The sequence below is a fragment of the Wolbachia endosymbiont (group B) of Dolichovespula media genome, from assembly GCF_947179505.1.
In the GTDB taxonomy this organism is placed as follows: Bacteria; Pseudomonadota; Alphaproteobacteria; order Rickettsiales; family Anaplasmataceae; genus Wolbachia.
Map to the genome: position 1 here is coordinate 288,357 of NZ_CAMXBR010000003.1, position 115,343 is coordinate 403,699.

General features: G+C 34.5%; 98 protein-coding genes, 1 other RNA gene and 7 pseudogenes (2 of these 106 cut by a window edge). 39 read left to right on the forward strand and 67 right to left on the reverse strand.

Going from position 1 to position 115,343, the window contains the following annotated elements; translation table 11 throughout:
- From OM967_RS03920 to OM967_RS04015, 20 genes are all read right to left on the reverse strand, one after another.
- Positions 1-1,100, reverse strand: the 5' portion of a protein-coding gene (locus OM967_RS03920; RefSeq protein ID WP_264337659.1) for a coiled-coil domain-containing protein. 376 nt of this gene lie to the left of the window's left edge; 1,100 of the gene's 1,476 nt are visible here — the first part of the coding sequence; its start codon is at positions 1,098-1,100; its stop codon lies off the left edge, out of view.
- On the reverse strand, positions 1,097-1,282 hold the full coding sequence (locus tag OM967_RS03925; protein WP_174517025.1) for a hypothetical protein: 186 nt from the start codon (positions 1,280-1,282) through the stop codon (positions 1,097-1,099). The genes OM967_RS03920 and OM967_RS03925 overlap by 4 nt, the downstream gene beginning before the upstream one ends.
- 7 nt (positions 1,283-1,289) lie before the next feature.
- On the reverse strand, positions 1,290-2,468 hold the full coding sequence (locus tag OM967_RS03930) for a hypothetical protein (protein WP_264337660.1): 1,179 nt from the start codon (positions 2,466-2,468) through the stop codon (positions 1,290-1,292).
- Positions 2,469-2,485: 17 nt separating this feature from the next.
- Positions 2,486-4,435: a DUF4815 domain-containing protein gene (locus OM967_RS03935; RefSeq protein WP_264337661.1), complete on the reverse strand. Its 1,950-nt coding sequence runs from the start codon at positions 4,433-4,435 to the stop codon at positions 2,486-2,488.
- Positions 4,436-4,441: 6 nt separating this feature from the next.
- Positions 4,442-5,128, reverse strand: coding sequence for a hypothetical protein (locus OM967_RS03940; protein WP_264337662.1), 687 nt, complete (start codon positions 5,126-5,128; stop codon positions 4,442-4,444).
- 20 nt (positions 5,129-5,148) lie between these two features.
- Entirely contained in the window at positions 5,149-6,366 is a 1,218-nt protein-coding gene (locus OM967_RS03945) for a phage tail protein (RefSeq protein WP_264337888.1), read from the reverse strand.
- A gap of 6 nt (positions 6,367-6,372) precedes the next feature.
- Entirely contained in the window at positions 6,373-7,170 is a 798-nt protein-coding gene (locus OM967_RS03950; RefSeq protein WP_012673241.1) for a baseplate assembly protein, read from the reverse strand.
- 9 nt (positions 7,171-7,179) lie between these two features.
- Positions 7,180-7,515, reverse strand: coding sequence for a GPW/gp25 family protein (locus tag OM967_RS03955; RefSeq protein ID WP_191110937.1), 336 nt, complete (start codon positions 7,513-7,515; stop codon positions 7,180-7,182).
- A 5-nt stretch (positions 7,516-7,520) separates the two neighbouring features.
- Complete coding sequence (locus OM967_RS08070) at positions 7,521-7,973, reverse strand: PAAR domain-containing protein (RefSeq protein WP_318010167.1); 453 nt, start codon at positions 7,971-7,973, stop codon at positions 7,521-7,523.
- A gap of 39 nt (positions 7,974-8,012) precedes the next feature.
- Entirely contained in the window at positions 8,013-8,582 is a 570-nt protein-coding gene (locus OM967_RS03965) for a phage baseplate assembly protein V (RefSeq protein WP_205517798.1), read from the reverse strand.
- The gene (locus OM967_RS03970; protein ID WP_224721422.1) at positions 8,572-9,099 is read right to left on the reverse strand and encodes a hypothetical protein; all 528 of its coding nucleotides are present in this window, start codon (positions 9,097-9,099) and stop codon (positions 8,572-8,574) included. The genes OM967_RS03965 and OM967_RS03970 overlap by 11 nt, the downstream gene beginning before the upstream one ends.
- Positions 9,080-9,568, reverse strand: a complete 489-nt coding sequence (locus OM967_RS03975; protein ID WP_164224822.1) for a phage tail protein — start codon at positions 9,566-9,568, stop codon at positions 9,080-9,082. The genes OM967_RS03970 and OM967_RS03975 overlap by 20 nt, the downstream gene beginning before the upstream one ends.
- Complete coding sequence (locus tag OM967_RS03980) at positions 9,561-9,881, reverse strand: head-tail joining protein (protein ID WP_174516711.1); 321 nt, start codon at positions 9,879-9,881, stop codon at positions 9,561-9,563. The genes OM967_RS03975 and OM967_RS03980 overlap by 8 nt, the downstream gene beginning before the upstream one ends.
- 83 nt (positions 9,882-9,964) lie before the next feature.
- Positions 9,965-10,969 carry a major capsid protein gene (locus OM967_RS03985; RefSeq protein ID WP_164224824.1) on the reverse strand — a complete coding sequence of 335 codons (1,005 nt, stop codon included), beginning with the start codon at positions 10,967-10,969 and terminating at the stop codon, positions 9,965-9,967.
- Between the two features lie 43 nt (positions 10,970-11,012).
- Positions 11,013-11,384 (reverse strand): head decoration protein, encoded by a 372-nt coding sequence (locus tag OM967_RS03990; RefSeq protein ID WP_264337663.1) that lies wholly within the window; start codon positions 11,382-11,384, stop codon positions 11,013-11,015.
- Positions 11,377-12,465 (reverse strand): S49 family peptidase, encoded by a 1,089-nt coding sequence (locus tag OM967_RS03995; protein WP_264337664.1) that lies wholly within the window; start codon positions 12,463-12,465, stop codon positions 11,377-11,379. The genes OM967_RS03990 and OM967_RS03995 overlap by 8 nt, the downstream gene beginning before the upstream one ends.
- Entirely contained in the window at positions 12,462-13,889 is a 1,428-nt protein-coding gene (locus OM967_RS04000) for a phage portal protein (protein ID WP_264337665.1), read from the reverse strand. The genes OM967_RS03995 and OM967_RS04000 overlap by 4 nt, the downstream gene beginning before the upstream one ends.
- Positions 13,889-14,113, reverse strand: a complete 225-nt coding sequence (locus tag OM967_RS04005; RefSeq protein WP_187297528.1) for a gpW family head-tail joining protein — start codon at positions 14,111-14,113, stop codon at positions 13,889-13,891. The genes OM967_RS04000 and OM967_RS04005 overlap by 1 nt, the downstream gene beginning before the upstream one ends.
- A gap of 13 nt (positions 14,114-14,126) precedes the next feature.
- On the reverse strand, positions 14,127-15,470 hold the full coding sequence (locus OM967_RS04010) for an IS110 family RNA-guided transposase (RefSeq protein WP_262986668.1): 1,344 nt from the start codon (positions 15,468-15,470) through the stop codon (positions 14,127-14,129).
- Positions 15,471-15,742: 272 nt separating this feature from the next.
- Entirely contained in the window at positions 15,743-17,086 is a 1,344-nt protein-coding gene (locus OM967_RS04015; RefSeq protein ID WP_262986668.1) for an IS110 family RNA-guided transposase, read from the reverse strand.
- Positions 17,087-17,718: 632 nt separating this feature from the next.
- Between OM967_RS04015 and OM967_RS04020 the strand changes: the two are divergent.
- Positions 17,719-17,950 (forward strand): annotated as a pseudogene (locus OM967_RS04020) (transposase); the annotation flags it as partial.
- 165 nt (positions 17,951-18,115) lie between these two features.
- Here OM967_RS04020 and OM967_RS04025 read toward each other — a convergent pair.
- Both OM967_RS04025 and OM967_RS04030 read right to left on the reverse strand, forming a co-directional pair.
- Positions 18,116-18,313: pseudogene (locus OM967_RS04025) on the reverse strand (ComF family protein); the annotation flags it as partial.
- The gene (locus OM967_RS04030; protein WP_262986668.1) at positions 18,300-19,643 is read right to left on the reverse strand and encodes an IS110 family RNA-guided transposase; all 1,344 of its coding nucleotides are present in this window, start codon (positions 19,641-19,643) and stop codon (positions 18,300-18,302) included. The gene OM967_RS04030 and the pseudogene OM967_RS04025, both read right to left, overlap by 14 nt.
- Positions 19,644-20,275: 632 nt before the next feature.
- Between OM967_RS04030 and OM967_RS04035 the strand changes: the two are divergent.
- Positions 20,276-20,507, forward strand: a pseudogene (locus OM967_RS04035) (transposase); the annotation flags it as partial.
- A 165-nt stretch (positions 20,508-20,672) separates the two neighbouring features.
- Here the strand turns inward: OM967_RS04035 and OM967_RS04040 are convergent.
- The 3 genes and pseudogenes from OM967_RS04040 to OM967_RS04050 all read right to left on the reverse strand — a co-directional run.
- Positions 20,673-20,870: pseudogene (locus OM967_RS04040) on the reverse strand (ComF family protein); the annotation flags it as partial.
- A complete protein-coding gene (locus OM967_RS04045; protein ID WP_262986668.1) occupies positions 20,857-22,200 on the reverse strand; it encodes an IS110 family RNA-guided transposase in 1,344 nt (447 codons plus the stop codon). The pseudogene OM967_RS04040 and the gene OM967_RS04045, both read right to left, overlap by 14 nt.
- Positions 22,201-22,472: 272 nt before the next feature.
- Complete coding sequence (locus OM967_RS04050) at positions 22,473-23,816, reverse strand: IS110 family RNA-guided transposase (protein ID WP_262986668.1); 1,344 nt, start codon at positions 23,814-23,816, stop codon at positions 22,473-22,475.
- 632 nt (positions 23,817-24,448) lie between these two features.
- On the opposite strand from OM967_RS04050, the pseudogene OM967_RS04055 reads away from it, so the two are divergent.
- Positions 24,449-24,680: pseudogene (locus OM967_RS04055) on the forward strand (transposase); the annotation flags it as partial.
- A 165-nt stretch (positions 24,681-24,845) separates the two neighbouring features.
- Here the strand turns inward: OM967_RS04055 and OM967_RS04060 are convergent.
- From OM967_RS04060 to OM967_RS04085, 6 genes and pseudogenes are all read right to left on the reverse strand, one after another.
- Positions 24,846-25,043 (reverse strand): annotated as a pseudogene (locus OM967_RS04060) (ComF family protein); the annotation flags it as partial.
- Complete coding sequence (locus OM967_RS04065; protein ID WP_262986668.1) at positions 25,030-26,373, reverse strand: IS110 family RNA-guided transposase; 1,344 nt, start codon at positions 26,371-26,373, stop codon at positions 25,030-25,032. The gene OM967_RS04065 and the pseudogene OM967_RS04060, both read right to left, overlap by 14 nt.
- A 244-nt stretch (positions 26,374-26,617) precedes the next feature.
- Positions 26,618-28,458 (reverse strand): annotated as a pseudogene (locus OM967_RS04070) (phage terminase large subunit family protein).
- Positions 28,455-29,933, reverse strand: a complete 1,479-nt coding sequence (locus OM967_RS04075) for an ankyrin repeat domain-containing protein (protein WP_264337667.1) — start codon at positions 29,931-29,933, stop codon at positions 28,455-28,457. Before OM967_RS04075 ends, OM967_RS04070 begins: the two are co-directional and overlap by 4 nt.
- A gap of 19 nt (positions 29,934-29,952) precedes the next feature.
- Complete coding sequence (locus OM967_RS04080) at positions 29,953-30,423, reverse strand: hypothetical protein (protein WP_264337668.1); 471 nt, start codon at positions 30,421-30,423, stop codon at positions 29,953-29,955.
- Positions 30,424-30,558: 135 nt separating this feature from the next.
- Positions 30,559-31,029 carry a Holliday junction resolvase gene (locus OM967_RS04085; RefSeq protein WP_264337669.1) on the reverse strand — a complete coding sequence of 157 codons (471 nt, stop codon included), beginning with the start codon at positions 31,027-31,029 and terminating at the stop codon, positions 30,559-30,561.
- A gap of 874 nt (positions 31,030-31,903) precedes the next feature.
- On the opposite strand from OM967_RS04085, the gene OM967_RS04090 reads away from it, so the two are divergent.
- The 5 genes from OM967_RS04090 to OM967_RS04110 are packed head-to-tail and all read left to right on the forward strand — an operon-like array spanning position 31,904 to position 37,023.
- Positions 31,904-32,395, forward strand: coding sequence for an RNA polymerase sigma factor (locus OM967_RS04090; RefSeq protein WP_077188249.1), 492 nt, complete (start codon positions 31,904-31,906; stop codon positions 32,393-32,395).
- Between the two features lie 51 nt (positions 32,396-32,446).
- Entirely contained in the window at positions 32,447-33,244 is a 798-nt protein-coding gene (locus OM967_RS04095; protein WP_264337670.1) for an ATP-binding protein, read from the forward strand.
- A gap of 23 nt (positions 33,245-33,267) precedes the next feature.
- A complete protein-coding gene (locus OM967_RS04100) occupies positions 33,268-33,756 on the forward strand; it encodes a hypothetical protein (protein WP_264337671.1) in 489 nt (162 codons plus the stop codon).
- Positions 33,753-34,979, forward strand: a complete 1,227-nt coding sequence (locus OM967_RS04105) for an AAA family ATPase (RefSeq protein ID WP_077188246.1) — start codon at positions 33,753-33,755, stop codon at positions 34,977-34,979. The genes OM967_RS04100 and OM967_RS04105 overlap by 4 nt, the downstream gene beginning before the upstream one ends.
- A 22-nt stretch (positions 34,980-35,001) precedes the next feature.
- Complete coding sequence (locus tag OM967_RS04110) at positions 35,002-37,023, forward strand: AAA family ATPase (RefSeq protein WP_264337672.1); 2,022 nt, start codon at positions 35,002-35,004, stop codon at positions 37,021-37,023.
- Between the two features lie 12 nt (positions 37,024-37,035).
- On the opposite strand, the gene OM967_RS04115 is transcribed toward OM967_RS04110, so the two are convergent.
- A complete protein-coding gene (locus tag OM967_RS04115) occupies positions 37,036-38,145 on the reverse strand; it encodes a hypothetical protein (protein WP_141457035.1) in 1,110 nt (369 codons plus the stop codon).
- Positions 38,111-39,307 carry a hypothetical protein gene (locus OM967_RS04120; protein WP_226079480.1) on the reverse strand — a complete coding sequence of 399 codons (1,197 nt, stop codon included), beginning with the start codon at positions 39,305-39,307 and terminating at the stop codon, positions 38,111-38,113. Before OM967_RS04120 ends, OM967_RS04115 begins: the two co-directional genes overlap by 35 nt.
- Before the next feature lie 200 nt (positions 39,308-39,507).
- Between OM967_RS04120 and OM967_RS04125 the strand changes: the two genes are divergently transcribed.
- The 8 genes from OM967_RS04125 (at position 39,508) to OM967_RS04165 (ending at position 46,607) form a co-directional block, all read left to right on the forward strand.
- Positions 39,508-39,726, forward strand: a complete 219-nt coding sequence (locus OM967_RS04125) for a hypothetical protein (protein ID WP_077188242.1) — start codon at positions 39,508-39,510, stop codon at positions 39,724-39,726.
- The gene (locus tag OM967_RS04130; protein WP_264337673.1) at positions 39,626-41,257 is read left to right on the forward strand and encodes a recombinase family protein; all 1,632 of its coding nucleotides are present in this window, start codon (positions 39,626-39,628) and stop codon (positions 41,255-41,257) included. Before OM967_RS04125 ends, OM967_RS04130 begins: the two co-directional genes overlap by 101 nt.
- The gene (locus tag OM967_RS04135; RefSeq protein WP_264337674.1) at positions 41,187-42,653 is read left to right on the forward strand and encodes a YifB family Mg chelatase-like AAA ATPase; all 1,467 of its coding nucleotides are present in this window, start codon (positions 41,187-41,189) and stop codon (positions 42,651-42,653) included. Before OM967_RS04130 ends, OM967_RS04135 begins: the two co-directional genes overlap by 71 nt.
- 77 nt (positions 42,654-42,730) lie before the next feature.
- Positions 42,731-43,177: a hypothetical protein gene (locus tag OM967_RS04140; protein WP_264337675.1), complete on the forward strand. Its 447-nt coding sequence runs from the start codon at positions 42,731-42,733 to the stop codon at positions 43,175-43,177.
- Between the two features lie 207 nt (positions 43,178-43,384).
- A complete protein-coding gene (gene ftsZ, locus OM967_RS04145; RefSeq protein ID WP_211908523.1) occupies positions 43,385-44,569 on the forward strand; it encodes a cell division protein FtsZ in 1,185 nt (394 codons plus the stop codon).
- Positions 44,569-44,967, forward strand: coding sequence for an EVE domain-containing protein (locus OM967_RS04150; RefSeq protein WP_211908525.1), 399 nt, complete (start codon positions 44,569-44,571; stop codon positions 44,965-44,967). Before ftsZ ends, OM967_RS04150 begins: the two co-directional genes overlap by 1 nt.
- A 339-nt stretch (positions 44,968-45,306) precedes the next feature.
- Positions 45,307-45,765 (forward strand): rRNA maturation RNase YbeY, encoded by a 459-nt coding sequence (gene ybeY / locus OM967_RS04160; RefSeq protein WP_015587883.1) that lies wholly within the window; start codon positions 45,307-45,309, stop codon positions 45,763-45,765.
- Between the two features lie 53 nt (positions 45,766-45,818).
- Positions 45,819-46,607 carry a succinate dehydrogenase iron-sulfur subunit gene (locus OM967_RS04165; RefSeq protein WP_211908529.1) on the forward strand — a complete coding sequence of 263 codons (789 nt, stop codon included), beginning with the start codon at positions 45,819-45,821 and terminating at the stop codon, positions 46,605-46,607.
- A 3-nt stretch (positions 46,608-46,610) separates the two neighbouring features.
- On the opposite strand, the gene OM967_RS04170 is transcribed toward OM967_RS04165, so the two are convergent.
- From OM967_RS04170 to OM967_RS04185, 4 genes are read right to left on the reverse strand one after another with little or no spacing between them, the layout of a single operon-like run.
- Positions 46,611-47,747 (reverse strand): hypothetical protein, encoded by a 1,137-nt coding sequence (locus OM967_RS04170; protein ID WP_052264787.1) that lies wholly within the window; start codon positions 47,745-47,747, stop codon positions 46,611-46,613.
- A gap of 35 nt (positions 47,748-47,782) precedes the next feature.
- Positions 47,783-48,574, reverse strand: coding sequence for a GNAT family N-acetyltransferase (locus OM967_RS04175; RefSeq protein WP_211908531.1), 792 nt, complete (start codon positions 48,572-48,574; stop codon positions 47,783-47,785).
- Entirely contained in the window at positions 48,564-49,046 is a 483-nt protein-coding gene (locus OM967_RS04180; RefSeq protein ID WP_012481861.1) for a phosphatidylglycerophosphatase A family protein, read from the reverse strand. Before OM967_RS04180 ends, OM967_RS04175 begins: the two co-directional genes overlap by 11 nt.
- Positions 49,047-49,065: 19 nt before the next feature.
- A complete protein-coding gene (locus tag OM967_RS04185) occupies positions 49,066-50,043 on the reverse strand; it encodes an NAD(P)H-dependent glycerol-3-phosphate dehydrogenase (RefSeq protein WP_211908535.1) in 978 nt (325 codons plus the stop codon).
- A gap of 323 nt (positions 50,044-50,366) precedes the next feature.
- Between OM967_RS04185 and OM967_RS04190 the strand changes: the two genes are divergently transcribed.
- A complete protein-coding gene (locus OM967_RS04190; protein WP_250119993.1) occupies positions 50,367-51,137 on the forward strand; it encodes a response regulator transcription factor in 771 nt (256 codons plus the stop codon).
- A gap of 225 nt (positions 51,138-51,362) precedes the next feature.
- Positions 51,363-51,503, forward strand: coding sequence for a hypothetical protein (locus tag OM967_RS04195; protein WP_250119994.1), 141 nt, complete (start codon positions 51,363-51,365; stop codon positions 51,501-51,503).
- Here OM967_RS04195 and rnpB read toward each other — a convergent pair.
- From rnpB to OM967_RS04210, 3 genes are all read right to left on the reverse strand, one after another.
- Positions 51,492-51,840, reverse strand: an RNA gene (gene rnpB, locus OM967_RS04200) — RNase P RNA component class A. The genes OM967_RS04195 and rnpB overlap by 12 nt on opposite strands.
- A 157-nt stretch (positions 51,841-51,997) precedes the next feature.
- Complete coding sequence (locus tag OM967_RS04205) at positions 51,998-53,395, reverse strand: hypothetical protein (RefSeq protein WP_246433242.1); 1,398 nt, start codon at positions 53,393-53,395, stop codon at positions 51,998-52,000.
- 60 nt (positions 53,396-53,455) lie between these two features.
- Entirely contained in the window at positions 53,456-54,136 is a 681-nt protein-coding gene (locus tag OM967_RS04210; protein ID WP_250119996.1) for a hypothetical protein, read from the reverse strand.
- A 257-nt stretch (positions 54,137-54,393) separates the two neighbouring features.
- Between OM967_RS04210 and nuoE the strand changes: the two genes are divergently transcribed.
- The 3 genes from nuoE (at position 54,394) to OM967_RS04225 (ending at position 56,419) form a co-directional block, all read left to right on the forward strand.
- The gene (gene nuoE, locus OM967_RS04215; RefSeq protein ID WP_211908538.1) at positions 54,394-54,894 is read left to right on the forward strand and encodes an NADH-quinone oxidoreductase subunit NuoE; all 501 of its coding nucleotides are present in this window, start codon (positions 54,394-54,396) and stop codon (positions 54,892-54,894) included.
- Complete coding sequence (tgt, locus tag OM967_RS04220; RefSeq protein WP_211908539.1) at positions 54,895-56,106, forward strand: tRNA guanosine(34) transglycosylase Tgt; 1,212 nt, start codon at positions 54,895-54,897, stop codon at positions 56,104-56,106.
- Between the two features lie 103 nt (positions 56,107-56,209).
- On the forward strand, positions 56,210-56,419 hold the full coding sequence (locus tag OM967_RS04225; RefSeq protein ID WP_211908540.1) for a hypothetical protein: 210 nt from the start codon (positions 56,210-56,212) through the stop codon (positions 56,417-56,419).
- Here the strand turns inward: OM967_RS04225 and OM967_RS04230 are convergent.
- Entirely contained in the window at positions 56,416-57,690 is a 1,275-nt protein-coding gene (locus OM967_RS04230; protein WP_211908541.1) for a M16 family metallopeptidase, read from the reverse strand. The genes OM967_RS04225 and OM967_RS04230 overlap by 4 nt on opposite strands.
- A 1-nt stretch (position 57,691) precedes the next feature.
- Positions 57,692-58,300 carry a superoxide dismutase gene (locus OM967_RS04235; RefSeq protein WP_211908542.1) on the reverse strand — a complete coding sequence of 203 codons (609 nt, stop codon included), beginning with the start codon at positions 58,298-58,300 and terminating at the stop codon, positions 57,692-57,694.
- A 135-nt stretch (positions 58,301-58,435) separates the two neighbouring features.
- On the opposite strand from OM967_RS04235, the gene OM967_RS04240 reads away from it, so the two are divergent.
- Positions 58,436-58,969 (forward strand): hypothetical protein, encoded by a 534-nt coding sequence (locus OM967_RS04240; protein ID WP_211908543.1) that lies wholly within the window; start codon positions 58,436-58,438, stop codon positions 58,967-58,969.
- Between the two features lie 302 nt (positions 58,970-59,271).
- On the opposite strand, the gene OM967_RS04245 is transcribed toward OM967_RS04240, so the two are convergent.
- The 9 genes from OM967_RS04245 to OM967_RS04285 form a co-directional block, all read right to left on the reverse strand.
- Positions 59,272-59,589, reverse strand: a complete 318-nt coding sequence (locus OM967_RS04245) for a hypothetical protein (protein ID WP_211908544.1) — start codon at positions 59,587-59,589, stop codon at positions 59,272-59,274.
- An 87-nt stretch (positions 59,590-59,676) separates the two neighbouring features.
- The gene (gene rsmD / locus OM967_RS04250; RefSeq protein ID WP_068652427.1) at positions 59,677-60,225 is read right to left on the reverse strand and encodes a 16S rRNA (guanine(966)-N(2))-methyltransferase RsmD; all 549 of its coding nucleotides are present in this window, start codon (positions 60,223-60,225) and stop codon (positions 59,677-59,679) included.
- 104 nt (positions 60,226-60,329) lie between these two features.
- A complete protein-coding gene (locus OM967_RS04255; RefSeq protein WP_250119998.1) occupies positions 60,330-60,959 on the reverse strand; it encodes a WD_0853 family protein in 630 nt (209 codons plus the stop codon).
- Positions 60,943-64,185 (reverse strand): TrbL/VirB6 family protein, encoded by a 3,243-nt coding sequence (locus OM967_RS04260; RefSeq protein WP_250119999.1) that lies wholly within the window; start codon positions 64,183-64,185, stop codon positions 60,943-60,945. The genes OM967_RS04255 and OM967_RS04260 overlap by 17 nt, the downstream gene beginning before the upstream one ends.
- Positions 64,186-64,266: 81 nt before the next feature.
- A complete protein-coding gene (locus OM967_RS04265; RefSeq protein ID WP_250120000.1) occupies positions 64,267-67,140 on the reverse strand; it encodes a TrbL/VirB6 family protein in 2,874 nt (957 codons plus the stop codon).
- The gene (locus tag OM967_RS04270; RefSeq protein WP_250120001.1) at positions 67,137-69,509 is read right to left on the reverse strand and encodes a TrbL/VirB6 family protein; all 2,373 of its coding nucleotides are present in this window, start codon (positions 69,507-69,509) and stop codon (positions 67,137-67,139) included. The genes OM967_RS04265 and OM967_RS04270 overlap by 4 nt, the downstream gene beginning before the upstream one ends.
- A 17-nt stretch (positions 69,510-69,526) precedes the next feature.
- On the reverse strand, positions 69,527-72,112 hold the full coding sequence (locus tag OM967_RS04275; protein WP_211908554.1) for a TrbL/VirB6 family protein: 2,586 nt from the start codon (positions 72,110-72,112) through the stop codon (positions 69,527-69,529).
- On the reverse strand, positions 72,105-74,510 hold the full coding sequence (locus OM967_RS04280; protein WP_264337676.1) for a VirB4 family type IV secretion/conjugal transfer ATPase: 2,406 nt from the start codon (positions 74,508-74,510) through the stop codon (positions 72,105-72,107). Before OM967_RS04280 ends, OM967_RS04275 begins: the two co-directional genes overlap by 8 nt.
- A 9-nt stretch (positions 74,511-74,519) precedes the next feature.
- Positions 74,520-74,816, reverse strand: coding sequence for a type IV secretion system protein VirB3 (locus tag OM967_RS04285; RefSeq protein WP_211908558.1), 297 nt, complete (start codon positions 74,814-74,816; stop codon positions 74,520-74,522).
- Between the two features lie 64 nt (positions 74,817-74,880).
- On the opposite strand from OM967_RS04285, the gene OM967_RS04290 reads away from it, so the two are divergent.
- Complete coding sequence (locus tag OM967_RS04290; protein WP_264337677.1) at positions 74,881-76,458, forward strand: lysine--tRNA ligase; 1,578 nt, start codon at positions 74,881-74,883, stop codon at positions 76,456-76,458.
- Positions 76,459-77,026: 568 nt separating this feature from the next.
- Here OM967_RS04290 and OM967_RS04295 read toward each other — a convergent pair.
- From OM967_RS04295 to OM967_RS04310, 4 genes are all read right to left on the reverse strand, one after another.
- Entirely contained in the window at positions 77,027-77,956 is a 930-nt protein-coding gene (locus OM967_RS04295) for an ankyrin repeat domain-containing protein (RefSeq protein WP_264337678.1), read from the reverse strand.
- A gap of 179 nt (positions 77,957-78,135) precedes the next feature.
- Complete coding sequence (locus OM967_RS04300) at positions 78,136-78,714, reverse strand: RlmE family RNA methyltransferase (RefSeq protein ID WP_007302033.1); 579 nt, start codon at positions 78,712-78,714, stop codon at positions 78,136-78,138.
- Positions 78,715-78,789: 75 nt separating this feature from the next.
- The gene (locus OM967_RS04305; protein WP_211908566.1) at positions 78,790-79,305 is read right to left on the reverse strand and encodes a PopZ family protein; all 516 of its coding nucleotides are present in this window, start codon (positions 79,303-79,305) and stop codon (positions 78,790-78,792) included.
- 10 nt (positions 79,306-79,315) lie between these two features.
- Positions 79,316-80,566, reverse strand: coding sequence for a TolC family protein (locus OM967_RS04310; protein ID WP_264337679.1), 1,251 nt, complete (start codon positions 80,564-80,566; stop codon positions 79,316-79,318).
- A gap of 104 nt (positions 80,567-80,670) precedes the next feature.
- Between OM967_RS04310 and rplM the strand changes: the two genes are divergently transcribed.
- The 3 genes from rplM (at position 80,671) to OM967_RS04325 (ending at position 82,035) form a co-directional block, all read left to right on the forward strand.
- The gene (rplM, locus tag OM967_RS04315; RefSeq protein ID WP_211908568.1) at positions 80,671-81,129 is read left to right on the forward strand and encodes a 50S ribosomal protein L13; all 459 of its coding nucleotides are present in this window, start codon (positions 80,671-80,673) and stop codon (positions 81,127-81,129) included.
- A 47-nt stretch (positions 81,130-81,176) separates the two neighbouring features.
- Complete coding sequence (gene rpsI, locus OM967_RS04320; RefSeq protein ID WP_172793449.1) at positions 81,177-81,578, forward strand: 30S ribosomal protein S9; 402 nt, start codon at positions 81,177-81,179, stop codon at positions 81,576-81,578.
- 145 nt (positions 81,579-81,723) lie between these two features.
- Positions 81,724-82,035, forward strand: coding sequence for an HU family DNA-binding protein (locus OM967_RS04325; RefSeq protein ID WP_250120057.1), 312 nt, complete (start codon positions 81,724-81,726; stop codon positions 82,033-82,035).
- Here OM967_RS04325 and OM967_RS04330 read toward each other — a convergent pair.
- Entirely contained in the window at positions 82,028-82,735 is a 708-nt protein-coding gene (locus tag OM967_RS04330; protein WP_211908572.1) for a pyridoxine 5'-phosphate synthase, read from the reverse strand. The genes OM967_RS04325 and OM967_RS04330 overlap by 8 nt on opposite strands.
- A 372-nt stretch (positions 82,736-83,107) precedes the next feature.
- On the opposite strand from OM967_RS04330, the gene OM967_RS04335 reads away from it, so the two are divergent.
- Positions 83,108-83,563: an Hsp20/alpha crystallin family protein gene (locus tag OM967_RS04335; RefSeq protein ID WP_211908576.1), complete on the forward strand. Its 456-nt coding sequence runs from the start codon at positions 83,108-83,110 to the stop codon at positions 83,561-83,563.
- A gap of 864 nt (positions 83,564-84,427) precedes the next feature.
- Here the strand turns inward: OM967_RS04335 and gltX are convergent.
- Positions 84,428-85,780, reverse strand: coding sequence for a glutamate--tRNA ligase (gene gltX, locus OM967_RS04340; RefSeq protein ID WP_250120055.1), 1,353 nt, complete (start codon positions 85,778-85,780; stop codon positions 84,428-84,430).
- A gap of 151 nt (positions 85,781-85,931) precedes the next feature.
- Between gltX and OM967_RS04345 the strand changes: the two genes are divergently transcribed.
- Both OM967_RS04345 and OM967_RS04350 read left to right on the forward strand, forming a co-directional pair.
- Positions 85,932-86,504, forward strand: coding sequence for an ankyrin repeat domain-containing protein (locus tag OM967_RS04345; protein WP_264337680.1), 573 nt, complete (start codon positions 85,932-85,934; stop codon positions 86,502-86,504).
- Between the two features lie 158 nt (positions 86,505-86,662).
- Positions 86,663-88,642: an ATP-binding protein gene (locus OM967_RS04350; RefSeq protein ID WP_250120054.1), complete on the forward strand. Its 1,980-nt coding sequence runs from the start codon at positions 86,663-86,665 to the stop codon at positions 88,640-88,642.
- Here the strand turns inward: OM967_RS04350 and OM967_RS04355 are convergent.
- From OM967_RS04355 to OM967_RS04380, 6 genes are read right to left on the reverse strand one after another with little or no spacing between them, the layout of a single operon-like run.
- The gene (locus OM967_RS04355; RefSeq protein ID WP_264337681.1) at positions 88,625-89,620 is read right to left on the reverse strand and encodes a COX15/CtaA family protein; all 996 of its coding nucleotides are present in this window, start codon (positions 89,618-89,620) and stop codon (positions 88,625-88,627) included. The two genes, OM967_RS04350 and OM967_RS04355, sit on opposite strands and share 18 nt — an antisense overlap.
- Positions 89,602-91,191, reverse strand: coding sequence for a glycosyltransferase family 2 protein (locus OM967_RS04360; protein ID WP_264337682.1), 1,590 nt, complete (start codon positions 91,189-91,191; stop codon positions 89,602-89,604). Before OM967_RS04360 ends, OM967_RS04355 begins: the two co-directional genes overlap by 19 nt.
- 5 nt (positions 91,192-91,196) lie before the next feature.
- Positions 91,197-91,673 (reverse strand): F0F1 ATP synthase subunit B family protein, encoded by a 477-nt coding sequence (locus tag OM967_RS04365; RefSeq protein ID WP_264337683.1) that lies wholly within the window; start codon positions 91,671-91,673, stop codon positions 91,197-91,199.
- Positions 91,674-91,680: 7 nt separating this feature from the next.
- A complete protein-coding gene (locus OM967_RS04370; RefSeq protein WP_250120051.1) occupies positions 91,681-92,160 on the reverse strand; it encodes a F0F1 ATP synthase subunit B family protein in 480 nt (159 codons plus the stop codon).
- Between the two features lie 10 nt (positions 92,161-92,170).
- Positions 92,171-92,392 carry a F0F1 ATP synthase subunit C gene (locus tag OM967_RS04375; protein ID WP_143689781.1) on the reverse strand — a complete coding sequence of 74 codons (222 nt, stop codon included), beginning with the start codon at positions 92,390-92,392 and terminating at the stop codon, positions 92,171-92,173.
- 60 nt (positions 92,393-92,452) lie between these two features.
- Entirely contained in the window at positions 92,453-93,178 is a 726-nt protein-coding gene (locus tag OM967_RS04380) for a F0F1 ATP synthase subunit A (protein ID WP_211908586.1), read from the reverse strand.
- A 239-nt stretch (positions 93,179-93,417) separates the two neighbouring features.
- Between OM967_RS04380 and OM967_RS04385 the strand changes: the two genes are divergently transcribed.
- The gene (locus OM967_RS04385) at positions 93,418-93,699 is read left to right on the forward strand and encodes a hypothetical protein (RefSeq protein WP_250120050.1); all 282 of its coding nucleotides are present in this window, start codon (positions 93,418-93,420) and stop codon (positions 93,697-93,699) included.
- Between the two features lie 111 nt (positions 93,700-93,810).
- Positions 93,811-96,150 carry a phenylalanine--tRNA ligase subunit beta gene (gene pheT, locus OM967_RS04390; protein WP_264337684.1) on the forward strand — a complete coding sequence of 780 codons (2,340 nt, stop codon included), beginning with the start codon at positions 93,811-93,813 and terminating at the stop codon, positions 96,148-96,150.
- On the opposite strand, the gene OM967_RS04395 is transcribed toward pheT, so the two are convergent.
- Both OM967_RS04395 and ileS read right to left on the reverse strand, forming a co-directional pair.
- The gene (locus OM967_RS04395; protein ID WP_264337685.1) at positions 96,147-98,912 is read right to left on the reverse strand and encodes a coiled-coil domain-containing protein; all 2,766 of its coding nucleotides are present in this window, start codon (positions 98,910-98,912) and stop codon (positions 96,147-96,149) included. The two genes, pheT and OM967_RS04395, sit on opposite strands and share 4 nt — an antisense overlap.
- Before the next feature lie 44 nt (positions 98,913-98,956).
- Complete coding sequence (ileS, locus tag OM967_RS04400) at positions 98,957-102,127, reverse strand: isoleucine--tRNA ligase (protein WP_264337686.1); 3,171 nt, start codon at positions 102,125-102,127, stop codon at positions 98,957-98,959.
- A gap of 138 nt (positions 102,128-102,265) precedes the next feature.
- Here ileS and OM967_RS04405 point away from each other — a divergent pair, with 138 nt between their 5' ends.
- On the forward strand, positions 102,266-102,499 hold the full coding sequence (locus OM967_RS04405; protein ID WP_246433244.1) for a hypothetical protein: 234 nt from the start codon (positions 102,266-102,268) through the stop codon (positions 102,497-102,499).
- A 63-nt stretch (positions 102,500-102,562) separates the two neighbouring features.
- Here OM967_RS04405 and miaB read toward each other — a convergent pair whose 3' ends face one another.
- The gene (gene miaB / locus OM967_RS04410; protein ID WP_264337687.1) at positions 102,563-103,879 is read right to left on the reverse strand and encodes a tRNA (N6-isopentenyl adenosine(37)-C2)-methylthiotransferase MiaB; all 1,317 of its coding nucleotides are present in this window, start codon (positions 103,877-103,879) and stop codon (positions 102,563-102,565) included.
- Between the two features lie 659 nt (positions 103,880-104,538).
- On the opposite strand from miaB, the gene recJ reads away from it, so the two are divergent.
- Complete coding sequence (recJ, locus tag OM967_RS04415) at positions 104,539-106,278, forward strand: single-stranded-DNA-specific exonuclease RecJ (RefSeq protein WP_264337688.1); 1,740 nt, start codon at positions 104,539-104,541, stop codon at positions 106,276-106,278.
- 18 nt (positions 106,279-106,296) lie between these two features.
- Here recJ and OM967_RS04420 read toward each other — a convergent pair whose 3' ends face one another.
- Positions 106,297-107,469 (reverse strand): NADH-quinone oxidoreductase subunit D, encoded by a 1,173-nt coding sequence (locus tag OM967_RS04420; protein WP_211908599.1) that lies wholly within the window; start codon positions 107,467-107,469, stop codon positions 106,297-106,299.
- A 264-nt stretch (positions 107,470-107,733) separates the two neighbouring features.
- On the opposite strand from OM967_RS04420, the gene OM967_RS04425 reads away from it, so the two are divergent.
- The 6 genes from OM967_RS04425 to OM967_RS04450 all read left to right on the forward strand — a co-directional run.
- On the forward strand, positions 107,734-108,255 hold the full coding sequence (locus OM967_RS04425) for a cytochrome b (RefSeq protein ID WP_211908601.1): 522 nt from the start codon (positions 107,734-107,736) through the stop codon (positions 108,253-108,255).
- A gap of 5 nt (positions 108,256-108,260) precedes the next feature.
- Positions 108,261-109,256, forward strand: coding sequence for an NAD(P)H-dependent flavin oxidoreductase (locus OM967_RS04430; protein ID WP_211908603.1), 996 nt, complete (start codon positions 108,261-108,263; stop codon positions 109,254-109,256).
- A 132-nt stretch (positions 109,257-109,388) separates the two neighbouring features.
- Positions 109,389-110,627 (forward strand): DUF350 domain-containing protein, encoded by a 1,239-nt coding sequence (locus OM967_RS04435; protein WP_264337689.1) that lies wholly within the window; start codon positions 109,389-109,391, stop codon positions 110,625-110,627.
- A 104-nt stretch (positions 110,628-110,731) separates the two neighbouring features.
- On the forward strand, positions 110,732-111,097 hold the full coding sequence (locus OM967_RS04440) for a hypothetical protein (protein WP_211908607.1): 366 nt from the start codon (positions 110,732-110,734) through the stop codon (positions 111,095-111,097).
- A gap of 51 nt (positions 111,098-111,148) precedes the next feature.
- A complete protein-coding gene (locus OM967_RS04445) occupies positions 111,149-113,503 on the forward strand; it encodes a VirB4 family type IV secretion/conjugal transfer ATPase (RefSeq protein WP_264337690.1) in 2,355 nt (784 codons plus the stop codon).
- Positions 113,484-115,343 carry the 5' portion of a glycine-rich domain-containing protein gene (locus tag OM967_RS04450; RefSeq protein ID WP_264337691.1) on the forward strand. It continues 960 nt past the right edge of the window, so the window shows 1,860 of its 2,820 coding nt (coding positions 1-1,860); it begins with the start codon at positions 113,484-113,486; the stop codon falls past the right edge of the window. Before OM967_RS04445 ends, OM967_RS04450 begins: the two co-directional genes overlap by 20 nt.

The window sequence follows — 115,343 nt, forward strand, 5'->3', positions numbered from 1 at the left end:
CCATACTCCGTACTCGAATACGATGATCCAACAAATTCCATTGTCTTATTTATGTTCACATTGGTTGTATTTTTTACAAATACTACTCCAAGTGCAGCATACGGGTAATAGTATATCTCATCATAACTACCCGAAAAACTTTTTGTGCATAACTCTCCGTAAATAAATGTTCCTTTACTTCCCTCTATAAAACTTAGTTGTCTTGGCCGATAAAAACTAACGTAATCTGTATTGTACGTATGGCTACCTGCTAGTAGTTGTAACATATAGTCAGTTTTTGTTATATCACTACTCCACTTTCCAAGCTCTGTCGTAAAAGTTCCGTGGCCAAAATAATTATTTTTTCTGCCAAGTACACCAAATAAGAAAGGTAATGACCCTGGTTCAACCATGTTGCGCTTTCTTATTTCATTTATAAGAGACACTTTTAACTGTTCATCCCGAGTTTTTACCTCATTTATCAGGGATGTTTTTAATTGGTTATCACGAGTTTCTATTTCCCTAATAATTGATGAGCCAGATGGTACATTATTAACAGCACGAAAATCTTCTACTAAACCTTTAAGACCATCTTTATGACTATTACTAATGCTATTTATTGCTGCAATATTGGCATTCTTTCTCGTATCAAGTAGCGATATATGCGAATCTGATGATGCTTTTAAAGTATTTAAGGAATTATCCCTAAGCTTGTTAATTTCATTGACAGAATCTGTTTTCGCTTCAGTTATTGCAGATATTGAATTTTCCTTATTGCTATTTATGTCACTTAAGTGCGTCCTTGCAGCGCTCAAGAGTTCTTTTAACTTACCATCTGTCATCTGTACAATTTCAGAAACCGCACTTTTGTCGATTATTGATTCCAGTGCTTTAGCAAGATATGCTAGTTGATCTGGTGTACTACTTCCTGCTAAATCTTTAAGCCTTCTCTGTAGTGCATCAATTATCTCTTTTACTTCAGTTATTTGTACAATGTCAGCAATAGCTTTTTTATCTGCTATCAATTCCAGCGATTTTGCAAGATATGCCAGTTGATCAGCCGTGCTATTTGCTGCTAAATCCTTTATCCTTTGCTGTAATGCTTCTATTGCTTCTTTCATTCCCAAAAATTCAAAAAAGTTTCAAATCTAAATCGTTCAAAATTATTTTTAAGTTCATCTTCTCTTTCACTCATATCTTCATCTATCTTTTCTATGGCTCTGCGAATACGTACTACATCTTCTACAGCTATGTTCTCTGGATGCGGCAAAGGATATCCTCGTTTGGTTTGATCAAAAGTCATTTAAATTTTATGTTACTATTACTCTGAGATTTTTGACTTTAGGACGATAAATAACCGTTCCACTTAAAACTAATTTTATCCTTGTCTCATTAGCATTAAAATTTGTCAGCACATGAGTTCTCTCTACCCAATTTTCTCCAATTGGTTTTCCTGATGTTAAATTTACTAATTGCCAATCACTGTTGCTTTTTTGTACATAAGCTTTAACATCTGCAGTGCCAGGTATCAGCGCATCGTACGTTATGGTGATTTTAGTATTAGCTCCTGCTGTAATACTTCTTATAACATAATCTCCTTTTTCCCCTATATTACCCATAACTAGCTGTAACCCAGGATATAGCACTGGACTTTTTTCTCGCCCTCCTTTTAGGCTTGCCTTTACTGTTAGCTCTCCAGATAGTCTTTCACGCAGTGCAAGTGGCAAATTATCAGACAAAAAGTTCTCTTTTCCCTCTTCATCTGTTAAGATAAATTCCACATTGGTATCAAATGCTACTTTTTCGACGTTCGTCAAAACAATTAAATCTGAAGTATTGGTTGCTGTAACTTTTCCCAGATCAATAACGTGAGAATTTTCGCTAAATTTTGCAGCCAAAAGCCGAAACGTTAAATCTAAATTTTGATGTGGAGTCCAGGTGCTTGCATTGCTTGATGAAAGTAATACTCCTACTTGATATGGCTGGCTTGTTACCCAACGGCTATTTACTGCATCATATTTGCCAAGTTCTGCTATTTTTACTGCAGTATCTGCATCATCAGTAAGTAGTACTATTGCATACTCCTCTCCTGCATGGCAAAACACTGGTGACCACTCTATACGTGTTGCTGTGCCATCTATCTTTATATCTTTTGGCTCAATATAGCTTTCAGCAATGACAGTTTGCGAGGGCACTCCCACTGCTGTTTCTCTAATCTGCACAACAACACGTTTTTTGCCTTTATTTACAAACCATAGTTCCACGCCTCCTATGTGCCTACTTTCATTTAGAGTAAATGTTTGCGCTAAAGGATCAACTCTTCTTGCTGCGATAACTCTTCTTCTTTCTTCTATGGTAATAGTTTTTTTACCAGTATAAGTTGCTTCTCCATAACTGCCTTTATCACCGAAGAACTGTACTAATTTAGTACCTGCTGGAATATTTGCTGGGATTTTTATTTTTCCACTTATTTGTCCTTGATTTTCCACTTTTTTTCTTTTTATTTTTACATAGGTTGGATAATGATGCCGTCAAATTTTACTTCTTTAAGCCTTTCACCTAGCTCAAAACCTTCAATTTCAAAATCTTGTACTGCTTCTCTCATAAATTCAGCTTCGTATGAAGTACTTGACAGCAATTCTGTTGTTTCTTTAACATTAAATACTCTAGTTACTGGACTTTTCCAATTAGTGATAACCTCTGTCCAGTGGTCAATGTTTTTATTTAGAGTAATTTGTGCCGGTACTGGATCAAAAGCTTGATATGGATTGATCTTTTCTCCTTTGGTCTGTAAAAGCTGCTCCAGTACCGGTTCAAGTTCATATGGCAACAAATAAGTTTTTTCTCCTCCATCAATATCAGCAATCGTTACATCTATTGGTAAAATTAGTTCCTTATTTACTATTGCTGCAGACTGCAAAATTCCTTGATCGCGCATATCATCATCAAAGAATGAATCAACAAATACTCCTTTTTTGGTGGTAGGTTCTCTTGAATTTGCATCATTGCGTAGACGTTCCTCTGCAACCAGCGCATAAAGATCATTTATTCCTTTTTTCATTGCTTCAAGCTCATTCATCGGTACAGCATGAATAGCATTATTCACTATTTTTACCCCTTCTTTTTCTCCGTTTTTCCACGTCTGATGAATGTAGCAGAGCAAAAGTTGTCCAGAGGGCGCTTTAGGCATCGGTGGTCGCCAAGAATGGGAAATTCCTTTTATTCTCCTTACCACCCCTTTGCTATCGATAGTAATTAAATCAAAGCGGGGCATTTTCCAGGTATAATCTATCAAAACCAAGCTGTTATCAACTGCTCCTTTTACTTTACACCCCTGCTCACTTATATCTTCAGGGCTTACATGAGTGCGACAGCGGTAAGTTATTTGATAACTACTTCCAGGAGCTGGTTCTTTACCTGGTAATGACCAATCAACGTTTCCTGCGTTTAATTTGTAATCTATACTATTTTCATAAATAACATTGCCTTGTTTAACTTGAATAATCTCAAGTACTGCAGAGTCAGGTATCGGATCAATAGCTCCAGAGTATGAACCATGAGTAACAGTAATGGTTTTCTGAACAGTTATATCTACTTTTTTAATTTCACTTATTGGAAAATCATTAACCTTCAGTTCCATTACTCTTTGGCTATTTGGCTGAAAAGTATGTGGTTCTGATTCAACTGATTTTATATCCGGATCTTCATCAAAAGAAACACGAATACTGTGAGGTAACTCAATCTCATAGCCATCAACATGAGCTTTGCCCTCATTAATCACAAATATTTCTTTTTTACCTTTTTTTACCCCTTCTTCTCCCTTTTCTTCTTTGTGGAGGAACATCACTTCAAGGCCATTTACAACGTAGGAACCATTTGCCTCTTTGTCATAACGAGCAAGAGCTGTAGTTACTATATTTGCTTGTGGTGGCGGTGAGTGTTCTATTAATACTCCATTTTCAATGTTGTAAATTGGGTAAAATTCGCCATTTGTAGAGTTAACAGTAACACTTTCTACTTGGTATCCCCAAATGATGGAAACTTTAAGCCTTGCAGCTCCTACTTCCTGATAGTTTCTTGTACCAACTGCAGGATCACGAAGATTTTCGTCCTCAAGTTCTGTAATCGTAGATTCTAGATAATAAACACCTATACGCACTGTGGTACTCAGTGGAATAACAAACTCTTTTGCTTCTACTTTTCTAACTGCTCCACGAAGATAGATTTTTCCTCCTTCAAGTGTAACTTTACCAGTTTCTCTATCTATAATACAATTGCTTCCTGTTATAACATCACCATCACGAAATATTGCATCGCCTATACCTTTAAGCTTAGAGAGAGCATACTCCTGAGTCTCGTTTAATTCTGCTGACTGTAGACCTCTTCCAGCAAGAAACAAACTTTTTTCGTATTCTTTGTCAGGATTAAAGCGGTTATAATAACTATTTAAGGTCATTTTATTTCAAAAAGTTACAACAAATGAAAAAGTTTCCCGAGTTGCAGATGTTCTGATAAGTGGCACGGTGTGTTCTAAAACTAACAAAATTCCAGGATTTTCCACGTCTTTTGGCTCAAAATATCTCTGCCCAGATGACACTTTTTCCTTTACCTTTGTACCAACCATAACCCCGAGCTCCCTTATTACTTGATTTGCTGCGTCCGTGAAATCGAAAGTAAATTTAAGATAGAGATTATTAGTTGGTACATTAGAGAGTTTAAACCTACCTGTGGGAGTTAGAAGCTCTCCATCATCATCACCAGTACAAAAGAGTATCTCATCAACAACACGACGTCCAACTTCCTTAATTAATGTTGCAGAAGTAATTAGTTCCGGTGGTGTGTCTTGAGTGTACTCTATAGTGATTACGCTATCTGCTATAATTGCACCATTTTCTACACGCTCAATAGTGCCTGAGCTACTATCAACTATATAATCTATGCTTGACTGATAAATTGTTTGCCCTGTATAAACTTTTACATCTTTAATAGTGTGGTGATCTAAACTTATCTTGCCGCCTGCTGCAAAAGTTTTTTCAACTTTGTAGCTGCTTTCCCAGGTAGAATCTCCAGATCCCCAAGCAAGATGTATCGGTTGCTCTTTTATGCTCGCAGCAATAGCTGCTCTGCCTGATTGTGTGAGTACTGACATAGTTGATTGTGCAGTTGATATTATGTATATACAAGATCCGTAGAGAAAACGTCCAATTTTTTTGCAATAATAGGATCAAAATCTTTCCAAGGGCGATTTAAGTGGCGATGTTCATGCCAAGTAACCATACCTGGATAGAATGCTGCTACGTAATTTTCTAGCTCATGAATGGGATCTTTCTGTTTTGAATCTGAATCATTTTTACAATCAACGTGATATTCCACTAAATTAGACTCTATTATTTTTTGATCAGTAAAATTCTTCGCTTCATAGTAATAAGTTATACTAAATCGCTCTAAAATTGGTGTACGTTGAAAATTCCAAATCTGCTCAGAAAGTTTATCTTCACTTAAGTGAAATGTATGCTCTATTTCTTCATAAGTAGTTGATGCAAAACAAGCATTGATATCCCCTAAATTCCAACTATCTGACAATACTATCAATGCTTTAGCAAACTTAATTTCTGGCAATAAACTCTGTGGTAGAGGATATAGTGCTTCTAAGTTGTACCACTCATGATTTCTTTCATATGTACCGTTGTAATTCTTCGTGTGAGGCTCTGTCTCTCCTAATGTTGCAACATCTAACCTATATAAATCATTACTGTAACTTCTATCATAATGTGATCTAAAAGTGCCAAATTTAAATCTTGGATTTCCTATTTTCAGCTCAAATGAGTTTTTTCTTCCAAACGATAATACTGGTCCTTCTTTTGCTATTTTTACACCTGAGTAGTCTGAAAGAAGATCTCCAAAAATACTTTCATCTAACATAAACCGCTGAGCATTGTAATAGTCATTGAATATTCGCATTAATCGAGATCTTGCCGGTGCAGAAAGTTTTGCCAGAGCAATTACACTATCGACAAAAAAGTCATTAGGAACATCAGAGATGCCAATTTGAAATTCAGCAAAATGCTCTCCTGGTGGTTCTTCTTGAATGGTAATATTATCAATGTTTGCCCATTTCAGCGCCATCTTCAGTGACTGTGGTGTACCGCGCAAACGTTGAAATCTTATTCCGTTTTGTTTAGCTAAGACCCATTCTTTTAATGCACTCTTAGTAGCTTTCTTACCCCAGGATAAAATTTCTCCCAAGCCGTATTCCGCTACTAGCCACGGCAACATTTCAGTCTGTGGGTTAAATTTAAATCCCCGTAGAGAATTTGCATCAAGAGAATAATTAATTATGTCTGTAAGTATTTGCTCTTGCTTTGAAGCATTTGGAGGAAGTATCACCAATTTTTACCTAACACTTAAATTATTTAAAGTAACGCATTCATTATCTTGCACGACGATGTCTTCTATCGGCTCTGTAAGCTCTATATTCTGCATACCTTCTATAAAGAGGTGGGCAATAATCCATGATCTGGTAACATTCCACCCTAAACCTTTAGCAGATTCAAGATCTTTGATAAATTGTTCCTTTACAGCTTCGATAACATCTTTTGATGCAGTAGGGTAAATATGCACTTTAGCATGAATAGTAATGGGAATAATACCACAGCCAATAACTGTAAGCGTATCTGTTAATACACGAATATCATCACGAATAACGTGATTTCTGACGATCTCTAGCAATTCTTCTGAAGGTACTCCATCATTTTCTGTGGAAAGTATTGAAATCTGTACACTTCCTGGTATAGGTGATACCACTTGCGCATCTTTTACTCTCGTGTCAGCAGATAATGCATGATAGCGATAATGCTCTTTACTCCCTGCTGTTGACCAACCAACAATTTTGGCTTTTACCCGCTTCCTTAAGGATTCATCATTCTCTGACTCCTTTCTCAGCACACCATAAAATTCAGCCAAGTGATCAAGGTCATTACCTCTTGCAAAAGCAAGTAAATTTGCCTGTGCTGCATCATTAATCCTTTGCCTAAGCAAAAGTTCACGCCAGGCTGCTACTTCCAGTATCTTTATTGCTGGATCACTCTCAGTTAGTGCAGAAAAACTTGCATTCCGACGCACTAACTCTTCTTTCATTCGCGAAAAGATTTCCTCAAATTTTAATGTTTCGACAATATTTGGTGTTTTCATCCTACTACCTTATACTATAATACCATCAAGGCGGATCAGCTTTCCATTTGGCAGATAGATTCCCTCTAAAATGAGAGTTACTTTACCTTCTTTTATTTCTGTTATTTGTACACGTTTAAGCTTAAATCGACGCTCCCACTTTTCTAATGCTTCTGCAACTGCTGCATAAAGTTCTTGTGCAAAACCAGGTACAATTGGATGATCTATCAGCTCAAATAACCTTGATCCGTAATCTCGGCGCATAACACGAGTGCCAATTGGCGTAGTTAAAATATCAACTATTGATTGTTTTAAATGCTCTATACCACTTATTGTTTTACCAGTTTCAGAATTCATACCACGCATATCACTTACCCTGCAAAGACATCATTGCTTCCTTGTTCTGCCACTGCTCCACAGGAAATTAGGTCACCAGTACGAGCAATGGCTTTGCCATTTACAAACACTGAATCTGACCCCTCAAGAAGGGATTGACTAGTATGTGGTGGTTTATAAGGGTCTGTTGATGCATGTTGTGACCATTCATCTCCTTGACGATGCACAGGCCTACCATTTACAAACACATTACTGCTTCCTCCTATGCCAGGGCTTTGTAAATAATCTCCATGTTGGTTACACATATCACCAAAACGAACAACTTTTCCCTGTTTTGCCAAACTTAAATCTTTGTCTGATTCTGAAAGTCGTTTTTGCCCTAACAATGAACCTCTTGTTTCCTCCTCTCTTCTTGACTCATCTTCACATCCTGATTCATATCCACTTAATTCTGATGTTTGAGAGGTATACTCAATATCACCAATCATAATACCCTTATCATTATTAGCTCTAACATTTTTCTCCGGCTAGTTTAAATCTATTTTTTTCGCATTTAACTTAATGCCACTCTCAGTAATCTCTAGACTTGAGTTCCCAACCTGTAAGACAATCTTTTCATCAGTTATATTTGAACTTGATTTTCCCGTTTTTAAAATAACTTCCTTACTAGTTACTTCCATTTGCGTTTCTTTCACTGCAAAAACAAGAGCTCCTTCTTCTTTGACAGAAATTGTAAACTTATGACCATTTCGGTCATAGTAAATAACTGTTCCATCTTTAAAAACAAAACCGCTTACTTCTTCCTTACTTCCTTCTGGAATAGGATATTTTTTATAATAAATTGCAGGTAAGACAATCCCTTTGGCAATTTCACCAGATGGCGAAAGTACTATCACCTGTTCTCCAATACTTGGTGCAGACCAACTTCTGTCTTCTCCAGCTCTTGCTGTTACCCATGGCAACCAGTCTGTTAATATATTACCTATCATTTTTACACGTACCTTAGCCGTTCCACAGCCTACTTCTTCGACTGTGCCAACTCTAATCAAGTTATTAAGTTTTATTAGTAAGTTCGCATCTTCAAAACTATTCATCATTTTTGCCAACCTTTACATATTTATGCTTATTAGCAACTCCAATATCAGGCGTAAACCCAATGTAAACAGTACTCGGCGGAATACTACTCTCTGCCCATACTGAATCACCAAGATGTACTTCATGCACCCACTCTACCATCCACACTAAATATGCATCGAGCTCTGGCCTAAAATCATCTCCTCCTCCTGAGATAAATTCTCCTGGTGAAATTTTCTCCACTTTCCAAGTGTTTTTATTTACCACTCTTGCTACTTCTGCCGCCAATGCTCTGACAATAATAGGTGCATTTTCTATTGTGCTATCAATCACAATTCGTGCTTCAAATTTTGCTCTCAGCGCTAATTCTTCTGTTCCTGGATCATGTCCTTTTTCAAAGCCACTAAGTTCTATAAATACTGCTGGTGCTATCAATTCTTTCCTGATTGCTGGATAAACCTCACAAGTTTGAATTGCTGGTATCTCTGCCTTTAGCGTATTACAAATTGCCTCATGTAAATTAGTCCAAAATGCCGTCATAAAATAACTCATGTGTAAAATATTTTTCAAATATCCTTTCAACTTCATAATTAACAAGATTTTCTATTATCCTTGAAGCCTCAGGTTCAAGTGGTAGTTTAACCTCCTGTATCGGTAGTGCTGTTCTTCCTACACGTTTAAAAATACCACGATAGCCTCTTGGCATTGTTGCCATAAATTCATCATTAAATGCTGTTCTTATTTTTGCTTGTTTTATATTTATATCATACAGATATGCTCTAATTAAAACTTTCAAAGTGCTTTTTCTTGACTTGATGATTCTTAGTCTTTTTCTAATTACTTTCAGCCTAATTTGCTTTTCTTCACTGATTTCTCGGACAGCCTGAGATTTTAACCATAGTGCCGTTTTGTTTAGCGCTCTTACCGCTGCCAACTCTACTTTAGCTTTGTTAGCATCAATGTCGTGAGTAATTCTCTCAATGTTTTCATTAACTTCAATTTTAAACATCTTTCTCTCCAAGTACTGTACAGTTTATATTCCAAACTATTCCTGAATTACCTCGCAGTGGCGGAGAATATACTTTATATTTACAACCATCAATAACAAAAATATCTCCCACCATTGGCCTGAGTACATCAAAAACGCTTACCTCAAGAAAAAGCATCTCTCCCACAAATTGTCCTTCACCAATCTCGTATAATTTATCTGGCTGTTGCTTTAGTACTTGTACCATATATGACTTATCCTTTGATTCATACAAAGCTACTTTTCCTAAATGAGCAAAACAATCTTTAAATAATCTCTTAATATTCTCTTGCACATTTCTCCGCTATATACTAACATTTATATGCTAAGAAGAGGTAAAGCATTCTTCTGCCTCACACCGCTTTATATTTGCTCTACCTATGTTGCAACGATCTTGACTAGTATTGCTGGACGGTGGCACATTGGCAGAGGGTTTGACTGCGTATGCAAATCAGTCCCTCTATCAAATCTTCTTGGCTCTTGTTTTGCATAGAGTGGCTGTCCAAGAGTATTCACTGTTTCATTAAAATCTGCTGGTGCAAAATATGTTGTAAATGTGCTTGCTGTTCCTACTGGAAAACAGTGCCCCGTATCCCTTTCTATAAATCTTCTCACGGTTCCTTCAGGATCAGTTGCTTGTCCTCTATATTCCTCAAACGTTATTCCACAGAACGTAAATCCTGACCTCATATCATTTCTTAGCGCTGCTCCTTCTTGCCATCTCTCATATGCTTCTTTCACTTTAGCATGAGAAGTAAGTGCATCAAAAAACTCAGGGCTTACTAAAGCATGAATTCCTGTCATATATTCACCACTTAGATTATCTTCTATGTGCCTCAATACTTCCAGACACTTACGTTTTACATCAGTTATCGCTGCTCCCAGTGCAAAATTTACTACTTTTGGTGTTATTTCAAATTCGTTGTACAGATTTAACAATTCACTGCCATCTGCGTCCAGAATTATTCCTTTCAGCGCTCCCATACGCAAATGCTCCAACGTTATTGCATGTTTATTTCTCATTAGCTGCAAATGGTCAGTTATTACATCTGCCAGCGCTTTAAGTTCACTTTCTGATCCAAATGCTCTTATTCCCTGTACTTCTTCTGGTAACACTACATCATCATGCGGAATATGTGGAATCGTAAATGTTCTTACCTTTCTTTTTCCTCTTTTTCCTACTGTTGCTGGTGCTCCGGGTACTTGCGTTGGTAGTAAACTTAATACTCCATTTTGCTCTTCTATGGTAATATGTCTAAATCTTACTGACCTACTTGGAAATAAATTTAAATTTTCAACCCGTCCATAATTTATCGGCAATATATTCATCGCATTAGTTAGTGCCGTCATACTAAATGCTGTATTTGTAAATGGATTTTGCATTTTTTCTTTTCCCCCTTTGTGTTTTTTATTGTTTAATATAGCTTTAGACTGCTTTACGGATAATGATCCCTTGTGTTTCAAGTTGCTTTATTGCTGCATTTTTCTGCTCTTCAGTGATATTTGCTGGCCATACAACTGCATGATCTGCTAGCATTGCACCGCGAGCAATAATTACTCCTTTAGCATTTTCCTTTGCGTTTACATCACTTGAAATTACTCCTATTGCCGTTTGTGTGCCATCGGTTGCTGTTAGATTTAAGACCCTAATAAAACCATCTTCAGTCTTTTTAGCAACTACTGCACCAAGCTTGAGATTCTGTCCTTTGGCAACAGTTATTTGATCTCGTGAATATAAATTTGATGCTTCATATTTTAGAAGATCACCAAGGTTATTTTGTTCTGTTATACTACTCATTTTGCTTTTCTCCTTTTGTTATATATTTTAAATGCCTACGACTTTTCGCTACCTGCATCATCAACTCTTCTCCTGAATTCTGTGGTATTGTACTTATTATCTCTGTCTTCTTTGTTCTTTCTGCAAGTAATTCCATTAAAACTTCCCTTGCTTGCTCAACACTTACACTCTGCTCAATAAATTCTCCTATTTTCTCTGGCATCTTTGATATATTACATAAACGTATTAATTCAAGAACTTCAATACAATACTTAGTTAAATTATTAGTTTCTTCTTTTAGGTCAGTTATAGTTTGTTCGTTCATAGTAATACTCCTGTTTTTATTAATATATTTAAACTCTGAAAGAATTGTAATTCCATCTGCAAGACCTATTTCTACTGCTTTCTCGCCAAAATATAGCCCTGCTTCTGTTGATTTGATTGCCTCTACAGAAAGGTTTCTATTGCGTGCTATTAGCTCAACCAGCATTCCATATAAACGATTCACTTCGCTTTTTAGGTTTTCTAAACTCTCAGAAGTTATTGGCTCATGTGGATTTAAATCATTTTTTCTACTTCCTGCAAATACTGTCGTATATTTTATTCCCTGTTTTTCATCAAACCCACTTTGATCTATATGACTTGCTATTACTCCTATGCTTCCTACTCCTGAAGTTCTACTCACAAATACCTTTTCAGCGCTAGAAGCTATAGCGTACGCTGCAGAATATGCATCATCATTTGCTATCGCTATTATCCTCTTTTTTCCCCTTGCACTGTAAATAAAATCAGCAAGGTCAAACACTCCATTGACCTCTCCTCCAGGACTGTCTATATCCAACAGGATTGTTTCTATATCACTATCTTCTATTGCTTGTGTAATTTGTGCTTCTATTTGATTATAGGAAGTCATTCCAAAAATATCATCAAAAGTTTCTGACTTTTTTGTCAAGATTCCATGTATCGGTATTATTCCTCTTTCACTATTTCTTACTGCATGTTTTATATTTTTAAAGATAGGCTGCTTTCCTGTTTGTAGTGACAGTAATTCAAAACTCCTTGGTTCTACCATTACACATCTGTTTAGCCATTGTTGTTTCATATCACCTCTTGATTGGCCGTAACGTCAGAATCAAAACTTAAGCCCAGTTCACTTGCACGTCTTTGATCTTCAGCAATTTCCTGCTCAATTTCTTCTACATCGTAACCCATTTCTGATACTACTTCTGATCGACTCTTAAATCCATTTCTTACTGCCATTTGCTGTGCTTGCTGATCTTTTAGCGGATCGACCCAATCAAATCCCTGTGGTATCCATTTTACTTCTTTTTTTGCTCCTTCTTTTCCCTTTGTCCATTCTTCACCTATGTCTAGTTCTCCAGAAAGTAGTGCTAACTCTAACCATCTATCCCATACAGGACGGCAAAACTGAAATACCATTATGTTATGCTGTAACATTGTACATCTCCTACGAAACTCTATTAATCCTGCTCTGATTGATGAATAATTAACGCCACTTAGATCCCCAGTTAGTTGCTCATATGTTATTCCTGTACCTATTGCTATTGCTCTCAGCTGCTGTCTCATGAATGCTTCATAACTTCCTCCAACATCCGATGGTTCTGAAAATTTTATATCTTCTCCTGGGTCTAAAAGCTGCATTGTTCCAGGCTCTAAACCAGATAGTGCTACTCCTTGCTCATTACTTTCACCTTCTCCTAAAATATTTGCTTCTGGATCGAGTCTCGTAATAAATCCTGCAAACATCGCCGCTGTCTTTTTTCTCACTAGCTCTGCATCATCGTATTGATCAAGCTCATAGAGCTTTAGCAGTATATTAGAAAGCCATGGCTCTCCCCTAATTTGCCCAGGTCTTAGTGGTCTATAGATATGTAAAACATCGTTTGCTGGTACTCTTACTGATTCTCCAAACGTACTTTCACCAGGGTGTTCTTTAAATAGGTAGTATGCTTCCCTTTGCCCAAGTCTATTGAACTCAATCCCGTTTCTTATTACATTACCATTTGCTAAAGTTTGATTTGTTTTATTATCTAAGTGTTCAGATTCAAGCACTTGTAATTGCAACGGTACACACAGACCATCTCCAGGTTTTCTTGTTCTTAACCGTATGAAACATTCCCCGCCTTCTATCATGCTCCTACAAACCAGTGCTTGCAGTCCATAAAAATCATTTACTCCACTACTGTCTGCTTCATCTGTCCATCTCAGCCATAACTCTTGCACTCTTTTCCGAAACTCTGGATCTTTAGCTTTTGATTGCGGTTTTATTCCTGTTCCAATCGAGTTACTTACTATTGTATCAATGATATTTGCTGCATATGGATTTTTTCTTACCATATCACGAGAGCGGCTACGCAAGTGCTCAAGGCTTTGAGAGAGTAAATTATTTATGCTTCCCGTTTCTCCTTGCCAATACATTACCCTTCTTCCTGAGCCAGATGCATCCCAGGCTGAGCTTTTGATTTTTGGCTTGCTAAATAGTTGTTTGAATGATTTTAGTAACATTACAAAACTCCCTTGTTAGTAGCAAAAATAATTTTCCTCTTCGGCTTCATTCCAACAATCTTTAGTTCAGCCTTAATACGTTGTCTTAAGCTTAGTAAATCATTTATATCTACTTCTGCATATCTCACCACATGGTCACCATATGCAATTGATACCACTCGCTCTCCGTTTTGCAGCTTCTTTATCGCTTCTTCAATTTGAACTAAATACTCTTCGTTATACATTTACTACTTGCTTCTAAGAAACTTCCCCTATCAGCTCATCTTTTTTTATCAGGATATAACCAAATTCATTGGCTTTTTTACCCAGATTCTTTACTACTCTTTCCTTATATAACTTTTCATAATAATCCATTCCTTTTTCTACATATTCTTGTCCACATTTCAGCATTTGATAAAAAATACATGCTAATTTTCTTGCTGTAGCAGTTATTGCTTTTGGTGCTCCCAATCGATTTTTCAATCTTCTACAGTACGCACCTAATGCACTTTTACTGTGCAACATAGAATAACCAGCAAGTCGAAAAGCATTTGCAGCACGGTTAATTACTTTACGAGTTCCACTTCTAATCACTCTTTCTCCTGTAATCCTATTAAATGGACATAATCCCAACCAAGAAGTAAAATGTTTTTCTGATGGCCATTTATTAGCATTAAGACCAACTTCTGAGAGGATGGTCTGTATATTTGATGTATTAAGCCCTGGAACTTTGGTGAAATCCATGCCAGTTATTCGATACAATTCTTCGTGTGCAGCAAAGTTTGGTTTGTTTCCTGCAGACCTCTTTACTTTACTGCATTGCTTATTTTCATTTGATCTTGTTTCAAGTGTTTTATAATAGTTTTCCATACTTTTATCACATTCTTTTATTTGCTCTTGAAAAAAAGTATATGCTTCGTATTCTTGCTTTAATGTAAACAAATGCTCTTCTCTATAGTCACCTGTTAGTGCTTTTGCTATGGTTGATCTGTCATTTTTTATTCGTCTATCACTCAATTCAGCCAATCTATTAGAGTTTCTTTCACCCGCAATTATTGCTTTAATGATTCGCATACCAGTTACACCTGTAATATCACTAATAACCTTGTGTAATTGAATGTTCATTTGAATTAATGCTTTTTGCATACGTTGAGTGTGTACAGCTGCACTTTTTATCAGGTTGTCATGTTGTCTATTATAACCACGTAGTACACAAATTTGGTTATCAGGCCTAAATGATCCTTGAAGTAACCCATAGCTATGTAATTGCTGTAACCACTGGCAATCTTGAACGTCTGATTTTCTTCCAGGTACATTTTTTACATGTCGTGCATTTACCAGTTTAACTTCGAATCCATATGATTCAAGTATTTGAAACAAAGGAATCCAATATACTCCTGTTGATTCCATGGCTATCGTTCTAACTTCACACTTTTTCAACCACTTTGCTAGGTTATGAAGATCTACTGTAAAGCACCCAAATTTTTGAACGCGTTGTTTATCTCTCCCTTCTGGTACGCATGCATAATGTACAGATGAACCAATATCAATCCCTGCTGCATTAGGATTCACTACTTCTAATTTACTTTTTGCTTTTGCCATATAAAATCCCTTATATATACCTTATAATGAAGAAGTGCTTTAGCTTGGGGCGGTTATATTACACAATCTTCTAAACGAGGTAGCTAAGAAGCTCCATCAATGGTTTGACCGTCCCTTCCAAAATCATACTGATCCACGGGCATTTATTGCACCATTGCGAACTCGATTATAACTGCAGAAGCACTTCTTCATAAAATTATATCCAAAAATTACTGCAATGTGCATTAGGACGTTTCTTTCTGGTTTAACAGATTTTGTCTGTTCCGGTGCTTCTAAGAAACTTCCCCTATCAGCTCATCTTTTTTTATCAGGATATAACCAAATTCATTGGCTTTTTTACCCAGATTCTTTACTACTCTTTCCTTATATAACTTTTCATAATAATCCATTCCTTTTTCTACATATTCTTGTCCACATTTCAGCATTTGATAAAAAATACATGCTAATTTTCTTGCTGTAGCAGTTATTGCTTTTGGTGCTCCCAATCGATTTTTCAATCTTCTACAGTACGCACCTAATGCACTTTTACTGTGCAACATAGAATAACCAGCAAGTCGAAAAGCATTTGCAGCACGGTTAATTACTTTACGAGTTCCACTTCTAATCACTCTTTCTCCTGTAATCCTATTAAATGGACATAATCCCAACCAAGAAGTAAAATGTTTTTCTGATGGCCATTTATTAGCATTAAGACCAACTTCTGAGAGGATGGTCTGTATATTTGATGTATTAAGCCCTGGAACTTTGGTGAAATCCATGCCAGTTATTCGATACAATTCTTCGTGTGCAGCAAAGTTTGGTTTGTTTCCTGCAGACCTCTTTACTTTACTGCATTGCTTATTTTCATTTGATCTTGTTTCAAGTGTTTTATAATAGTTTTCCATACTTTTATCACATTCTTTTATTTGCTCTTGAAAAAAAGTATATGCTTCGTATTCTTGCTTTAATGTAAACAAATGCTCTTCTCTATAGTCACCTGTTAGTGCTTTTGCTATGGTTGATCTGTCATTTTTTATTCGTCTATCACTCAATTCAGCCAATCTATTAGAGTTTCTTTCACCCGCAATTATTGCTTTAATGATTCGCATACCAGTTACACCTGTAATATCACTAATAACCTTGTGTAATTGAATGTTCATTTGAATTAATGCTTTTTGCATACGTTGAGTGTGTACAGCTGCACTTTTTATCAGGTTGTCATGTTGTCTATTATAACCACGTAGTACACAAATTTGGTTATCAGGCCTAAATGATCCTTGAAGTAACCCATAGCTATGTAATTGCTGTAACCACTGGCAATCTTGAACGTCTGATTTTCTTCCAGGTACATTTTTTACATGTCGTGCATTTACCAGTTTAACTTCGAATCCATATGATTCAAGTATTTGAAACAAAGGAATCCAATATACTCCTGTTGATTCCATGGCTATCGTTCTAACTTCACACTTTTTCAACCACTTTGCTAGGTTATGAAGATCTACTGTAAAGCACCCAAATTTTTGAACGCGTTGTTTATCTCTCCCTTCTGGTACGCATGCATAATGTACAGATGAACCAATATCAATCCCTGCTGCATTAGGATTCACTACTTCTAATTTACTTTTTGCTTTTGCCATATAAAATCCCTTATATATACCTTATAATGAAGAAGTGCTTTAGCTTGGGGCGGTTATATTACACAATCTTCTAAACGAGGTAGCTAAAAAGCTCCATCAATGGTTTGACCGTCCCTTCCAAAATCATACTGATCCACGGGCATTTATTGCACCATTGCGAACTCGATTATAACTGCAGAAGCACTTCTTCATAAAATTATATCCAAAAATTACTGCAATGTGCATTAGGACGTTTCTTTCTGGTTTAACAGATTTTGTCTGTTCCGGTGCTGATCCATTTAATTGAAAGAAATATGTGATGTAACTATAGTCATTATAAACAACAATAGAAAAAACACGGAAGTAAAAAATTTATATTGATCTTATCATGTTTATTATTAGCATAATTATAAACATGGGAAAGCAAATACAAGTCAACTTATCTAAAAAAAATAGTGAGAGGGTCTTATCTGGCGCAAAATGGATGGCCAACCTTAGTGAAAATTATTTTGCATCATTGAATAATAACAGCATTAAACCAGCCAGCTCTATAAGAAAACTAATAGAGGCTTTTTTACTTGTTCCAATTATTATATCCACTGCTATTACACTAGCATGTACCTATTTTTTTCTGAATGCAGTGAGTATTCAAAAATATGATTGCAGCTTTGAATAAGGGAAAAATTATGGCGCCTATGATTTTTGAAGGCTATTGCGATACAGACGTTTTTAATAGCTAGTTCAAGCTTTATTGCTGGGTGATTTTGGATAATGCAACTTTTTATAGAAAATAAGTGAATTTGTTAAAAGTATCGGTGCTGAAGTTATATATCTGCCTCCATATTCTCCTGATTTTAATCAAACCATTGGTTTGCTATAAAAAATTGAGCCAGAAAGAATATCCAGCTATTCGAACTATTAGAAAAAGGGCTATAATTATAGGCTCAGTATACACTATAACTAGAATTTTTTTAAGAGAAATGATACAGAAGTTAGTACTAAGAAACTAAACAGTTTTCAAAAATGAAAATTATACCTTAAAGCTGATTTTCATACAGTTCTTGCAAGCGATAGCACTCTCACTTCTCTTGCACCAGAGTTTAAAATTTCCTGAGAGCAAGACCTTGCAGTTGCACCAGTTGTTACTACATCATCAACCAATATCACAATTTTGTTTTTGATAATTTCGCTGTTGCTTATTTTAAAAGCCTTTCTCAAATTTTTTTCACGCCTTCTAAGAAACTTCCCCTATCAGCTCATCTTTTTTTATCAGGATATAACCAAATTCATTGGCTTTTTTACCCAGATTCTTTACTACTCTTTCCTTATATAACTTTTCATAATAATCCATTCCTTTTTCTACATATTCTTGTCCACATTTCAGCATTTGATAAAAAATACATGCTAATTTTCTTGCTGTAGCAGTTATTGCTTTTGGTGCTCCCAATCGATTTTTCAATCTTCTACAGTACGCACCTAATGCACTTTTACTGTGCAACATAGAATAACCAGCAAGTCGAAAAGCATTTGCAGCACGGTTAATTACTTTACGAGTTCCACTTCTAATCACTCTTTCTCCTGTAATCCTATTAAATGGACATAATCCCAACCAAGAAGTAAAATGTTTTTCTGATGGCCATTTATTAGCATTAAGACCAACTTCTGAGAGGATGGTCTGTATATTTGATGTATTAAGCCCTGGAACTTTGGTGAAATCCATGCCAGTTATTCGATACAATTCTTCGTGTGCAGCAAAGTTTGGTTTGTTTCCTGCAGACCTCTTTACTTTACTGCATTGCTTATTTTCATTTGATCTTGTTTCAAGTGTTTTATAATAGTTTTCCATACTTTTATCACATTCTTTTATTTGCTCTTGAAAAAAAGTATATGCTTCGTATTCTTGCTTTAATGTAAACAAATGCTCTTCTCTATAGTCACCTGTTAGTGCTTTTGCTATGGTTGATCTGTCATTTTTTATTCGTCTATCACTCAATTCAGCCAATCTATTAGAGTTTCTTTCACCCGCAATTATTGCTTTAATGATTCGCATACCAGTTACACCTGTAATATCACTAATAACCTTGTGTAATTGAATGTTCATTTGAATTAATGCTTTTTGCATACGTTGAGTGTGTACAGCTGCACTTTTTATCAGGTTGTCATGTTGTCTATTATAACCACGTAGTACACAAATTTGGTTATCAGGCCTAAATGATCCTTGAAGTAACCCATAGCTATGTAATTGCTGTAACCACTGGCAATCTTGAACGTCTGATTTTCTTCCAGGTACATTTTTTACATGTCGTGCATTTACCAGTTTAACTTCGAATCCATATGATTCAAGTATTTGAAACAAAGGAATCCAATATACTCCTGTTGATTCCATGGCTATCGTTCTAACTTCACACTTTTTCAACCACTTTGCTAGGTTATGAAGATCTACTGTAAAGCACCCAAATTTTTGAACGCGTTGTTTATCTCTCCCTTCTGGTACGCATGCATAATGTACAGATGAACCAATATCAATCCCTGCTGCATTAGGATTCACTACTTCTAATTTACTTTTTGCTTTTGCCATATAAAATCCCTTATATATACCTTATAATGAAGAAGTGCTTTAGCTTGGGGCGGTTATATTACACAATCTTCTAAACGAGGTAGCTAAAAAGCTCCATCAATGGTTTGACCGTCCCTTCCAAAATCATACTGATCCACGGGCATTTATTGCACCATTGCGAACTCGATTATAACTGCAGAAGCACTTCTTCATAAAATTATATCCAAAAATTACTGCAATGTGCATTAGGACGTTTCTTTCTGGTTTAACAGATTTTGTCTGTTCCGGTGCTGATCCATTTAATTGAAAGAAATATGTGATGTAACTATAGTCATTATAAACAACAATAGAAAAAACACGGAAGTAAAAAATTTATATTGATCTTATCATGTTTATTATTAGCATAATTATAAACATGGGAAAGCAAATACAAGTCAACTTATCTAAAAAAAATAGTGAGAGGGTCTTATCTGGCGCAAAATGGATGGCCAACCTTAGTGAAAATTATTTTGCATCATTGAATAATAACAGCATTAAACCAGCCAGCTCTATAAGAAAACTAATAGAGGCTTTTTTACTTGTTCCAATTATTATATCCACTGCTATTACACTAGCATGTACCTATTTTTTTCTGAATGCAGTGAGTATTCAAAAATATGATTGCAGCTTTGAATAAGGGAAAAATTATGGCGCCTATGATTTTTGAAGGCTATTGCGATACAGACGTTTTTAATAGCTAGTTCAAGCTTTATTGCTGGGTGATTTTGGATAATGCAACTTTTTATAGAAAATAAGTGAATTTGTTAAAAGTATCGGTGCTGAAGTTATATATCTGCCTCCATATTCTCCTGATTTTAATCAAACCATTGGTTTGCTATAAAAAATTGAGCCAGAAAGAATATCCAGCTATTCGAACTATTAGAAAAAGGGCTATAATTATAGGCTCAGTATACACTATAACTAGAATTTTTTTAAGAGAAATGATACAGAAGTTAGTACTAAGAAACTAAACAGTTTTCAAAAATGAAAATTATACCTTAAAGCTGATTTTCATACAGTTCTTGCAAGCGATAGCACTCTCACTTCTCTTGCACCAGAGTTTAAAATTTCCTGAGAGCAAGACCTTGCAGTTGCACCAGTTGTTACTACATCATCAACCAATATCACAATTTTGTTTTTGATAATTTCGCTGTTGCTTATTTTAAAAGCCTTTCTCAAATTTTTTTCACGCCTTCTAAGAAACTTCCCCTATCAGCTCATCTTTTTTTATCAGGATATAACCAAATTCATTGGCTTTTTTACCCAGATTCTTTACTACTCTTTCCTTATATAACTTTTCATAATAATCCATTCCTTTTTCTACATATTCTTGTCCACATTTCAGCATTTGATAAAAAATACATGCTAATTTTCTTGCTGTAGCAGTTATTGCTTTTGGTGCTCCCAATCGATTTTTCAATCTTCTACAGTACGCACCTAATGCACTTTTACTGTGCAACATAGAATAACCAGCAAGTCGAAAAGCATTTGCAGCACGGTTAATTACTTTACGAGTTCCACTTCTAATCACTCTTTCTCCTGTAATCCTATTAAATGGACATAATCCCAACCAAGAAGTAAAATGTTTTTCTGATGGCCATTTATTAGCATTAAGACCAACTTCTGAGAGGATGGTCTGTATATTTGATGTATTAAGCCCTGGAACTTTGGTGAAATCCATGCCAGTTATTCGATACAATTCTTCGTGTGCAGCAAAGTTTGGTTTGTTTCCTGCAGACCTCTTTACTTTACTGCATTGCTTATTTTCATTTGATCTTGTTTCAAGTGTTTTATAATAGTTTTCCATACTTTTATCACATTCTTTTATTTGCTCTTGAAAAAAAGTATATGCTTCGTATTCTTGCTTTAATGTAAACAAATGCTCTTCTCTATAGTCACCTGTTAGTGCTTTTGCTATGGTTGATCTGTCATTTTTTATTCGTCTATCACTCAATTCAGCCAATCTATTAGAGTTTCTTTCACCCGCAATTATTGCTTTAATGATTCGCATACCAGTTACACCTGTAATATCACTAATAACCTTGTGTAATTGAATGTTCATTTGAATTAATGCTTTTTGCATACGTTGAGTGTGTACAGCTGCACTTTTTATCAGGTTGTCATGTTGTCTATTATAACCACGTAGTACACAAATTTGGTTATCAGGCCTAAATGATCCTTGAAGTAACCCATAGCTATGTAATTGCTGTAACCACTGGCAATCTTGAACGTCTGATTTTCTTCCAGGTACATTTTTTACATGTCGTGCATTTACCAGTTTAACTTCGAATCCATATGATTCAAGTATTTGAAACAAAGGAATCCAATATACTCCTGTTGATTCCATGGCTATCGTTCTAACTTCACACTTTTTCAACCACTTTGCTAGGTTATGAAGATCTACTGTAAAGCACCCAAATTTTTGAACGCGTTGTTTATCTCTCCCTTCTGGTACGCATGCATAATGTACAGATGAACCAATATCAATCCCTGCTGCATTAGGATTCACTACTTCTAATTTACTTTTTGCTTTTGCCATATAAAATCCCTTATATATACCTTATAATGAAGAAGTGCTTTAGCTTGGGGCGGTTATATTACACAATCTTCTAAACGAGGTAGCTAAGAAGCTCCATCAATGGTTTGACCGTCCCTTCCAAAATCATACTGATCCACGGGCATTTATTGCACCATTGCGAACTCGATTATAACTGCAGAAGCACTTCTTCATAAAATTATATCCAAAAATTACTGCAATGTGCATTAGGACGTTTCTTTCTGGTTTAACAGATTTTGTCTGTTCCGGTGCTTCTAAGAAACTTCCCCTATCAGCTCATCTTTTTTTATCAGGATATAACCAAATTCATTGGCTTTTTTACCCAGATTCTTTACTACTCTTTCCTTATATAACTTTTCATAATAATCCATTCCTTTTTCTACATATTCTTGTCCACATTTCAGCATTTGATAAAAAATACATGCTAATTTTCTTGCTGTAGCAGTTATTGCTTTTGGTGCTCCCAATCGATTTTTCAATCTTCTACAGTACGCACCTAATGCACTTTTACTGTGCAACATAGAATAACCAGCAAGTCGAAAAGCATTTGCAGCACGGTTAATTACTTTACGAGTTCCACTTCTAATCACTCTTTCTCCTGTAATCCTATTAAATGGACATAATCCCAACCAAGAAGTAAAATGTTTTTCTGATGGCCATTTATTAGCATTAAGACCAACTTCTGAGAGGATGGTCTGTATATTTGATGTATTAAGCCCTGGAACTTTGGTGAAATCCATGCCAGTTATTCGATACAATTCTTCGTGTGCAGCAAAGTTTGGTTTGTTTCCTGCAGACCTCTTTACTTTACTGCATTGCTTATTTTCATTTGATCTTGTTTCAAGTGTTTTATAATAGTTTTCCATACTTTTATCACATTCTTTTATTTGCTCTTGAAAAAAAGTATATGCTTCGTATTCTTGCTTTAATGTAAACAAATGCTCTTCTCTATAGTCACCTGTTAGTGCTTTTGCTATGGTTGATCTGTCATTTTTTATTCGTCTATCACTCAATTCAGCCAATCTATTAGAGTTTCTTTCACCCGCAATTATTGCTTTAATGATTCGCATACCAGTTACACCTGTAATATCACTAATAACCTTGTGTAATTGAATGTTCATTTGAATTAATGCTTTTTGCATACGTTGAGTGTGTACAGCTGCACTTTTTATCAGGTTGTCATGTTGTCTATTATAACCACGTAGTACACAAATTTGGTTATCAGGCCTAAATGATCCTTGAAGTAACCCATAGCTATGTAATTGCTGTAACCACTGGCAATCTTGAACGTCTGATTTTCTTCCAGGTACATTTTTTACATGTCGTGCATTTACCAGTTTAACTTCGAATCCATATGATTCAAGTATTTGAAACAAAGGAATCCAATATACTCCTGTTGATTCCATGGCTATCGTTCTAACTTCACACTTTTTCAACCACTTTGCTAGGTTATGAAGATCTACTGTAAAGCACCCAAATTTTTGAACGCGTTGTTTATCTCTCCCTTCTGGTACGCATGCATAATGTACAGATGAACCAATATCAATCCCTGCTGCATTAGGATTCACTACTTCTAATTTACTTTTTGCTTTTGCCATATAAAATCCCTTATATATACCTTATAATGAAGAAGTGCTTTAGCTTGGGGCGGTTATATTACACAATCTTCTAAACGAGGTAGCTAAAAAGCTCCATCAATGGTTTGACCGTCCCTTCCAAAATCATACTGATCCACGGGCATTTATTGCACCATTGCGAACTCGATTATAACTGCAGAAGCACTTCTTCATAAAATTATATCCAAAAATTACTGCAATGTGCATTAGGACGTTTCTTTCTGGTTTAACAGATTTTGTCTGTTCCGGTGCTGATCCATTTAATTGAAAGAAATATGTGATGTAACTATAGTCATTATAAACAACAATAGAAAAAACACGGAAGTAAAAAATTTATATTGATCTTATCATGTTTATTATTAGCATAATTATAAACATGGGAAAGCAAATACAAGTCAACTTATCTAAAAAAAATAGTGAGAGGGTCTTATCTGGCGCAAAATGGATGGCCAACCTTAGTGAAAATTATTTTGCATCATTGAATAATAACAGCATTAAACCAGCCAGCTCTATAAGAAAACTAATAGAGGCTTTTTTACTTGTTCCAATTATTATATCCACTGCTATTACACTAGCATGTACCTATTTTTTTCTGAATGCAGTGAGTATTCAAAAATATGATTGCAGCTTTGAATAAGGGAAAAATTATGGCGCCTATGATTTTTGAAGGCTATTGCGATACAGACGTTTTTAATAGCTAGTTCAAGCTTTATTGCTGGGTGATTTTGGATAATGCAACTTTTTATAGAAAATAAGTGAATTTGTTAAAAGTATCGGTGCTGAAGTTATATATCTGCCTCCATATTCTCCTGATTTTAATCAAACCATTGGTTTGCTATAAAAAATTGAGCCAGAAAGAATATCCAGCTATTCGAACTATTAGAAAAAGGGCTATAATTATAGGCTCAGTATACACTATAACTAGAATTTTTTTAAGAGAAATGATACAGAAGTTAGTACTAAGAAACTAAACAGTTTTCAAAAATGAAAATTATACCTTAAAGCTGATTTTCATACAGTTCTTGCAAGCGATAGCACTCTCACTTCTCTTGCACCAGAGTTTAAAATTTCCTGAGAGCAAGACCTTGCAGTTGCACCAGTTGTTACTACATCATCAACCAATATCACAATTTTGTTTTTGATAATTTCGCTGTTGCTTATTTTAAAAGCCTTTCTCAAATTTTTTTCACGCCTTCTAAGAAACTTCCCCTATCAGCTCATCTTTTTTTATCAGGATATAACCAAATTCATTGGCTTTTTTACCCAGATTCTTTACTACTCTTTCCTTATATAACTTTTCATAATAATCCATTCCTTTTTCTACATATTCTTGTCCACATTTCAGCATTTGATAAAAAATACATGCTAATTTTCTTGCTGTAGCAGTTATTGCTTTTGGTGCTCCCAATCGATTTTTCAATCTTCTACAGTACGCACCTAATGCACTTTTACTGTGCAACATAGAATAACCAGCAAGTCGAAAAGCATTTGCAGCACGGTTAATTACTTTACGAGTTCCACTTCTAATCACTCTTTCTCCTGTAATCCTATTAAATGGACATAATCCCAACCAAGAAGTAAAATGTTTTTCTGATGGCCATTTATTAGCATTAAGACCAACTTCTGAGAGGATGGTCTGTATATTTGATGTATTAAGCCCTGGAACTTTGGTGAAATCCATGCCAGTTATTCGATACAATTCTTCGTGTGCAGCAAAGTTTGGTTTGTTTCCTGCAGACCTCTTTACTTTACTGCATTGCTTATTTTCATTTGATCTTGTTTCAAGTGTTTTATAATAGTTTTCCATACTTTTATCACATTCTTTTATTTGCTCTTGAAAAAAAGTATATGCTTCGTATTCTTGCTTTAATGTAAACAAATGCTCTTCTCTATAGTCACCTGTTAGTGCTTTTGCTATGGTTGATCTGTCATTTTTTATTCGTCTATCACTCAATTCAGCCAATCTATTAGAGTTTCTTTCACCCGCAATTATTGCTTTAATGATTCGCATACCAGTTACACCTGTAATATCACTAATAACCTTGTGTAATTGAATGTTCATTTGAATTAATGCTTTTTGCATACGTTGAGTGTGTACAGCTGCACTTTTTATCAGGTTGTCATGTTGTCTATTATAACCACGTAGTACACAAATTTGGTTATCAGGCCTAAATGATCCTTGAAGTAACCCATAGCTATGTAATTGCTGTAACCACTGGCAATCTTGAACGTCTGATTTTCTTCCAGGTACATTTTTTACATGTCGTGCATTTACCAGTTTAACTTCGAATCCATATGATTCAAGTATTTGAAACAAAGGAATCCAATATACTCCTGTTGATTCCATGGCTATCGTTCTAACTTCACACTTTTTCAACCACTTTGCTAGGTTATGAAGATCTACTGTAAAGCACCCAAATTTTTGAACGCGTTGTTTATCTCTCCCTTCTGGTACGCATGCATAATGTACAGATGAACCAATATCAATCCCTGCTGCATTAGGATTCACTACTTCTAATTTACTTTTTGCTTTTGCCATATAAAATCCCTTATATATACCTTATAATGAAGAAGTGCTTTAGCTTGGGGCGGTTATATTACACAATCTTCTAAACGAGGTAGCTAAGAAGCTCCATCAATGGTTTGACCGTCCCTTCCAAAATCATACTGATCCACGGGCATTTATTGCACCATTGCGAACTCGATTATAACTGCAGAAGCACTTCTTCATAAAATTATATCCAAAAATTACTGCAATGTGCATTAGGACGTTTCTTTCTGGTTTAACAGATTTTGTCTGTTCCGGTGCTGATCCACTTACTTTTCACTATTTTCTTTGATTTTTTACTTTCTGGTTTTTCACTTAAACTATTCCATTTATTTTCTTGCCACCTATCAATTCCAAGCGCAATAGATGCAGCTCTCGCATAAATTCGGCAATCTAGCACTTCATTTCTTTCTCTTACCTTTTGCCACTCCTGTTTGGTGTATCCCTTTACTACCTTGCTGACTAACTGCTCTGCCGTTAGCTGCTTAAAATACTCAGGTGCATACTCGGGAAAATGACAATACCCTGCTGGCACTTTCTCTTCTTCTTTTAAAACATTAAGTAATTGAAAAAGTTCTGACTTTAATATTGATACTCCTACTGGCCAGAGCTTTATTCCTCTTTTCAGCTTTTGCCCACCAACTGTTATATCTACTCTGCTTGGACTGCTAAGTGGTACTAGAGCTTTATTTACACCTTTGACTGCCATTACTCTTCCACAGCCTTGATGACCTCTTATCCAATTGTATACTTCTTGCGTTGCATATCCAGCATCTACTGCCATCATACTTATCATATATTCAAGCCCATTTTCACCGATAAAATGATGATTTAACAGCTCTGAAAGCTTTTTCCATACTTCTCCACTTCCTGTATCTCCTTCAAATACTCGGTAGTCTATTGACCAATTTTCTCTGCCTTTTCCCCAGGCTACAACTTCTACTTCCAAGCGATCTTTTTGAACATCTACTCCTGCTGTGAGAACTACTTCGCCTTTTGGTACTGTGCCAATCTGAAAAAATTCTCTCCTGTTAAATAATTGCTTCCAGTCCGGTACTTCTCCTTTATCTACCCAGGTTTCTCCAAGCGTGGTATTTATCCAAACTTTCAGTAATTGTTCACTTTCCTTTGCATGGAGAAAGTCCTCTACTGCTTGTTGCCAACTATACCAGCCAACTGGACTATAAAGACTTGAAAGATGAAATCCTTTTTTCTCACCTTCTTTTGCCTCTGTAGCTCTCCATTCTCCACGTTCTAGCATCTCTGTCTTTTGATGATTTTCTATTTTGCCGCTACATTCAGTGCAGACATAATGTGCTGTTCTTGAGTCGTTATTTTCCCATTTTATTTGTGACCATTTTAGAACTTGATAGTAATTACAATGCGGACATGGTACAAAAAATATCTCTTATCTGTTGCTTCAAACTCCTTCTCAATTCTGCTTATTCCATGAATCGTTGGTGTTGATACTAAAAAAATCTTTCGACGTGCAAATGTATTAGTTCGAGCAATACTGAGCAGTACTGGATCACCTTCTCCTCCTGAATCTCCTGGATAGGCATCTATTTCATCAAGAAAGAGATATTTTACTGGCATGGATCTAAGTCCTACACTGCTATTCGCTCCAGTTATTACTACTATTCCACCTGGAAACTCCTTACTTTGTACAGTATTGCCTGAGTCTCTTGATCTTGGGTCTTTTACTTTACTCTTTAAACATGGTGTACTCTCTATCAACGGTGCAAATCTTCCCTTCGACCAACGTTTTCCCATTTCGACTGTTGGCTGTACTACTAGCATTGGTCCTGGTGTTTGATCGATGATATAGCCAATCCAATTGTTGCCAGCTTCTGTTCCCCCAATCTGCGCTCCTTTCATGAATACTACTTTCTCCGCTGACGAAGATGGAGATAGTGAATCCATTATTTCTTTTAAATAAGGAGTTCTTTCTGTTCTCCATTTACCTGGCTCTGATGCTGCAGTTGGCGCTAAAACTCGATACTCATTCGCCCACTCTGATACTTTAAGCTCTGGATCTGGTCTTAAACCTTCAGAAAAAGCTCTAGCGTATATCATTGTCTGCATCTACTCATAATTGGTTCTATCTCAATATTGTTAACAGTAGAGTTTATTCCTCCACACTCCTCCAATTCCATAAACATCTTTTTCTGAAATTCGTTTTCTATATATCTTTTGCTCATCTCACTTATCATTAGTGCTATAATAAGCGCAAATATCCCTGTTATTGTTGCAAAAATGATTGCACTGCTTATTGTTGTTGCTGTTAACCCTATACATACCGCTATTGCTACTGCACTTACTGAGGTAAAAACACAGATCACATTGTTGTATTTTCTTACTTTTGCATCTCTATGTTCTATACACCTATAATAAACTGGTACAGACTTGCCTATCTCGTCTGGTAATTTGATGCTCTTTTCTTTAAATAAAGTTTTTAGCAACTCTAAATTATTTGACTTGATTGCTAAGTGCAGAACAGGTGTATAATTTGCTCCTTTTGTCAGCAATAACTTTACTACATGTAAATGCCTTTTTTCTGCAGCAAGGTAAATCGGTGATAGACCTTTATTATTTGAAATATCAATATCAATTTCTTCTTTTAAGATAGACTCTACAATCTCAATTTCTCCTCTTTGTGCAGCTAAATGGAGTAGACTATTCTTTTCAGAACCGTATTTATTACTCATCAAAGCCTTCTTTATCTCAGGTTTAGCGTAATCAAATGGTGTCTTGCCGCTATCGTCTTTTACCAGAGGGTCTATATCTTCTCGTGTTAGTAAAACCTCTATTGTTTTAAGTCTTTCAGCGTAATGTAGTGGCGTTTTATTTTCGTAATCTTGTAAATTGACTTGAGCATTAGGCTCCCTTATTAAGCATTTGAGAATATCAAGACATAAGTCTCTTTCATCGTAATTAGTATTACTTACAGCTATATGAACAGGCGACAATTTCATTGAGTTTTGTCCCATACGTGCACTATTTACATCTGCTCCAAGTTTCAGCAGTAACTTTACTATCTCTAACTTTTTATTATTAACTGCATAGTGCATTGGTGTCTGATTTCGCGCATCAAAGACATCTATTTCAGCTTTTCCTTCTCTTATCAAAATCTTTACAACTTCTGCATGTCCTATTCCTGCTGCTAGATGTAATGGCGTATGATGCAGAGCATTTCGTACATTAACGTCAATACCTTTTCCTATCAAATATCTGACTACATTAACTTCACCTATCATTGCAGCTAAATGAAGTAAACTATCTTGTTCTGACCCGTATTTGTTACTAATTAACGCTTTCAATATTTCTGCTTTTTTCTCTTCTTTGGCGTAATCAAGAGATGTTTTACCTTCATTATCTTCCACAAAAGGATTAATGTTCTTCTTCGTGAGTAACAAATCCACCATACTTAATTCATCAAACTCTATAGCGCAATGTAGTGGGGTTTTTCCGTTTAATCCTCTAACATTTACATCTAATCCAGGTTGATTAATGAGACACTTTATTAACTCTAAACTTAAGTTATCAGCCATTTTATATTCAAAATCTTTCTTATATTTGAAATTTAGTATTAGATAATTCTTGTAATGAGTTTGTAATCTCTTCAGTTAGCACCATATGAATCTTTTCAGTGTCACTCAGTGATGCAAGCAATGCTGAAACTCTATTTGAAATATTAAGCAAATTATTACGGACAACTCTTGCTACGTTAAATGCTTCAGTTTTTACCTCTTCAATTGACACAAATTTGCCTATTTCAGCTTTCACTTTAGCTTCCAAAAGTTTACCACGTTCGGTTTCATTTTTTATTCGCGTTTTTAGCAATATCGTTGAAAGTGTTTCTCCGCGCTCTTTTCTCCTAAGTGGTTGACTTGGATCTCTTATTGCTGCTACCGCTTCATTTGCTTGTTCTCGGTCAATAAGTCCATCTTCCAGCTCAACTATTCCTTTTTTTACTAAAGAACAGACATATTGCCTCGAAAACCCTTTTTCCCTTGCCCATTCTGCTTGCGTAATTCTCACCTTTTTTTTCTCCTTATTTTAGCACTGCTCAGCTATAATTTCGTAAGTAGTTAACATTTGAAATATGTCTAACGCTAAAGAAGGCACGAGGTCAGGACCACCAAACCCTCCAGCTTGGCCAAAAGGACTCACTTTTTATGATATTTCCAACGTATTAAAATCTTTACTAAAATTCATAACATAGAACATTAATGCTAAAGAATCTGCTTCATTATCATCTGTTGGACAAAAACCCTTTTCCTGCACTGCTTCAATTACATCAGCTTTACTTGCATTGCCCTTGCCAGTTATAAAACGTTTAATAGTCTTAACCGAAACACCTTGATAGGGAATATTACTTTCTTCACACCAAGCAGAAAGGTGTGCTAAAAACCCTCCATAGATATGTGCAGCATCAGTTCCCAAGTGTCTTCTCACTTCTTCAAAGTATACAACTTCAATGCCTGGAAATTTATACTTAAGTGAATTAAACCAATTACGAAAATTTAAAAACTGCATTCCACCACCACTAAACCTGCTAACATGAAAACTCTTACTTCCACTTTGCACTATTCCATCATTTAAAATAGTCCAGCCGGTTTGTTTGCCAAGATCTAGGGTGAGCATTTCCTTTCAATTGCCGAGTACATATATATACAAGATTTGAAAAAATTACGTCCAAAAAATCTTTAATTTTCGAAATTTAACAACTAACATAAAAACTCTTTTACAGCCAGTTTGTTTACCAAGCCTTTCAATTGTTGTGTACATATATATACAAGATTTGAAAAATTTTCGTCCAAAAAATCTTCAAATTTTTAGGAATTTTTTTTTATAATTCTTGAATTTGAAGACCTTTCAAACGGGTTTCTCTACTTTTAGAGGTTTTTATTATTCTACTCTTATATTTTATATGTTTTTATATATGTGTATATTTTTATATATGTATTATATATATATATTATATATAAGGGTTTCAGGAAGCTAGAATCCTCCATATTGGCGGACTTCAGATATGCCGTTCCTAGGAACGGTTTTAGGAACGCATGGTGAAAACCCGCCATACAGGCTAATTCTAGATTCCTGCTTCCTAATTCCTGATTTAGGAAGCCAGTAATTAGGAACGGAACTTAAGGTTATAGAGAGCATACTTTTCAACTATTTTCCTCTTAAAAATTTAAGCTATTCTTTTAATAGCGAAATCCACATTTTTAGCTCTTTAGGTGATATTGAATTTCAAAATATGAAATTCTTATATGTTTTTAATATAACTTTAGGAAGCCTGAGCTACCCATTCTTAAAAATATTGAAATCCATTCAAAATAGGTTCCAAAAACCTGAACTGTATTATTTTAAATTGCATCAGTATTATTCTCAAAAAAAAACAATAGAATATCAATAGATTAAAAATTGCATCAATATTATTTATTTTTGCTCCTGTCCTACATAAGGGCATTAATAACTTCCATCCTTAAAGCATTAATTTGTTTTAGGGAAAACCATGAAATTAAAAAATATAGCTATAATTGTTAAAAACGTAAAATACCAAGCCTATAGACTAAAACTTGCTAAGTGCTTTATTGATGAGAATAACGAAGACCTTGAGCAAGAACTCTTCTGTGAAATTTGGCCATGCCTTGATCAGTATGATGAAGATAAAAGTAGCTTTAACACCTTTGTAGCAAGATTAACTGAAAATAAAGCTATTAACCTGTTAAAGAAACAGCGATGTGCAAAACGCGATATCAATAACTATATTAGTATCGATGTAACAGAGCTACTTGAGGGTGAAATAACAAAACGCATTGATGTAGACTATATGATCTCGGTTTTACCAAAGGAATGGCAAAATATATGTGAGCAACTTAAATTTTTTAACTTACATGAAGTTGCCAAAATGAACAACGTTTCAAGAACCACTTTAAACAATATTATCAAGAAGATACGTGCCAAACTTTCTCCTATTTACTACGAAGGCAAAAAGAAAAATTGAACAAAATTTTTGCCTTTCTTGTATATATATACATCGTAGCATGGATAAATAATGGTTCTTAAAATTTTGAATAATAATGAAAGATTGCAAACAATATCAACTGTAAAAATGGTCATCTTTGGTCCTTATGGTATTGGTAAAACAAGTCTCCTAAAGACCGTAGATGAACCAACACTTTGCCTTGATTTTGAAGCAGGGCTTCTTGCTGTTCAAGATTGGCAAGGAGATTCAATTAGTCTTCGCACTTGGAATGAAGCTAGAGATATTGCTTGTCTTATAGGGGGGCCTAATCCTGCGCTGAAGTATGATCAAGCATATAGCCAAAGACACCATGAACATGTATCTGGTAAGTACAAAGATCTTTTCCCTGAGTTTTCTAAATACCGATGCATCTTTGTAGATAGTATAACCGTTGCTTCACGTTTATGTCTATTATGGGCAAAAATGCAACCTGAGGCTTTTTCTGAGAGATCGGGAAAACAGGACATGAGAGCTGCATATGGATTACTTGCTCAGGAAATGATGGCTTGGCTCAACCAGTTTCAGCATATTAGAGATAAGGACATCACTATAGTTGGCACTTTAGGTCAATATCTCGATGACTGCAATCGTCCAACTTGGCTACCTCAATGCGAAGGGGCTAAAACTGCTAGTGAAATTCCTGGAATAGTTGACGAAGTAATCAGTATGGTTGGAATCAAGAAAGATGATGGAACGGAGAAGCGCTCTTTTGTTTGCCACACTTTAAACCCTTGGGGATACCCAGCTAAGGATCGTAGTGGACGTCTGAGTATGGTTGAAGAACCACACTTAGGTAAGCTGCTTACAAAGATTAAAAGCAAGTTTTAAAATTTAAACATGGAGAGTGATATATGTTACAAAACCTATTAACTGATTTTAACACTGTAAAACCGCAAAGTAGACTAATACCTAAAGGTACAATAGTAAAGGTAAAAATGACAATCAAGCCTGGAGGTTATGAGCATTGGTTTACTAAAAGCCCCACTACCGGTAGCATTTATTTAAATACAGAATTTACCGTTATTGAAGGTCTATATGAAAAGCATAAGATTTACCAAATAATTGGTATTAAAAGTAGTAAAGCAGAAGATACTTGGGGAGAAATGGGTCGCTCTATGCTTCGCAGTATCTTGGAATCAGCACGTGACATTCATCCACATGATAACTCAGAAAGTGCAATCCTTGCTCGTAAGCTAAATTCAATTGCAGAATTAAATGGCTTAGAGTTTACAGTAAAGGTAGGTGTTATAACTGATGAATATGGAGAGAAGAACAAAATTGCCTCGGTAGTTACTCCAGAATACCGCAAAAATTATGAAATTGACAGAGTACCATTTTGAAGTACGACGAGGAAAAGCTTTGGTCTGCTGTCGTTACTAGAGGTATTCAGGACGCAGTAGGAAAAAACCCAAAGCTAAGAGAAGAAGCAATTAATTGGCTGAATTCAAAATCTTTTGAAACTGTTTGTGAGCTAGCTAATCTCAACTTTACACGTATGAAAAATATGTATGGGAATTTTATGTCTAAAAAGCAAAAAGAGTTAAAGATGTTATTGATTGATAATATCAAGGAGTGTGTTTCTTACCTACTTCCAAATGGTGAGTTTTACCGAGAAAAAACTTATATTGGAGACTTAAATGGAAATACAATTACAGTTAAAATAGTAGGTAAGGAAGCTGGTGATTGGCGTAATTTTACTGAAGGAACTGGTGGTGATATTATTGATCTTTGGATTTTAATTAAGGGTGATATATATTCTGCTAGAAAGTGGCTCAATAAAAAATCAAAGAGTGGAGAAAAAAAAGGGCGGAAAAGAGAAGAAAAAATATTTTCTGTAAAGCAGTACTTAAGTGATCAATCACCAATACCAGAAGATATAATAGCTCCACGAATTCTCACTCCAGGTGGTCTTTTAGTCATTGGTGGTACGCCAAAGGTTGGCAAAAGTTATTTTCTTCTCTCTTTGCTTGCACATCTTGCAGCAGGAGTGTCGTTTCTTAAGATGAAGTCAGCAAGGCCACTAAAAATAATCTATCTGCAAAATGAGATGGAGTACAATTACATCAGAGAACGCATACAACAAATCATAACTAATCAAAGGCTGCCAAATCTAGCAGAGGAAAACTTGATTGTTACTACAAAGATGAGATTAACTTTAAATGATGAAGGTATAGAGAGAATAAAAGATATAATAGGAGAAAAATTTAAAACGATAGATCTTATCGTTTTGGATTCTCTTGACTATGAAAATATGTTTTCTGGCCTGCAAAGCAGAGTAGAAAAACTACGTTCTGTAATTAATCCTATGGCTGGAATCATTATTACACGTCATACCAGAAAAGTATCCACAGCTACACTCGCAAAAAGTCCTTTTCAAGCTTTAATTGGTGCTAATGCTTTAAGAAGTTTTTATACATCTGGTATGGTAATGTTTCAACCAAATAAACGTGCAAATGTCTTGCAAGTAGTATATGAGCTAAGAAACGGTAAATCAATACCAGCAAAATTCATTAGCAGAGTAAATGGGCGTTGGCAGAACTCTAAAGTTATAGCTACGGCTTAATTTATCCACAAAAACCGACACTATGCTAGAGCTAAAAACTCAGCTTTTGCAAAACATCAGATCTTGTCTTTTTCATCTTTTACCAAGAGGGACATTTCGTGGTGATAAGTTTTATGTAGGTGATGTACAGGGTAACAAGGGCAAAAGTACTGTAATAGAGTTAACAGGCGAAAGAGCCGGATTATGGAAAGATTTTGCAACTGGAGAAGGTGGTGACATTATTGATCTTTGGGCAACGGTACACGGGAAGAATGCGAGAATAGAGTTTCCTGAAGTAATGCTCTCAATAAGTGAATGGCTTGGAAAAACCAACTTCAAAGAACAGAGAAATTTAGAACAATACTTAACTTGTAGTTGGAACTACTACGATGAAAATAACCAATTGATTGTAATAGTCTACCGTTATGATCCTCCTTTAGAGAAAAAACAGTTTAAACCATTTGATGTTAAAAAACAAAGATTCAAAGAGCCAGAAATAAGGCCACTCTACAACATTCCAGGTATTTTAAAATCTGATAAGGTTGTTCTGGTTGAAGGAGAAAAATGCGCAGAAGCACTTATAGAGAAAGGAATAACTGCAACAACAGCAATGTTTGGAGCAAATGCGCCTATTGATAAAACAGATTGGACTCCGCTTAAGGGCAAGCATATTATTATTTGGCCAGACAACGATGAAGCAGGTAATAAATATACCAAAAATGCTGAAAAGAGACTTTTAGAACTTGGTGTTGCATCACTTGCTACGCTTAAGATTCCACCGAATAAACCAAAGAGTTGGGATGCTGCTGATTGTGTGTTAGAGGGAATAAATATTGAAGAATTTATCGAAAAAAACTCAAGAAAAATAATTATTAAACCACCACTTGATATTTTTAGCTGGAGCGTAGAGCGTTTTGTAGGCCCAGTACCAAAGCAAAGATTCTTGGTTGAAGGATTATTTCCTTTGGGTGTAACCTCCATTTTGGCTGCAATGGGAGATACAGGCAAAGGTATGCTACTTCTTGACCTAGCCCTCAAGGTTGCAGGTAGCATAGATCAGGTATGCGGATTTGGTCCACTTGTTACTGAACATGGATCTGTGGTGGTATTTTCTGCGGAGGATGATACAAATGAAATACATCGTCTCTTAGAACGACTTGATCCAAAATGCGAGAGATTGAAATATAAAGGTAGGCTATTTATTGTACCATTACCAAACATCGGAGGATCTCTTACCATACTTAAGAACGTTCGCGGTAAAGTTGTAGAAATCTCTCCAGAATTTGAGTCGGTAATGAAGCAGCTGAGCAGGATAAAGGATTTAAAGCTCATTATATTTGATCCCCTTGCTTCTTTCATTCATGCAGATTTAAATGCTGATCCAGCAGTAGGGGATTATCTCATGTGTTTATTATCTGATTTAGCATGTAGCACTGGAGCTTCAATAATTACTGCACATCATATGAGAAAGCTGAAGGGAGAAAAGCCTATATCAACAGTAGAGCAAGCACGAGATGCTATTCGAGGCACTTCTGCTCTCGTAAATGGAGTCAGGTGTTCTTTTACTTTTTGGCCTGTTGAAGATATGACTAAACCAATGATTTTTAGGTCAATTGGAAAAATCCCAAGACAAAATGCACTATTTTATGGAGCTGTTGTTAAAGCAAATGGCCTGGCTGATCGTACCATACGCACTTACCTAAGAAATGAAGAAACAGGGCTATTGGAAGACATCACTGAACAATTAAAAGCTCAAAATATTAGCGATAAAGATCTTAAAATATATCTTATTGATTCAATTGCGCGAGCTGCTATTTCAGGACATCCATTTACTCACACAGGAAGTGCAGGAATACATAAACAACGACATAGACTGCCTGAAGTTTTTCATAGTATGGGAAGAGATAGATTAGAGCGTATAGTGCAAGAGCTTTTACAGGCAAAGCAAATAGTTAAAGGAATGGCTAATGGTTCAAAAGAGGATAAATGGCTCGATATTAAAACAGGACCATTTGCACGTGGAGTGGGAAAATTTATTCATGGAGCTGAAAAAAACTATTTTTGATAACAAAAAACTCTATTTTTTTATAGTCAAAGTAAAAGGGTTAATACGATAACCATGTGATGATCTTTGCCAACCAAGGGTTTGTATTACATCATCACGTTCAATACTTAATCCTAATTTCTCAGCCAATGTAGCTTTGATCGTTTTTTGCATCTTGTTTAATGGTTTTCTGATTTGATGTTCTAAATCTGCTTCTAAACTAAGTCCCAAGAGTTTTTCTAACTGATTAATATTGAGAAGTGTATGTTTTTCAGGTGGTAACTCTTTCTCACAGTCATGTAAAAATTGCTTGAACAATATTCGAAAAATATTAAGGCATGATGCAGCTTTTTTATTTATAACTTCAACGCTATTAACATATACCATACCTTTAACTACCTGTAACTCCAAAAGCTTTATTGGCACAATTGGTTCAACACGTTTAAGCGAAATATATGAAGCTGGTAAAACTTGCAAAGAAGTATTTTCTACTACCTCTGGTACTCCTTTTTTAGCTGCCTCTTGGAATATCTCAGTTACAGTCTTATACTGGCAAAACAGTTCTACCATTCGCACTACATATAGGCTCAATAATAGATTAGGTATATCTTTTTTTAGAGTAATGAGAACTGTCGGATGGACTCTCAGTTTATCTATGGTTAAAAATATCGCATCAGTACAAAAATCAAGGATTATTAGATTTACAATATGACCTTGATCACAAGTATAATAAACTCCTTTTTCCATTTTTCCCCACATAAGTCTTGAATCATTCAACTTTGTTTCAAACCAGTCTATGATTTTCTCTATATTTAAGTATATGGATAAGAGATGAAATCTCTGTTTTTTATAAGTATTAGGCAAAATATGACGAGAACAGTTTTCACAAATAGCGTCATCACATGCTTCATCAAAGTCTGGATCGATAAAAATCTCATTGCTACAACTTGGATCAATTACATTTGGCCAATCAAGATGATCTTCTTCACGAGAGCAAACAATATAGTACCTTTCTTGCATTTTTATCAATCCAAGATCAAATAAGTATCTTGCTGCTTTAATGTGATTTTGACTTGGATTAACCCAAGAACTATTTGAACTTAAAAGATCAGCAATTTGCTCGTGAAAGGATTTTAAGACCATAAGATTGTTCCATATGTTTCTTCAGGTCCTCTCTTTCTTTTTTATTGAGCGGATGCTCTGAATAATAAATTTCCCCACTTGATTTGAAAGAAAATGTTACCTTTTTGTTTTGGAACATTACTTTAGCTGATTGAATAGATTGTAGTATGTTGCCAATAGACGGCTTTAAAATATGTAACTCTGGTGCAATAGGATCGTACGGCTTTACACTCAAAGTAAGATATGTATTACTATTTTTAAAATAATCTGACTTAAAATTTAACTCAAATATACAAATATTAGGGTCAGAACCCTCTATACATGCTTGAAGGAATTTATGCACTTGTAGTAGAAAGTTCTTATCCTGTATATTTACAAAAGTACATTCGCAGTTAAAATAACCACTTACAATACTATTTGCTATTTCCACAGCTTTATTGGTATTTTTAGCACAGAGATTAACCTTTGTACCATCAATCGAAAAATCTAAAATCATCCACTCAGGTTTATGGCCATGAACAACTTTGTTTGAATTAAGCAGTAAATCCATGTCACTTCCTCGACGTACAAACATATATATCCGATCTTGATGATGGAAAAAACCCTGCAATTGGTTTTCAAACTTCAGTATCTGCTCTACAGCTTCTTGTGACATAAATTCCTTGAATGAAGTGTTTATTTGTCTTGGTGATTTCTGTAGAGCAAATGATACGAAACCTCTCTTTTGTACTTTATCAAAGTGATAGACAGATTTTAGAAGTTCACAATTTATGTGAAACAGTAAAAATAACAAGGATCTTTTATCATACTTAGTATTATTTTTTATCAGGTACGATCTCATTAACTCTTGAGTGAGGGCAAATCTTGCTACTTCACTGACTGTAGCTTCAAGTTTCGTACGATCAAAGTAGCTAATGAGATAATAGTTAAAAAGAGAGTCAGAGTAACTGGCAAGTATCTTACGTTTTTGTTGAGTGGATCTATCATCGTAGTCTCCGTCTTGAAAAAGTTGTCCATTTAAATGATTTTTAAAGCAATGCTGAAAAATAATGCTCAGTTGTTTACCAGAAAGGGAATCTAACCAAGACTGACGTATATTAGAATCCTGAAAACGATCTAATAAAAGGTTAACAGGAACTTCTAAGTCGCTCTCCCAGAATTTATGACTTGGATAAATCTCCATAACATATTAAATAAGCCATGTTATACATAATATGATGATTTAGGCAAAGATTTTTTGGACATAATTTCTTCAAATCTTGTATATTTATTAGGGAGAATTTGTGTGAACTAGATAGCTTTCTTAAACGAGACATAAGGTGTGCATTGGTTTAGTTTAATAGAAGTCTCCTAACCTATAAAAAAATTCACAGGAAGAAAAACATGCAAAAAGGAGAGTTGGCTATTTATTGGGGTTATAAGCCTAATCGATTGGCAGATACATATCTAGCAGATGCTTATGAACAATTATTGAAATGTAAAACAAAGGAGGTAGAAGAAAATGACAACCGTAAGCTTGTATGCAAGAGTTTCATCAAGACAACAGGCACAGGAGAATACGATAGAGAGTCAGATTGTAGAATTGGAGCGTCGCATTGGTAGTGATGGACATGAGTTATTAGATGAGCATAAGTTTGTCGATAATGGTTATAGTGGATCAAATTTAGAACGTCCTGGCTTAGAAAATTTACGTGATAGAGTAGCAGAAGGTAAGATTGATAAGATATATATTCATTCACCTGATCGGCTATCACGTAAATTTTCATATCAAATGATCTTACTCGAAGAGTTTAAAAAGGCTGGATCTGAAATAGTATTTTTGAATCATAAGTTTGATGATAATCCGGATTCCCATTTATTTCTACAGATTCAGGGAGCAATAGCAGAGTATGAACGTGCAAAGATTATGGAACGAAACCGTAGAGGTAAACTTCATGCGGCCAAAGCTGGGTGTATAAGTGTGATGGGTAGGGCGCCTTACGGTTATCGCTACATAGCAAAACATGTAGGTGAAGGAAGTGCTCAATTTGAGGTTGATGAAGAAGAGGCAAATATAGTGCGTAAAATATTTAGTCGGGTTGGCCAAGAAAGAGCAAGTATAGGAGAAGTTGTACATGAACTGAATAAGATACCGGTAATAACACGAACAGGAAAAAGGTATTGGAAAAGGAGCACTATTTGGAACATGTTAAAAAATCCTGCTTATATAGGACAAGCAGCTTATGGTAAAACTAGGACATGCTCAAAACCACAAGTAAAAAAATCAAAAAAAGGAACTTGTGGTAAACTTAAAAGTGGTCGCTTTAATAGTGATAAAGAGAATTGGACTTATATTCCAGTACCAAAAATAATCAATGAGCATTTATTTGATTCAGTGCAGGCACAACTAACTGAAAATAGGCAAAGAGCAAGAGTACGACAAAGAAGAGAAACATATTTATTGCAAGGTTTAATGGTATGTCAACGTTGTCAATATACTTATTGTGGTACAAACCACGTTCATAAAAAGTCGACATATTATTACTATCGTTGCTCTGGTACAAACTCTAGCAAATTCAATGGCAATAAAATCTGCGATAATAAATCAATACGCACTGATATATTAGATGGAGTTATATGGGAAGAAGTCAAGAGTATCTTGAAAGAGCCAGATAGGATTGCAAATGAATATCAACGTAGATTATCAGAGAACAAAAAACCTTTACATAATCAAACACGTGAAAAGCAAGAAAGTAAGTTAAGATTAAGTATCAAAAAATTTATTGATAGCTATGCTAAAGGGTTTATAAGCCAAGAAGAATTTGAACCAAGAATCACAACAATGAAACAGCATTTGAAAAAAATTGAAGAAGAGAAAGAAAGAACGCTTGATCAAAAAAAACTACAACAAGAATTGAGCCTTGTTACAGATAGCTTGAAAAACTTTTCCTCAAGTGTTGAATCAAAGCTTGATCAAGTGGATTGGCAGACTAAGCAAAATATTATTAGAATGTTAATTCATCAAATTGAAATCAATCACAATCACTTGTATATAGTATTTCGCATAAAAAGTCTTGCAAATTTTGATCAAAATAGCCATAATAGAATTATGCAATGTTGTACTAGCAGTCAATATTGTTGGCTTGCCGGATAAAACTGTTGCAGAATCCAGAGAGCGTATCAGAGCAGCGTTAAATTCAATCAATCTTCTGTTACCTCCAAAAAGGATTACGGTTAATCTTTCCCCTGCGGATTTGCTTAAAGAAGGTAGTCATTATGACTTAGCTATTGCTGTTGGATTACTTGTTGTAATGAATGTGATACCAGTTGAAAAAGTTCAGTCTTATATCATTATGGGTGAGCTTGCACTAGACAGCAGAGTCATACCAATCTCAGGAGTACTTCCAACAGCAATCAGTGCAAAACAGGTAAATAAAGGAGTAATTTGCCCAAGGGGAAATGGAGTAGAAGCTTTATGGGTAAAGAATGTTTCTATTCTGGCTATAGAGAAATTAACGGATATTATCAGACATTTTAAGGGTGAGCAGTTAATTCAGCCGGTAACTTTTAACTATAGCGCTGCACCCAAAGAAAAAAATTCAGTTCCAGATATAAAGGATATTAAAGGTCAAGTTGTTGCAAAAAGAGCAGCTGAAATTGCAGCAGCAGGTGGACACAATATGCTTCTTGTTGGACCTCCTGGTACTGGAAAGTCAATGCTTGCTAAGCGATTTATAGGGCTATTACCCGATTTGACTGAACAAGAGATGATTGATGTTAATATCATCTCTAGCATAACAAAAGCCGGTAACGAAACATTTAAAGTAACTCGTCCCTTTCGTGAACCTCATCACTCATGCTCGATGTCAGCGATGATAGGAGGAGGGAAAAATGCAAAGCCTGGGGAAATCACCATGGCTCACAATGGTGTGTTATTTCTTGATGAGCTACCTGAATTTCCAAGGCTTGTGCTTGATTCTCTATGCCAACCACTTGAAGATAGAAAAGTTACTATTGCACGTGCAAATGCTCACATTACTTATCCAGCTAATTTTCAACTTATAGCTGCAATGAATCCCTGCAGGTGCGGTTACTTAGGTGATGCAAGTAGATCGTGCAACAAAGCTCCAAAATGCGGCACAGATTATAGAAATAAAATATCAGGACCTTTGCTTGATAGAATAGACATATGCATTGAAATGCCAAACGTTAGAATACTTTCTCCTGAAATCTCTGTGGAGGGAGAAAGTACCGAGGTTATAAGAGGAAGGGTGATAGCAGCGAGAAAAATTCAAACTGAGCGTTATAGTAAATTTAATATTCGTTGCAATGCAGAAGTCAGTGGTGAAGCATTAAATAAATTCACTGAACCAGATCAGGAAGGGTTAGAATTGCTAAAATACGTACTGAAAGAAAATTACATTTCCAATCGAGGCTACACACGCGTATTAAGAGTCGCAAGAACCATTGCAGATCTTGTAAAAAGTGAAGAGGTAAAGAAAGCACACATTGCAGAAGCGCTGAATTACAGAATAAGAATGTATAAATAAATTAATCTGCTTGACAGAAAACTTTTTTTTGCCATATACTACCATTAGTGAAATTTTAATATTTTAGGAGTACAGTTATGCCGACAGTAAAAACAATCAAAGATAAAGTTAAAGAAGTTTATAATCAGGGTTATGGTTTTGTAACAAAACATCCGTATAAAACAGCTGCCACTTTTGTAGCAATTGCAACAGTAGCTTCGCTTACGGCTGCTTATTTCTTAAGTCCAGCTTATGCAACTTTTGTTGGTACAGTTGGAACAAAAGCTGCAACACTTGTTAGTCCTGCTATTACTACAATGTCTGCATTTGCAGTTGCTCATCCACTTGTTGCTAGTTTGGTAGTTTTTGCTGCAGTAGCAGCTTTAATAACTGCACCTGTGTATGCATATAAAAACAGTAATAAGGCAGCTCAAGCTGAAAAAGTAAGTGAATTAGTTGAGAATCAAGAACCAAGCAGCGAGATAAAAGTAGGTGAAATTCAAAAAATACTTGGGTCCAGCAATCAACATCTACTGTTTAATTAGTAGCAACTTCCAATAAAAAGGGATAGGCTTCTGTCCCTTTTTACAGTTTTTTTTTGCATCTTAATCATTATATCTACTGGTTAATAATGTTAAGAATAAGTAAATCTTGTTCACTATTTGCATATATCAAAATGAAAAATGTTTGCATATTGTTAAAAAAGCAGTAACTTGTTATCAAGTGAATTCACTAATATTTGAGTAATTTAAATGTCAATTGACCTTAGTTTACCAGAATTACCCATATTGCACCCAAGGATTACCGTTGTGGGAGTGGGTGGTGCTGGTGGAAATGCTGTGAACAACATGATTCAATCCAATTTACAAGGAGTAAATTTTGTTGTAGCAAATACCGATGCTCAAGCGTTAGAGAAGTCATTATGTGATAAAAAAATTCAGCTTGGTATTAACTTAACTAAGGGCCTTGGTGCTGGTGCTTTGCCTGATGTTGGTAAAGGTGCAGCAGAAGAATCAATTGACGAAATTATGGAGCATATAAAAGATAGCCATATGCTCTTTATCACAGCAGGGATGGGTGGTGGTACTGGAACAGGTGCTGCACCGGTAATTGCAAAAGCAGCCAGAGAAGCAAGAGCGGTAGTTAAAGATAAAGGAGCAAAAGAAAAAAAGATACTGACTGTTGGAGTCGTAACTAAGCCGTTCGGTTTTGAAGGTGTGCGGCGTATGCGCATTGCAGAGCTTGGACTTGAAGAGTTGCAAAAATACGTAGATACACTTATTGTCATTCCCAATCAAAATTTATTTAGAATTGCTAACGAGAAAACTACATTTGCTGACGCATTTCAACTCGCCGATAATGTTCTGCATATTGGCATAAGAGGAGTAACTGATTTGATGATCATGCCAGGACTGATTAATCTTGATTTTGCTGATATAGAAACAGTCATGAGTGAGATGGGTAAAGCAATGATTGGTACTGGAGAGGCAGAAGGAGAAGATAGGGCAATTAGTGCTGCAGAGGCTGCGATATCTAATCCATTACTTGATAATGTATCAATGAAAGGTGCACAAGGAATATTGATTAATATTACTGGTGGTGGAGATATGACTCTATTTGAAGTTGATGCTGCAGCCAATAGAGTGCGTGAAGAAGTGGATGAAAATGCAAATATAATATTTGGTGCCACTTTTGATCAGGCGATGGAGGGAAGAGTTAGAGTTTCTGTTCTTGCAACTGGCATTGATAGCTGTAACGACAATTCATCTGTTAATCAAAACAAGATCCCAGCAGAGGAAAAAAATTTTAAATGGCCTTATAATCAAATTCCAATATTAGAAACAAAAGAATATGCTTCAACTGAGCAAACAAACGAAAGAGTTAAGTGGGGCAGCAATGTTTATGATATACCAGCTTATTTAAGAAGAAAAAAATAATGCAATTTTGGCTACTCAAGTCAGAGCCAAGTGAATACTCGTGGCAAAAAATGAGAAAGGAGCAGGTGACGCAGTGGAATGGTGTATGCAATTATCAAGCTCAAAATTACATGAGAGCTATGAAATTAGGTGATCTTGCATTTTTTTATCATACAGGTAAAGAGAGAGTTATACTTGGAATAGTTGAAGTATTAAAGGAGTATTATCATGTTTATAATTCCAAATTTGGACTAGTGAATGTAAAACTTTTGAAACCTTTAAGTAACCAAGTGACGTTAAACAGTATAAAACAAAACCCACTTTTGAAAAATATGGTTATATTAAAACAATCACGTTTATCAGTTTCTCCAGTTTTAGAGACTGAGTGGAATGAAATAATAAGGATGAGTGATGTGTAATACCTGTTGCCAAACAATATTACCTCAGCACACAACATACAGCTGTATGAGTGTTTGTTTCGAAGTAGCCGATTTTTCATCAAACACAAAGCAGTGCTTGACACTGGAATCCAGCTGTAATGCAACCACATTAAAAATGTTGTGTTTTAATATAGCTTTTATATTCACTCACCTAATGTCTAATCAGAATTCCTGGATCCCAATGTTGGAGCACTGGGATGACATACTTCTAGTGTACAATATTCGTATAGTTGTGTGTATGATACGATGTTCTATAATTCTTCTTTTTTGGGTTCCAATGTCAAGTGATGGGATAATGTCCTTTCTGGTGCTTTATTCATGTTAGAAGTAAATATTCTTGATAAGAGGTGGCATAGTATTACGAAGGACCCACAGAGTTTTGTATTAAATATTATTAACGCTTCTCTAAAAGAATTAAAAATAGATCATTATAAACCAAATATATCAATAGCTCTCGCTGATGATAACTTGCTACATCAACTTAATCTCAAGTTTAGAGAAATAGATAAGCCAACTAATGTACTATCATTTCCATGCGAACAGTTATCTAGTGAATGTGATCTAGGAGACATAGCAATTGCAGTAGATACAATAGAAAGAGAGTCTCATGAGTACTGTATATCTATCCTCACTCACACTGCACACATGTTAGTTCATGGATTGCTGCATTTACTTGGCTATGATCATCAAAAAGAAGATGAAGAAATTATAATGAAAAGTTTAGAGAGCAAGATTTTAGCTTTGCTTGAATTTGAAAAGGAAAAGTATGGTAGATAATACCAAAATATGTTATTTACAAAAAAGGGGTTTTAGCTGTAAAGGTAAGCAATATGGTTCAGTTTTCTTTACCAAAAAATTCTAAAGTTAATAAAAAGGGCAAGGTTTATCCTACTCCTACTGGAGCAAAAAATATTAGAAGATTTCAAATTTATCGTTGGTCTGCTGATGATGATAAAAATCCAAGAATAGACACATTTTTTATCGATATGGATAATTGTGGCCCTATGGTACTTGATGTATTAATAAAAATAAAGGATGAAATAGATTCAACCTTAACTTTTAGACGCTCTTGCAGAGAAGGAATATGCGGATCTTGTGCAATGAATATTGATGGTACCAACACTCTTGCATGCACTAAATCTATACATGATATAAAAGGTGAAGTAAAAATATATCCACTACCTCATATGTATATAGTAAAGGATCTAGTTCCAGATCTAAGCCAATTTTATGAGCAATACAAATCGATTAAACCTTGGTTACAAACAGATAAATCTGCCTTACAAAATAAAGAATACTTTCAATCTCCTGAAGATAGAAAAAAATTGGATGGTCTGTCTGATTGTATACTATGTGCTTGCTGTTCGACTGGTTGCCCAAGCTATTGGTGGAATGGTGATAAATTTTTAGGGCCAGCGGTATTACTGCAAGCTTATAGATGGATTGCTGACAGTCGTGATAATAAGAAAGAAGAAAGACTTGCTTCTTTAAACGACCCATTTAAGTTGTATCGCTGTCATACAATAATGAATTGTACAAAAACCTGTCCGAAAGGTCTTAACCCAGCAAAAGCGATAGCAAAAGTAAAACAGCTCATGGTAGAGAGAGAAGGAATTTGAGTGTTATTTCTGGCACTCTTCGTAAGAAAATAGTAGACCCTCTGAAGCATAGGGTATTGTTAATACTCTAAACGTTCTTCCATTCATGAAATGTATTGTTTCACCATATGATTCCAGTAATCTTTTAAACAATTCATGTCTTTGATTATTAATAGTTTGAAAATCCTTTTTTCCTAAAAGCTTTTTAGATTCAAATAGGTGAAGCATAATCTCGTGATAAGTTGGATAAGACTCCAAAAATTTTGGATCAAACTGAAAAGTTTTTATAAAAGCATTATTATAAAATTTTAGCTTTTGATTCTTACTATATATCGCTACAGCAATCGATAGCTTCTCAAGCAAACTTTCTTGTGCAGCTAAACAATTGCTTAGCTCAGTATGTAATTTTTTTTCATCACTAATATCTTTTCCATACATTACTATGCTATTAGAATTTTGCATTGGAACTTCAACAAAATTAAAAACCTTAGGTTCATTCTTGTAAGTTATTACACACTCTCCTGGTTTTACGTTATAGGAGCCACTTGCAACAGTAAATTTTTTAGAGCTGCCTATATATTTATCATAAAATAAGTTATAAAACCTTACTTTTTTATTCTTATTGTACTTCAGTATTGGAAATGGTAAAGAGTCAAAAATTTTTTTATAGTTCTCCAATTCTCGCATAAGCTTACTATTTTCTAACTCAAGTTCATTAGCTTTTATCTTATAATCGGAGATATTCCTTATCCATAACAACACACCAATCACATTATTAGAATAATCTATTATGCTTTTACCATAACATGTGCAATAAACCTCACTGTCTTTTGACTTTAAATCTAGAGTAAAAGATTTATTTATTTCCTTTGCCTCAGCAAAACTTTTAATTAAGCTTTCTGATTGCTCAAAAAAATTTACAAACTCATTAAATGAATAAAAAACAGTATTAAGCAAAATTAGTAAATTGGGAGAAAATTTTTCTATACGTTTTTTTGCGTCCCAAATATAAAATCCATCATTCACAGTATCTATTAAATTATTTATGATAACATTTTGATGTTGTAAGTCCTTAATTTTATTACTAATTTTTAATTTAGAATATGAGAAAAAGAAGAATACTAGAATTAGTAGTAAAACTATTTCATACAAAAAAAACATAGTATTCTAAAACAAATATAAAAATTTGTAACCTCTCAGCAAAGAGATTGTACTGAAGAGGTATATAAGTGAAGATTGCCCAATACCCTAAAGCCTAATCTCTTATAAAGGTTTACAGAAGGTTTCATGCAATGTGCTACTATGTATTTGCATTCAAATTGCCTAGCTATCTTTATTCTTTCTAGAACCATTTGAGTTCCTATTCCACGACCTCTGTAAATTGGTAAAACTCCATCGCTATAAAAACCAGCTATGCTGTCTTGAATATAAAGACCGCATGTTCCAACAATTTCGTTATTTAGCATTACAAGAAAAAATCTTAACCTTGAGCTCTTATCATCATAATTCGATAATTGGCGAAAAAATGTGCTAACAATACTAATTCTGTGATAAAAAATTTTAGAAGTGTGTAAATCTAATTGCTCTAAGAGCTCACTACTATTTACAACATTGAACTTCAAATTTGGAACAGCATCATCAGGCAAAAAATAATCTTTTATATTGAGTAAAACTTTTTTTGGTGTGCTAACGTGTTTTATTTCGCATTTTTCTAAAATACCCCCTATTTTTATACGTGGACTTATTATCCATGTTGCTTCTATATTTCGTGCTTTGAGATAATCTAGAGTTCTGCATATGGAAAGCTCAGTACATTGATCTTCACAAAACACAAAATTAAATAACGATTCTCTGGTACCATTTACTGTAAATATAACATTATCAAATTCGTCATGTATTTCCCACTTGGACAAATTCGTTGCATAAAGTATATAATCCTTTAGGTTCTGAATAATTAAGCGTGAATAACAAATTTTTTTATTCTGCATAAATCAACAATAAACAATAAAAGGCTCCTATAAAAACAAAGGCTAAAATTGCAGCTACAACATCATCTAGCATAATACCTAAAGGACCTTTTGTATTTTTATCAATCAAATTTATAGGCCACACTTTTATTATATCAAAAAACCTAAAGGAGAAAAAGCACACCAACAATACAGAGCTATTCATTTCTTGTTCTAATAATATTGAAACTAGAAGTACTGTCAGCAATTGACCAACTACTTCATCAATTACTACCTCTTTTGGATCATGCGGAGCTTTGTAATGTTGTATATAATTGCCTGTAGACCATAATCCAACTAAGAATAAAAAAAAAATAATTGCTGTACCTAAAATTCTGTCATTGAGTAATATAGGAACAATTGGGTAAGCAGCCAAGCTGCCTATAGTACCTGGCATGTGTTTTACCGTGCCAGATAGCCACCATGTTGATATTAATTTATATAAAAATTTCACAATATACCGAAATATAAAACTAATTTACAAGAACAGAAATAGTATCTTCTATAGAAGTATTTTCATATAGCAATCTATAGATCGCTTCACATATGGGCATTTTTATCTTTAGCTTTTCTGCTAAATCAAATGCAGACTTAGCAGTGTTAAAACCTTCAATTACCGACTTACCTTCTGATAAAATCTGCTGAGCACTAGAACCATTACTATTAGCTACTTTAGATCCAAAAGATAGATTTCTTGAATTTAATGATGTGCATGTCACAACCAAATCGCCTAAGCATGCTGGTCCAAGTAGTGTATTTATATCTACATTGCCGTCACCAACTTTTGCTGAGTATAAAGCCTTAATTTCACTCATACTTTTCGTAATTAATGCTGCATGAGCATTAAACCCAAACCTACCTAGAACAACCCCACATGCTATAGCAAAAACATTCTTTAACGCTGCACAAACCTGTATTCCTATAACATCGCTACTAAGGTACAATTTAATATTTTCTTGCTGTAGCTCTGATATTAATTTTAAACCTAATACTTCATTTTGACATGCAAGAACCATCGAATATGGTAATTTTCTTGCAACTTCTATAGCAAAGCTAGGACCAGAAAAAACAGCAAGAGGATTATTAGGTAAAACTTCATTGACTACTTCACTAGGTAATTTTAATGTAGATTTTTCTATTCCCTTACAAGCCAAAATTATTGCTACATTTTTTTTTAGGTTACAATCATTCAATTGATGACATATCTCCCTTAGAGACTGAGTGGGAACAGCTAAAATTATTACTGAAGCATTCACTGCATCTTCAATAGCTAATTTTACTGATACATTATCAGAAATTGGACAATCAGGTAGCTTGTCACTTTCTCTTTTCTCTTTAATTGATTCAAACATGGCCTTATTGCGAGTCCACAAAATTACATTTTTCTTACTACTTAATGAAATCGCAATTGCTGTACCCCATGCGCCAGCACCTAAAACTGATATTACCACTCAATATTCCTGAAAGTATTACTTATAATTTAAAACTGTAGAATAAGTAAATTAAAAATATAACATAAAAGTATAAAATAGTTTAAATATCTATTAACCTAAGTATTCTTTTAATAAAAATAGCTTCTATTCAATATTTACTAAAAATAGTATTATTATAGTATATCTATTGTATTTTAGATCTATTTGTATAATTTTGGAACGACACATTAACTATTAATTAATAAGTGTAATTTCTATTATTCATTAATAAAAATTTGATTTGTTACTTTCCTTGGTTATATATATTACTAAAATTATAAATTATTTATGGGGTGTAAAATATGCGTATATTATTAATTGAAGATGATCAAGTAAGTGCAAGGACTGTAGTTAATGCCTTAACTTCTGATGGACATTTTTGCGACGTTGTTACTTCTGCACAAGATTATAACAATAATATGGTTTCCTCGGGTGGAGACTATTACGATCTAGTTATTCTAGATATACACCTGCCTGGTGATATTGATGGATATGATATACTGTTAAGATTAAGAAGTGCAAAAATCAAAGTTCCTGTTTTAATACTTTCGTGTATCTCCGCTGCCAACCATAAAGCTAAAGGACTCGGGTATGGTGCCGACGATTACTTAACCAAGCCATTTCACAAGAGCGAATTATTAGCTCGAATTAAGGCCATAGTCCGACGTACTAAAGGTCATCCCGAATCAGTGATAAAAATTGGTAATATGAATATCAATTTTGATCACAGGATTGTTGAGGTAAAAGGCAAAACAGTTCACCTTACTAACAAAGAGTATTCCATGATAGAATTGCTGGCATTGCGTAAAGGAGCAGTGTTGACAAAAGAAATGTTTTTAAACCATCTTTACAATGGCTTGGACGAACCTTCAGACAACAAAATAGTTGATGTTTTTATGTGTAAATTACGTAAAAAACTTGAAAGTGCAAATGATGGAATAAGCCACATAGAAACCGTTTGGGGTAGAGGATATGTTCTAAAAGAGTATGTTGACGATGAAGAATACTCTAGTGCTAATATAAGCGAAAGCAGTAGTGACTATCAAGCAGAACAAGTGAAGGACAGCGCATGAAATGCTTTATTTACTTGTTGATTGAAGAAGCAAAAAGGTAGATTTAGTAAGATAAAAACTAATCCTAAAAGTGAGGTAACGTGGTCAGTCTTTTAGAACTTTACAAAGATTTACAACAAAAGATAGAAAAGTTGGAAGCGGAGCTAAAAAGTTATAGGTAAGAAAGTAAGGCTTTAGAGATAGAGAATGACGAGTTAAAGGAAAAGCTCGGTTAAAATTCAAGCTTTGTTAAGTTCAAAAGGAAATAAGAAAAGAGATAAGCCAAGAAGTAAAATGAATATAGGTGGTCAAATTGAGCGTACAGGGTATGTGAAATGTTTGATACATTTACATAGTATGGCTGACATTCATGCATTGCCTAGGTGAAATATAAGCCGAGTTCTGTTTATGTAGCTATTTATCTGGAGTAAATGTTACCATTTACTTCATGCGATTTACCCGAGTAGATATGAGAAAAACATAAAATCTACTTCTATTTAATCTTGCTCCTAGTGTTGGTTACTTGACTACCAATGTTGCCATTGTTATGGTGTGCTCTTACCACACCTTTTCACCCTTGCCTAATAATATTTAGGCGGTAATTTTCTGTAGCCCTATAACTGGAGTTACCTCCGGCGGGCGTTACCCGTCACTACCTTTTCTTGGAGCTCGGACTTTCCTCTGCTGTGTTTATCACACAACAGCAGCTACTTATTTCACCTAGAAATTATACTTTAACATTAAAATCACAAAAGCAAAAGAAAATTTCCTAACAGTCTACATACTAAAAACATTCAGACAAATAGCTAAAGGTGATATTCCGGTACATCATCGCTATCCCAAGATAAGCTTTTTTCACTTTTAGACTCTAGCTCAGTCAGTCAAGATCCTGGTCCACCGCTTGAAGACGATGAGCTACTTCTTGACCGACTACTACTCTCCACCGATATACTGTTTAGCACTGTTTCAGATTGATCCATAGTTCGCATAGATATATGTCTCATTCTGTTATTAGCGATAAAAATTTCTTCATCGCTATTGCCACTTGAAGATGATCGCCTTCTATCATTGAAATTAGTTAGTTCTAACACAGGGGCAGAATTACGACCCTTAACATATTTGTATGCTATGAATCCTATAATTCCAGCAATACTTATTATCGCTCCAACCAAAGACCCACCTATCATTCCTGCCCTATTAGACTCTATAGCAAGCTGAGTGGGCTGTGGTGAAGGAGTAGTTTGAGGAAGTAAAGTTGTAGTGAACAAAGGAGTTGTTACCTTTGTTCCAGTATTTGATATAGTGGACACTGTTTGTATAGTTGCCTCTGAGTTTGTTGTTGGCACATTAGTTGGCATTATAGTGATCATAGTCGATTGTGAGGTTGTAATAGTTTCAGCTACTGTTGTTGATTCTGATGCCGTACTTATTTTAGTTGTTAATTCTGTTAAAGGCTTACTCATCGTAGTACTGCTTGCTGTAAAAGTTGACTCAACAGTCGCTGCTGTAGATTTTACAGTACTTGTCTCAGTTTCTGAAGTTACTATCGGTGCACTAGTTGACGTTGTAGCAACTGTGGTCGCTTGTGGAGTAGTAGTTGTTTTTGCTACTGTTGTTGGCCCCACTGTTACTGTACTTGTTTGAATTGTTGACTCTGTTGAAGATTTACTCATTGTGGAAGTTGGTACAATGATAGTTGATGCTTCTGTTGTTAACTTGGTAGTCTTTACAGTGTCGGTTTCTGTTGTGCTAGTAATTGCAGCAGTCGTCGTTTTCTTAGAAGTCACAACCGTCTCTGTAACAGTTATAGGAGATACAGTACTGCTGGAAATAATACTAGGCATCAATTGGCCGTTAATGATATTAACAAAATCACTGAGAGCTTTGATACTGCTTGTCGATATTATCGTTGCTTCAGAAGATTTTCCAGAGCTCTCTCTATTAAAAGTTATAATACTCTCTCCACTTACCGCAGTGACGATAAAACCTCCTTGGCCATTGTCTTTAACATACAATTGTTCTATAGGATCTTCACATTCACAAACAGTAAAATTTGATTTTGGTACTCTCTTAGCAAGCCTTGCTAAATGCAATTCTTGCGTATTAGAAGATTGTTTTTTCGCAAGAAAAGCAACTAAATCATCACCTTCAGTTCGTCTTACATACTGTAAAAAGTTTATTTTTCCTGGATTATAGATAGTAGATGGTGCTATATTTAATTGGCATTCTTTCTTAAGCAAACATTCATCTTCTTTTCTATCTTTCAGCTTCTGAGCCACGTCAATCAAGTCGAATTTAAAGATATTTGTTCTTACTTCTTGGTTTTTAGTAGTCTTTATCTACGTATAAAGCATCGTATTTTCATCCAATACTAATTGCCCTGGATTATTAAACTTGAATAATTTTCTTTCTATGGTGTGTTTTGCTCCAGGTAAAGCTCTGAACTTTCCATTCGTGTCTGATTGTAAATACCAAGAAACTAAAGCTTGATCCTTTAAGTTATGAGCGATTACAATGACATTACCAGTACTAACTTTTACTGCTTTTGGTTGAAAGTAGCTATTGCCTTTATTTGCATCATTATGGTTATTAATGTTTTTTTGTAATTTTACTTTTCCTGAATGCTCAACTGAGGGTGCATTAGTTGAATGTTGAATTTTATAAGTGTTAAATATTAAACTTTTTATGTATTTTTTTCCTTCTTGGTTAATTTCTTCTGTAGGAAAGATAACTCCAACTTTATCTACTTCAGCTGAATTTTCTATTAGTGTGGGAGATAATTGGCCCTTAAATTCATTTGCTACGTTGACACCTGTATCACACTCGTATGTTTTTGATTGATATAGTGAGCTAATAAGTAACTTTACTCTACTGCTTCCATTGCCGTTATCTTGATAGCTGAGTCCATAAGTAACTCCATTTCCTTCAATCAACCCTACGTTTTTTGGGTTAAAACCTATCGCTTCTTTAACTTTTAGTATAGTTGTATTAACTCCAAATAATCTACTTAATATAGACATAATTTTATTTAAAATTTTAATAAAATATCATTATGATTACTCCTATGTGTTAATGTCAATGAAAATTTTAACTAAAGTTAAGAAATTAATACCTTTATAATCTGCAAAGCGAAATATGGAAAATGAGTAGCAGTAAAGAATTCACAAATTGAATGCACCCACTCTACAAATATAATATTGTAGAGCTCAAAAAACCAACAATTGCAATTGTTAACTCTTCAAGTATAATTTGTTGAGATTTACACGAACCTTATTAGATGAAAGAGAAAGAAGAACAGTTTAGTTTTACATCAGACAACCTCAGAAAAGCGAAAAAGTCTATAGAGATGTATCCTAAAGGTAGAGAAGGTAGTGCCGTCATGCCTTTACTATACCTGGTTCAAGAACAATGCGGATGGGTTCCTGAATCTGCCATGCGCTGCGTTGCTGACATGCTTCATATTCCACATATTCGTGTATATGAAGTGGCAAATTTTTACACCATGTATAATTTAAAACCAGTAGGTAAATATCTCATACAAATTTGTAGAACAACTCCTTGCTGGTTGTGCAATAGTGAAGAAGTGTTAAATACCTTTAAAAAGAAACTAGGAATCAATATCGGTGAAACTACTAAAGATAATCTATTTACTTTAAAGGAAGTTGAATGTCTTGGTGCATGCGTTAATGCCCCTGTGGTGCAGATCAATAATGACTTTTATGAAAACCTCACTCCTGAAAAAGTGGAAAATATCATAGCAGAGCTTTCAAGCAAATAGATGGAAAAGTTTTCGTTTAGGATAACCAAGCAATCAGGTTCTGCAAGAGTTGGTACAATTAAAACTCCAAATGGAAACATAGAAACACCAGCATTTATATTTTGTGCAACCAAAGCTGCCATTAAAGCTGCAGATATCGAAAGAATCAGAGAAGCAGGTACTCAGATAATACTTTCCAACACTTATCACCTAATGCTTCAACCTGGAGAGGATACTGTGGCAAAACTTGGTGGCTTGCACAAGATGATGGGATGGAGTGGACCAATGCTCACTGATTCTGGTGGATACCAGATATTTAGTTTAGGGCACGGGTCAGTTTCGGAAGAAATAAAGGGAATAAGACAGAAGCAAAAAACTCTGATCAAAATTAACGAAGATGGGGCAATTTTTCGTTCTTACATAAATGGTAAAACTTATTGTCTAACTCCTGAAAAGTCTATACAAATTCAACAAAAATTAGGTGCAGATTTAATCCTAGTTTTAGATGAATGTACTCCATTCCATGTCAGTAAAGAATACACAAGAAAATCAATGCTCATGAGCCATAGATGGGCTGAACGTTCTTTAAATGAGTTTGAAAAAAATAATGATGGCAAACAGGCGCTGTATGGAATTAGCCAAGGCGGAGTGTATCAAGATTTACGTGGGGAAAGTTGTGACTTTATCAACAATTTGCCATTTTTTGGTCAAGCAATAGGTGGATCGCTTGGTCAGAGTAAAGAGCAGATGTATGACGTAGTTTCCTTTACTATGGAACGTTTAAAAAAAGAGAGGCCTACTCATTTGCTTGGTATTGGTGGAATTGTGGACATTTTTCGTGGAGTAGAGCTTGGTGTTGACACATTTGATTGTGTGCATCCAACTCGCCTCGCAAGACATGGTGGCGCACTTGTTAAAGTAAAAAACAGAGATTCTATTTCTTCAAAGTGTAAAGAGCATATTAATTTGCGAAATCAACGATTCGAACTAGATGATAACCCAATTGAAAATGACTGTTTGTGCTTTACTTGCAGAAAACATTCAAGAGCCTATATACACCATTTACTAAAAGCGAAGGAATTGCTGGCTTACACACTCGTTACCATTCACAATGTTTTCTTCATGAATAAGTTGATGGAATCAATAAGACAAGCAATATTGAATGATAGGCTAGACCAGGAAAAAAACAATTGGATTAGTGAAATACCGCTGCATTGTGAATTATATACCTAGTTCATATTTTGTACATGTGCGTTGCATTTTTTAATCTTCTTTAAAAACTTGACAGTACCGTATATATACGGGTATACTAGAAATATAATTTTGTGAGGCATTTATGGTTAAAAATAAAGAAAAACATCAAATAGCGTTTTGCGTTTCAGCCTTTACACTCTTAGTAGAAAGCTATTTATTTTTACAAAACAGCGAAAAAACTTTCAATAAAATGATTAGTGGTATACGCGATGAACCAGAAAGCAAACTTTTTATAGAAAGGATTTTGCAACCATTCATTGAACTTTTTAGTGAGCATAAGCAACATAACTAAAGTACACTGAGCATAGAAACCACTTTATCGTAACTTGGCAATGAATTAATTTCTCCAATCGCAGCTAAAGTAATTCTTTCATGCTGAGATAGCAATTCTTCTGCTGCTTTTTTTATATCGTAAATAGTAACAGCACTAATTTTTTCTATTAATTCGTTTTTACTGATGTATTTATTATAGTTACCGTAGTAGTGTCCTAACGTTTCAGCACGCGAGCTAACACTTTCGCGTGACATTAAAATTTGAGATTTTACTCGTTCTTTTACTCTATTTACTTCTTCTTCCTTTAAATCATCTGTAGACAATTTCTTCAACTCTGTCGTTATGGCTTTCAAAAGCTTATCTAGATTATTGCTATCTGTACCAGCAAAAATCGAAAGCATTCCTGTATCAGCATAGCTAGAGTTGAATGAGTAAATGGAATAAGCAAGCCCCTGCTTTTCTCTTACTTCCTGAAACAGGCGTGATGACATGCCACTTCCCAGTATGGCATCAAGAACTTTGAATGTGTGATATCTATTATCATCACGAGAAACACTAGGTAGACCAATTAATAAATGTACTTGATCTAATTTACGATGTTCTAAATACTCACCACCGGTATAACTTGCATTCTCGCTTTTTTTCAGCTCTTTTGAATGAATCTTTGAGAGAAAGTCTTTAATTAATTGAACAACTTCCTCATGTTCAACATTTCCTGCAACAGCAAATATAATGTTCTCGCTAAAGTAATGCTCATTTATGTAGTTATCTAGATTAGCTCGAGTAAAAGATTTGACAGTATCTTGCGTACCCAAGATTGACCTACCAAATGGTTGATCTTTATAAGCTGCTTCAAAATACTTATCAAAAATGATATCGCTCGGTGAATCATTAGTTTGAAAAATCTCTTGTATTACAACACCCTTTTCGCGTTCCAATTCATCCTCTGGAAATGTAGAATTCATTAATATATCTATTAATATATCAATGCCAGTTTTTATATCTTTTCTAAGAACCTTTGCGTAATAACTGGTGCTTTCTCTACCGGTGCAGGCATTGAAAACTCCACCTATATCATCAAAAGCTTTCGCAATTTCAAATGCAGTTCTTGTCTTTGTTCCTTTGAAAGCCATGTGCTCTAGGAAATGAGATATTCCATTTTGACTTGCACTTTCAGCTCTACTGCCAACACCAACTCGTATATTTAAAGCTACGGAATCAACTTCATGCACTCGCTCAGTTATTATGCGCAGACCATTATCTAGTTTTGTTACTTGTGGTATATTCATCTTATATATTCTTCTTTAAATTCTCTTCTACAAAATCCCAATTGATCAAATGATCAAGAAAAACTTTTATGTAGTCAATTCTGCGATTTTGGCAATCCAAATAGTATGCATGCTCCCATACATCCATAGTAAGTAGTGGCACCTGGCCATAAATTAGCGGTAGATCCGCATTTGGAGTTTTAGTGATTTTGAGTTTTCCTTTTTCAAGCACTAACCACACCCATCCACTACCAAATTGGCTTACTCCATAATGTGAAAATTCTTCACAAAATTTGTCAAAGCCACCAATATCATCTTGAATTTTTTTTGCTAGAAGAACATCATCTTGAGGCTTACCACCACCATTCTTTTTCATTGAATTCCAATAAAAAGTGTGATTCCAAACTTGTGCTGCATTGTTAAAAATAGGAACTGTATTATTATTTCCATGAACTTTCGTTACTAATTCCTCAATTTCCATATGTTGATAATCTGTGTTTTCAACCAGTTCGTTGAGTTTATTTAAATATCCCTTATGGTGCTTATCATAATGAAAATCTAATGTCTTTACAGATATATAAGGCTCTAAAGCTGTTTTATCATACGGCAACTCAGGTAAAGTAAAACTCATGCTGACCTCTTTATTTTCGATGGTATAGTAATATGTGCTTTTGCGCAACAGATAATTTAGTTAGGTAGTGATTGCATTTATTCTAAAACAAGCGATATTAGTAAGATAATTATGTTTTTATTTTATAGGGGTAATATGTCAAGTTCATATAGTAATTTTAAGAAATATGTTAAATTCGGAGATGTTCCTACCAAAAGCGTTCGAGGTAACGAAGTTCCACAAAATAATTTCTATAAATCCGTTCATTATATTAATAGTGTTATTGGGCCAGTGAAGAATGTAGCTCTTGGTAGTTACAAAAAAAATCCTCCTATGATTTGGATTATTACTTTTGCGTTAGCTAGTGTAATTCTGCAACCTTTATATCTAGCATTGGCGTATTTGTCATACTGGACGGCAAAAGGGTTAGCGAAAGTAACAGATAGTTATGATCTTAAGTGCAATACAAGATCATTGATAGATTATTCATCTATGTTATCAAATAAGGCACGGAATCACAGTGATACATTAGCTACATTTGTTAACGCAGTTTTGAGTTATGCTGTTAGTACTGTCATTTGGGCTGCTGCGCTTGTTATTACACCACTAGTTTGGACTATTGATAAAGTAGCAAGTAAGTTTAGTGATGCAAAAAGTGAAGGTGTTGGTAGTCCTTCTTTTTCAAAATAGATAGCCTACCAAGTACATGTGAAACCATTGTATCTGTGTGGCAAAATAAAGTAGACGAGATAAAGACACCTATAGAAGCAAGAGGATGTCATGCCAGTGCGTGACACTGGCATCCCGATAGAATGTTGAACATTTTTTTGCCTTTCGAGAGCGAGTTCTTTCAACCGAAACACTACATGCACGTTATCATCATCAATTTCAATGCGTTGAACTAATTTTCTTATTATCTCAAGTTTAGTTTCCCAATCTGCCTGATTAAGCTCTCTCAGAGGAAAAACTTTCTACACTGTTTGTGATAAAATCTAATTCTCTCTGTAGCCTCTTTTCATCGATAGCTTCTTCCCTTTGATCTCTGATTCCTTTAACTCCTTTTCCATGCTCTCAACTTCTAAGTCATACTTTTCCTTCGTTATATGACCCCTTGCATATACATAAGCTAATCTTTCTATACCTTGTTCTATTTTATCTGCGCTTTTTTCAATCTCATCCTTTGCCTGCTTATTTTCATATTTTAAAAGTCTAACCTTTGTCATTGCCTCTGGTTCTTTGAGTACCATCTTCATTTCTTTCCATACTGCTTCTTCTAGTATATCAACTCGTATTGATTTGCTGTTACACACCCTATTCCCACCAAAACGAATTGATTTTTTCTTTCAGTCCTCGGAAAAATCTTACTTAGCTTAGCTATAGATGTTTACAAAAGAAATTCAAGTGAGTGAAGAAAGAAAAATTATTTTTGCAATACCGTAGGTACGCTCCACAACTATATTGAAGTTTTTATTGCACTCAAAACCTTCATTTTTCCTCATTTCTAGAATTATTAACGCATTATCATTTAACCAGCCTGAGTGAGCTAACTCGTCTAAAGTTGAGTTAACCAGATTGATATTATAAGGTGGGTCCATAAAAACTATATCGCACTTTGAAATAGGTCTTGGTAATCCGTTAGCATTGCAACAAATTAACGTGATATCGTTCGTAATTCCAAGATCTTCTGCTGTTTTTTTAGGCAGTTGCAAATTGTAATAATCTGAATCTACCATGAATGCATGTTTAGCACCTCGAGAAAGTGCTTCAAATGAAAAAGAGCCACTTCCGCAGAACAAATCAAGTACATTTAGGTTATAAATAGGTTTTCTTGAAGAAAGTATACTAAATATTGCTTCTCGGACACTACTCATAGTGGGCCGTGCAGATAAATTCTTGCCTGTAGTTATTTTTCTTCCACGATATTTACCCGCAATAACACGTAACATATAAAACAAGTTCGAAGTTAACTAATTATTTATAATACACATTTAATGTCAACATAGCTTCAGCAGTCTAATAGAAAGAAGGTTGCTTGTGGAGGAACGCAAGATCAATCGCTTTTCTTTGATTTATTTTCTATACTGATTGCACGACCAATCTCGTCTTGTAAATCATCATGGTTGTTTTTTTCATCATGACCCATCCCTTCAATTCTACTTTCTAACTCTAACTTAATTAAAGTATTGATTTTCTCTATACTATCGAGGAAATTGTGACACTCTTCATCACTATATTCCTCACCAGATGCTTTTTTTTCTATAAATAGACTTTTGAACCCTATTAGATCAGAACTCTGATCGGCATTCAACACAATATTTCTCTCTATAAAACTAAGATCTGATAGTAACAAACTAACCTCTAATAGATCTTCACTTTCAATGTTTGCAAGATTATCAAGATCGTCTAAAATAGAGAACATCTTAAGCTCCTTCTGTGCAATTTCTTTGTCTTCTTTGTCAAATTCTGACGATAGCCCTTTATCATCTATAAGTCTCTCATTCAGAGCTTTATTTAGCTTTGAAAGACTAACATCACCTTGCTTAGTGCTATCTAGTAACAAATCTACCCTCGCTCTGCGCGCATTTAAAACATCATTGTAATCGTTTAACTTGATATTACCATCTTCGTCTTGCTGAAGACCATAATAATTTAGCCCTTTGAAATTACGATTCTTCATCATTCTCTATGTTCTCATTCCTTTCATTATCTTGACGCTCTCTATCTTCTCCGGCACGTATAGCTTCTGTAGTGTTTTTTAGGGTTTCTGGTTCCGTACCTAATTTTCGATTTGATTGATTAGGCTTATTTTCTTTTGATGATTCATCTTCTTCTGGTTCTCTCTTGCGGCCAATAGTGTAGTCATGAAGCTTCTCAAGAAATTCCCGTCTATATGTTTTTGCTCTATAGAGTAGATTATGCTGGTAACCATCCTTTTCTCCTGTAGCAGGGTTAATTCCTATAGAGTCGAGACCATGTTCCCAAGTAAACTTCATAGCATCTTCTATTGTATATCCCAAATGTGATCCTACATATCCTTTATAATATTCTAAATATTTATCAATTCTTCTATGTGCAATATCTTCTTTATCAATTCCAAACGCCCTGTAGATTTTTTCCTCAAGCTTATCAACATCATTTTTAGGTGATGTTGCAAATTTTGTTGCTTCAATAGTAGCACCTACAAGCTTACGTGGCACATTAATAGCATATTTCAGCACACCCCCAACTCCTGGTATTCTATCTAGCAAATTAGCTGTACCTCCAGCTAATCTGTCCGGTACATGAGTAGCCCAATTACCTAAAGACTCTAGCCCTCCACCAATTTTATCTTGCATCTGTTGTTTTAATCCCTGCATTAAACCAGTCACAGGTGATGCTTGATACATACTAGATATATTGTAAACACCAAACCCACCACCGGCAATGCTTGAGCCCATCTGCTGTACAAACTCCTTCAAAGAAAACATCAAAAACGAAAGCAAGAACAATACAAAGATCTCTCCTGCGTTGATTAAATAACCTCTCTGTATGTCTTGCACCCTTTGGTAATCACTATTTTCTTTATAATTTTTGCAATCCTCACAATCTTTACATTTCTGACAGTATTCACTGTTGGGATCCTTATATAAATCATGAAGTTTCAGTATTCTACAACCTTGTTTTTTTATCGCACTCCGCACTAAAGATCTTATTTCATTAATTATTTCCCTATAACTATTGCATTTATTTATATCTTGACAGTAGCGTTTTATTATTTCACTAACATCACCTATCCTTTTCTCTATATTGTTGATCAGTAATATAATGTCTGCCCTCTCTGATGCATGAGATAAACTATTTGTTAAGCGTACTAGATCTTTTGCACTACAGCCATTACTAACTATCATATCACTTTCCGCAATATAGTGGTCTGCTGGATTATCTTTAGTTCCAGGAATTGGATTAAAGAAAGGATAATCTATATAACGAAAACCTTTATTAATGTAATCTGGTGGAAGAGGGATATATCCAGCTCCACCAGTAAACTTTACTGTACCACCTATTCTGCTTAGTTTTTCTATACCTTCTATATTCTTATCTACGTTCAATGGAGAAGCCTCTCCAATAGCATAAGGTACAAAAATTTGCCCTGGAGTCCAGCTAAAGTATTCTTTATCAATTATACAAAAACCACCAAATACCCATTTTGGAGCACATAACTTTATTTCAAGCCATTTATTATAGCACACAGTAAAGCCTAACTGTTTATAAAAGGTATTCATTATCATCGCAGCAAGTAATGACAGCAGGGTAAATATCATAATTGATTGCAAACAGAAACTAATACAGAATTTTATCCAACCCTCAAATAGACTTTTCAGTGGTGAAAATAAAATAGAGATTAGGAATAGCGGCATTATAGCTACAAGAAAAGCTATACCCATAAAACCAGAAAGGAATATTATGTAAGCATACATACACAGCAGGAAATATAAGACAATCCCTATAAAAATTGCCGGTATCATAAGGAGACTTGCCCACATTTGATAATGTAAAAATGCTGCAAACTTTTTCCAAACAGAGTAAGCAAAAAACTTATTAAACATATCCTCCATGAAGCTAAACAATTTAGCTTCATTTCCTTGAGCAACGTTTGAATTACCTCCGGTGTTCATGTTGGGAGCAAAATTAGTAATTATGCTTATCAATTGTTCAAGACCTTTAACAAATAAAACAAGAAAATGATCATAGAAAAATCTAAAACTTCCAGGAGATATAAGCACTATTACTAGGGTGATTTTCATCATTCTGATGAGCATATCATGCTTAGTTTCTCTTATCATTCCAAAAAGATAAAGAAGCGATGAAATCACTATAAATAGAACAAGCAAGGAAAGAACAAAATTGTGAAAGCTCGTACTTTTTTCAGCTATATTTTGAAACATCGCTTGTGCAGCTGCAGGATCATTGCTATCAAAATGCTTTTTACAATTTTCGTTAATCAATAATACACATTTTAGATAGTTATAAACGTAATCAAAAAATCCAAAGTTACTTGGTTTCTGCACTCCGCTCAAAAATTCAAAAGAGTAGCCACCTGCATTATCTAGATAATATCTATCTAATATCTTTACATATATTTTCCATCCTTTTTCTAACCTCACCGTATTACAATTCCTGTCCTGTAATGTGGTGTTATCTCTGTCTAAAGTAAAAAGCCCACTTCCATCTTCCGCTACGGAATTGTAACCTAGATGTACAGTAGGAGACTCAGGGTTACGCATGGATTTTAAATTTTCGTTAGGACTAGAATCGCTAGGCCTTTTAAATAAAAGATAAGCACCATGTCCGTTAGTAAACCAACATGGAACACCGCGTTTTTCTCTGTTATCATCTTCACTAATACACTTGCAATTTACAGTACAACTTGCATTAGGATTACTTGAAATTTTTTGTGTACTAGATTTGTAATCATTACAAATTAAGCGAAAGTCAGGCAAACTATTATCGCCTTGTTTACCTTCAAACTTAGTCGCATATTTTAGCTGTTCCAAGCTTTGCAAATTATAACTACCTTTAGATTCTTTCTTATTACTATTACTCCAAGATGTCCATGCACCATTTACTCGTACTACTAAACTATCTCCATTGGTTTCAAATCCAGTATCTTTCCACTTCACCACTTGATTAGAGTGAAAACCATAATTGACTTCACCAGTATCATAGTCAATAATTTCCTGATCTTCGGGAACAAAGGCATCGTGATCTCTTGAAAAATGAGCACCAACTGCAACCGGTTCAGGACCAAAATAATCAGCAGATATACATCTTGGAAAAGGCATATCATTCTTACTACAACCTGTAACCAGCACACAGATTACCAAAATTAATAACCTAAACCAACATTTGCCTAAGCGTGATTGCATACCTAAACTTTTTCCAATACAGAATAAATTTCTAAAACCTTACTTCAAATATCTTTTTAATTAGTTACTCCATATATCTCATCAATCTTCCTTGACTTGTCCTTTTGTTTTATCAGAATCCTTTTGCTTATCTGGCTGGCTTAGTGTTTCAGATTTGCTCATTTCTCTGCCAGTACTCGCTTTCCCATCTGCTTGCTTTGGTGTATCAGGCAATTTAGCTTCAATTTTGCTACGATCTTTACTCATTCCCTGCTTGATGTTATGTATCATATTTTGGGTTCTATCATCAAGGCCAACAGTTGACAGCATAGCTTGTGATGCGCTCCTAGAAATATGACTAACACTTTGAGCAACTCCATAACCAGAGCTGAACAACGCCTGCGCCATAGTTTCTGATATAGAAACAAAAGCTTCCATTGCACTAGCAATGATGAGATATATAAATGCCTGGATTAGATCTATAGGTAATGCTGCAAAGTGCCCACCAGCCCTTTCTCCAGTACTGAGCGCAACATCAACACTAGTACCAGGACTATACCCAAGAGGTAATATTGATTTCATAAGACACAGATCATACGATAAAAAATTTACACTAATTAAGCATTGATAGCATGCAGAAAAATTTGTGAGGTTGTATAGAACTGAATACATTAACTGGTTTAAAAGAGACAAGGATGAAAATAAAATGACTGGTTGCAATGAAACATGAGCCAGCGTTTTTATCCAATTATCAAATAATGTTTTAGTTTGTTGAAATAGAATAAATACGATAAATAAAGGTGCTAATGACAATAAAAATGCCACTAAAACAGTAGATATTACATACTTAAACGTAGCACTAATAATGCATCTTAAAAACACAAAAGTAGCATAAAGTATTGCCAAAAATGCAATAAAGCCAAAAGATCCTGATAGCATTAAAGACAAAAATTTCAGCCATGTTTCTCCTGTAAATAATACTCCCGCTGTTAAATCTAAGAATGCAAATTTTTTACCTCCTTCTCCTATATAGCCAGAAAAACTATCAACTAAATAAATGCTACCATCAACAAAAAGCCCAGACAAAGTTGTACCAAAGAATTCCCAACTTCTATCACTAAAAGCAAAAGCTATAAATGCTATTTTGAATATTCTTATAATAAAATCGAATTTACTTAATTGTATTGTTCCAAGCATATAGCCAACAACAGTAAATGTAACGTATAGAATAAGCAAAGCTCTTATTCCTTGTAGAAGCCCCTTTCTATATCCTTCATATGGAATTTTAATTCCGTCTTCACCCCCGTCTGTTATGAAATCAAAAATCTTGTTTACAGTTGATGAAATAAAATCGTTTATTTTTCTTTTTAAAAATAAATTTACTGTGTATTTGTTATCTTCATAATATTTGCCTTCTTTGTCCGTAATATCATCTTTCTTTACGTTTTCTACATTAATACCAAAGTATATCTTTTTAGACTCTTTATCCTTTAAATGACTTCCATCTATTATGTAATAGTCTACATTATCCTCTGTTATTTTATCTAATTTCTTTACTTTTTTGAAATTATTAGTCTTTCGAGCAGATGGATCTTCTGGCGGGCTATCACCCAAGTACATATACAATTTTTTGCCACTATCGAAGTTACATGATCTAGTTACTTCAACATGATATCCACCTCTATGAAGAAAGTAATTGCCATTGCTTGCTATAGCAAGCATTACACTACTACCAGGTTTCACCTTTTTATTTATCCCATAGTCATGATTTAACTTTAAGGAAAAATCCCTAAAATTATCACTTATTTTTGAGCATACTAGGCCATCACTTGTTTCTTTTCTTTTTGGAAAACATTGAACAGTATTCTGATCATCAAGATCGCCAATTTTTGCAACAAGAGCTTCGGCCCAGGAGATATCTTCAGTTTCTTCTTCAATGTTTGATATAAAATCAGTGTTATCTTTATTTTCTTCAATCTTTTTAAGTTTATCTTCAACTCCTTTAAGATGAGAATACATATCACATTTGTTGTTCTTATCATAATTTTTGTACCTTACAGAAGAAACACAATTTCCATTAAAATCTATACCTTGTTTAGCATAACATATCTTCTGATAGTAACAATTAAGCTCATAAGAGCTGTACTTGCTTATCTCATTAAAATCACATTTTTTCCCATTACATAATTTATCCAGTCCTATTTTAGTTCGTCGTAAATCTAACAATGCACCATTTATCCATGAATTTTGAATATAATCCTTATTAAAATGTACCTTATTATCATATGGAGTGTAGCCATTACCAACTAGCACTCTTCTTTCTTCTATGTTCTCTTTATTAATCTTAGGAAATTCTACTTTAGTCCTCTTACCACTTTCTCCACAAAAGAACGTTCCTCCATTGAGCATGTCTTTTATTGTAGCTTTGTCTTTTTTATCATTTTCTTCAGCTCTATAGCAATTGTCATCAAAGCTGATACCTTTCCCTTCCGGATTGTCATAATTAATCGTTATCTCTCTGGGAACTAAGCTAAAGCTTAACTTATCACCAGGATTTGCTTTAATTCCGGTATCTACATAACGTCTATTGCTATAGAATTCATTATTTCCAAAGCCTATATTCCCACATATTTCTCGTTCATCAAGACTAGCATTATCAATTAACTTATTACTGTAATTTGGTATTAAATCATTAGCACAAAATACAGCGGGCACAAGTACTCTCTTTGGATTTTTCCCTTCTTTAAGAGGACAAAAATTTACTGACCCACCAAGAGTAAATTTGATTTTTTCATCCTTGCTAATTACTTGACCAGAATCAACCCAATGAATTTTAACTCCTTCGCCAGCTTCACGAACTGGAACATCTATACTGACACTAGTATTTCTGCTCTGCAGCCCAGGTTCAACACAATCCATTGTGCAGCCAGTAATTACAAGACATAGTATCAATAATAATGATTTTCTGCTCATCATTGATTTCCTGTGTTTGTCGGTATTTTAGGTGCTGATCTTTGAGCTGATTGTGGTATTTGAGGTCTTCGACTTGGTGTACCAGATTGCTGACCTGCTCTTCTTTGGATACTTTGTTCATCTAAACCTACTGTTCCCATTAAGCTTTGCTGATATTGCCTTCCTGGTTCGCTTGCCACATAAACACCAAACAACGAATCAGATATTGTTGAAGATGCCTCAACTAAAGCTTTCATAGCATGTCCCAAAATCACAAAAGCCATCATAGCTGTGATGTCAGGTGCATGTTTGGAAGCATAACCATAAATAATACAAGGATTAAAAATCTTTAAGTTAAGATTAAGTATACATGTAGGGCAGACCTCAAAATTAAAGACCGAATACACAATATAATCCATAACCTGGCTTATTAATGATATAAAAATTAAAAGCACTACCGGATGAATTGCAAATCTTGCTAAATTTTTGACCCAATTGTGAAACATCTGTCTAGTATATCCAAATAGAAGGCAAATAATAAAAAGAGGCGCCAAAGAAAGCAATAATGCAACTATTGCTATAGATGTGATAAAAGAAAATAAGGCGTTAAACATCGATAAGCTCACTGTTATCAAACCCCAAATCACCAAGCAAAACGATACAATACCCAAAGGACCGGAGAATATAAGAGATACTATTAGTAACACTGAGTGTGCTGATAAAAACCTATTGAGCGGTAAATCAAGAAATTCAAAAACATTTGATGTTGTACCTCTGAAATTTGCTATTTCTATTAACTGTTTTGGAGCATTAACAAAAATAGAAAATGCATTGTTATAAAAAAAACTCCAACTGTTATCGTTCAGCAATTGGGTAATAACTCCTATCTTTACACATATAATTAAAAATTCATATATAGAAGCATGAGACAATCCAAAAAAGTAATAAAGGGTGTATAAAACTATATATAATACTAATAACGACACTATTGTAGATCTGATGGTATTTGTTCTATTTGATGCTACAAAACTTTGATAAAGAGACTTCACAGGGCTAGTATCAGAGTGAATCGCATTAGTGTCTTTGTAGCTAGAACCGAAAAATGCAGTTTTTACTTTTTCATCAAAAAAATTATATATCGCACTAAAAGTTCTTACAGGTGGCTCTTTAGTTGTAAGGTTAATGCTAAACTGACCCTCATTTTTCTTATAATCACAGCCATGATCTCTTATTCCGTAATATATAGTGCCACTCTTGTCCTTTAGCTTTTCTTTTAAGCCTTCCATATATTGAGTATTATAAACTTTGCTAATGTCTAAAAGTATATCTCCCTGAGTTTCATCGGGCTCACGCTCAGGAAATTTGTCAGAAACGCTTATATATAAACTTTTTTCTAAATTAGGGATTCTTGTTACTCTTATGTTGAAACCACCCTTGCCCTTACCATCACCTAAACTAAAAGTTAACTCTGGTTTTGGATGGTTACGATCTATCTTATGATCACAGTTAATACATATACCGCCTCCTGGAATGTGTTCAAATTCCTCATTATCCATGTGAACACGTAATAGTGTAATGTCAGTTTTTACCCGTTTTTCCTTTAATACGTTATCAATAATTTCAGCAATAACAGATTCACCTCTAGAATTTAAAGTATTGAATATCTCACCTTCTATACTATTGTATTCAATATATAAGCAACCTTTTTCTCCGCTGCCGAAAGAAAATTTACATATACGTCCACAGAGTAAATTTAAAATGCGCGTATCTATCTTACTTGCACTGCTCTCTGAAAGCTTGCTACAGTCTACATTTTCCCCTTGCTGTTTTATAGAGTCGATGACATTTCTAATTTCCTCTCTTTCACTTTGATCTAATTCTGAAGACCAGTACTCTTTTCCATTTAACCATTGTGCATTGCCTATTTCATATTTATTAGGACATATTTCACCTTGACACTTCTCTTGATTTAAAACATGTGAAAAATACTCCTTTTCCCCTTCACCGCAATTTTCGTCAATTTTTTTGTAGGTGACCATGCCATTATTGTTTTTACACATTTTACTTCCAACAACACTAAAGCTTATCGCATCACCAGCTTTAAGCGCAAACGGTAATGTAACGTTTCTTACTCCAGGTTCAATTGCAAAATCTTTATATTGCGAACAAAAATTAACCTTATTAGGTACTATATTAATCTCTGTTACTTTTATTTTATCCGAAATATAGACTCCAGAATCAACCCATTTCTGCTCTGTTGACACTATATCCAATTTCTCACGCAAGCCTGATGAATCTTCTGGCTTAATACACCCGCACCCAGATAATAAAAAGAGTATCACAAAACTTATGCATAGCTTAACCAAGTTTTGGTTGCTCAAATGTTCAAACATCTGTTACTCACCTGCGCTCACTCTCCACCTGGTTTTATAGATTCACTAGAGGAAGATCCCGATCCCTTATTATCATCTCCACCTCCTCCAATAGCCCCTCTTGCCTTATTTACAGCCGCAGCAGCAACTTGACCAGCACCTCCAGCAGCAGCTTTGGCAGCAGATAAAGCTTTATTCACCATTTGTGCAGGAGTGCTACCTGAACCAAGTGCTGCTCTGTGATTACCAGCAAGCTCAGCAGCCATGCCGGGAAGAACGTTTAAAAAGTGGTAAAAGAGGAATAATACTAAACACAATTTTAATAATTCTCCGATTAGAGAGCTGCCAAACTCCATGTATGTAAAGTCGAATAGACCAAGTATGCTGCTCTTTTTAAAGCTATAATTTTGCATCATACATGCGAGAGTAGTTTCATTTTTATCACATTCCCCATCTTTCAATTTAAACCACTGTTTTTTCTTACTATATGAGATTTCTGCTTGTTTCTTTTCATATGACTTGTCTGGTTGTTCATTTTTATATGACTCGTCCAGTTTAAAATTTAAATTTTTAAAATAGATTTTATCACATGCTATGAACATAAAAGATAGAAATGCAAAAAGGATAACTGGGTATAAACTGTAGGTAATTAACTCTTTTAGCCAACCATCAAAATATCCCTTAGTATGTTGAAACAAAACCATAGGAATGAATAAAGGCGATAAGATGATAATTACACTAAGCGCAACTAAAGATAAGATAAATACATAGCACATCCACAAAATAACCATCATCATCAAAATGGCCATAAATATACAGACAAGAGCTACTAAGATCTGTCCACCAGCGAAAATAATACCAATCACCGAACCTGCAACTAACAAGACAGGAGCAGCGCCAAGCAAAACCGCTAACGTTGCAACACCTCCAGTACCAATTTTGCCACCAATTCCATCTAAAGGGGCACCTAAATAAAATAAAATTCTGCAATCAAGCCTATCCCAAGGTGCAAGATAACTGTAAGATACCCTCTTTCCTGCGCGATCGTATTCATAATCTGTACCTGACTCATAATTACATATATTTTTACTTTCAGATGACGCTTTAAGCACTATCTCTGACAAACCATTTGAAAGCTTTGTTAATTCCCCGTAATAATGAGACATAGTGCTACCTGTCGTAAAGTAAATCACTAAAGCGAATTTAATGATCAACATGTACATTTCTTGCGGACTACGCACTCCACCAGACATAACTTTTATAGAGAACAGTATTAAAGCTAAAACTAGAACAGCAGTTACAGTATTTTTCAACCTTCCTTGTGCTACAGATAAAAAACTACCCTTCTCCTGTCCTTTTTTTTCTCCATCTTCATATTTTAGCTTATCACCATTTGAGTCAATACCTGCAACTAAATTATCTAACGATTCCTTAATGCATTGCACTATCATAGAAGTTATAGGAATAGGAGATAATGACTTACTTCCCGCTTGATTGTAGCAAGCTTCAGAGACATACGAGCTAAAACAGCTTTTATTGTCATAACCTACAAAAATTTTTCCTTCTTTTTCTTTTTTCCTGATAAGAGTTTTATAATCGTCATCCCTGTTGATAAAACTCCTTTCTTCACCACCTGTACCATCTTTATTTTTGAATAATATCACAGATTGTTCACACATAGGAGCAATCCGATCAGGCGGTAATTCCGTGCATCCTATATCAATTCCTTGCGGCCAAGCAGTTCCAGCTGCCCTAACTTCAGCCAATTCCACACATAACCTACCCATTTTTCTCAGTGCCCTGAACGTTGATCCATATATGTCTTCGCTCTGTCCAGATTTAAGCACTTTACATTCTAGATCGCCATCAACCTTCGGAGACCATGACCCACTTTCATATCCAGTATCTTTCTCTCTGATATCAAAGTCTATGTATCCATCTTCCCCTCTGAAATTAAAGTCATTCGTCTTGAAAAGGTTGCCAAATGTTAAAGGATTGCGATGACATACTTCTATGTATTCACTATATTGCACCCCATTTTTTGGCCAGTAGTAGTGTTCCCTATCAACATTCACAACATCCCAATCAGTAAAGTTTAAAATATCTTTCTCTGTTTGTTTTCCATCTTTTCCTGATCTTTTCTGTAATGCAGAAAAATATTCATCTTCTGTTCGATAATTTTTATCTGTATCACCACTATAACCTGTATCTTTTAGTTTAAAATTTTTATATCTCCCATCATTATCGTATGCAACTGGATGCCTAACAAAACTATGCTGACAAACAATAAGTCCCCCAACTGCCTTCCAGACTCCAACAATTGCAGCTATCATTCCAACGATAACAAGAGCAGTAAATAAACCAGCAGAAGAGACAATCAAAACAATACCAGTAAATATTGCACCAATAGCAATTGCTATCCCAGCAACTGCTGCAGCTGTTTCAAACGCCTTACAGTCAGGATCAGAGGCACGGCTAAAACTACCATTAGAATTAAACCTGCTAACAAATTCTGTCTTTTCAGTACCACTTACTACATCTGCAAATACTGGATATGAGAGTAAAAAATCTATATTTAATAAAAATATCGCAACTAACAGTAATGACAGTTTAGTTTTAAACATTTTTCACCTTTTGATAAAACACAGGCAACCACATCTTTGGATCATCTCCGAGTTCTTTCAATATATCATGTAACAATAGGACACTTTCTGCACGTCCAGATAACACGTTGACCACATCATCCAAATCTTTCAGATCTATTCTAGCTACTACAGCATTAACTCCCTGCTTTACTAAAAAGAATCTAGTACTTGGATCTGTGTGTTTGATCAGTATATACTCACGTTCAGTTAACATAAAAACATCTCGATAGACACTAGTAGCTTTCAGATTTGGCAAAAAAATTTGTGTTGCTGTCTGCTGTACAAGCGTATCACTAATAGCACTTTTACTTGCATCTTCAACACTCTGAGTAGCAAAAATCACAAAAGCATTTAACTTTCTCAGCACTTTCAACCAGTCTTTTATCTTAGGTGCAAAAACTGGATTATCTATTAACGCCCATGCTTCATCAAGAACAATAATAGATGGAGTGCCATCAAGCGATATACTAATCCTATGAAACAAATAAATCAAGACCGGCCCAAGAGCAACAGGATCTTTTAGCAAGCTAGCCATTTCAAAGCCAAACACTCTTGCTTTTGAAAAATCTAGCAAATCTTCTTTATTGTCAAATATTGCAGCATGAGAGCCATCATCATGCCACATAGATATTGCTCCAGCTAGAGTATCAGGGCCCGCAAGTCCTAAAAATGGTACAAGATTTCTCAAAAATCTGTCTTCTTTTTTTAATTTAAAATTTCCCTCAATTGCATCATTAATTCTAGCAATATCTTCTGAAGTGAATTTATCGTTGTACACTAAAATTAAAGATTTTATCCATTCCATCAAAAATGTTTTATTATCAGGAGTATCGTCAAGTTGCAGAGGATTAAAATTTGTCTTAGTTCTTGGTTCTATTATAGTATAGATACCACCAAGTGCTCTTAAAAAAATTTCTGCACCGCGATCTTTATCAAAAAAGAATATTCTTGGAGAAAATTTCATTGCTTGAGCACATAAAAAATTCATTAAAACAGTTTTGCCAGCACCTGTTGGCCCAATTATCATAGTATGTCCAACATCCCTTATATGAAAGTTGAAGAAAAATGGAGTGCCAGATGTTGTATCAAAAACTGTAACAGCATCTCCCCAGTGGTTATTGAATTTTTTACCAGTAGGATAATTATGTTGAGATGCAAAACCGGCCAAATTAAGACTACTTATTGTACCTTTTCTTACTATATAATCAAAATTACCAGGAATTTGCGCCCAAAATGCTGGTTCTAGATTAACCCTCTCACGAACAGGATAAACACCACAATTAGAAAGCTCCGATTCAACCAATGATAAAGCATTGTCCAATGATTTAGGACTTTTTTCTATACATAAGATAGTTAAATGGTGTTCACCAAAAGCAATTTTACCACTCATTGCATCATCAAGCGCATGAGAAATTTCTGCTATTTGAGAAATAGCTTTATCTGCAGATTGTATCATACGATTTTGCTGTATCTGCATTTTCGCAATTGCCATTTGCCTATTTGTAAATTGAAAAGACTGCGTGATAATAAATTCATAAGGAAGTTGTAAAAAAGAATCAAGCATTCCTGCAGAAGTATTATTTCCATATTCTTTGATACTAACTATTCCAGCATATTTACTTTCATTATGAGTCACAACCTGTATCATCTTATGGCCAAAAAATAACCTATGAACTGGTAAGTATCTTGATATTTCAGTTTTTAGTGGAAAAAGCGTATTTGTAACAAAGCCACAATTTACAATTCTAAACAGAAACTCCATTATTTCACAAAACAGTCCGTTTGGAGTTTCTTTTACTCCAAGGACTTTAGGCGAATAATTCCTAAGGCTTGTTACTATACGATTTGTCGTTTCCTCTAAATCTTCATAGGTATCACGCATATCACTTTCCCAAGCATGTTTTGAAGTTACATGCCCAAATTTTTTCAGTAGATGTGATAAAAATTCTACTCCCTTTGTATCTGCCCTACGAATAATCGTAATGTATAAATCATTAATAAAAGATTGCCTAGTTGCGTGTTTTTCTCTCCATTTTAGATTTACATGGTTAGCAAAAAAATTTGGTAAACTCTGATTTGCAAATTCATCAGAAAAAATATTTTTCTTACGTCTGATGGTATGAAAGTACAAACTAAATGCTGGAGATGAAATGCTTCTTAGCATCTGATTTCTGATATTATTTTGTATCACCAAGTCTTCATCATCGGCCGTTTCAAACGCAAAGCCATTTAATTTTATAAATTTAACTAACCAATTCTGCTTTGTTATCAAGGTTGTACTATTCCAATAGCAAGAATAAGGTATAAATTCGGCAGCGTGAACCTCTCTACTTAGAATAGACTTATTCTTTGATTGAATAGCTCTAAATCTCAACATTGCATAACATCAAGTAATGTCATAAGAATTGGCTCCATGATAAAATCGATTTAAACATTTGGAGCATTTTCCCAACTTTACCATAAATAACTCAATAAACAACGGTTCCTTTGCAGAAGCTATATAGCCAAGTCCATGTATACCTGGTAACATCAGGAGAATTACTCTAAGATCATTTGTATTAATGAAAATTAGCATGCAAATTAGAACGTTTAATATTGCAAACATATAACTCACACCAAAGAGCATTGCAGGTCTTGTAAGACCTTTAAATAATTGATTCGTTTGTACGCTGCCAGTAGACATATCTTTAACCTTCTAATAAGAGCTCTAACACTAATACTACATCATTAATTAAAAATCTATTGAAATGAATAGCACTTTAGGTAAGATAATTAATTTAAATTCAATGATTATAAGCTGGCCATTTCAAGAAGCAGAAAAAATACTACAAGAATTCCCTAATAAAAAAGAGATAATATTTGAGACTGGTTATGGTCCCTCGGGTTTACCACATATTGGTACTTTTGGGGAAGTTTTTCGTACCACAGTTATTGCAAACGCTCTAAAAAAAATAGCTCCTAGTATAAAAACCAAAATCATTGCAGTTTCCGACGATATGGATGGTTTGCGAAAAATACCAGATAATGTACCAAATCAGGAAATGCTAAGAGAGAATCTGAACAAGCCATTAACCATGATACCTGACCCATTTGGCACTCATGAGAGTTATGGTCATCACATGAATTCGTTGTTGTGTAAATTTCTTGATTTGTTTGGATTTGAATACGAATTTAGGAGTGCAACAGAGTGTTATAAATCTGGCGTTTACGATGAAAAACTTTTACTCCTGCTGAAAAATTATGATAAAGTGATGGACGTAATGCTTCCATCATTTCGGGAAGAAAGGCAGCAGACTTACAGTCCATTCTTGCCGATATGCCCAAAAACTTCCCAAGTTTTACAAGTTCCAGTAGTTGAAACAAATACAGATAAAGGAACAATCACGTATGAAGACCGAAACGGGGAAAAAATAGAAGTTCCAGTGACAAAAGGAAAATGTAAACTGCAATGGAAACCTGATTGGGGGATGAGGTGGGCTGCATTCGGAGTTAATTACGAAGCTCATGGAAAGGATTTGACTCCATCTGCTGTGCTTTCAAGTCAAATATGTAAAATACTTGGAGAAAAGCCACCGCTTTTGTTTTGCTATGAGTTATTTCTTGATAAAGAAGGAAAGAAGATATCAAAATCAAAAGGAAATGGTATTTCAATTGAGGAGTGGCTAACTTATTCACCCACAGAGAGTTTAGCGTTATACATCTTTCAGAGTCCTAAAAAAGCTAAACGTTTATATTTTGATGTGATACCAAAATCAACTGATGAATATTTAGAGTTTGCTAAGCGTTACAATGAGAGTGAAGAAAAGGATGTAAATAGCCCTGTATGGCACATCCACCAGGGTAAAGTTCCAAACGTAGAAACTTCAGGCATAAATTTTTCGTTACTTTTAAACCTGGCAGCAGCTTGTAATGCTGAAAATAAAGAGATTCTTTGGGGTTTTATATCAACTTATGCACCAAACGTTACACCAGAAAGCAACAAAATGCTAGATAGGCTTTCGGATTTTGCAGTTAGGTATTATCACGACTTTATCAAGCCAACAAAAGCGTATAAAGCTTCAAACGAAAAAGAGAAAGAAGCGTTACTAGATTTAAAGAACAACCTACATTCCCTGCCTATTACAGCCACTGCTGAAGAGATTCAATCTCAGGTTTTCTCCATCGGAAAAAAACACAATTACAATAACTTACGCGATTGGTTTCAGTTTTTGTATGAAACATTACTTGGACAAAAAACCGGTCCTAGAATGGGATCTTTTATCAAGCTTTATGGGATAGATAATACAATCTCTCTTATAGAAAGTGCTACTGAACGTACACTTTAGAGTTTACCTTCTTCCATTTGAGCTCTCTAGTGTTATTACTTGACAAACTTTCCCACTTTTCTTATCATATCAACAAGAGTATTTATCCTTGTTTTTGATACACGCGGTCTCAACGACAAAATTCAGTAAAAAACTCAGATATTTATTGGCAAATTACATAAAATTATAGCGGCTTTTTTTATTTTTCTACATTCAGCCAAATCGCGCTTGTTAGCACATTATCAATTTACATTATTAAAACTCGCTATACGAGGATTCTTTTGTCTTTTTTTATTTAGTAAATTTCTTAATATTTACAACTAAAGTAATTTTAGAGAGCCAGCGCGTGACCAACCTGGTCAGTTTTCTGAATCCCAGTACTGGGATGACAAGAAGAGAGCTGACTTGAATGACACCAAATGGACACTGGGACAGAGGCTACTTTAATAATATTTCACCATGTCATTCCAGCACTTGATGCTGGAATCCAGAAGTTTTTTTGAGCACAAAAGTTATGCTAAGTTTTTCTTGGTAAGAAACCAGTGTCAGCTACTTGAAAAGGAAGAAGGGACTTCTTCCTTCTACTTAACTACACTGTTGCGCCTAACTCTGAAGAAACTTCTGATTGTACATTAACTACATTTAGCTGGCTGACTAAGACTTGACGTTTTTTTTCAGCAATAGCCTCCTTTAACTCATCACAAGGCTTATACACTTCATACGTAATACCACCAGCAACAAGTCCTGTGAGTACAGCAGCAGCCACAGCTATCCCAGCCATAGCACCTACTGATAATGACACACCAATAAAATATGCAGAAGTAACTACTATAGCAGCTACAATAGATGTAATAATAAATATACCAACACCACAGACTATTCCTCTCATAATCGCGTCTTCAGTAACCATTTCTGCTAGATCTTTGTTACAACGACCTTTTACTAAAGGATCAGCACCTGCTTTTAATAGAGCTCTTACTATCTTGTGATGACTCTTATAAGCAGCAATACACAAAGGAGTGTATCCACATGTATCTGGCAAATTAATATCGTTAGGCCCATTAGCTAATATAGCCTCTACTATCTCCATTTTGCCTTTCTCAGCAGCACGAGATAAAGGGGTGCTTTCACTTTTATCTCGCAAATTCAAACTAGCCCCCTTATCTAATAGAGCTTCTACTATTTTTTTGTTACCTTTTTCAATAGCCAAATGTAAAGGAGCTTTTCCATATACATCTTGCAAATTAACATCTATACCTTTTACTGCTAATAGAGCTTTTACTACATTTTCTTGATTATCTAGAAATGCTACACGTAATAATGTTAATTCTTCTTTGCCATAATAATTATTATTACTAAATTTATAATTTATATCACAATTTTTCTTCTCCCATTCTTTATAAGTAGATAGTTCTCTTTCTTGTAGTTGCTTTCCTATTTTTTCAACTATGTTATTACCATTCAAATCATTTTCACGATTTACTATACTTAATATCTGTTTCAACAATTCTAAATACACATCAAACTCTCCTATAAAAATAATAATAATATACTTTAATTATTATATATCTAAGCAATAAAGTCAAGAATTTAATTAACTATCATAAATATTTAAACAAGAAAAAGGGGCTTTTGTGCGAGCGTTATTAATCTTCAGTTTAATAGGATAAGATTCGTCAACATTTCTGTAAGTACCTGCTATACAGAATAGTTGCCACCAATAAAGCCTAAACTTACTAAATACATTTCTGTAGATTCAGATCTACTTGATTTTGGTTTGAAGTATCTTACTGTTTTGAACATTTTTTTTAGCTCATTGCAGAAATCTTTATCAGACTCTCCTTGAAAAATTTTTACTACAAATTTGCCATCATGATTCAAAAAATGCTTTGCAAAATTGAGCGCTGCTTCGCATAAAAGCATAATTCTGATATGATCTAACGATTTTAAACCGCAAGATTCTGGTGCCATATCAGATAAAATTACATCAAATTTGTGATCCTTGAATTTTTCTCTTAAAATTTCAAGTTCGCTGATAATATCACACTGTATACACTCTACTCCACTAATTGCGTTTATTGGTTTTATGTCAACAGCAATCACACTCGCTCCTTTCTTAGATGCAACTTGTGACCATCCACCAGGAAAAGCGCCAAGATCAATAATTTTTTGCCCTTGTTGGAGTAGTTTAAATTTATCGTCTATTTCTATTAACTTATATGCCGAGCGCGATCTATAACCGTCCTTATTGGTTTTTTGCACATACTGATCATTCAAATGGCGATGTAGCCATCTTGTTGAAGATAATTTTCTACCTCTAGCTGTTTTTACTCTGGTCTTTATACTAATAACCTACTTATTATTGATTATATCTTTGAGCTCTTTTTCAACTACTTCTTTTACCAATGCATGTAGATACTTATTCAGCCACTCTGAAAGCTGAGGTTTTAAAAGAGATACAACTAATTCTTCAACAGTAAGATCAGCTCTTTTTTGTTGTTTATGCCGTAGTTCGCTTTGCATCTTTTCAAGCAATGTTTTAATTTCCTCCATATTTTCTTTTAAAACTAAATGCTCGTTACTTTGTTCTTGATAGCTCACTTTGTTACTACTCATTTGGATATTATTATACAAATTTTTCTCTTCTGAGTTGTAACTATTAAATTGGTTATTCATTTTCTCACTTTGGCAATTATTCTCTTCTTCACTATTTTCTTTTTCTTCGATGTCTTCTGGGTACTCCTCTTCAAGGCATAATACGTCATCATCTTCATCTATTATTTCTGCTCTATCGCCGCTTGGATTTTTACCCGATATAGCTTTTTTTATATCTTCTAGTATATCTTTTACAGATTGATTATCGCTCATACCATTAAATTTAAAGGTTTATACTATTTATCATAAAAAGCAAATTGTAAACACTAATTACATAATTGCTTTTTGCCTGAATTAGATCGGAACGTGCTTTAAATAATTCATCTTCAGTATCCAAAAGATCAGTTGTACTCTTTAAATGCAAGTTTACTTCTTGCTCAACTCCTCCTAATGCTAAAGCTGCCGCTTTTTCTGCTTCTTGACTTGCTTTAATAATAGCTTTTGCTGTCAGCACGTTATTCCAAGCATTTATAACTGCTTGTTCTATATTTTTTACTGCTTCGTAATAATCGTAAGTGGATTGTTTTGCATCCATTTTAGCTCTACTAACACCAAAAACATTAACTCCTCTTTTAAAGATCGGAATATCAAGAGTAAAGACAACATTCACATTTTCTAGTAACGTGTCTAATTTTATATTGTCCTTTCCAAAATTTTTACTTGCGCTTAGATTCAAAGAAGGAAGCCACTTGGAACTTTCAGCAATCACTTCCATTCCAGCAGCTCTTTTTTTATAAATAGCTGCTTTTAGGGACAAGTTGTTGGTTTTTGCTAACTGTAAACATTCATTTAATTCTGGTATAGAAGGTAGTTTACCATTAGTCTCGTGAAGATTATCAGCATCTTCACCAATTAAATGATAGTAAGCAATATTAGCGAGCTTTAATTCACCTTCAGCATCAACTCTTTTGGATATAGAAGATGAAAATTTTGCTTTTGCAAACAAAACTTCAGCATTAGTAACTTCTCCAAGAGAAAAGCGTTTTTTCATAGCTGACAAGTGTTCTAAAGAAACACGTTCTTTATGTTCCCCCAATTTTAATATTTCTGCCTTTTGTAAAACGTTAACATATGCTTTCACAGCCCTGAGTGCAACTTCTTGCTTAGATTGCTGAAATCTAATTTTTGCTGCTTTGAGAAGATGATTTGATCGGCTGAATGTAGCAAAAGTGCCACCACCATCTATTATTCTTTGACTTAATGTTAGACGTTTTCCAGAGTTTTGTAGACCGTTAATAATATTAAAATTACTATCGAAATTATATTGTAAATTGATGTCAGGTAAAAACCCAGCCAATCCAGAAGATTTTAGTTGTTTTTCAGCACTCTTATATTGGTAAAATCGAGACTTTATTTTTGAGCTGTTTTTGATAGCTTTGCTTATAGCTTCCTCCAAATCAATTGCATAGCAACCTATGGTACAAAAAGCAATTACAAATATAATAATCAATCGAAACATTTTGCTTTCTAGCATGTTGTTTAAGTTATTAGCATAAATTACTTTAATAATCAATAACTAATGTTGTTGACACTATCAAGCAACTTAGTATATCATAACCTACTGTTATGTATTGATATATGAAAACTTTTTTCTTAAAAGAGAAACAAATTAATAAAAAATGGCTTGTTATAGATGCAGAAGGATTAGTAGTAGGAAGGCTTGCAGCATTTGTAGCAATGTTATTGCGTGGAAAACATAAACCTGAATATACACCTCATATGGACTGTGGTGATAATGTAATCATTGTTAATGCAGAAAAGGTACATTTTACCGGAAAGAAACTTAAAGATAAAATCTACTATAGGCATACAGGTTATTCTGGTGGTTTAAAGAAAACTACTCCAGATAATATTTTAAATGGCAAATTCCCTGAGCGTGTGATAAAAATGGCAGTAAAAAGAATGCTTGATGATGGTCCTATGGCACGTAGAAGGTTTGAAAATTTGTATGTTTATTCTGGTTCAGAACATAAGCATCAAGGACAGCAACCTGAAAAAATAGATTTTGCCTCTTTAAATCGTAAAAATAAGAAATAATGGAGTAAAAAGTGAAAATAAACAATAATGATCAGCCAAAAAAGGCAATGATTGACTCACTTGGTCGTTCATATGCCACAGGTCGAAGGAAAGAATCTGTAGCAAGAGTATGGATGAAGCCAGGAAGTGGAAAATTTAGTGTTAATAAAAAAGATGATTTAATTTCTTATTTTAAAAGAGAATCAGTGTGTCAAATGATTAAAGCGCCATTCATAGTAACTTCTATGTTAGATAGGTATGATGTGTTTGCAACTGTAAAAGGTGGAGGACTATCTGGCCAAGCAGGTGCCTTAGCTCATGGAATAAGCAGAGCTTTAAGTAGTATAAGTCAAGATCTACACTCTATATTACGTAAAGGTGGATTCCTAACTAGAGATTCACGTGTTGTTGAGCGTAAGAAATATGGTCAACATAAAGCTCGGAAAAAATGTCAGTTTTCTAAGAGATAATTGTTTCATAATGGTATTTTTTTGTAAATATTATACAAGTTCTTACAAGGGTTTATGACATTTTCTCTTTTTATGACGAATTTAGTTGACTATTGGCATTAGCATAATATGCTGTTTATGTAATTTTTCAATATTAAGGTAATTTATGAGTAAAGAAGATATAGTAAACCAACTGAGTAAAGAGTGCTCTAGTCAAGGTATAGATATAACAAAAGCTAGTTTGGGTAAGCTTCATGATATTTTTATGGAAACAATCAAGAACGATCTAAATCGTAAAGGTGAAATACGTTTACATGGAATAGGGACATTCTCTACTGCTATAAGTAAGGAAAGACAATGCCGTAATCCTCAAAATGGTGAGATTATGACCGTTCCTGAAAAGAAAAGGGTAAAGTTTAAAGCAAGTCAAGCTCTTTCAAGTACTTTAAATAACAAAGAGAAAGCATCAGCTATTTAGATATAGTCATTTTCATCTTTTTAGTTACACTGTGTAAGCCATGAAATACAGCCTCGCTGATTAAAGAATGGCCTATATTAAGAGCTGAGATGTGAGGTATCTCTTTTATTCTTTTAGCATGTTTATAATTTATGCCATGCCCTACCTGGCATTCTATTCCTAGCTTATTAATGTATTCTGCAGAGTTAGTAATAAGTTTCAATTTTTCTTCTGATGGATTATCACAGTAATCCCCTGTGTGAATTTCTATTATGTCAGGCTTTCTTTCTAGCTTCTCAAGATATTTTAGTTGATTAATATTTGGATCAATAAACAGTGAGACTTTTATGTCAAAGCTGTTCATTTCCTCTATTATACCAGAAAGTTTACTGTGCATATTCACGATATCCAGGCCACCTTCGGTTGTTAATTCTTCTCTTTTTTCTGGTACTATACAAATCGAATAGGGTTTTACTTCTTTTGCTATGTTGAGCATTTCTTCCGTAGCTGCGATTTCAAGATTTAACTCAGTGCTAATGTTTTGTTTTAGATTGAATACATCCTCATCTCTGATATGCCTTCTGTCTTCTCGTAAGTGTACGGTGATAAAATCTGCTCCAGCATCAATAGCTATTTTTGCTGCTTTTAATGGATCTGGATAAGAAGCTCCACGTGCGTTGCGAAGGGTTGCAACGTGATCAATATTAACGCCCAATTTCACAATTTACCTCAAAAATTATTTATAAATTATACATATTATTAGATCTTATGCATGTCATTGTTTAATGCCATAGCTGAAAGACGGAGCTAGCAGTTATACCAATTCTCATTGTTGACAAGTCAAATAAGAAACATTCAAAATTGTTTGATTGTGGAAGTGGAAAGAGAAGTAATAAATTTGCATACACTTGCCCTTTTTTACAGTTAATCTAGTTTATAGAACTACTCGTGGTAATCCAAATAAGATTTTTTCTCATAATCAAGTTATAGTAAACGGGGAAAATTTTTCGCATCTAAAAAATTTTAGATTTAGGATTGAAATTAATAAGTGGAATGATTATGTAGTTCATGTATTAGTAAAAGGAGGTACAACATGAGTAATATAGTTCATTTAAATAAAAACAATAATCGTGATAATTTTAGTGTAAGAGGGTTACAAAGAGCCGTTGATGACATATTTGATAGCTTTTTTACAGGATGGAACCCAGAGCTTTCCAAAAGAGGCAGTAGTCTACTACCAGTTTGTGATTTTTATGAAACAAAGGAAAGCTATTGCCTATCATTAGAATTACCAGGTATTCCTAAAGAAAGCATAGATATTAGTATATCTGGCGATAGCTTAATAGTGAAGGGTGAAAAAACATGTGATAATGAATCAAAAGATAAGCAGTTTTACCATAAAGAAAGGTACTATGGTTCTTTCTATAGATCTATTCAACTTCCAACAAATGTAGAGCAAGATAAGGTATCTGCCAACTTTTTAGATGGGGTATTGCATGTAACCATACCTAAGTCAGAGAAACACATCAAGAAAATTGATGTAAAGTAACCAGTAAGTAATAGCAGGCTTCTGACCTTGAGGCTTGCTATTTTAATATCTGTTCAGCAAAGTGGCAAAATAAGGTAAACGAGAAAGACAACTAAATGAGTGTCATGAAAGTAGCTGATGCTGGCTCCCTTATGAAGGTGTCATCTTAGCACCCAGACACTGATTTTTTAATTGAAAATGTTGTCTTGTTTGTGATAAATTTTGCTCGATGCCAGTGTCGAGCACTGGCATGACATTATAGAAGCTGGAATTACAGTGTCAGCTACTTGAATGACAATATTTGCTGTGTAATTTACCTTAAAAAATGAATATTCCTACAGCTATGTGTAAGCTACTTTCATGATACTCATTTACTTGTCTTTTTTGCCACTTTGCTGAACAGATATGCAAAATATTAACTTAGCAATACAAAAAATTATCTATAGATTAGACACACCATTAGATCTTATGCATAGTCATTTTTTAATTCCATAGCTGAGACGGAGCTACTCTGCCTGCTCCCCTTATCATGAAACTGAAGTCTATATGGTACCACAGTATAATGATATAATAAAATATGAAAAAAATACCAATAAAAAAAGGCAAAAAAAGCCCGTATTAACTTTAACAATTTAAAATGATTTAATGTGAAAACCATAGGCGCCAATTGTTTTTTTAACTTAAAAATAAAAGTCAAGTATCAGGAATTCTAGACATAAACCCTCCTATATGAATAAAGAGCTAGCAAAAATAAACTTATATATTTTTTGCTGAAATTTGATTATTTGGTGAAAAAACCTGCAGGTGAAGGTAGATTTTGGATCCTAAAAAACCTTCATTCTCCACTATAATAAAGCCACCAGAGTCTGTCAAGTAATTTTTTATTTAAACTGCTCGCAATCTTTTTATACACTCATCTTTACCAAGAATTACCATGATATCGATGATTCCAGGCGCATCCATTATTCCAGTTATTGGGGCGCGTAATGAGTGGTATATATCGCTCATTTTTATATTATGTAATTTTGAAAATTCCTTAATCTGAGAAGATAAAAAATTCTTATTCCAATCTTCATCTCCTATACTCGAGAAAAATGCTGCAAGTAACTTAATTATATTGAGGTTAGACTTGACAATTCTCTCAGCTTCTTCACTAAAATCAACTTGAATATAAAATTTTGCTAAATCCAATAATTCGGTCAGATAGTTTGCTCTTTTTTTCAGCTCTGTCAGTCCCTGCAGTAAATAGCCCTTTTTTTTGTCAGTTAGAGTATTTTCTCTAAGCATTAGAGTCAGAATATCTTCATTGCTCATATTACTAATATAGTGGTTATTCAAATGCTCCAGTTTTTTGAAATCGAGCCGTGCAGGTGAACGACCGATGCTTTCTAAATTAAACCACTCTATTGCTTGCTCATCGCTAATAATCTCATCGTTGCCATGACTCCAGCCAAGTCTTAGCAAGTAATTACGCATTGCCTGTGGCAATATTCCCATCTTTTCATAATCGCAAACACTTGTAGCCCCATGCCTTTTAGATAGCTTATTCCCGTCTTCTCCATGAATTAGCGGTACATGTGCAAAGCGTGGAACATCAAAATCAAGAGCCTGATATATTAGTAATTGTTTGAAGGTATTAGTGAGATGATCAGAGCCACGTATAATATCGGTTATTCCGGCATCATGGTCATCAACCACTACAGCAAAAATATATGTTGGAGTATTGTCAGAGCGCAAGATTACTATGTCATCAAGCTGATCGCTACTTATTGTAACTTGGCCGTATATTTTATCGTCAACAACAATATTTTCTGAGTCTGGCACTTTAAAGCGAACAACAGGCTCTGCATTTGATGTCGAATGAGTACACTTATGCTTATATATTTTTCCTTCTTCTCTTGCTCTTATTTTCTTCTCCGCAACTTCATTCTCGGGGCAGTAACAATGATACGCCCTACCCTTTTCAACTAAAAGATTTGCAACCTCAATGTGCTGCTCTATTTTTTTTGATTGATATATTATTTCCCCATCATAGTTTATTCCAAGCCATTTTAACCCATCTATTATTGCATCAATTGCTTCCTGTGTTGAACGTTTTCTGTCGGTATCCTCAATCCTTAGTAAAAACTGGCCACCATGACGCTGCGCATAGAGCCAATTAAATAAAGCTGTGCGAGCTCCTCCAATATGTAAAAATCCTGTTGGTGATGGAGCGAATCTAGTGACTATACCTGGCATATTTGTCTATTGTGATAACGTAACCGATGATAACTAAAATTTGCACTTGCAACAACGTGGAACTATAGTAAATTTGAAAGATCAATTTACATTTATTTTTAACAAACTGCATTGTATAATTTAATATTAGTGAATGCAGTGAGGTGTATATATGGATAATTTATTTAAAATTGCAAGAGGAGTTGTCACAAAAGAGGATGAAAATAAATTTATTGAAGCTTGCAAGAAAAGAGTTGCTTGTGTAGCTAAGCATAGAATTGATGAAAATGGAAACCCATTTCATATAGCAGCAAGTAAAGGGTTTCTATTATCTGCGTTACAGGAGATCATAAAGTATTTAGAAGAAGATACTGAGAACAAAGTCAAGAAAGCTAAAGATTGGGAAGAAGTAAAAAGATTAGAAAAGGAACTTAAGAATAATAAGAAATATATTAAGGAAGCACTCCTCGATAAAAGCTATATTAAGGATGACGGGAAGAAGGCAGTATCACCCCTTTATTTCTTGGACCCTGCAGAGCGGAAGGAAGTTAAGCAAATTGCAGATATAAAATGTGGCTTTATATGTAATAAGAAGTTTCATATATGCTTATATATAGTAGGAGCTATAGTGTGTGCTATCACTATGGTGTGTATCTTTGTATCTTCTATTTTCGGCTTCTCAATCTCTTGCATTGGCTTCAATAGCAACAATAGCTTCTGGAAGATCTTCATATATGTTATTTAAGGCATGTAATGAAGTATATGGCCTCTATAACGAAAGTACTATAGTGACAGATCCTGATGTTATGCAACTTTTAGATAGTGGTTTAGCCCCAGTGTGAAGTATTTGCAGGTAGTAATATAGAAATTTACTTTCTTAACTTAAGAAAGTATACTGATAAGATGATAAGAAAGAAGTATAGTAAGATTTTAGTAGCGAACAGAGGGGAGATTACCTGCAGGATAATCAAAACTGCGCACAAGATGGGCATATCTTGTGTGTCTGTGTACTCAGATGCAGATGCAAATTCTGTGCATGTAAAGCAAGCAGATGAGTCAAGGCACATTGGCCCTTCGCCTGCTTATCTTAGTTACTTAAATATCGAAAAAATATGCGAAGTAGCAGTTGAAACAGGTGCCGAGGCGGTTCATCCTGGCTATGGGTTTTTAGCAGAAAATCCAGATTTTCCCCGTGCTCTGGAAAAACATAACATAGATTTCATTGGTCCAAGTGCAGAAACAATAGAAGTTACAGCCAATAAAATAACAGCAAAAGAAGAGGCAAGAAAAGCTGGAGTAAATGTAGTGCCAGGATATATGGGTAAGATCGAAGATGCTGCCCACGCAGCCATCGTTGCTGAAGAGATTGGTTTTCCCGTTATGCTCAAAGCTGCATCAGGTGGTGGTGGCAAAGGAATGCGAATTGTATATTCCAAAAAAGAAATTGAACTAGCATTTACATCAGCAACAAATGAAGCAGAGAAAAGTTTTAAAGATGGTAGTATTTTCATAGAAAAATATATAGAACTACCAAGACACATCGAAATACAAATTATTGCAGATAAATACGGCAATATAGTGTGTCTTGGGGAGAGAGAGTGCTCGGTACAGAGGAATAACCAGAAAATAATAGAAGAAACACCAAGCCCATTTATTAGTGAAGAAGTAAGACAAAAAATGTATGCTCAATGTGTTTCTTTGGCAAAGCAAGTTGATTATTTTTCAGCAGGTACTGTCGAGTTTGTTGTAGATAAGAACCAAAACTTCTATTTTCTTGAGGTAAATACGAGATTACAAGTTGAGCATCCAGTAACAGAATTTGTCACTGGAATAGATATAGTGGAAGAGATGATCAGAATTTCTTGCGGAGAAAAATTAAGATTTGGTCAGAATGATATTAAACTTATTGGCTCTGCAATAGAAAGCAGAATTTGCGCTGAAGATCCATCAAAGAGATTTTTTCCTTCCAGCGGAAGAATCAAATATTACGACAAACCAGATGAAAATGGTCATGTAAGAATAGATGATGGAGTAGCTAGCGGTTCAGAAATCAGCATGTTCTACGACTCAATGATTGCAAAAATTATAACCTATGGAAAAGATAGAATAGAGGCGATCAGCAGAATGCAAAAAGCTTTGTCTGAGTGCTATATAGGGGAAGTAATAAACAACATAGAATTTCTAGAATCCATCTTCCATAATCCAAATTTTATTGCAGCAAAGCTCCACACGAGATTCATTCCAGATCATTACCCTAGCGGGTTTCAAGGTGATTTTATTACAGAGGAATATATTAAAATATTTATTTTTATTGCACTGTATGTTCACTTAGAAAATGAGGGAAAGTATTACAGTAAGTCAATAGATGAAGCATTCATAGTGAAAATAGACGATAATGAGTACTCCGTAAATGCAAAATATCAAGATAACACATTAACAACAGTATATAACCACAATAAATACTCCGTGGTAGGTAAGTGGAAACCAAGTTACAGGTTGTTATATATAACAATTAATGATGATACCAATATAGCACTTAAAATAGAAAGGCAAGGCAGCAAATACTTTATAAGACACGCAGGTATGAAAGCTAAATGTTGTGTATTGAAACCTCATGTAGCTGAACTAAGCAAATTAATGCTAAACAACAAAACAGAAGGGATTTCAGTAGATGCTGTAAAATCTCCAATATCAGGTTTATTGGTTAAATTACACGTCAATGCTGGAGATCAGGTAGAGGTAGGACAACCTCTATTTGTTGTAGAGGCAATGAAAATGGAAAATATAATATGTGCTGAATCAGAAATGGTGATAAAAAATATCCCTGTTAAAGAAGGAAAAAATATACATGCTGGTGATTTGGTATTAGATCTGATTTCTTAAATAACGCAAGCAGTATAAACCTGATCCAAATAAGATAAATGAAAACATTTGATGGGCTATAGCAATGGCCATTGGTATATGCAGCAACAAAGTGACTACTCCTAGAATTACCTGAATGATGACAGAGAATAGCATAACATATAATGGCTTTATACTGGCATTTTTTATTGTGAGTATTGCTGTCAGAACTAATATCAGCAATGCCAATGCCCGGTGTATGAATTGCACTGTTACTCTATTTTCAAAGATATTTAGCCAAGCAGGCTGTAAGTAAAATAAATCTTCTGGAACAATTTGTCCATCCATTAGTGGAAAGGTATTATAAATTAAACCAGCATTTAGCCCTGCAACAAATGCACCGAAGATTATTTGTATTGTAACTAGGATTAAAATTATCCATATGTAACATGTAATGTTGCTATTAATTTTAATTATCTGTTTTGGTTTGATTTGGTAATCAAAAAATTGATATGACAATAATGCAAAGATAACCAATGCAAGCAGTAAGTGAAGTGCGAGCTTATAGTGACTAACATGAGGATTAGATACCAAACCGCTTTTAACCATATACCAACCGGCAAAAGCTTGTAAAATTCCAAATAATAGTGCTGTAGATAACCTTATTACTGCATTTTTAGGTATTCTTTTTTTTAGTGTAAAGTATATAAATGGTAAAATAAAAACTAAACCTGTCAGCCTTGCAATTAACCTGTGCACATATTCTATTAAGTATATGGTGCGAAACTCTTCCATACTCATACCATAATTAAATGCTTTATATTCAGGTGTAGCTTCATATTTTGATTTTTCTTTTAGCCAGTCTTGTTCACTCAGCGGTGGCAATGTTCCGGTAATTGGTTTCCATTCCGTGATTGACAATCCTGCTTTTGAAAGTCTGGTAAATCCACCAATTCCCACCATGCAAATCACCATGAGAGAGCAGAGAAAAAGCCAAATAGCTACAGGTTTTGCTTCCATAATCCATGCTGAGTTTTATTCCATTGCTGAGGGTGAATAACAAATTCCCACAAAGCTAGAAAAGCTGCAACGCTATGTAGTAGACTATAGACGGGAAAAAATATTGATACTATATAAAAATAAAAAGGCATTTTTTGTTGTCTGATAGCTATTATCAAAAAAATCAAGTTAATACCGTATACTATTATAAAATAATATAAGAATAATTCATTCAAAATTTGAGTCAGCACCAATGAAAGTAACAAAAAAGGAGTCGTGAAAAATATAAAAGCTGAGGAACCAACAAAAAGGTTTAATAGCAAAACTCCCTTAAGCCCAGTGTGCTTAAAAAGTAATTTTATATTTTTTAAATGAACGATATAAGTTTGCATATAACCTTTAATCCAGCGTGCTCTTTGTTTGATCCAAGCAAACACAGTAGTTGGTGATTCTTCCAATGTTTCTGAATCAATAATCCTGGTTTTATATCCCATTTGCGCAAGTCTCAAACCAAGGTCAGCGTCTTCAGTGACATTGTAAGCATCCCAAAAAAGCACTTTCTTTAAAATTTCCACTGAAAAATGGTTACTGCTACCACCCAAAGGTATTGGCATGTTCATTTTTTGAAATCCAGGCAAAAAATATTGAAACCAGTTCATATACTCGAGAGAAAAGAATTTTGTAAGAAAATTGCAACCAAAGTTATAGTAATTTAATTTCGCCTGTACACAAGCCAACTTTTCGTCGCCCTTATTAAATTCAATTAGTGCTTTTTTTAACTGCAACGGATCTGGCTTGTCATCTGCATCATATATTACCACATACTTTCCTCTAGCAAAGCTCATAGCATAATTGCATGACTTAGCTTTTGTTCTAGGCAGAGAATGAGGCACTTTTATTACTTCAAAATACTGTGGTAAAGTGCACTTTTCTATAGCTGCCAACATTTCTTGGTCATCGCTATCTATCACAAGCTTTACATCTAATTTTGATTTTGGATAATCCAAACTTTCAATGCTCTTAATCAATTGCTTTATAACCGCATTCTCTTTAAAAGCAGGCAATAAAATAGTATATATAGGTTCATTCATCTTATCATAATCTGCTTTTTGGTTAGAAATTTTACGCAAGCCAAAAATTTTAGTTACAAATTTGAATAAAGAACTAGAACATCCGATTATAAATATCAACATCAAAGCAAAATATGCATATTTTTTTGTCAGTGTTAAAGTTGAAATCATAACAAAGAAAGAGGAAAAAAAGATTGAACTGAGCCTAATGCTTTTAGCTGAAAAATTAGGATTCTTATAATATAAGTAGTTACTTGCAAATTCTGAAATACCAAAGTGTGAGTTAAGAAGATTTAAAATCTGTTTGCTATCTACTTTTATCAATACATATTCAATACCGTAATGAGATTCGACCCAAAGATTGATATCTTGGCTTATGTCTTCAACCATAAAAAAAGTAGTATCATTTAAATTTTGCCAAGGAATTATATTAAACTTATAGTAGAAAAGTTTCTCTTGTTCTTTGCATAAACTAGAATCAAATTTAATTTTTTCTACATTATCAGTTTGAAGTACAGGCATTAAACTTAATGCAACTTTTTGCTCAAGTCACGTGAAAACGAAGATATAACCTCACTACTACGCTTATCATCTTTACGTTCATGCATTATTTTTTTTACAGCATCAGCAGCTATACTCGCTGTGTTAGCTTGTAAATCCCCAAGAGCTTTTTCAATTTGGTCAGTAACTTTCTTCAAATTAGAATGGGCATTTTCATCTAACGTTTGATCGAGTTGCTGTCTATTATGCTTAATAATACTATTAGCCTTATCAAGTGCTTCATTCATCATTTTGTTAACTTCTACATCTAATTTTTTGTATTTTTCAGAAGATTTTTTGTAATACTCCAACATATCTTTTCTGAATTTTTCAGTTTCTTCACTTGAAAACTTGCTTTTGTTACGTTTATTGTTAAGCGCGTTTTTTATTACCTTCCTTAGCAATTTATACGAGAGGATAAAACCTACTAAAAAAGCAAGGCTTATAACTAGTAATGTAGACATAAAAACCCTAAAATTCTTTGGATACCAAATCAGCAACAAATTCCTCTTCAATCTCAGAATTAGTTAACTTAGTATAGTAAATCAAAGCAATACTAGTAGCCATTTGTTTTAATTCACTAATATACTTAGATTTAAATTGTACTACCTTTTCTTCAACAAGTTTAATCATCTTCTTGTCTTCCTCTTCCAATATATCCTTAACATTCGCTCTCATTTCTTCTACTTGAGCAAATGCATCATCTATGATTTTTTTTGCCCGTACTCTAGCTTGATTTAAAGCTGCATTATACTTGGCAATTTGCTCTTCTGTAAGTCTTAAAAGGTGAACAGAACTATTAAAAGAATCTAATATCCCCTTACTCCTAGTGTTTATTATTTCATCTAACCTTGGTAAGAACAAACAACTTACTACAAAAAAAAGTGAAGAGAAAAAAATTAAAAACCAAAAAACTTGAGAAAAGAAAGTGGAAACATCAAGCTGCGGCATGTGTCAAACACTACAATATTAATATCATCGCAATTACAAACGCAAGAAATCCCATAATCTCAACCATAGCAGCACCAACATAAACGTAAGTTTTCATTTGACCTTCCGATTCAGGGTTTCTCGCAATCCCACTTAGCATAGTAGAGAAAATATTAGCTACACCCAAACCAGCACCTAACATAGCAAACGCCATCAAACCAACCGCTACAAATTTTAAAGCTACTAAATCCATATACTACCTTTAACTATTCCTTAATAATATTATAAAATGTTCTACAGGTAAGTCAAGCACTCACTTTACTGTATCTGACAAATATACGCACGTTAATATAGTAAATATATAAGCTTGTAAAACTGCAACAAAAACTTCAAATCCTATTAGTGCAATTATAAACAAAAAAGGTGCAGGAGTAAGAAATATGTTCATATTTATGACGAATCCTGCTATCACTTTGATGATTGTATGACCTGCAATCATATTTGCTGCAAGCCTTATTGATAAACTAATCGGTCTTACTAAATAAGCAAATAATTTAATAATGATGATTATAGGTGCAAGCCACGAAGGAGTTCCTTTTGGTAGCAATATGCGTAAAAATTCTACTCCTCTTTCTTTAAAACCAACAATCGTTATATAAGTAAAAACCACCATTGATAAAGCGAAGGTAACTATCACATGACTTGTGACCGTGAAACTATAAGGAAGAACACCAACTAAATTACACGATAAAATGAAAATAAATACTGTAAATATCAAAGGAATGTGCTCCAAACCTTTGCTTCCAGTGTTACTTTCTATTATTGAAATAACAAAATCATATACATATTCAACTGCAGCTTGCAAATATCCTGGTATTACTGCACCTTTTCTTATTCCAAGGAGCAAAAACAGTACCATTAATATCACCGAGATCATCATAAAAAGAGATGAGTTGGTAAAGTTTATGTCATACCCAAATAATTTTGGTAGTTCTATTATTGTATATACTTTAAATTGTTCTAGCGGATTTAACGCCATCTTGATTTATATAATTAAACTATAATAGTAAGTAAAATATAGATTTTATAGGGTAAAGTCAAGAATTAAGATAGAAGATCCATACCATTATGGCATAAATATATCAACAAAGTATGTGATTAGAATGCTAATTATAGCCAGCGTTCCATTTAAAAATTCACTAATCTTATTAAGTTACTTAATACCTTGACTTAACATCTTATTTTAATTATAATTTAACTTTTAGTTGAGGTATTATTATGGATGGAATAGATTTTATTAATCAGCCTTTAAATTTAGAACAGGAGTTTGGTAACGGATATATCAAATTGACAGATGGTTCCTTTAACGAATACACTGGCCATTATCAAATAGGAAGCGAAATACTAGATGAAAGTCATAATATGATAGGAAACTTAACTATTGATGGTTACATTTGTAATTTCTATGAAGATAATCACAATATGAATCTCAAATTTTCTATGGAAGTAGATTTAAAAGGTGATATAGAGAAGATAAGCTTTCTTCACAAAAATATATAAAATTACAATAGCTTCTACATCACTGCTCGTGATGTAGAGGTATTCCACTACAACAAACTTTAAAAGCATCACATTTTACATTACAATAAATTTTTGTTTCTTGTTAGATAGATGAAATTCACATTATCTTGGTTATTAGAGTACTTAGAAACCAATGCCAGTTTAGAAGAAATTACTGATAAGCTAACTCACATAGGATTGGAAGTAGAAGATGTGGTCAACAATACCAAATTGGCCGAGTTTGTTATTGCAAAAGTATTAGAAGTCACACCTCATCCAAATGCTGATAAATTAAAATTATGTAAAGTAAATGATGGAAGTAAAGTTCTGCAGATAGTCTGCGGAGTAAAAAATGTTAAAGAAGGCATGAAGACTGTACTTGCACCTCTTGGTAGCACATTGCCAGAAAGCAACTTTACAATTAAGCCTAAAAAAATAAGAGGAGTGCTAAGTGAAGGGATGCTCTGCTCTGCTTTCGAACTTGCGTTGACTCAAAATGAAAGTGAAGGAATAATTGAGCTTTCTGACGATTATAAAGTAGGGGATAAATTTTTTAATTGCGATCCTGTAATTGATATAAATGTCACTCCAAATCGTGGAGATTGCCTAGGTGTTTATGGAATAGCACGTGATCTAGCAGCAACTGGAATTGGAACGTTAAAGACTTTAATCATTCCACAACTTACCTGCTCTATAAATTCACCAGTAAACGTCAAAGTTACCGACGGGGAGAGCTTTATTAGTGGAATATACATCACCAATGTAAAAAATAGAGAGAGCCCAAAATGGATAAAAGATAAATTGGAATCTATAGGAATGCGCTCCATTTCTGCAATAGTTGATATTACTAATTACATCATGATATCCTTTAATCGCCCAATGCATGCATATAATGCAAAAAAAATAGAAGGAGAGCTCACAGTACGTAAAGCAAACGATGGAGAAAAATTTATTGGTTTAAATGATAAAGAATACTCATTAAATAAAGACATAAGTGTTATTTCTGATGATAAAAATGTTCATGCAATTGCTGGAATTATAGGTAGTAAGTACAGTGAATGCACTCTTGAGACTACTGATATTTTTTTAGAGTCTACTTGGTTTGATCCTATCTCTATCACTAAATCTTCAAGGCAACTAGGCATCTCCACAGACTCAAGTTACAGGTTTGCACGTTCAGTTGACCCTAGTTTTACCCTTGATGGACTCAATCTTGCAGCCCAGATGATTTTAGATTTATGTGGCGGAGAAGTGTCAAGCATAGTGTCTGCTGGCAATTTGAATAAGGCTGATACCAAGATAAATTTTGATTATCAGAATGCAAACAAACTTAGAAGTGTATCTGCATCACCTAATGAGGTATTCGATATTTTAACAAAGCTAGGGTTTAGTATCGATAAAAAAACCGAAGGTAATTGGAATATACAAGTACCAAGCTGGAGACCGGACGTAACCATACCTGCTGACTTAGTTGAAGAGGCAGTAAGAATATACGGCTATGATAAAATAAAGGAAGAGCAACTAGCAGAAGACGTTACAGTAGAAGAAGAGACACAAGATGATTTACGCATTTTAATGACAAGCAGAGGGTTTCATGAAGTGATAACTTGGTCTTTTATGAGTGAATCAATAGCTGAAAAGTTTGGTTACTTGAATAAATTATTTATTATCGACAACCCATTTAATAATGACTTTAACATAATGAGACCAAGCATCATACCAAATTTGTTAAAAGTTACTGCAGATAATACTGCCCATGGTACACCTGATTGTGCAATTTTTGAAATTGGGCCAATTTATAATGATGAAGCTCAGTCTAAGTATGTTTTAAGCGGAATCAGGTCAGGAAATAATCTACCACGAAACCATTATAACACTGACAGGAAAATAGATGTTTTTGACGCAAAGGCTGACCTCATAACAGCTTTGGAACTTTTTAATATCAATTGTGATAATTTAGCAATAAAGAGAGCAGAAAAAGAATATTATCACCCAGGAAAATCAGGCTCCTTATCTTTTAGAAGTAAAATAGTTGGTTATTTTGGAGAATTGCATCCGAGTATATTGGATTTTTTTAACATCAAACAAAAAATTGTAGGCTTTGAGTTGATATTAGAAAATATCGAAAATTTACCTATAAGTAGAAAAAAATTTATCAATTATAAATATCAAAGTGTAAAACGCGATTTTGCGTTTATTGTAAATAAAGATATAGAAGCAGGTAGTATAATCAATATGGTGAAAAAAAGCTCAGAGCTCATCACAGAAGTTTTGATATTTGATGTATATCATGGAAACAATATAGAATCGAATAAGATGTCTATAGCATTTTCAGTTACTTTCTGCTCTCCAACTCACACTTTAACTGAAGAGGAAATCCAAAAAGAATCAAATATGATAGTCAACTTAGTGTGTAAAAATACTGAAGGAACTTTGAGAGCTCATTATTAAGCCGTAATCGCCGTTTCCTGATTTTGCTGTGTCACGTTTACTTCATCCAATTTATTTTCTATCTTGAATCCAATATCCTTGAAAAACCTATCCCACATTCCATGCAAATGCTCTTCTACTTTAGGCCAGACATCATTTTTAAATGTCGTTCCATCATCAGAAAATAAATTACCTAAAAAAACTTCAATTTCTTCATAACTTGATTGAAAATGTTGAAGAAATGTCTCTACTTCCTTATGAGTATCATGTGCCACACTCAATGCTTTCCCTTCTGTGCTATTATCTTTGTTTACAGTAGCTGACCATCCAATCACATTATAATTAAAACCAACTTTGAGAGAGTTCCAAATCCTCCACAAACCACTCTCATTATCTTTTGGTACATTATTTATTATAAGATTTGCTAATCTATCTACTAGAGGAGACAATAAATCTTGACAAAAGTGTTTGATATTATTTTTTATTTTAATAATAGGAGTTTTTATGCACTTTTCTGCCAAGTAGTACTCAAGTTCCGCTTCTTCTAATAACTTCTTAATTGCTTCTTCATCAAAAGTTTCATGCTCGAATGCTTTCAGTAAAGCATCTTCTATTATTGCAAATTTTATTTTTTCACGAGATTCTAGTTCTTCTCTATAATCATTTTTTGTTTTTTTATTTATCAACAATCCTTCTTTTTCTAATTCTAACTGTTTTAATGCTTTTAGAATTTCTTGGTTATTTTGCAAGTGCTTCTCTATTAATTTTGTACTTGGATGCTTTTCTCCTTTTCTCTTTCGCTCATCTTCTAAGTACTTATTTAAATCCTCACTTTCTTCTATTACTTCTCTTAACGATATAGGTTGATCTAAGCATTCTGCAATTTTCACTCGGTGCACATTAATCCTCTGTACTAAATCCGGCTCCTTTTCCTCTAACAGCTTACATGAATTCTCTATACCCTTTGCTTGACTTTTAAACAAATCTTGCGTTTTACGTTTCGTTATTTCTAAATACATCTTTGCTATAAAATCATTCACTTCATCTAAAGCTTCTTTTAAACTTTTCTTGCTAGAAGGATGTTTTATCTTCTTTTCTAAACTTTGAAACTGATCTATTAAGCTAAGCATGACTAATCGATCTAACTCACTCTTTGCTTTTTTCATTACTGATTTTATTAGCTTTTGCTCAACTTCTTGATCATTATACTCGAACTTAAAAAGATCCTCTGATTTCCTTTTTAAATAATCATTTATTGAGTTATTTCCCTCTTTATCATCATACATTTTTTCTAATTCTTGACGTACACTTTGATACCTTTCATGCCCTACCTTTCTTAAATTCTCAATCTCTTTTTTAGCACTATTTAGGGCTGTTCCTGTTTCTTCATGATACTTCTCTTTATAAACATCAATGATTGTCCTCTTAGCTATTTTCCCTTCTTCTTTAAGCCGTTCCCATTCTGCTTTAAATACAGGAAATTCACTATCTTCTAAGATATCTGGTACTTTTGCTCCTGCTTCTCTCAGATCTTTTATTATCATCTCTTTCTCATTTGGTAATTCCTTACCTTGACTTTCTAATTTCTGTTTCACTAAAGTATTTTTTAGCTCATCCTCCAGTGAAAAATCTTCTCCCCGTCTATTTTGCTGAAACTTAATTGCTTGTATAAAAGCAACTTGATAAGCATTTTCTATTAAGTGAGTTGTCAACTTAGAATCTATGCTACTCACCACTTTCAGCCTGAATTCACTCAATAATTCCTTCAGTTTATCATGTGTAATATCTTTCTTTTTTAGCTTCATCAGCTCTTCCATAGTTCTTGCGCATTCTTGAATCGAAGTTGCAAGCACATTCTTGATTTCACTATGTAAGGGCTTAAGACCATTTTTTAAATTGATGTTAGTTGACAATTTCAGTACGATATTGCGCTCTGAATCCCGCGTTACACTAAACCACTGATTATTTTCATTATCGCATAAATCTCTAAGTAATTGTTTAAATTGCGGTGGAAACTTTATTTTCATATCATATGCAATGCTTGACTCAGAAACCTCCATTTCATGAAAAGATACCTCTATATTTTGGTGCTTATTAGAATACTGCCCCATAGTTATTTTAAGAGCAGTAACTAAAGAGTGAGGTAAATCTCTATTTAAAAGATAAAAAGTAGCCAAAGCAACTGTTGCAGGAATAACTAAGGCTGTTAGCACAGCCACATTAACAAAAATTGCTATTGCAGCAAGAACGCCATATGCCAGTCTTTTTGGTACACTTGCCTCACTCTTTTGTGTCTTATCTTCTCCTACACCTTCTTGTGTCTTACTGTTTATTCTCAATCTATTGTATATGACCAATCCCAGCGCAGTAAAAGCAATATAAGGAAGCATTAAAACTGACAGAGCTAAATTTAATACTTTCTTCTCTGGACAAGCTCTGTTTATTTCCTTAAATATTTCACTTGACATATTATACCAGGAAGTAAAAAACTCAGAATTATAATCTTTATAATGAAATATACTGAGTGGAACATTAAAAGCAGCTATTTGTTTAATTAACCAATCCTGCTTACTTACAGCATCAAAAAACTCTTCTTCCTCTTCTGAATTAGCAAGACCTAAATCATTCCCTTCTTCTACATTAGAAACATCTTCCATAGCATCAAAAAACTCCTCTTCTTCTTCCGAAGTAACATCGGAAGTAGATTTTACTTCACCTGAACCATCACTGTTGTTATTTAAATCAATAACTTCTCTATGACCATCTGCAACAACTTGATTCATATCACCACCCTACTTAAAGTAATTTAAGTATAGCATAAACATTACTAACTTTGCAACTTTATTAACTTAATACCAACTGTCAAACCTTGGTATTCCTTAGAATAGAAATCGGCCTCGATCTCTTTATTAGTGTCCAAAGATAAGGCAAGGGTCTGCTCTTTTATATACTCATCCCACCTGTTTATTGCCTCTTTAACTTTCTCATCTTCTGCTTTGATTATTACTCTGATTCTATCTGATATATAAAAATCAGCCTGTTTTCTAGTTTCTTGAATAAGCCTCACAATATCTCTTGCCAGCCCTTCTAGAATTAGTTCATTATTTAATTCAGTATTTAGAATAACAACTCCTTTGTTATTATCAAACACAGCAGAATATTCACTGTTTGCTTTTAATAATAGTTCATATTCACCTTTTTCCATAGTATAGCTCTCTGTTTCATCCCCCAGAAATATTTGCTCATTCTCAACTTGCTTCCACTTTCCTTCCTTAACGTATTGAACTAGTTTCTTGATTTTGTCTGGAACTTTTCTTCCAAGCACAGGAAAATTTAATTTTAACTCTAGTGATGCAACCTCTTTCAATTCACTTACTATTTCTAGTTCTTTTACATTCACCTCATCTCTTACTATCTCTTGATATTCATCTTCAAGAAAATTGCAGGAAGACTTATGATAAATAGTCATGCTACCAAGTGGCTGCCTTATACGTATGTTAAACATGTTTCTAATAGAGAGTGCAGCATTACATATTTCCCTTACCAAATCCATATTGGCAATGAGTTCACTATTATATCTATCTAATTGTGGAAAATCAGCCAAATGAACAGATGTTTCTTTATACTTCAGCCCCTGCCATATAGTCTCTGTTATAAGTGGCAACAAAGGAGCTGCAGCCCGTAGTATGTAATAAAAAACTGTGTACAGAACATTATAAGCGTCGGTTTTATCTTGATCTAAGTCACTTTTCCAAAAACGCTCGCGACTGCGACGAATATACCAATTATTTAGCACTTCAAAAAAATCTGTCAAGATTTTGCAAGCTTCCTGAGAGTTATAGTTGTTCATAGAAGCTCGCATACCTTCCACAGCTTCAAAACATTTTGAAATCATGTAGCAATCAATAGTATTCTGATAATCCCTACAAATCTCAGCTTTAATTCCATCTGCATTTGCATACATAGTAAAAAAGTGATAACTGTTCCAAATAGGTTTTATTACGTTTTTCAGAACATCACGCACTAAATTTCCTTCTTTGTCGAGTAGTAAATTACCACCGCAGACAATGGAACCAGACAGCATAAGAAAACGCAGCGCATCAGAACCATATTTGTCAAACACTTCCATTGGGTCCGCATAATTATTCAGACGTTTGGATAATTTCTGCCCTTTCACATCAAGAACCACACCGTGGCATATGCAGTTCTTAAATGGCTCACTGTCAAATAAAGCAGTGGAAAGCACAAAAAGCGTATAGAACCATCCTCTTGTTTGTGCTATATATTCAGTGATAAAATCCGCAGGGAAATTTTTCTCGAACCATTCTTTATTTTCAAACGGATAGTGAACTTGCGCGAACGGCATCGAGCCAGACTCAAACCAACAATCAAACACATCAGGCACACGACGCATAACTGATTTTCCTGTTGGATCATCAGGATTTGGTCTCGTCAAAGTATCGATAAACGGTCTGTGCAAGTCATCTATCTTAACATTAAAGTCTCGCTCTAGTTCTGCTATTGAGCCATACACATCCACTCTTGGATATTTTGCATCGTCTGATTTCCACACAGGAATTGGAGTACCCCAGAATCGATTGCGTGAAATAGACCAGTCGTGCGCTCCTTCAAGCCATTTTCCAAATTGACCATCTCTTATATGATTTGGCATCCAATTAACTCTCTTATTTAGCTCTGTCATTCTTCCCTTAAATTTTGTCACAGCAACATACCAAGAAGGCATAGTGCGGTAGATTAAAGGAGTGTCAGTTCTCCAGCAGTGTGGATAATTGTGAATATATTGCTCAGTTTTAAACCAGCTCCCCTGCCTTTTTAATTTCTTGATTACTGTATCATTGGCATCAAAAACATGAACTCCTGCCAAATCTGAAACTTCAGTAGTAAATTTTCCAGCGTTATCAACTGGACAAACAGCTCGAATATCATGGCTTTGGCAAAGGTAAAAATCTTCTTCACCAAATCCAGGAGCAGTGTGCACAACACCAGTACCATCTTCTGCTGTAACATAATCAGCAATGAAAACACGGAACGCATTCTTTGTATCTTTAAAGTAATCAAACAGTGGTCTATAAGGAAGACCTGCAAGATCACTTGCTTTAAGTTTTATATTACAGTTTTCATATTGAATATTGCTTTGTTCACAGTGGCTGACAAATTTCTCTAAATAACTTTCAGCAAAGATGCAAACTTCACCATTTACTAACACCATACAATACTCAATATCCTCCCCTACTGCCAGTGCGAGGTTGCTTGGCAACGTCCAAGGGGTTGTAGTCCAAGCAAGCAACTTACATTTTTGTTTAAATTGCTTTGGGTTTTCTAAAAGTTCAAACGCAACAGTTACAGCCTTGCTAGCTTTTTCTCTATAAGCATTATCTAGTCTTGTTTCAAAATTAGAGAGTGGAGTTTCGCACGCCCAGCTATAGGGAACAACGCGTATTGATTCATACACCAGACCTTTATCATAAAGCTGCTTAAATGCCCACATGACCGACTCCATGAATGACTTATCCATAGTCTTATAGTCATTGTGAAAATCTACCCATCTTGCTTGTCTATTTACATACTTCTCCCATTCTGATGAAAATTTCATCACAGAAGTACGGCAATGATTATTGAATTTTTCAATGCCAAACTTCTCTATCTCAGTTCTACCAGATATTCCAAGTTCCTTTTCTGCACCCATCTCAGCTGGTAAGCCATGGCAATCCCAACCAAATCTACGTTCAACCCTTTTTTGCAGCATAGTTTGATATCTTGCAAATGCATCTTTTATAAAACCAGTAAGCAAGTGTCCGTAATGCGGAAGTCCATTTGCAAACGGAGGCCCATCATAAAATACAAAACAATGACCCTTGGAACGTTTCTTGACTGACTGCTCAAAAATTTTATTTTCCTGCCAAAATTTTATGATTTCCTTTTCTAGCAATGAAAAATCAGGACTGCTGCTTGTATCAGGATAATACTTCATATTCATTTTAACTGGATAAAATCAAAGAATATAGAGCTTTCTGGAAAATTACAAATTCAAAAACTCTGTTTCTATAAACATAGATAGGTATTGACATCATTATACAACATATTAATTCATTAGACTTATTTATTGAGGTTGAAGATGAATAAAGACAATAGAAGTTGGCCTTATCATAAATTTCATGATGCTAACAAAAATAATAGTAAAAGTAGCTTTATTTGGAAATCGCTTTCTTATGAATACAACAATTCTGGAGAGATTGAGAGAATACGCTATCAGTGGGAAAAGAAAAAAAATCCCGCGAATCTATTATATCAAGTCTCATATGATTGCGTAACAGAGAGCTGTAGTCCTTTAAGGATTAAATCTAGATAGCTTATAAACTTATAAAACACACAAAGTACTTCTACATGAGACCATGGGAGCACTTTTCTCTAATTAGGCAGCGCATCCCAACAAACTATTTTGCCGAGCTTCCAATATCCTTACATTTACTATTTTATCTTTGTATTTATCGTCATGATCATCAACGCATACTGATTGCATGTATGGGCTTTTACCAATAATTTGATTTTGGTGTTTACCTTTTTTATCACTGAATAGAACAGGAATAGTTTTTCCTATCATACTCTGATTAAATTCAAGTTGTTGCTTGCTAATTAATTCCTGTAACCGAAGAAGACGCTCTGTTTTAACCTCTTCTGGTACTTGATCTTTTCTTTCCGCCCCTGGCGTTCCTGGCCTTGGGCTATATTTAAAACTATAAGCCTGAGCGTACTTTACTTTTTCTACTAACTTCATAGTTTCCTCAAAATCTTTTTCAGTTTCTCCAGGAAAACCAACAATAAAATCAGAAGAAAATTCGATTTCAGGTTTCAATTTGCGAAATCTGTCTATTATTTCCAAATACTCCTCTGCAGTGTGTTTCCTGTTCATTGCATGCAATATTTTATTCGAACCTGACTGCACAGGTAGGTGAACAAACGGCATGAGTTTTGGCTCTTCCGCATGCACCAAGTAGAGAGATTCGTGCATATCTCTTGGATGAGAAGTTGTGTAGCGGATTCTTTCTAGGTTTTCAATTTTAGCAATGTGACTAATTAATTTTCCTAAATCCCAGACCTCTTCTTCGCACTCTCCATGATAAGCATTAACATTTTGACCGAGCAAATTGATTTCCCTTGCCCCATTTGCAACTAACTTCAATATTTCACGGAATATTTCATTTACTGGTCGTGAATACTCAGCCCCGCGAGTGTAAGGCACCACACAAAACGTACAAAATTTATCACAACCTTCTTGTATGGCAAGAAACGCAGAAGACCCCTGGCTATTGCCATAACATTCATCCGGCAATTTATCAAACTTTGCAACTTCAAGAAAGTCAGTATTTATTATATGACCTTTACTTCTACTTGCTTTGACTATCAATTCCGGTAAAGCAGCGATACTCTGTGGACCAACAACAATATCAACAAAAGGAGCTCTTTTGAATACCTCTTCCCCTTCTGCTTGCGCTACACATCCAGCCACTACTATGGTCCTTTCTTTTCTTGACGAATGAATTCTTCCAAGCTCTGAATAAAGCTTTTCTGCTGCCTTTTCTCTAATATGACAAGTATTCAATATCACCAAATCAGCTTGTTCTACATCACTAACAACGTTGAATCCTAGAGGCTTAACTATATTCTCCATTAAAATGGAGTCATAAACGTTCATCTGACAGCCGTAAGTTTTAATGTATAGGCCTTTCATATTTAAAATTCTTCACACAAATTCTAGCAAATTATACGAAAAACTGAATTCTAGTACAACAGCCAATAAAGATTGCTTGACAAACCTTCTCGCTTTCCTTACCCTAACAGTAGAGGTATTTTAAGAGCTCAAAAATCTATCTCTGTCTGCAGGCTTTTCAGTCAATTTCTCAATAAAAAGTGTAGCGTATCTTCTTCAGTGTATACTGTAGTATGTGCGCTGTATTTTTTTTCTAATCTTTCAGGGGGATTTTATGTCCAGAATTCCAGATACTTGACCTTTATTCTTAAGCTAAAAACCGATTGGTACCTATGGTTTTTATAAAGAAAGTGCAAAAAATACTTTAAAGAATATGAAATAAAGGTAGAAAAGGTTTGAGTAACCAAAAACTGTTTCCAGGCATAAATTTGCGATGCATACTTAAAAAGTAATTACATTAATATAATGTTCACACTTATATGCCAATATAGATATAATACTAATTAAAGAGCATGTTATGCAAGAAGAAGTATTAGATTTTACAGATGCTCTTTGTCAAAATAAATGTGATTCCTTTCGAGTGACACTCTCTTATATCCTTCTTTAGGTTATACAGAAGTCTAACACAATTATAGAACAAGCTTAAAAGTTCTGGTAAAGTAGTTTTATTTATAAAGAGCATGCTACTTGATATTGAAAAACGCAGCATAACAAATGCACTGTGGAAGTTACAAGAAGCAGATCAAAGGGAGATTTTTACTCTTATACAGAGATTTGAGTTGCCAGAAATATTAGCAAGAATATTAGTTGCTCGTGGTGTTAACATAGAAAATGCACATGACTTCTTACACCCACTAATCAGATCGCTATTACCAGATCCCTTTCACCTCCTTGATATGGATAAAGCTGTTTCTCGCATAATAAAAGCAATAAACAATAATGAGAATATTGCAATATTTGGTGATTACGATGTTGATGGTGCAACGTCATCAGCATTGATTAATAGATACCTAAGAGCGATTGGGACACACTCTATAATCTATATTCCAGATCGTGTTGATGAGGGCTATGGATTGAACACAGATGCTTTATTACAACTTAAAAAGAATGGTATTGATTTATGTATTTCTGTTGATTGCGGTACGCTTGCATATCAACCAATAGAAGAGGCAAGGATTTTTGGACTTGATATTATAGTTATCGATCATCACCTTGGTATAGAAAAATTACCAAGTGCTGTAGCAGTTGTTAATCCCAACCGCCTTGATGAGAGCTCTCCTTATAATAACTTAGCAGCAGTTGGAGTGTCATTTCTGCTAATTGTTGCTCTTAACAGAAGCCTACGTGAGCAAGGATTTTTTACCAACAAAAAAGAACCAGATTTATTTGATCTACTGGATTTGGTTGCTCTTGGAACTGTTTGCGATGTTATGCAGATTACAGGCCTAAATAGGGCTTTTGTTTTACAAGGATTAAAAGTTATGTCAGCAAGAAAAAATGTTGGCTTACGTGTTTTGTTTGACGCTTTGGGAATCCTTGAAAAACCAAGTGTTTCACGATTAGGGTTTAGTATTGGGCCATGTATAAATGCCGGAGGAAGAATTGGAGAAGCATCGCTCGGTGCAAGGTTGCTTTCCACTGATGATGAAAAAAAGGCGCATTCAATCGCGCTAAAACTAATAGATTTGAATAATGCAAGAAAAATGCTAGAAAATGAGGCTATTTTGGAAGCTACAACACAAGCGGAAAATTTTGCCCACTTAGGTGTAAATTTTATAATGGTAAGTGGTAATTGGCACCAGGGAATAATTGGTATCATTGCATCAAGACTAAAAGAGCAGTTTCACTTACCAACGATAGTGATATCTTTAAACAATGGAATAGGAAAAGCAAGCTGTAGGTCAATTTCTGGAGTAGATATTGGTGCTGCGGTTCTTTCTGCAAAATTTACCAACCTAATCATTGAAGGTGGTGGTCACAGTATGGCAGCAGGATTTTCGATTGAAGAAGATAAAATAAGTGATCTACATGATTTTTTTACTGAAAGATTTGCAAACTCTACAAATGACAAAATCATAAAAGCCGATGGCATAGTAACAGCTAAAGCAATAAACTTATCCCTTTGGAATCAATTGCAACGCTTAGAGCCATTTGGTGTTGGCAATCCTGAACCGAGATTCATCATTCAAGGAGCAAAGATAAGAAAGCCGGAAGTTATAGGAGTTGACCATATAAAATGTTTTATTGCTGACGATAATGTTATGGTCAAAGCTATTGCGTTTAGCTGTGCAAATACTGAGCTTGGCTCTGCTATTATGCAGGGTAATGTTAAAGCCATTTTGGGTAAAATCTCTATGAATTACTGGAATGGCAATGAATTTATACAATTTATGATAGAAGATGTCTTAACCATTAGTTAAGTTACTATTTTACAATAATTACCTATCAATCTCACCAAAGACTATGTCGAGTGAACCGATAATTGCTGCAATGTCAGCAAGCATGTGTCCTTTTGCCATGAAATCTAAGGCCTGTAAATGCGCAAAGCCAGGTGCTCTTATTCGACATCTATAAGGTCTATTGGTACCATCTGAAACTATATATACTCCAAACTCACCTTTTGGCGCTTCAACAGCTACGTAAGCCTCACCCTCTGGCACGTGATATCCTTCTGAATAAAGCTTAAAATGATGAATCATAGCTTCCATGGATTCTTTCATTTCCGCTCTTGGCGGTGGAGAAATTTTTCTATCTTCAGTTTTTATTGGCCCTTCAGGTATCTTCTCTATGCATTGCTTCACCAAGCTGATAGATTGCCTAATCTCCGCCATTCTTACTAAATAACGGTCATAACAGTCACCATTTTGACCGATTGGTATATCAAAATCTAACTGATCATATATCTCATATGGCTGGCTTTTTCGCAAGTCCCAAGCAAGTCCAGCAGCACGGAGCATTGGTCCAGTAAAGCCCCAATCAAGCGCCTGTTTTATTGATATTTCACTAATTCCTACAGTGCGTTGCTTCCATATCCTATTTTCTGTTAGAAGCTCATCAACATCATCTATATACCTTGGAAATTGCTCTATAAATTTTGCAATATCTTCAATCAAACCTTCTGGGATATCTGCTGCAAGTCCACCTGGCCTTATATAAGCTGCGTGAAATCTTGCACCTGAGGCCCTTTCATAGAACTCGAGTATTTTTTCTCTCTCTTCAAAGAGCCATAAAAGAGGAGTCATCGCCCCAACATCAAGTGCTTGGGAAGAGATATTTAGTAAATGATTTAGTATTCTTGTCAGCTCACAAAATAGAACACGCAAATATTTTGCCCTAATCGGAACTTCGCACTGCAATAATTTTTCTACACATAACGAATATGCATGCTCTTGTGACATTGGTGACACATAATCAAGGCGGTCAAAATAAGGCAGAGCTTGAAGATACGTTTTATGTTCTATTAACTTCTCAGTGCCGCGATGCAAAAGTCCAATGTGGGGATCTGCCCTCTCGATCACTTCACCATCCATTTCTAAAACAAGACGTAGCACCCCATGTGCAGCTGGGTGCTGAGGGCCAAAGTTTAGCATCATTGTCTTTAGATCTGGCATGTTTGGAAGTTTAAGATATTAAAATTGTATAGGGTAAAATGTGCTTAAAGTCAATAGGCTTCTTGTACAAGCTATAACTCATCGTTACAATAGAAAAACTCTCAAAAACTTCACCACTTCTTCATGATCTGATAGACAATGTTTATGTGTCACATACAATTATTGCACTTATGTTGATCAAGGCAGCGAAATTATGTATAGATAATTTTGATTGAGAAATAGTTTTTCTACTATATAAATTCTACTTTAGAGTAATCAAAATTAATGAAAAACAATAAATATAGTTTAGGCTTAAGGATCATTCATTGGTTAATGTCTGCTCTTATTATTGGTATGCTTTATTCTGGACTGTACATGAAAAGTTTGCCGATTAGCAGTGAAATTAAATTCAGCATATACGCTATTCATAAGGCTTGTGGTATCACCGTTTTTGGATTAATTATAGTACGTATATTTTTTCGTGTCTTTACTTATGTTCCTCAATTACCGGCAAGTTTTTCTCGGTTCGTAATTAATGCGAGCAAAACGATACACTTTGGTTTGTATTTTTTGATGGTGCTAATGCCATTATCTGGTTATGTCATGTCTTCTGCTTCTAGTAAAGAGATCAAATATTTTGTTCATATCCCTTTGTTAATCAATGAAAACAAAGAGCTAGCTAGTGCAGCTAATCAGCTACATTCGATGCTTGCATATCTTATGATAGTCTTTATAACCTTGCATATACTTGGTGCTTTAAAACACACATTTATAGATAAACAAAACATTTTTAAACGTATGATATAGGCTATATGTTGAGCAACCTTTGGAAGAAAGGAACGAATTTTCTCGGTAGTGAGTTTGCAGTAATGGGTGGTGCTATGAGCTGGGTTTCAGAGAGAAATTTAGTTTCAGCAATCTCAAATGCCGGTGGTTTTGGTGTAATTGCATGTGGTGCAATGTTTCCAGACTTACTGAAAAAAGAAATCATAGAGACACAGAAATTAACTCATAAGCCATTTGGTGTCAATCTAATTACTATGCACCCAAATTTGAGTGAGTTAATAGATATATGCATTGAAACAAAAGTAAGCCATGTAGTTCTTGCTGGCGGATTACCAACAAAACCTAATATAGCAAAAATCAAGAATGCAGGCATTAAAGTTATGTGCTTTGCACCAGCATTAAGCCTTGCGAAAAGGTTAGTAAACATGGGAGTAGATGCGTTAATAATAGAAGGTATGGAAGCAGGAGGACATATCGGTCCTGTTAGCACTTCTGTTCTCGCACAAGAGATATTACCTCATTTTAAAAATGAGAAAACACCGGTGTTTGTTGCAGGTGGAATAGGAAGAGGCGAAATGATAGTGAACTACCTAGAAATGGGAGCAAGTGGCTGTCAAATAGGTACATTATTTGTCTGCACGAATGAGTCAATCGCTCACAAAAATTTTAAAGAAGTATTCATCAAATCAGCTGCGCGTAATGCTGTATCTTCTGTGCAGATTAGTGCTGATTTCCCTGTAATTCCAGTAAGAGCTATAGCCAACAAAGCAAGTGATGATTTTATGAAGCATCAAAGAGACATTATCGATAAATATCAAAATGGAGAAATCTCAAAAGAAGAGGGGCAACTTGAAATAGAAAAGTTCTGGGCTGGAGCTTTAAGAAGAGCAGTAATTGATGGAGATGTTGAAACAGGATCTTTAATGGCTGGTCAAAGTGTTGTCATGGTTGATAGAGAAAAGCCTGTAAAAGAAGTAATAGATATACTAGTTCAACAGGCAAGCAATTATGTTGAAATGTAAAATCAGTAATCAGCAAAGAAAATAGTTAGCAAATTGCTATAATTATCTGCAATAAGGCATAACTGCCCAGTTTTAATGTAAAATTAACGCTAAAGAGGTATTCATACATTTTGTTATGTATGGAGAAATGTTATGCTAAGTCGTTTTGCAAAACATCAGAAGAGTAAAGAAGATATTAATCAACAATTGTACAATGCTATATACAAAAAGGTCACAAAAAAAACACATAATAATGAAAGTCCAAAAAAGGGAGATGGAACTATCGCAAAATGCATAGAGTTGTTCAACAAAGGAGCTGCTCCCAACGTATTAATTGAATTAGAAAAGTCATTGAGAAAACAAGAAAAATATTATAATTATTACACCGAGAAATTTCTTCCAGAATTGGAAAAAGAAGTAATGGGATCAGAAGTCGGACTTCCAGTATTTAAGAATGAAATAGAACAATCACAAGGATCACCAACAAGAAGAGGAAAAATATTAGGAATAATTTCAAGGATTACTAATAAAAGTAGTGACAAAAATCATTCTAGTAGCGTTATTCAAAATCAAAAAGATAGACAAGGTAATGCTATGGAACTATTTAACAAACAAAGTCTTTCTGGTGAAGTTGAAATTCCCAAAAATTCAGGTATTAATCCTCTGGAAAAGGATTCTTTAGCTAAGGGTGTAAGTGGAAAAGGAACCCCTGGAATATATAATCCCTTGAGAAGTTCAGGTTGTTATGGTGCTTTAACAACTCCTACATCAGAACAATTGCAAGCAAGAGGTCCTGTAGAAGTGCCAAGCGGTGCAAATACTTCTAAACTCAGTAGTAGTAGTGATTTAGATAGTGGAATAAATTCATCTAGCTTGGCATCAAGTAGCAGAAGGAACAGCTTAACTTCAGTAACAAGCATTTCATCTGAGGAAAGTGTACACTTAAAATTAAACCCTGCTGAGGAAGATAATAGTTTGCAACTAGAAGATGAAGGAAAAACAAAATTAGCACATCCGAACAAAACAAGGCCCAAAGGCCCAAGCGGCAGAATATCCCCTTCTAAACATTATAAGAAGACTGAAGAAGGGCCTCATTGTGTGATCTCAGTGACAGGCAGTAAGGTAAAAGATACAATGCAATCCAATAATTATAAAAATAGTAGTAAAAACAAAAATCTTCACGTCGCACTTGTAACAAGTTCTGCTCTCTTAGCAATAGGGTGCATTGTTGCAGGAGCAATGACATCAGGATTAGTAGGAGCAGGACTGTTTGTGGTGGCTGCAGTGTTTGCTACAGCAGCTGCTGCTGAATTTTGTTCAAATATTCTGTCAAGTAAATTGACATCCATTAGTGTGAGTCCTCTTGTTGATAATAAAGAGCTAACACGGTGATAAAAGTTAAATATGAGTTACTTATGGTGAGCAAGTGAATTCGGTTCTTGCCTATTGATGTAAAAATTGTTACATTTGAGGAGTATCTTAAAGGTATTTAGCTGATGCATATTCAATTGGGTAGAGTTTTTGCTATTGTAGCCCTGTTAAGTTTTATCTTCATGTCATGTTCTAGCAAAGCAAGTGATGAATTGAAAAATATACCAGGAACGTTGAAAGAACTTATTTCTTCATTTTCAGTTAAAGATACTGTAGAAAATATGAGTCCCTCAACAATTATAGGTTTATGTATAGCTACAGTGATACTTGCAGTAGTGTTCAGAGGCCTAATTCTTTTCATGATAATATTTGGCGTACTGATCATGATGTTTGGAAGCACAGAAAAGGCAACAGATTACCTGAAAGAAAAATTCAACTTTGCAAAGGACATACAGTTACAATCCAATAACAAAAAAGAAGATAAGGATTAAGTAAGATAGATGATTCTTTATTATCTTTTTATTGAATACGCATGATATTATATGCAACCAAAAGTACCAGCCACTAGCTCTAATTCTGAAAAAAAGAACAATTTAGCGTTACTAGAAAGTATTAATTTAGATTTTATCCCTTATGCTTGCCAATACGATGAAGAAACTATACTAACAAAACAGGGGGAATTATTAAAAATAATCAAATTAGAAGACTATTCTTCAGTTGATAACTATGGTGATCTTAGAACTGAAATTAGAAAAAGTATATCAAAAAATATCAAGAGTTTATATTTTACCGTTTGGATTCACACTGTCCGTAAGCGCAATAAACTGAGCTTACAGTGGAATAAAACTGCAGACTTTTCCGATCAGCTACACTCAACGTGGTTTAATAAACTAGTTGATAGTAAACTACAGTATATAAATGAATTGTACATTGTGGTGTTACTTAGTGATTTTGGCAAACATATTAATAATGCATTTTTTTTTGGCGGGATAAAGAATAGGCACAAGTTATTTTTACAAAAAAATCATCAAGAATTACAAAAAATAACTGACCTGATTCAAAAAGATTTAGAACCTTTTGGAGCTAAAAAACTGGGCCTTAGGTCTAGTGAAGGCAAAATATATTCTCAAATGATGGAATTTCTCCATTACATTATTACATTAACGCACAAAGATTATCCAATATGTGAAAGGGATCTATCGCAGCATGTTAAAAATTTAAAAGTAGCTTTTGGTTTCAATAAATTTCAAACATCGTTTGAAGGTCAACAGAAGTTTGGTTCTATTTTTTGCATAAAGGAATATCGAGAAATCCCCTTAGAAAATATAGATAGGTGTTTGCAACTTGACTCTGAGCTTATCATCACAGAAATAATAATATTTACTAGTAATAATAAAGCAGTAAAAGAATTTAAAAAACAAATTAATATACTGCAAATCAGTGAGGACAATACCTTACTTCAAAACTCAGGAATAAATGAAATAATAGAGCTTGAAAAAATTTCTGCTATGGATTTTTGTCAACAGAAAATTATTGTTACAATCTTTGCAGATGATAAGAATAGGTTAGCTAAAAATATCAGCGATTTATCCTCTGTAATGTCGTTAATCGGGTTGATGATGTTTAGAACTGATCTGCACATGGAAAATCATTTTTGGGCACAGCTTCCTGGAAACTTTGCTTTTGTTACACAACCAAAAAATATATTAGAAAAATATGCTTGCAGCTTTGCTATGTTGCATGATTTTACATCAGGTACGTTAAAAGGAGGAAGATGGAAAGAAGCAGTAACAGTTTTTTTTTCAAAAAAAGGCAGTCCTTACTTTTTTAACTTTCATGGAAAGAAAAATAATGGTCATACCACAATACTTGGAGCTCCAAATTCAGGTAGAACCTCACTGATCAATTTCTTACTTTCGGAATCAAGAAAATTTAACCCTAGGATTGTTATATTGGATAATACTGGAAAATCAATAATATTTACTAAAGCAGTAAGCGGTCAATATTACATAATTGATCCAAAATATAAAGATAAAAGTCTAAAATTCAACCCACTGAACATTGAAAATAGTGCTTCTAATCGCAATATGCTTGTTGAATTGATCAAAAGGATGGTTGCAGATGCAAGTTTGGTAGACGTAGAAGAAAAGACAAAAAAAATTGTAGATTCTATATTTACTATACCAAGAGAATCGCGATCTATTTCTCAAATTTCTGAAGTGCTTTTACTTCTTGGGGGTAAAATAAGTAAATGGTGTGGTGATGGTGAATTTGCTTACTTATTCCAAGATGGTGATGAGTCAGACATTGACTGGGGAACAAAAACTATATCCCTCAATACTGCAAATCTCACTAAGCAAAAAGAATGTATGTCCGTGATACTTTACTATTTCTTATACTCTTTCGAAGCAAAATGTGATGGCTCACCTGCAATACTTGTTTTGGATGAAGCATGGGAGATAAGTAATATTTTTCCTACAGAGGGAGAGTTTGACGACTGGATGCAAAGAATGACAAAGTTAAATGTTGTAGTAATTCTAAGTACTGAAAACTTAAACCTAGCATTTGCTAGCAAGTTTACTCAATATTTAGATAAGCATGTCGATACGAGAATCCTGATGCCGAACATAAATGCAAACAGGTTATACATGAAAGCATTTTCTCTGTCGAAAGAGGAACTGAATGTCATTTTGCAAACACCAACACAGGAAGGTTTATTTTTGATAAAGCAATACAAAGGTTTAGTAACTTTAAATCTAGATTTGAAGAATATGAAAGAAATACATGTACTTTCAGCTAATAAAGAGACTATAAAGTATATGTATGAAGCAATAAAGGAAAAAGGCGAAAAAGTGAGTAAGTGGTTACCGGCGTTCTATGAAAAATGTAAAGCTTAATTTTTTATTGATATTCTCCTTGATATTTTGTCTTTCTTATCAAGGATATGCTGATTGTCCAACATTTGTAAAAAGTAATACTGAAATTGAAGCTACAGGAAGTAAAGCAGGAAAAGGTATTGCGAATTTTTTTAAAGGCAAGTGGAGCGATTTAGATTTTGACGAAAAATTATTGCAATTTATTAAAGTTACAGCAGTAAATAATCAGGGACCAGAAGGTTACTTCGATCCAAAGATTAAGGTCTGCGATTACGAAGGGAACGACAACTGTTATATATTATCCAGTGGAACATTCTGCCGCCAGATATATGGAACGCAGAGTACAGGAGCTGGAGTTTCTGCAGCAGCTTTTATCGATTGGGAAGGAGATAAAACAAAAGCTGGAGGAGAAATTGCCCAAGGTCTTGGATGGGAATGGGCAGATGGTGTTACTGATGAAGAAAAAGTAAAATTTGCTAATGCCCCTAAAATATGCGCTTGTAGTCAAAAGGGGGCTTGTATGTCAGGAATTTCTTCATGGGGCTCTAGAGTATTTTCTGGGGAAAATATTTTTCGTCCTGAAGAGATGGAAAAAGCTTGTGATACATGCTATCAAACAAAAGTAAAGTGTGCCCCTGTGCAACTTGCACCTGGCCCACCTGCATTTTGTAAACAACTTGCGATGTCACCACCACAAGTTAAAATTGTTCCTATAACAAATGAAGAAAATGATTATTTCCATCCAAGAGTTGGAGTCATTATTGGTAAGCTGAAAGAAAGAAGGGAGATATATGTTCCATCTGCTGTTTCAAATCACAAGAATATTCTAAGTTGGGCATATACTATTCCAGATAAAGATACTATCCATTATTTCAAAACCTATAGAAAGAAAGATCAGCTCTGCGCTGAATATTATGGCACTGAAAAAGAAGAATCAAAAAGAAAATTACAATTTCCTGCCCGTTGTTTTCCATCACCAACTGCTCCAAAGCCTGAGGAAATAAAGGTAGTAAATGAAAATACGCTAGAGGTAAAAATGAAGATGGATGAGAGAGTTTGTACTGAGAGGGCACGTGGAACTCACAATAATGGAGTCTGTACTTTTAATGTTAATGCTGACACCAGTCGCTCTATAGAAGTCGGCCCTCTATTCTTAAAAGTAGTAAAGCCGGCAATAGTAGAAAAAACAACTGGTACCGGTAACATAAAAAGCGATATCGATAACATAATAGAAGGTATATTAAAAAATAATTCGCAATTTGAAGTTCTAGAAAAATATGGGTATGTTCCCGATATCGAAGCAGAATGTAAAGAGTTTCAGGGAAATAAGTGCAAACTGGATAATTTAGGATATCCTAAAATAGAAGTAAAATATAAAGAAAATCCTAAAAGCAAAATGCTATGCCTTTCTGGTTGGCAGCCAGAACCGGAGGAATTCGTTCTTGAAAAAGGAAGTGAGCTAATATCACTGAAGTCAATGAGAGCAAGCTATGCTAAACACAATACTGTTTACTCGAAAGAATCAAATCAATCTTATTATTTTCCTTGCAAAAAAGGGGAAATTATTGAATTAGTTGATGTTTTAGCAAAGCCACAAGATGCACTAGATGAAATAATATTCAATAAGAAAGGATATATTTCTATTCCTGAAGAAAATAAGCCTAGAGATAATTGCATGGCAAAAGAGGATAAAGAGGTAGATACAAAACAAAATTGTGACAAATGCAAAATAGTATATGAGTTAACAGATGGAAAGTATGAAGAAAAAAACTGTAATCACGGTGATGATGGTTGCCTCTGCTTTGATGGAGTGTGTAGTCGCTCAACACAGCATGTGAACAAGGACAACAAGCCTTTTTAC

Bases quoted from the DNA above. Each gene is read 5' to 3' on its own strand.
- OM967_RS04050 (WP_262986668.1), bottom strand. From the start codon at position 23,816: ATGGCAAAAGCAAAAAGTAAATTAGAAGTAGTGAATCCTAATGCAGCA.
- OM967_RS03975 (WP_164224822.1), bottom strand. From the start codon at position 9,568: ATGTTTAAAATTGAAGTTAATGAAAACATTGAGAGAATTACTCACGAC.
- OM967_RS04345 (WP_264337680.1), top strand. From the start codon at position 85,932: ATGGATAATTTATTTAAAATTGCAAGAGGAGTTGTCACAAAAGAGGAT.
- OM967_RS04165 (WP_211908529.1), top strand. From the start codon at position 45,819: ATGGTTCAGTTTTCTTTACCAAAAAATTCTAAAGTTAATAAAAAGGGC.
- OM967_RS03940 (WP_264337662.1), bottom strand. From the start codon at position 5,128: ATGTCAGTACTCACACAATCAGGCAGAGCAGCTATTGCTGCGAGCATA.
- OM967_RS04045 (WP_262986668.1), bottom strand. From the start codon at position 22,200: ATGGCAAAAGCAAAAAGTAAATTAGAAGTAGTGAATCCTAATGCAGCA.
- OM967_RS03955 (WP_191110937.1), bottom strand. From the start codon at position 7,515: ATGCGTGGTATGAATTCTGAAACTGGTAAAACAATAAGTGGTATAGAG.
- OM967_RS04420 (WP_211908599.1), bottom strand. From the start codon at position 107,469: ATGCCAGATCTAAAGACAATGATGCTAAACTTTGGCCCTCAGCACCCA.
- OM967_RS03990 (WP_264337663.1), bottom strand. From the start codon at position 11,384: ATGAGTAGTATAACAGAACAAAATAACCTTGGTGATCTTCTAAAATAT.
- OM967_RS04370 (WP_250120051.1), bottom strand. From the start codon at position 92,160: ATGCCGCAGCTTGATGTTTCCACTTTCTTTTCTCAAGTTTTTTGGTTT.
- rpsI (WP_172793449.1), top strand. From the start codon at position 81,177: ATGATTGACTCACTTGGTCGTTCATATGCCACAGGTCGAAGGAAAGAA.
- OM967_RS03965 (WP_205517798.1), bottom strand. From the start codon at position 8,582: ATGATGAATAGTTTTGAAGATGCGAACTTACTAATAAAACTTAATAAC.
- OM967_RS04305 (WP_211908566.1), bottom strand. From the start codon at position 79,305: ATGAGCGATAATCAATCTGTAAAAGATATACTAGAAGATATAAAAAAA.
- OM967_RS04285 (WP_211908558.1), bottom strand. From the start codon at position 74,816: ATGTCTACTGGCAGCGTACAAACGAATCAATTATTTAAAGGTCTTACA.
- OM967_RS04030 (WP_262986668.1), bottom strand. From the start codon at position 19,643: ATGGCAAAAGCAAAAAGTAAATTAGAAGTAGTGAATCCTAATGCAGCA.
- OM967_RS03970 (WP_224721422.1), bottom strand. From the start codon at position 9,099: ATGACGGCATTTTGGACTAATTTACATGAGGCAATTTGTAATACGCTA.
- pheT (WP_264337684.1), top strand. From the start codon at position 93,811: ATGAAATTCACATTATCTTGGTTATTAGAGTACTTAGAAACCAATGCC.
- OM967_RS04115 (WP_141457035.1), bottom strand. From the start codon at position 38,145: ATGGTCTTAAAATCCTTTCACGAGCAAATTGCTGATCTTTTAAGTTCA.
- gltX (WP_250120055.1), bottom strand. From the start codon at position 85,780: ATGCCAGGTATAGTCACTAGATTCGCTCCATCACCAACAGGATTTTTA.
- OM967_RS04235 (WP_211908542.1), bottom strand. From the start codon at position 58,300: ATGAGTTTTACTTTACCTGAGTTGCCGTATGATAAAACAGCTTTAGAG.
- OM967_RS04085 (WP_264337669.1), bottom strand. From the start codon at position 31,029: ATGCTCACCCTAGATCTTGGCAAACAAACCGGCTGGACTATTTTAAAT.
- OM967_RS04075 (WP_264337667.1), bottom strand. From the start codon at position 29,933: ATGGCTGATAACTTAAGTTTAGAGTTAATAAAGTGTCTCATTAATCAA.
- OM967_RS04110 (WP_264337672.1), top strand. From the start codon at position 35,002: ATGCTAGAGCTAAAAACTCAGCTTTTGCAAAACATCAGATCTTGTCTT.
- OM967_RS04275 (WP_211908554.1), bottom strand. From the start codon at position 72,112: ATGTTTAAAACTAAACTGTCATTACTGTTAGTTGCGATATTTTTATTA.
- miaB (WP_264337687.1), bottom strand. From the start codon at position 103,879: ATGAAAGGCCTATACATTAAAACTTACGGCTGTCAGATGAACGTTTAT.
- OM967_RS04385 (WP_250120050.1), top strand. From the start codon at position 93,418: ATGGATGGAATAGATTTTATTAATCAGCCTTTAAATTTAGAACAGGAG.
- OM967_RS04350 (WP_250120054.1), top strand. From the start codon at position 86,663: ATGATAAGAAAGAAGTATAGTAAGATTTTAGTAGCGAACAGAGGGGAG.
- rsmD (WP_068652427.1), bottom strand. From the start codon at position 60,225: ATGTTACGTGTTATTGCGGGTAAATATCGTGGAAGAAAAATAACTACA.
- OM967_RS04260 (WP_250119999.1), bottom strand. From the start codon at position 64,185: ATGCAATCACGCTTAGGCAAATGTTGGTTTAGGTTATTAATTTTGGTA.
- OM967_RS03995 (WP_264337664.1), bottom strand. From the start codon at position 12,465: ATGAAACAACAATGGCTAAACAGATGTGTAATGGTAGAACCAAGGAGT.
- OM967_RS04255 (WP_250119998.1), bottom strand. From the start codon at position 60,959: ATGATGAAGAATCGTAATTTCAAAGGGCTAAATTATTATGGTCTTCAG.
- OM967_RS04225 (WP_211908540.1), top strand. From the start codon at position 56,210: ATGGTTAAAAATAAAGAAAAACATCAAATAGCGTTTTGCGTTTCAGCC.
- OM967_RS04380 (WP_211908586.1), bottom strand. From the start codon at position 93,178: ATGGCGTTAAATCCGCTAGAACAATTTAAAGTATATACAATAATAGAA.
- OM967_RS04395 (WP_264337685.1), bottom strand. From the start codon at position 98,912: ATGAATCAAGTTGTTGCAGATGGTCATAGAGAAGTTATTGATTTAAAT.
- OM967_RS04425 (WP_211908601.1), top strand. From the start codon at position 107,734: ATGAAAAACAATAAATATAGTTTAGGCTTAAGGATCATTCATTGGTTA.
- OM967_RS04335 (WP_211908576.1), top strand. From the start codon at position 83,108: ATGAGTAATATAGTTCATTTAAATAAAAACAATAATCGTGATAATTTT.
- OM967_RS04120 (WP_226079480.1), bottom strand. From the start codon at position 39,307: ATGGAGATTTATCCAAGTCATAAATTCTGGGAGAGCGACTTAGAAGTT.
- OM967_RS04270 (WP_250120001.1), bottom strand. From the start codon at position 69,509: ATGTTTGAACATTTGAGCAACCAAAACTTGGTTAAGCTATGCATAAGT.
- OM967_RS04140 (WP_264337675.1), top strand. From the start codon at position 42,731: ATGCCGACAGTAAAAACAATCAAAGATAAAGTTAAAGAAGTTTATAAT.
- OM967_RS03925 (WP_174517025.1), bottom strand. From the start codon at position 1,282: ATGACTTTTGATCAAACCAAACGAGGATATCCTTTGCCGCATCCAGAG.
- OM967_RS04325 (WP_250120057.1), top strand. From the start codon at position 81,724: ATGAGTAAAGAAGATATAGTAAACCAACTGAGTAAAGAGTGCTCTAGT.
- OM967_RS04015 (WP_262986668.1), bottom strand. From the start codon at position 17,086: ATGGCAAAAGCAAAAAGTAAATTAGAAGTAGTGAATCCTAATGCAGCA.
- OM967_RS04445 (WP_264337690.1), top strand. From the start codon at position 111,149: ATGCAACCAAAAGTACCAGCCACTAGCTCTAATTCTGAAAAAAAGAAC.
- OM967_RS04170 (WP_052264787.1), bottom strand. From the start codon at position 47,747: ATGTTTTTTTTGTATGAAATAGTTTTACTACTAATTCTAGTATTCTTC.
- OM967_RS04005 (WP_187297528.1), bottom strand. From the start codon at position 14,113: ATGTATAACGAAGAGTATTTAGTTCAAATTGAAGAAGCGATAAAGAAG.
- OM967_RS04430 (WP_211908603.1), top strand. From the start codon at position 108,261: ATGTTGAGCAACCTTTGGAAGAAAGGAACGAATTTTCTCGGTAGTGAG.
- ybeY (WP_015587883.1), top strand. From the start codon at position 45,307: ATGTTAGAAGTAAATATTCTTGATAAGAGGTGGCATAGTATTACGAAG.
- recJ (WP_264337688.1), top strand. From the start codon at position 104,539: ATGCTACTTGATATTGAAAAACGCAGCATAACAAATGCACTGTGGAAG.
- OM967_RS04190 (WP_250119993.1), top strand. From the start codon at position 50,367: ATGCGTATATTATTAATTGAAGATGATCAAGTAAGTGCAAGGACTGTA.
- OM967_RS04365 (WP_264337683.1), bottom strand. From the start codon at position 91,673: ATGTCTACATTACTAGTTATAAGCCTTGCTTTTTTAGTAGGTTTTATC.
- OM967_RS04210 (WP_250119996.1), bottom strand. From the start codon at position 54,136: ATGTCTATATTAAGTAGATTATTTGGAGTTAATACAACTATACTAAAA.
- OM967_RS04230 (WP_211908541.1), bottom strand. From the start codon at position 57,690: ATGAATATACCACAAGTAACAAAACTAGATAATGGTCTGCGCATAATA.
- OM967_RS03950 (WP_012673241.1), bottom strand. From the start codon at position 7,170: ATGAAAACACCAAATATTGTCGAAACATTAAAATTTGAGGAAATCTTT.
- OM967_RS04290 (WP_264337677.1), top strand. From the start codon at position 74,881: ATGAATAGCACTTTAGGTAAGATAATTAATTTAAATTCAATGATTATA.
- OM967_RS04000 (WP_264337665.1), bottom strand. From the start codon at position 13,889: ATGTTACTAAAATCATTCAAACAACTATTTAGCAAGCCAAAAATCAAA.
- OM967_RS04100 (WP_264337671.1), top strand. From the start codon at position 33,268: ATGTTACAAAACCTATTAACTGATTTTAACACTGTAAAACCGCAAAGT.
- OM967_RS04355 (WP_264337681.1), bottom strand. From the start codon at position 89,620: ATGGAAGCAAAACCTGTAGCTATTTGGCTTTTTCTCTGCTCTCTCATG.
- OM967_RS04310 (WP_264337679.1), bottom strand. From the start codon at position 80,566: ATGCTAGAAAGCAAAATGTTTCGATTGATTATTATATTTGTAATTGCT.
- rplM (WP_211908568.1), top strand. From the start codon at position 80,671: ATGAAAACTTTTTTCTTAAAAGAGAAACAAATTAATAAAAAATGGCTT.
- OM967_RS04090 (WP_077188249.1), top strand. From the start codon at position 31,904: ATGAAATTAAAAAATATAGCTATAATTGTTAAAAACGTAAAATACCAA.
- OM967_RS04435 (WP_264337689.1), top strand. From the start codon at position 109,389: ATGCTAAGTCGTTTTGCAAAACATCAGAAGAGTAAAGAAGATATTAAT.
- OM967_RS04360 (WP_264337682.1), bottom strand. From the start codon at position 91,191: ATGCCTGTACTTCAAACTGATAATGTAGAAAAAATTAAATTTGATTCT.
- OM967_RS04375 (WP_143689781.1), bottom strand. From the start codon at position 92,392: ATGGATTTAGTAGCTTTAAAATTTGTAGCGGTTGGTTTGATGGCGTTT.
- OM967_RS04405 (WP_246433244.1), top strand. From the start codon at position 102,266: ATGAATAAAGACAATAGAAGTTGGCCTTATCATAAATTTCATGATGCT.
- ileS (WP_264337686.1), bottom strand. From the start codon at position 102,127: ATGAATATGAAGTATTATCCTGATACAAGCAGCAGTCCTGATTTTTCA.
- OM967_RS03935 (WP_264337661.1), bottom strand. From the start codon at position 4,435: ATGACCTTAAATAGTTATTATAACCGCTTTAATCCTGACAAAGAATAC.
- OM967_RS04010 (WP_262986668.1), bottom strand. From the start codon at position 15,470: ATGGCAAAAGCAAAAAGTAAATTAGAAGTAGTGAATCCTAATGCAGCA.
- OM967_RS04130 (WP_264337673.1), top strand. From the start codon at position 39,626: ATGACAACCGTAAGCTTGTATGCAAGAGTTTCATCAAGACAACAGGCA.
- tgt (WP_211908539.1), top strand. From the start codon at position 54,895: ATGGAAAAGTTTTCGTTTAGGATAACCAAGCAATCAGGTTCTGCAAGA.
- OM967_RS04265 (WP_250120000.1), bottom strand. From the start codon at position 67,140: ATGATGAGCAGAAAATCATTATTATTGATACTATGTCTTGTAATTACT.
- OM967_RS04095 (WP_264337670.1), top strand. From the start codon at position 32,447: ATGGTTCTTAAAATTTTGAATAATAATGAAAGATTGCAAACAATATCA.
- OM967_RS03985 (WP_164224824.1), bottom strand. From the start codon at position 10,969: ATGCAAAATCCATTTACAAATACAGCATTTAGTATGACGGCACTAACT.
- OM967_RS04440 (WP_211908607.1), top strand. From the start codon at position 110,732: ATGCATATTCAATTGGGTAGAGTTTTTGCTATTGTAGCCCTGTTAAGT.
- OM967_RS04280 (WP_264337676.1), bottom strand. From the start codon at position 74,510: ATGTTGAGATTTAGAGCTATTCAATCAAAGAATAAGTCTATTCTAAGT.
- ftsZ (WP_211908523.1), top strand. From the start codon at position 43,385: ATGTCAATTGACCTTAGTTTACCAGAATTACCCATATTGCACCCAAGG.
- OM967_RS04065 (WP_262986668.1), bottom strand. From the start codon at position 26,373: ATGGCAAAAGCAAAAAGTAAATTAGAAGTAGTGAATCCTAATGCAGCA.
- OM967_RS04125 (WP_077188242.1), top strand. From the start codon at position 39,508: ATGCAAAAAGGAGAGTTGGCTATTTATTGGGGTTATAAGCCTAATCGA.
- OM967_RS04150 (WP_211908525.1), top strand. From the start codon at position 44,569: ATGCAATTTTGGCTACTCAAGTCAGAGCCAAGTGAATACTCGTGGCAA.
- OM967_RS08070 (WP_318010167.1), bottom strand. From the start codon at position 7,973: ATGATTGGTGATATTGAGTATACCTCTCAAACATCAGAATTAAGTGGA.
- nuoE (WP_211908538.1), top strand. From the start codon at position 54,394: ATGAAAGAGAAAGAAGAACAGTTTAGTTTTACATCAGACAACCTCAGA.
- OM967_RS04240 (WP_211908543.1), top strand. From the start codon at position 58,436: ATGTCAAGTTCATATAGTAATTTTAAGAAATATGTTAAATTCGGAGAT.
- OM967_RS04175 (WP_211908531.1), bottom strand. From the start codon at position 48,574: ATGCAGAATAAAAAAATTTGTTATTCACGCTTAATTATTCAGAACCTA.